The sequence below is a fragment of the Xanthomonas sp. DAR 34887 genome, from assembly GCF_041245805.1.
GTDB classification, from domain to species: Bacteria; Pseudomonadota; Gammaproteobacteria; order Xanthomonadales; family Xanthomonadaceae; genus Xanthomonas_A; species Xanthomonas_A tesorieronis.
On the sequence record NZ_CP162490.1, the window covers coordinates 1,454,531 to 1,569,873 of the forward strand.

The following is a 115,343-nucleotide window of genomic DNA, read 5'->3' on the forward strand; positions in this document are numbered from 1 at the left end:
GCAGCGTGGCGATAAGCGTGCATTTCATGTCCTGTCCTCAGCGGGCCAGGTACTGGTCGTCGGTCACCTTCTCCATCCACTGGACGTTCTTGCCATCTTCCATGCCAGTGATCGCCAGGTGCGTCATCGCTGTATTGGGTGCGGCGCCATGCCAATGCTTGATACCGGGTGGACACCAGATGACGTCGCCGGGTCGGATTTCCTCAACCGGTCCACCCCATTGCTGGGTCCTTCCTACGCCAGAGGTGACCACCAGGTATTGGCCCCTCGGATGGGTGTGCCAAGCCGAACGTGCGCCCTGCTCGAACGTCACGTAGGCACTCGTCGCGTTGATGTGCTCGTTGGCTTCGTACAGCGGATCTATCCGCGCCCGGCCCGTGAAATATGCCTGCGGGCCATCCATCGAATGCTGGGTGCCCCCACGGCTGATTGTCTGTGCGGATCCTTCCTGTGCCGGTGCGACGGGTGCCATGCCCACCATAAGGAGAGACAGCATCGTTCTGTTCATGTTGCTCTCCTTTTCGAAGACAGGATGCGTTGTGTCCGCCGGAGTACTGCATGGGGCCCGAGTTCGACTGGCGTGGCGCAGTCTGCGCGCAACCGCCTTTTGGATAAACTGGGGTAATTCGAATAGACTTATGAATCTGTCTGATTAATCAGGACGGCGATGGCACGTGACCATTACAACGATCTACGAGCCTTGCTCGTCGTGGCGCGGGAACGCAGCTTTACGAGAGCGGCGGCGCAACTGGGTGTGTCCCAATCCGCCCTGAGCTATACCATCCGCGGGCTGGAACAGCGCCTGGGCATCCGCCTGCTGACCCGGACCACCCGCAGCGTCGTGCCGACGGAAGCCGGACAACGGTTGCTCGCACAGATCACGCCGCATTTCACTAGCATCGATGAAGCGGTGGAAGGACTGAGCGAGCTGCGTGACCGCCCTGCAGGCACAGTGCGGATCAACAGCAGCGAACACGCCAGCGAACTCATCCTGTGGCCAAGGATGAGGCAACTGCTCAAGGAATACCCGGATATCCACCTAGAAGTGGTCGACCAGTCGAGCTTGGCTGACATCGTGGCCGAGGGCTTCGACGCAGGTATCCGCCTTGGGGAGCAGGTGGCGCGGGACATGGTTGCCGTTCCGATCAGCCCTCCCGTCTGCATGGCAGTGGTCGGCTCGCCCGCCTACTTCAAGCGCCACGGAAAGCCCGACACGCCCCAGGACCTCAATCACCACGAATGCATCAACATGCGGCTGATGACGCAAGGTGGCCTGTACGCCTGGGAGTTCGAGAAGAACGGACGCGCGGTGAATGTGCGTGTAGAAGGCGGGCTGACCTTCAACAACGTCCGGCTGATCATCCAGGCTGCAATGGACGGTTTCGGCCTGGCCTGCGTGCCCGATGCAATCGTCGCTGCCGAGATCCGGCAGAAGCGCCTGATCCAGGTGATGACGGACTGGTGCCCGCCGTTTCCCGGGTTCCACCTCTACTACCCTAGCCGGCGCCAGAACTCACCGGCGCTCGTGCTGTTGGTCGAGGCATTGAGATGGACAGGTCATAGGTAAGCGCATGTCCAAGTTTCGGGCGACCTGTCGCCTCGAACTCTTCCGATCAGGCTGCCCTGGTTCAAGTGCCGGAGGGCGGATGGTCCAAAGAGGGCCACTAATGTCGAATGCCGCCTGTTCCTAAGACTCTTTTCCTTATTCGGCTTCCTGACAGCTCCAGGACTGGATTCCCTGGAAACGTTCGTGGCCCAGGCTTTTGTGTCAGAGAAGGAACAGCGGCAGCCCGGATCCACTGAAGTTGCCTGTTAATTTCCTTGTTACGGGAATGGGCCAGAGAGAAGCTGGCCCTGGACTGGATACACTACGACTTCGATCAGCGATCTGAGCATTGCCATGGCTGGTTTCGCACCGCCTGCTGAAACCGCGCCTGAAAAACCTGGCGGTGCGGGCGTGCTGCCTGCGATTGCCGCGGGAAATGCATCGCTGGCTACGCGTCGAACCTGCATGCGGCTGTCGGGACTGAAGTTTCTGCCGCCATGCACCTGATCGCAAGTCACAGGAAGCGGCTTTCGTCGCGACAAGCGCAGCAACTGAGCTCGTCGCGCTCAAGCGCGTTGCCGGCCGCCGTGCATGGTCGATGCCGCCGTGCGCAACGCCTGGCCGATCTGCTGCAGGACGCTCGAGCGCACCGCCGCGTGCTGCCAATAGAGTGGGACATCGAGCCAGCGCTGCGGATCGATGACGACGATCTGTTTCTCGCGCAATCCGGACGTGAGCAGTTGCTCGGGGGCGAGGCACCAGCCGAGGTCGCGCGCGGCGGCTTCGACGAAGCCGGTCGAGGTCGGCAGGTAGTGGATGGGCGGGCTCAGGCGGGTGCGGGTGATGCGCCGCATGAAGCGGGCCTGCAGCGCGTCCTTGCGGTTGAACACCATCATCGGCGCCTGCGCCAGCGCGGCCGCCGTGAGTCCTGCGGCGAAGTGGCGCGCGACGAACGCCGGCGAGGCGATCGCGTGGTAGCGCATGCTGCCCAGGGCATGCACGTTGCAGCCCTGCAGCGGCTTGCTGGCGGAGGTGACCGCGCCGAGCACGGTGCCGTTGCGCAGCAATTCCAGCGTGTGGTCCTGGTCGTCCACGTGCACATCGAACAGGAAGCCGTGCGCATGATGCAGCGACGACAGTGCGGCGAGGAACCAGGTCTGCAACGAGTCGTCGTTGACCGCGATCGCGATGCTGCGCGCGGGGCCGGCGGCAGCCGTGCTGGGCAAGAAATCGGCCATCGCCTCGGCCTCCAGCGCCTGCATCGGGCGCACCCGGCGCAGCAGCGCTTCGCCTGCTGGCGTTGGCCGGCAGGGCGCCTGGCGCACCACCAGCACCTGCCCGAGGCGGTCCTCGAGCGCCTTGATCCGTTGCGAGATGGCCGACGGCGTCAGCGACAGCCGGCGCGCAGCGGCATCGAAGCTGCCTTCGTCGAGCACGGCGGCGAAGGCCGACAGTTGCGGATGAAGCAGGTCCATGGGTGGCGTCGATTAGAATTTCTTCATAGCCTACAGAATATTTAGCTTGGCTAATGGCCGGGCCGGGGCCAGCATGCGCCCCTCCCCAGTCCTGGTCATCCCTCATGGTTCTCGAAGCAGCGTTTGCCGGCTTAATGGCCGGCGCCGGCTTGATCGTCGCGATCGGCGCGCAGAACGCGTTCGTGCTGCGGCAGGGCTTGCAGCGCCAGCGGGTGGGCCTGGTGGTGGCGGTCTGCGCGGTCGGCGATATCGCCTTGATCGCGCTCGGGGTCGCCGGCATCGGCGCGCTGGTGCAGCAATGGCCCGCACTGCTGCAGGTGTTGCGCTACGCGGGCGCGGCCTTCCTCGGCGTCTACGGCCTGATGGCGGCGCGACGCGCATGGCGCGGTGCCGGCGCATTGAAGGCGCAGGGCGAGGCGCCTACGAGCTGGCGCCGCGTGCTGCTGGCCTGCCTGGGCTTCACGTTTCTCAATCCGCACGTGTATCTGGACACGATGGTCCTGCTCGGCAGCCTGTCCACCCGCTATCCGGGCGCGCTGCGCTGGGCGTTCGCGTGCGGCGCCTGCCTGGCGAGCGTGCTCTGGTTCTGCGGTCTCGGTTATGGCGCGCGATGGCTGCAGCCGGTGTTCCGCACGGCGCGCGCATGGCGCGTGCTGGACGCGGGCATCGCGGTGTTCATGCTGACCTTGTGCGGCCTGTTGCTGTTGCATCCGTTGGACTGACGCGAACCGCGGTACTGCGCGTGCCGTGGCCGCAGCATGCGTGCACGGCAATGGCTAGGCGGAGGCGGGCGCGGCCCTGAGCATGCCGGCGAGACTTTCGCTGAGGATCAGCTGCAGGTGCATGCGCTTCAGTTCCACGCCGACCACCATCATGTGCAGGCCCACGCACATCGCCGCGACCGCGTAGACGCGCGCCTGGAACTCCTGTTCGTCGCCGCTCCAGTCGTCATGGCCGCGCAAAAGACGCTTGAGCATGTCGCCCAGGTGTTCGATCAGGGAGACGCCGCGCCGCCGCGCATAGTCGGCCAGTTCGGGATCGCGCGCAGCCGCCAGGTCGATTTCCAGGCCGAGCCGCAGGCGGCGGCCATCGGCCTCGGACAGCAGCCATTCCTCCAGCGCGCCGGCGATGAAGTCGGTCGCGGCCAGATGCTGCGGCCGTTCGATCATCCACATGGTGCGCAGCGACCGCTCGTAGCTGCGTTCCATCAGCGCCCGCACCAGCCCGCGCTTGTCGCCGAAGCAGCGGCGCAACGCGCTGCAGGGCACGTCGCTGGCTTGCGCTATCAGTTCGAAGCTGGTCGCGCCGAGGCCCTTGTCGGTGATGCACTGTTCGGCCGCGTCGAGCGCGGCATCGCGGATGCGCTGCTCGCGTTCCCTGGCGCTGCGCAGGTCAACGACATTGGACATGGGGAGCGGTCCTGGCGAAAAGGTGGATGGTGACCCGATTGCGTCGCCGATGCCATGCCGAACGCATGCGAGACGCATGTGGCGCAAGACGAAACGGCGGTCGGCATGCTTATCATGCGTATAATAATCATTCTCGTTAACTAGCGGTGCCTGGACGGTGCCGTGTCGTCTCAAAGGATCCGTTGATGCCTGCACCGCTTCTCCTGTCCGTCGCGCTGTTCACCGCGTTGGCGACCATCGCCCGCGCCCACGCGCAGTCGCCCGACGCGCAGACCCTGGATACCGTCGTAGTCAGTGCCTCGCGCACCGATCAGCCGGCCGAAACCGCGCCACAGACCGTGGTGGTGATCGACCAGCAGCAAATCGCCCAGCAATTGGCCATCAGCAGCAATTCGTCGGATCTGCTGTCCAGCCTGCTGCCGTCGTATACGCCGAGCCGCGGCAAGATGAACGGCAGTGGCGAGACCTTGCGCGGACGTACGCCGTTGATCCTGGTCGACGGCATCCCGCAGTCCAATCCGCTGCGTCCGACCGGGCGCGAAGCGCACACGATCGACTATGCGATGGTCGAACGCATCGAGGTGATCCAGGGCGCCAACGCGATGAACGGCCTGGGCGCGACCGGCGGCACCATCAACCTGGTCACGCGCCGCCCGCAGCCGGGTGCGCTCAACCAGCATGTCGAAGTACAGACTACGATGCCGACCACCGACGTCGATGCCGAGACCACCAGCTACAGAACCAGCTACCGCATCGATGGACGCCGCGACAAGCTCGACTACCTGCTCGGCGTCGGCTACGAGGACCAGGGCCTGTACCTGGACGGCGACGGGCACGCGATCGGCACCGACGTGACCCAGGGCGATCTGATGGCCACGCGCGCCTATGACGTGCACGCCAAGCTGGGCTACTGGATCGACGACCGGCAGGAACTGCAGTTCAGTTCCAACCGCTACCGGATCAAGTCCAAGGCCGAGTACCTCGGCGTGGCCGGCGATCGCGAACGCGGCATTCCGACCACCTCGGTCCGCGGCCGGCCGGAAGGCACGCCGCCATGGAACGACGTGTGGACCACCGGCCTGTCCTACGCGCACCACGACCTGGCCGGGATGGAACTGAAGGCGATGGTGTTCAACCAGGAGTTCGAAGGGCTGTTCGGCGCCGACAACTCTGCCACCTTCCAGGATCCGCGCATCGCGCCCAATGGCACGCTGTACGACCAGTCGCGCTCGGTCGCGTCCAAGTGGGGTTCCAAGAGCAGCCTCGGCAAGGACGACCTGCTCGATGGCCGGCTCAAGCTCGCGGGCGGCTTCGACACCCTGTGGGACAGCGGCAAGCAGGATCTCTACGGCACCGGCCGCACCTATGTGCCCGAGTCGGAGTTCCGCGACCTGGCCGCGTTCCTGCAGGGCGAATACCGGCTGCTGCCGCAGCTGACCGTGCACGGCGGCGTGCGCCATGAAGACGCCAGGCTGCGCATCGACAGCTACCAGACCCTGGCCCGCTACAACCGGGTGCAGGTGCAGGGCGGCACGCTGTCCTTCGCCGAGACGCTGTACAACGCCGGCGCGGTGCTGGCGCCGAGCGAGCGCTTCAACGTCTTCGCCAGCTATTCCGAAGGCTTCGGCATGCCCGACGTGGGCCGCGTGCTGCGCTCGATCAACACGCCCGGCACCAGCGTCGCCAGCCTGAGCGCGCTGCAGCCGGTGCTGACCCGCAACGTCGAGCTGGGCACGCGCCTGCGCGGCGCGGCGTGGGATGTCGATGTCGGCGTGTTCCAGTCGCGCTCGGACTACGGCACCCGGGTGATCGCGGTGGACGGCGCGTTCCAGATGGCGCGGGAGAAGACCCGCATCGAGGGCGTGGACGCCAGCGCCAAGTACCGGCTCAACGACCGGCAGCGCCTCGGCCTGGCCTATGCGTACACGCGCGGACGCTACGACAGCGACGGCAACGGTACGCTGGATGCGCACCTGGACGGACTGAACATCGCGCCCAACCGCGTCATCGGCAGTTGGTCGTCGCAATGGACGCCGCGGCTGTCCAGCTTCGTGCAGGCGCAATACGCGTTCAGCCGCAGCTTCGACGATCCGCAAAAGCGCTTCAGCGGCTATGCGCTGGTCGATGCGGCGCTGAACTACCGGTTGCGCCAGGGCGAGCTGCGCCTGGCGGTCGCCAACCTGCTCGATCGCCAGTACATCACCTACTACTCGCAGAGCGCGCTGGTCGAACCGGACCGCTATTTCGCCGGACGCGGGCGCACGCTGACGGTGGGTTACAGCCTGGATTTCTGAGCGGCGGCGGCTGTGCGGCGCAGGCGTGAATGCGCGGGTTCGCGTGCTGCCGAGCGCACGTGGCGCCGTACTTACGTGTGGCGATGGAGGCAGGGATGCGGCAGAAGTGGAGGCTCCGTCTGCCGATCCCACACCGGCGATTTCTTCTGCGCGTCGCTCCGCTGCAGCCTGGTGTGGCGCATCCGCTGGCAGGCGCGCGTGCCGAAACCTTGGTCGTCCATATCTTCGGTGTGGACCAGTGCGTGCTTGCACCGCGCTGGCAAGCGCGCTGCCCTGCTGCGGCTGGCTAGCGGCTACCAGTCGCCGTAGGGATAGCCGTAGCCGCTGCGGCCGTAGTAGCCGTGGCCTTCGCTCTGGCCGACGCTGATGCTGATGCCGACTTCGCGCGGCTTGCCGTCGTCGTTGTAGTAGGTCTTGCACAGGTTGAGGTTGGCGGCCTGGTAGTTGCTGTTGCCGCCGCGCGAGGAGTAGCCGAAACCGGTGGCGACGCTGCCGTGCACGTCGCCCTTGCAACGGTCGGCACGCGCCTGCTCGGCCTCGGCCAGGGCCTGGGTGGCCGCGGCCTTCTGTGCCGAGGCCGAGGTGCCGCTGGTGTCGCCGTAGTAGGCGCCGGGCGGATCGGCCTTGTAGACCGGGTCGGTGCCGTAGGTGATCGGCTGCTGCGGCACGCTCAGGTCCAGCGCGCGCTTGGCCGCTTCGCTGTCGCTGCTGCCGGAACCGCCGTCGGCGGGGGTTTGCGCCATTGCCGGGCCGGCGAGCAGGGCACAGGCAAGCAGGAAGGATCGTTTCATCGGACGTACGCCAAGGAAAGTAAGGGCTGGATGGCGGCAGCCGCCGCTGCGCGCCACCATGAGCCGACGCTATCAATAGCACGTTGAACCCGGCCTGTCGGCGCCGGGGAATTTTCTTGCCGGCGCCGGCCATCTTTCGCCAAGCGGCGGCAAGCGGCGCCTTCCGCCTGCTGCCGCTAGGGCGTGTCATCGATTCCCAGTAGATCGCGTTGGGTTTGTCAGTCGCCGGCTGGCGGTCTGACAGACCCAACCCGCAGGGCCGCTCCTGTGCGCGCTCGGCGCTACGTCATCGCCTGAATGGAACCGTCCTCCACGCCTTCTATTGCTTGCCTCGTGCACGCACGCGAGCGGCGCGATCTGCTTGGGGATTGATGGCGCGCCCTAGCCTTGCTGCAGCACGATATCGATCAGCTGCTGGCCGTAGCGGGCCAGTTTGGTGCCGCCGATGCCGCCGACATGGCCCAGCTCGTCCAGGCTGGTGGGGCGCTGTTCGGCGATATTGCGCAGGGTGCTGTCGTGGAAGATCACGAACGCCGGGACGTTCTGCTCCTTGGCCAGGCCGGCGCGCAGGTCGCGCAGCGCGTTGAACAGGTTCAGGTCCTGCGGCTGCACCGGGACGCCGGTGCGCGGGCTGCCGCTGCGGTCGCCGCGTTCGCGGCCGCGGCTCGGCGCTTCGCGGCGCATCATGATCTGGCGCTCGCCCTTGAGCACCTGTCGGCTGGCGTCGGTCAGGCGCAGCCCGCCGTAGGCGTCGCTGTCCACTTCCAGCAGCCCGGTGGCGACCAGCTGGCGGAACACGCCGCGCCAGGTGCGCGCGTCCAGGTCCTTGCCGATGCCGTAGGTGCTGAGCTGGTCGTGGCCGAACTGCTTGATCTTCTCGCCGTCGCTGCCGCGCAGGATGTCGATCAGGTGGCCGACGCCGAAGCGCTGGCCGCTGCGGTAGACGCAGCTCAGCGCCTTCTGCACGGCGACGGTGGCGTCCCAGGCCGCGGCCGGGCTCAGGCAGTTGTCGCAGTTGCCGCAGGGCTGCGGATAGGTTTCGCCGAAGCCGGCCAGCAGCACCTGGCGGCGGCATTGCATCGATTCGCAATAGCCCAGCAGCTGGTCGAGCTTGCGCCGCTCCACCCGCTTGCGGTCCTCGCCGGCCTCGCCCTGTTCGATCATCTGCTTGAGCAGCACCACATCGCCCAGGCCATAGCACAGCCAGGCCTCGGCGGCTTCGCCGTCGCGGCCGGCGCGGCCGGTTTCCTGGTAGTAGCCTTCCAGCGACTTGGGCAGGTCGGTATGCGCGACGAAGCGCACATCCGGCTTGTCGATGCCCATGCCGAAGGCGATGGTGGCGCACATCACGATGCCGTCCTCGCGCAGGAAACGGCGCTGGTTGGCGGCGCGCAGCTCGGCCGGCAGGCCGGCGTGGTAGGGCAGGGCATTGAGCCCTTCCCTGGCCAGGAACTCGGCGGTCTCCTCGACCTTGCGCCGCGACATGCAGTAGACGATGCCGGCGCTGCCGCGATGCGCGCGCAGGAAATCCAGCAGCTGGCGCTTGCTGTTGTCCTTTTGCACCACGGTGTAGCGGATGTTGGGGCGGTCGAAGGAGCTGACGAAGTGGCGCGCCTGGGTCAGGTCCAGGCGTTCGGCGATCTCGCGCTGGGTCGGCGGATCGGCGGTGGCGGTCAGGGCGATGCGCGGGATCTGCGGCCAGCGCTCGTGCAGTACGGTGAGCTGCCGGTACTCGGGGCGGAAATCGTGGCCCCATTGCGACACGCAGTGCGCCTCGTCGATCGCGAACAGGGCGATGCGGCTGCGTTCGAGCAGGGACAGGAAGCGCGGGGTCAGCAGGCGTTCGGGGGCGACGTACAGCAGGTCCAGCTCGCCGGCCAGCAGCTCGCGCTCGACCCGCTGCGCGGTCTCGGCGTCCAGCGTGGAATTGAGGTATTCGGCGCGCACTCCGAGCTGGCGAAGCGCCTCGACCTGGTCCTGCATCAGCGCGATCAGCGGCGAGATGACGATGCCGGTGCCGTCGCGCAGCAGCGAGGGGATCTGGTAGCACAGCGACTTGCCGCCGCCGGTGGGCATCAGCACCAGCGCGTCCTGGCCGGCGGCGACATGTTCGACGATGTCCTGCTGCGGACCGCGGAACTGGTCGTAGCCGAACACGCGGCTGAGCACGGAATGGGCGGAAGATTGCATGCCTCTAGGATACCGCGTAGGTCAAGCGCGGCAGCCCGTCGCCGCCACGCACCGCGGTGTCAGGCGCCAGCGGCCGCGTGCGTAGGCATTGCCCGACGCGCACGGCGCCTGCCGACGAAGTGGCCGATCAACAGCACCGGCAGCGCGAGCAGCAATGCCGCCGAGCACGCCAGCGCCGGCGCGATCATCGCCAGCAATTGCGCCGGATGGCCGGGATCGTAGCCGCGCGCCCATGCCGACATCGCCAGCAGGCCCAGCCCGCTCGCCAGCACCAGCAAGGTCAGCGCGGCGACCTTGGGCACGCTGCGCTGGCGCCCCTGGCACAGGTCGATGGACAGGGCCAACGCGACGCAGCCGGCCCACACCGCGGCGAACCAGTTCAGCGCGGGCACCAGGAAACTGACGCTGTAGCCGATCGCGGTCAGCACCGCGAGCAGCAATGCGACCAGGCCATGGCCACCGTTGGTGGGCACACCCGAGTCGCCCAACTGCCACCACGCATGAAAGCCCGCGGCCAGGCCAGCGGCGATTCCAAAGGCGCATCCCAGCACAATGGCCAGCAACGGTAGACGCAGCGAGGGATACGAAGCGCTCATCGAACGTCCATGCAAGCGGGCGGTAGCCCGCCCGCCAGTATGCATGACGCCAGCGATCCAGCCCTCGCATTGAAGCCTCGGCGTGCAAGCCCCCTTAGTAAGGGGGCGCGCCGCAGGCGCGGGGATTGGAAGCCACGAAGCTGGGGCCCAGAGTTTGCGACGCAAACTCTGGGAGGCCATGCCTGCTGCGCAGGCGTGGTCGTACCCTTACTGCAGCAGCGAACGCAGCATCCACGCGTACTTCTCGTGGGTCTGCAGGCGCTGGGTCAGCATGTCCACCGACGGGTCGTCGCCGGCATCGTCGGCGGTCGTGAGCGCCTTGCGCGCGGTGCGGCACAGCGCCTCGTTGCCGACCACCAGCTGGCGCACCATCTCGCGCCAGTCGGCGCTGTCGCTCAGGCCCGGCTCTTCCGGGATCGAGGTCAGCGCGGCGAATTCCTTGTACGAGCCCGGCGCGTTGAAGCCCAGCGCGCGGATGCGCTCGGCGATGTCGTCCAGCGCCGCCCACTGCTCGGTGTACTGGGTCTCGAACATCAGGTGCAGCGAATTGAACATCGACCCGGTCACGTTCCAGTGGAAGTTGTGGGTCTTCAGGTACAGGGTGAACGCGTCGGCCATGACGTGCGACAGGCCGTCGGCGATCTTCTTGCGGTCGCCGCCGCTGATCCCGATATCGATATTGGGCGCGGACGGCGCCAGCGCCGCCAGTGGCGTGGTGGATGCGGCCTGCTTGGCGGCGCTCTTGGTCTTGCCGGGGGTCTTGCTCTTGGCCATCAGGGAATCCTCTTGAGGGGTTGGGAACGATATGGCGTCACAATAGACAGACTAAAGCATGCGCTGTTATTCAAAGTTCAATGGCACCCGATTGATGAGCACTATCGAAAAACACCTGGCCACCCGCCTGCGCGAGCGCCGCGATGCGATCGGCGGGGCGCTGACCCGCGACCGTGGCCGCTTGCTGGGCCTATGGTCGCGCTGGCAGGCCGCGCCCGGCAATCCCGCATTGGAGGCAGCGTTCGACCAAGCGCTGCTGCAGTCGCGGGCGCGCTGCGAGGCGCGCGCGGCGGCGCAGCCGGCGATCACCCTGGACGCGCAGTTGCCGATCGCGCGCGAGGCCGAGCGCATCGTGGCGCTGATCCGCGCGCGCCAGGTGGTGGTCATCGCCGGCGAGACCGGCTCGGGCAAGACCACGCAGCTGCCGAAGCTGTGCCTGGCCGCCGGCCGCGGTGCCGCCGGCATGATCGGCTGCACCCAGCCGCGGCGCCTAGCCGCGCGCGCGGTGGCCGCGCGCGTGGCGGAGGAACTGCGCACGCCGGTGGGCGGCGCGGTGGGCTTCCAGGTGCGTTTCAACGACCGGGTCGGCGAGGAGACCCGGATCAAGTTCATGACCGACGGCATCCTGCTGGCCGAGATCGCCAGCGACCGTTGGCTGTCCAGCTACGACACGATCATCGTCGACGAGGCGCACGAGCGCAGCCTCAACATCGATTTCCTGCTCGGCTATCTGAAGCAGTTGCTGCGCAAGCGCCCGGACCTGAAGGTCATCGTGACTTCGGCGACGATCGACACCGCGCGCTTCGCCGAACATTTCGACGGCGCGCCGGTGATCAGCGTCGAGGGCCGCACGTTCCCGGTGGAAGTGCGCTACCGGCCGCTGGAAGAGCCGGGATTGGGGATTCGGGATTCGGGATCGGCGGAAGCACGGGATGCCGAGCGCTCGCGGCCATCCGCCGTTTCCAATCCCGAATCCCGAATCCCCACTCCCGGCCTCTCCGTCAACGAGGCAATCGTGGCCGCGGTGGACGAGATCACCCGGCTGGATCCGCGCGGCGACGTGCTGGTGTTTCTGCCGGGCGAGCGCGAGATCCGCGATGCGCACCAGGCGCTGGAGCGGCGCAAGTACCGCGAGACCGAAGTGCTGCCGCTGTACGCGCGGCTGTCCAACAGCGACCAGGACCGGGTGTTCAATCCCGGCCCGCGGCGGCGCCTGGTGCTGGCCACGAATGTCGCCGAGACGTCGCTGACGGTGCCGCGGATCCGCTACGTGGTCGATCCGGGCTATGCGCGGGTCAAGCGCTACAGCCCGCGGCAGAAGCTGGACCGGCTGCACATCGAGCCGATCTCGCAGGCCAGCGCCAACCAGCGCAAGGGCCGCTGCGGGCGCGTGGCCGAGGGCATCTGCTACCGGCTGTACGCCGAGGCCGATTTCCAGGCGCGCCCGGAATTCACCGATCCGGAGATCCGCCGCTCCAGCCTGGCCGGGGTGATCCTGCGCATGCTGCAGCTGGGCCTGGGGCGGATCGAGGATTTTCCGTTCCTGGAGCCGCCGGATGAGCGCGCGGTGGCCGATGGCTGGCAGCAACTGGTGGAACTGGGCGCGGTCGGCGAGCCGGACCGCCATGGCGTGCGCAAGCTCACCGAGATCGGCCGCAAGATGGCGCGGCTGCCGGTGGACGTGAAGCTGGCGCGGATGCTGGTGGCCGCGCAACAGCACGGCTGCCTGCGGCCGATGCTGGTGATCGCCGCGTTCCTGGGCATTCAGGACCCGCGCGAACGCCCGCCGGAGGCGCGCGAGGCGGCCGACAACGCGCACGCGAAGTTCGCCGATGCACGCTCGGAATTCGTCGGCATCCTGCGCCTGTGGGACGGCTACCGGCAGGCGCACGAGGAGCTGACCCAGTCCAAGCTGCGCGACTGGTGCGGGCGCCATTTCCTGGGTTTCCTGCGCATGCGCGAATGGCGCGAACTGCATCGCCAATTGCATCTGCTGTGCGAAGAGCTGGGCTGGAGCGAGGAGCCGGCGACGGCCTCGCTGCTGCCGCTGCTGGCCGGTGCCGCGTCGCCGCCGCCTGCCCGAGATGCCGAGACCAGCGCACGCGCCACGCGCGGGCAGCTGCATCGCGCCGCCCGGCTGGCGCGCGAAGGGCGCAGCGAGCCGGCGCCGGTCGCACCGGTCGCGCCCAAGTCTGCGCCGCCCGCCAACGCAACCGACGACGCGCCGCGCGCCAGCGAGCGCGAGCGCGCCGCCGCCTACCAGGCGCTGCACCGCGCGCTGCTCGCCGGCCTGCCGACGCAGGTCGGCCATCGCACCGAGAAGGGCGATTTCCTGGCGCCGCGGCAGCGCCGCTTCCTGCTGTTCCCCGGCTCCACGCTTGCCCGCAAGCCGCCGCCGTGGGTGCTGCCGGCCACGTTGCTGGACACGCAGAAGGTGTGGGGCCTGACCAATGCCGCGGTCGAGCCGGACTGGGTCATCGCCGAGTTGCCGCACCTGTTGGCGCGCAAGCATTTCGACCCGCATTGGTCGCGCGCGCAGGGGCAGGTGCTGGCCTCCGAGCAGATCAGCCTGTTCGGGCTGGTGCTGGCGCCGAAGAAGCCGGTGCATTACGGCCGCATCGATCCGCCCGGCGCGCACGAACTGTTCGTGCGCCAGGGCCTGGTGCCGGGCGAGATCAACACCCGGGCCAGCTTCGTCGCCGACAACCAGAAAGTGCTGGCGCAGGCGCACGAGGAAGAAGCCAAGCTGCGCCGCGCCGGCATCGTCGCCGACGAGGACTGGCAGGCGCGCTGGTATCTGGACCGGATTCCCGGCGAGATCCATTCGGCAGCAGGCCTGGACGCGTGGTGGAAGAGCTTGCCGCCGGAGCAGCGGCGCGCGCTGCAGTGGACGCTGACCGACCTGTTGCCCGGCGAAGGCAGCGAGGCCGACCGCTATCCGAAGTATTTCGCGCTCGGCGATGCGCGCCTGGCGCTGCACTACACCTTCGAGCCGGGCGCGGCCGACGACGGCGTGACCCTGGAAGTGCCGCTGCACCTGCTCAACGCGCTGGATGCGGCGCGGCTGTCGTGGCTGGCGCCGGGCTTCGTCGCCGACAAGGCCGCGGCGCTGATCCGCAGCCTGCCCAAGGCGCTGCGCCGCAACTACGTGCCGGCACCGGATTTCGCACGCGCCTTCTACGAGGCGTTCCCGCAGCCCAGCGCCGACGACCTGCGCGGCGAACTGGCGCGTTTCCTGCAGCGCGCCACCGGCGCGGCGCTGAGCGCACTGGACTTCGACGAAAGCGCATTGGAACCGCATCTGCGCATGAACCTGCGGCTGCGCGACGACGCCGGCAAGGTGCTGGCCGAGTCGCGCGACCTGGACGCGTTGCGAGCGCGGTTCGGCGACCGCGCCGGACAGGCGTTCGCCGCGCGCGCCGGACGCGAGATGGCCGCGGACGGGCTGCGCGAGTTCCCGTCCGCGCCGATTCCGCTGCAGGTGCCAGGCGAAGCGGGGGTGCCGGCGTATCCGGCGCTCGTCGATGAAGGCGAGGCCGCGGCGCTGCGCATCTTCGCCGACCGCGCCCAGGCCGAGGCCGAACATCCGCGCGGCGTGCGCCGCTTGCTGGAGATCGCGCTGGCCGACAAGGTCAAGCAGGCGCGCAAGCAGCTGCCGGTGTCGCCGAAGACCGGGCTGCTGTATGCGGCGATCGAGTCGCAGGAGCGGCTGCGCGGCGACCTGGTCGATGCGGCGTTGAATGCCTTGCTCGAAGCGGGTCTGGACGCGATCCGCGACCCGGGCAGCTTCGCCCAGCGCCGCGATGCCGTCGGCAAGCAGTTGTTCGGCGAGGCGATGGAGCGGCTGAAGCTGGCCGAGGCGATCATGGGCGCGGCGGCGGAATTGAAGCCGCAGCTGGAATCGCCGCTGATGGGCTGGGCCAGCGGCAACCTCGACGACCTGCGCGCGCAGCTGGCGGCGCTGGTGCATCCGGGCTTCCTGCGCGAGACGCCGGCGACCGCGCTGGCGCAGTTCCCGCGCTACCTGCGCGCGATGATCCTGCGTGCCGAGCGCGCCAAGCGCGATCCGGCGCGCGATCAGGCGCGGATGCTGGAACTCAAGCCGTTTGCCGATGCACTGGCCGATGCCGCCGCGGCCGGGCGCAGCAGCGATCCGCAGTGGCAGGCGCTGCGCTGGGACCTGGAGGAACTGCGCGTGTCGCTGTTCGCGCAGGAGCTGGGCGCCAAGGCCGGGATCTCGGCGAAGAAGCTGGCGCAGCGGGTGGCTCAGTTGCGGTGATTCGGGATTCGGGATTGGGGATTCGTAAAAAACGCAAATCGCGCGATCAGACATCCGTAGTTGCTTCTACGAATCCCGAATCCCGAATCCCAAATCCCGGCCCCTCAATCATCCACCCGCTCGCCCATCAGCTCGCGCTGGCGCTTGTCCAGCTCTTCGGCGTAGCGCTTGCGCACGAAGCTCTCGGTGAGCACGCCGAGCACCTTGCCCTGTGCATCGACCACCGCCAGTTCGTCGCTCTGGGTCAGGTCGAACTGGCGCATCGCGGTGACCACGTCGGTCTCGGCGCGTAGCGCCACGTCGCGGTTGCCGGCGTAGTCGGCGATGGGCGCGTCGGCATTCACGCCGTCGGCGTAGGCCGCGGCCAGCGTCACCAGCCCTGCGTAATGGCCGTGTTCGTCTTCCAGCACCACGCGCACGCCCGAGCCGAGCGGAAAGCGGCGGCGGAACTCGGCCACCGAGGTGCCGGCGGCGAGCGGGTGCACGTCCTGGCGCATCATCCGTCCGGCGTTCAGGTGTTTGACCCAGCCCACGTCGCGCGCGCTCTTGATGGTCTCCCCGCGCAGGTGCAGGCGCCAGGTCGAGAACGAATAGCCGAACACCTGGCGCACGATGGTGTTGGCCACCAGCACCGCCACCATCACCGCGCTGGCCAGCACGAAATCGTGGGTGCCCTCGAGCACCAGCATCGCCATCGTCATCGGCGCGCCGACCACCGCCGCGGCCAGCGCGGCCATGCCCGCCAGCGAGGCGGCGGTGCCGTCCACCAGCGCCATGCCGGTGCCCAGGTTCAGCAGGCCGGCGAACAGGCCGCCGACCAGCGAGCCCATGAACAGCGAGGCGAAGAACAGGCCGCCGCGGAAGCCGAAGCCCAGGGAAATGCCCGAGGCCAGGCATTTGAGCAGCAACAGCACGCCCAGCCAGCGCAGCGAGGTCGGACTGGTCAGGTCCAGGTGCAGCGCCCCGTGACCGGAGGACAGCACCTGCGGGGTGATCAGCGCCAGCGGGATCAGCATCAGGCCGCCGGCCACCGGCCGCGCCCAGCGCGGCAGCGGGCTGCGGTTGACCGCCTGCTCGATCGCACCGACCAGGCGCATCACCGCCACCGCCAGCAGCGCGCAGATCACCCCGAGCAAGGCGTACAGCACGTAGTCGCGCGCTTCCAGCGCTGACGCCGCCGAGGCCGGCAGCAGATACGGCTGCACGCCGGCGACCTGGGCCACGAATACCGCGCCCAGCGAGGCCACCGCCACCGGCGCCAGCGCCGATGGCGAGTACGCGCCGATCACGATCTCGAATGCGTAGAACGCGCCGGCCAATGGCGCGCCGAACGCGGCGGCGATGGCCGCGCCGGCGCCGGCGCCGACCAGGGTGCGGATGTCGGCGCGGCGCAGGCGCAGGATCCGCCCCAGGTGCGAGCCGCTGCCGGCGCCCATCTGCGTGTACGCCGCCTCCAGCCCGACCGAGGCGCCGCAGCCGTTGGACAGCAGGGTCTGCACGGACACGATCAGGTTGTCGCGCATCGACATGCGCCCGCCGTACAGCGCGTTGGCTTCGACCGCATCGATCAGCTGGCGCTTGCGCGCGCGCGCGGCCATGCCGAGCAGGCCGACCAGCAGCCCGCCCAGCGGCAGCACCAGCAACTGGCCCAGGCTCAGTTCGGGCATCGCGCTGAGCCGGGCATCGACATCCAGGCCGTACAGCCAGGCCTGCGCACCGTGCGCCAGGCCGCTTTGCAGCAGGGTCAGCAGGCCGGCGAGCAGGCCGACCAGCAGCGCCAGCGCGATGAACCAGACGTCGCTGGCGCGGAAGCGCCGGCGCAGCGCGTCGGCGAGGCTGTGCGAGGCGTCGGCCAGGCCCAGCCGCGGATGCTGGCGCACGTTCACGGCATGCGCCCTACTTGACGCGGCGCACCTTCGCCTGCGTGTTGTAGGTGTCCACCTGCATGTACCACACGCCGGCAATACCCGGCTTGATCCGCACCTTGGGCGCGCTGCGGTGCACGCTGCTCAGACTGGCGGACTCGGTCTGCTCCCATTCCTGGCCGTTGGCCAGCACGTAGCGGCGGCCCTTGGAGAAACCGGTGAACTCGCCGACCAGGGTGCTTTCGATCGGCTCCTGGCTGCCGAAGTCGAAGAAGCCACGGTTCTTCACGATCACTTCCTGGCGGCCTTCTTCCTTGGCCTTCTCCAACGCCACCGCGGTCTCCTTGGCGACCTTGCCCTGCAGCCAGTCGTTCAATGCGCTCAGTTCCTGCGGCGACAGCTTGTCCAGTCCGGCGGCCTTGAATTCCTGCGCCGACATCTGCGTCTGCAGGTCGCCGGCGACGGTGCGCTGGGCGGCGGCGGGAGCGGCGGACACGGCGAGCGCCGCGCACAGGAGCAGGGGAGTGAGGCGCGCAAGCGGCATGGCGGGATCCGGGCAGTGGAGTGCGCCGTAGTGTAGTCGCAAGACGCTGCGCCGGCGGCGCCAAACGTGGCCGGCGCGGCGCTGCCTGCACGGGGCGGAGCGGGCGTGTTGCCGCGGGGCTCAGCCCGGGCCGAACTCCGCCGCGGACGCCGTGCGTGGCGGGCGCCGGTACACGAAGGCCGGGGCCGCGTCGGCGGCCTCGCGCTGTGCCGTCGCCTGCAGCGCGGCATGCTCCGGCGCGCGCTCGCAGACCGGGTCCAGCGTGGCCGCGTCACCGCTCAGCGCCAGCGCCTGGCAGCGGCAGCCGCCCCAGTCGATCTCGCGTTTCGGGCAGCCCTGGCATACCTCCGGCATCCACGCGGTGCCGCGGTAGCGGGCGAACGCCTCGCCGTCCTGCCAGATCGCCGCCAGCGGCCGCTCGCGCAGGTTTTCGAACACCATGTCCGGCAGGGTTTCGGCGGCGTGGCAGGGCAGCACGTCGCCGCGCGGGGAGATGTTGACGAAGCGCTGGCCCCAGCCGCCCATGCAGGCCTTGGGCCGGTGCGCGTAGTAGTCGGGGGTGACGAAATCGATGGTCAGGCGCTCGCCCAGCCGCTCGCGCGCGGCGCTCACCGCGACCACGGTGGCGTCGATCTGCGCGCGGCTGGGCATCAGCGCGGCGCGGTTGCGCAGGCCCCAGCCGTAGTACTGGGTGTGCGCCACTTCCAGGCGCTCGGCGCCCAGTTCCAGCGCCAGTTCGATCATCGCCGGCACCCGCTCGGCGTTGTGCCGGTGGATCACCGCGTTGATCGTCAGCGGCAGCTCGAGCGCGCGCACCGCCGCGGCGAACGCGCGCTTCTTGGCCAGGCTGTCGCGGTAGCCGGCGATAAGGTCGGCGCCGGCCGCGTCGGCGTCCTGCACGCTCAATTGCACGTGCTCCAGCCCGGCCGCGGCGAGCTGCGCCAGCATCGGCGCGCCGCCGGCCACGCCGGAGGTGATCAGATTGCTGTAAAGACCCAGTGCCCTTGCATGCGCGACCAGCTCGGGCAGGTCCTTGCGCAGCATCGGTTCGCCGCCGGAAAAATGCGCTTGCAACACGCCCATCGCCGCGGCCTGGTCCAGCGCCGAGCGCCAGCCGGCGGTGTCCATTTCTTCGCGCAGGCCGGCCAGGGCGATCGGGTTGGAACAGTACGGGCAGGCCAGCGGGCAGCGGTGGGTCAGCTCGAGCAGCAGCGACAGCGGCGGCGGCACGGTCGCGTTCATGCGCGCAGCAAACGCTTGCCGTGCAGGTCCGCGGCCAACTCGAGCACGTCGCGCTCGACCTCGGCCGGATCGGCGTCGAACTCCGCGGCCAGTTCCGCGGCGATCGCCGCCAGCGAGCGCGTGCCGTCGCAGCGCGCGACGATCGCATGCGCGATCTCGTCCAGTTCGACCACCCGTTCCGGCGCCAGCAGCACCCATTGCGCGCGGGTGCGGTCGTGCTGCAGGCGCACGCCGGCCGCCAGGCGCGGGCAGCTGTCGGGCGCCGCGGCGCTCATGCCGCCGCCTGCGCCGGTGCGGCGACGAACGCGTCCGGCCAAGCCACGCCGGGTTGCACGTAGGCGAAGTGCAGCGCGTCCAGCTGCGACCACAGCACGCCGCACTTGAAGCGCAGCGCATCCTGCACCAGTTGCTGTTTTTCCACCGTGTCGGCGTGGCGCTTGACGTAGTCCAGCGCGAAGTCCGAATCGCGCGGCGCCTCGTGCAGGCGGTGCTCGAAATACGCCAGCGCCTCGCGCGAGACGAAATCGTAGTGCTGCAGCATGCCGGCGACGCGGCGGCCGATGATGCCCGGCGCGAACAGCTCGGTCAGCGACGAGGCGATCGCCTCCAGCAGGCTCTTCTCGCGCACGAAATGCAGGTAGGCCTGCACCGCGAAGCGGGTGCCGGGCAGCAGCGCGCGGCCGGATTGCACGAGCGCGCGGTCCAGGCCCAGCGCGTCGGTCAGGTGCAGCCAGCGCGCGATGCCGCCTTCACCGTCGGCGCTGCCGTCGTGGTCGACGATGCGCTGGCGCCAGATCCGGCGCAGCGCCGGGTCGTCCATGCGCGCCAGGATCGCCGCATCCTTCAGCGGAATGCAACGCTGGTACTCGTAGCGGTTCAGCGCCCAGGCCTGCACCTGGCCGCGTTCGAGCCGGCCGCTATGCAGCAGCGCGTGGAACGGGTGCTGGTCGTGGTACAGGCGCGCGCCGATCGCGCGCAGTTCCGCTTCCAGCTGCTCGGGGCTCAGCAGTGCGCTCACAGGCGGGTTCTCGCAGGCGGATGTTTCACAGCGTGATGTCCATGCCGTCGTGGGCGACCTCCCAGCCGTGCGCGGCCACCGCCGCGCGTTCGGCCGAGCCGGCGTCGAGGATCGGGTTGGTGGTGTTGATGTGGATGAAGACCTTGCGCGCCACGTCCAGGTCGGCGAACGCGCGCAGGGTGCCGGCTTCGCCATCGATGCTGAGGTGGCCCATGCGCTGGCCGGTCTTGGCGCTGACCCCGAGCTGCACCAGCTCGTCGTCGCGCCACAGGGTGCCGTCGAAGAACACCAGGTCGGCGCCGCGCAGGCGCGTGCGCAGCGCGTCGGTCATCGCCGCGCAGCCGGGAATGTAGTGGAAGCGGTGGCGGCCGTCGTCGATGGTCAGGCCCAGGGTCTCCTCGTCGGAGCCGGCCAGGTCGCCGCTGTGGCGGCTCTCCATGAACAGCGGCACCTTGCCCGGCACCGCGAACGGGGTCACCTGCAGGCCGAGCAGCGACAGCGGCGTGTCCAGGGCGAAGGCATGACGTTGCACGTAGGCCGGGTGCAGCGCGTCGAAGATCGGATTCTGTGCCAGCAGGTCGAGCACGCGGCCGCTGCCATGCAGGTCGAAGCGCTGACTTTCGCGCATCGACAGCAGGCCGGCGATATGGTCGATCTCGCCGCTGGTCAGCAGCACGGCCTCGATCGGCGAATGGCGCAGGTCGCGTTGCGGCCACAGCGCCGGGGTCGCCAGCAGTTGCTGGCGGAAATCGGGCGAGGCGTTGATCAGCAGCCAGCGCTGGTTGTCGGCGCTGACCGCGATGCTGGCCTGGGTGCGACGTTGGGCACCCGCAAGCTGTTGCCATGCCCGCAGGCTCGCGGGGGTATGGCAGTTCCATTGCGGGTGCCCTCCGCCGGCCGCCGATCCCAATACGATGAGGTGCATCCGGTCTCCGTCTACGGCGCCTGGCCGGTCACGCATCGTCTCGGCAACGGGGCTGACACGCGATCAAAGCTCGCCGGAGGCGTAACAGTTGATTTCCGCACCAACGCAGATTTCGCGGATCACGGGCTTGTTCCACTTCTTCATGGGCGTTCCTCTTCGGGGTGGGATCACGGGCGACGCCGGCGACCTCGGTCGCAGCCGAGCGCGGCGTCGGTTTCGAGAATAGGCCTGCCCCCCACGGGCGGTGTGAAAATTCCGGTAAGGACGGCCCAAGTCGCAAGCCGGTCACAGTGAGCTTGCGGTGCGTGTGCGGCCGCGGCGCTGCGCACGGCGGGTGCGCGCAATTGTGGGCGGGCGCGCAAGCGCGCTAGTGTAGGGGGCACCGCTTCGTCACGACCGTCCGTCCTTGAATCACTCTTCCCATCCCGGCCTTGAGGCGCTGCTGCAGCGCCCGGCCGCCGCCGCGTTGGCGCCCGCGCTGCGCGAAGCGCTGCTGCAGGCCTGGCAGGCGCAGCCGGAACAGACCGCGCGCGCGCCGTGGCCGGTGCTGGCCGATACGCTGGACGCGCTGGCCCTGCTGTCCGCCGACGAAGCCGCGCTGCTGGCCGCGCTGCTGTTCGACCTGCCCGGCTTGCGCGCGCAGCTGGCGCAGTTGCCGGTCGCGCCGGCGGCGCGGGCGCAGGCGGTGGTCGGCCTGCTCGACGGCCAGGACGCGGCCGACCAGGTCTGGGCGCTGCACGCCGGGCGCGAGGCCGGGCGCAACAGCGAAGGCCTGCGCCGCCTGCTGCTGTCGATCGTGCAGGACCTGCGCGTGGTGCCGATCCTGCTGGCGCGGCAGCTGGCGAAGATGCGCGTGGCCGACAAGCTGCCCGAGGCGCAGCGCCGCGCGCTGGCGCAGCTGACCCGCGACATCCACGCGCCGCTGGCCAACCGCCTGGGCATCTGGCAGCTGAAATGGGAGCTGGAGGACCTGGCGTTCCGCCACCTGGAGCCGGACACCTACCGGCGCATCGCGCGCGAGGTGGACGAGAGCCGGGTGGCGCGCGAGCGCTACATCGAAGCGGTCAAGAAACTCCTGTCCAAGGCGCTCGGCGAGCAGGGCCTGCAGGCGGAGATCAGTGGCCGGCCCAAGCACATCTACAGCATCTGGCGGAAGATGCAGAAGAAGCGGCTGGCCTTCGACCAGCTGTACGACCTGCGCGCGGTGCGGGTGATGGTCGACGACGTCGCCGCCTGCTACGCCGCGCTGGGCGTGGTGCACGCGCTGTGGGCGCCGGTGCCCAGCGAGTTCGACGACTACATCGCCCGGCCCAAGGCCAACGACTACCGCTCCCTGCACACCGCCGTGGTCGGCCCGGAAGGGCGCACGATCGAGGTGCAGATCCGCACCCACGAGATGCACGCGCAGGCCGAGCTGGGCGTGGCCGCGCACTGGAAGTACAAGGAAGGCGGCAAGGGCGCGGAGAAGGCCTTCGACCGCAAGATCACCTGGATGCGGCAGCTGCTGGAGCAGTCGCAGGACGGCGAGCAGGGCGGGCTGGCCGGCGCGCTCGATGCCGAGCTGGTCGAGGACCGGGTCTATGCGCTGACCCCGATGGGCGAGGTGATCGACCTGCCGCAGGGCGCCACGCCGCTGGATTTCGCCTACCACGTGCACACGATGGTCGGGCACCGCTGCCGCGGCGCCAAGGTCAACAACCGCATCGTGCCGCTGACCCACAAGCTGCGCAGCGGCGACCGCGTCGAGATCCTCACCGGCAAGGAGGCCGAGCCGCGCCGCGACTGGCTGCTGCCGGCCAACGGCTACCTGGCCAGCGGCCGTTCGCGCGACAAGGTGCGCGCCTGGTTCCACAAGCTCGACCGCGCGCGCAACGTGCAGGCCGGCAAGGACCTGCTCGAACGCGAACTCAAGCGCCTGGGCCTGCAGCACGCCGACCTGTTGCCGGCGGCGAAGAAGTTCCATGCCGACGGCATCGAGGAGCTGTACATCCAGGTCGCGCTGGGCGACGTCGGCCCGAGTCAGGTCGGCCGCGCCCTGCACGAGGCCGAACGCGCCGCGGCGCAACCGGCGGCGCCGGCCATGCCGCGCCCGACCGCACGCCGCAGCGGGCTGGCCAAGTCCAAGTTCACTGTGCAGGGCGTGGGCAACCTGCTGGTGCAGCTGGCGCGTTGCTGCCAGCCGGTCGCCGGCGAACCGATCGCCGGCTACCTGACCCGCACCCGCGGCGTCACCGTGCACCGGGTCGATTGCGCGTCCTTCGCCCGGCTCGCCGCCGGCAACCCGCAACGGGTATTGCCGGTGGAGTGGGGCCAGGCCGGCGGCGGTTACGAGGTGGACGTGCTGGTGCGGGCGATGGACCGGCGCTGGCTGCTCAAGGACATCACCAACCTGATCGCGCAGGAGGACGCGCACGTGCTGGAGATCAACAGCGACAACGTGCGCGACAGCGGCCGCACGCAGCTGCGGCTGCGTTTGAAGGTCGGCGACTACGGGCAGCTGTCCACCTTGCTCGGCAAGCTGGATGCGCTGCCCGGGGTGGACGAGGCGCGGCGCCTGGGCTGACCCGGGCCGCGCGGCGCGCATGCACGGTCTTGCCATGCACGCACGCTAAGCTTGTGCGGTGAGCAAGCCGCCAGATCAGGTCAGGGACGAACGCCGGCGCCCACAGCGGTCGGTGCCGCTGTGGCGCGACCGCCGTGTCTGGCGCTGGACGCTGGCGGCCTTGCTGCTGGCGGCGTTGGCGCTGGTGATGTTCCGCCGCCCGCTGGCCGATCTGCTGTGGCCGGAAACGCGTATCCAGCAACTGCTCGACCAAGGCAATGCGGCCTTGCGCGCCGGCCGTCTCAGTGCGGCCGACGGCAGCGGCGCGCGCGAGCGCTTCGAGGCGGCGCTGGCGCTGGACGGCGACCGTCTGCAGGCGCGGGCCGGGCTGGCCGCCACCGGCCGCGCCGCGCTCGGCCAGGCGCGGGCGGCGCTGGCCGCCGGGCGCTACGAGCAGGTGCGCTCGGCCTTGGCGCTGGCGCGCGCGTTGCAGGTGCCGCGTGCCGATGCCGATCGGATCGACGCGGCCTTGCGCCAGCGCGAGGCCACGCATGCGGGACTGGACCAGTTGCTGCAGAAGGCGGCGCAGGCCCTGCGCGAGGGTCGCCTGGATGGCGCCCCGGATGCGGCGTTGCCTTTGTACCGGCAGGTGCTGGAGTTCGCGCCGGAACGGACCGAGGCGCTGGAAGGCCGCGAGGACGCCTTGTCCGAATTGCTGCAGCGCGCGCAGCTGGCGCTGGCGCGCGGCGACGTGGCGGCGGCCGCGGCGCTGGTGGACAGCGCCCGCGGCTACGACCCCGGGCATGTCGACCTGCCGGCGGCGCAGGCCGCGCTCAACCGCACGCTGGAAGCCTTGCAGCGCGAGGCCGATGCCGCGTTGCGCCGGCAGCGCCTGGACGCAGCGGCGCGCGCCCTGGCCAAGCTGCGTGCCGCGGCCCCCGATGCATCCGCCGCGCGCGACAGCGCCGAGCGCGTGGCCGCGGCGTATGCGGCGCAGGCCACGCGTGCCGCGGCCGATTTTCGTTTCGCCGAGGCCGAGCGCGCGCTGCAGAAGGGGCAGGCGGTGGCGCCCGACAGCCGTGCGCTGGCCGACGCGCGGCAGGCGCTGGCGCGGGCACGGCAGAGTCAGGCCACGCTGCAATCGCCGCTGTCGCCGGCCGCGCGCGCGCGTCGCCTGCAGACCGTGCTGGCGGAGCTGCAGGCGGCCGAGGCGCGCGGCGACTGGCTGACCCCGCCCGGCAGCAGCGCCTACGACGCGCTGCAGGCGGCGCAGGTGCTGGCGCCGCGCGATGCGCGCGTGCGCAGCGCCGAGCAGCGCGTGCTGGCGGCGCTGCGGCGCTGTTTCGACGACGCATTGCGCGGCAACCGGGTGCTGGCGGCGAGCGCGTGCTACGACGCCTGGCGTGCGCTGGCACCGAGCGGCAACGGCGTGGCTGCGGCGCGCAGGCGTCTGGCGCAGCGCTGGCTCGCGGTCGGCGACGAGCGCCTGAGCGCCGGCGACGCCGACTTCGCGCGCGAAGCCCTGCGCCGCGCGCGCGCGATCGATCCCGGCACGCCGGAACTGGCTGCGTTCGCGCGGCGTCTGCACAGTCTGTCGCCTGGGCGTTGAGCGCCTGGGCGTGGCTTCTGGCCTTGCCGGAGGGACCGTTTCAGTGACTGCCGAAACCTGCCGTGTCGCTGCTGCTTGTGTCGCGTTCGATGGCGTGAGGCTGCAGGGAAACCCTGCTGCAGGAGCTGGCCGGCTTCGTGCTGACGTTGCTTCGGACGTTATCCGAAACTGTCGGGTCCATCGCTTCGTTCGTCGCGACTGAAGTCGCTCCCACAGGGGCCAGTCGGTCACCTGCTGGTTGCACTGTGTAAGGGGCTTCAGCCCAGACGATGGCGACACTGTTGTGGTATCCGTCGCGGCTGAAGCCGCTCCTACAGAAGCTTGCCGGATGCACTGTAGGAGCGGCTTCAGCCGCGACGCGTTAGCGGTAGCACATCAGCGGTAGCGCATCGGGTCGATGGCCCGACCGACTCCCGCCAACGCCGCTTCTATCCGACGATCCGGCCCTGTCGGGCGGCAACCGGACGCAGCCGCCCTAGTCCAGAAACACCTGCCGCACCGTGGCGCGCGCCGCGTCCAGCGAGAAGTGGGTGGCGATGTTGCGCAGGCCGTTGCCGGCGAGGGTGTTCCACAAGGCCTCGTCGGTGTACAGCTGCGCCAGCGCGGCGACGAACTGCGGTGCGGTGTCGGCGATCAGCACGTCTTCGCCGTGGCGCAGGTGCATGCCTTCCACCGCGCATGGCGTGGCCACCACCGGTTGCCCGTGCGCCATGCTCAGGTTGACCTTGCCCTTGACCCCGGCGCCGAAGCGCAGCGGCGCCACCGCGATGCGGATCCCGTCCATGTAGGCGGCGATGTCCGGCACGTAGCCGAGCAATTCCACGCCGGGCGTGGCGGCGCCGAGACGGCGGATGTCGTCGGGCATGTCGGCGCCGATGCAGTGGAAGCGCAGTTCCGGCAGCAGCGCGCGCAGCGGCGGGAATATGTCCTGCAGGAACCAGCGCACCGCATCCACGTTGGGCGCATGGCGGAAGCCGCCGACGAACACCAGGTCGCGGCGCTGCGCCCACGGCAGGCCCGGTCCGGCCACTTCGTGCAGATTGGAGATCAGCGCGGTGCGCACCTGCGGCGCCTCGCGCTGCAGCTGTTCGCGCTCGACGCCGCTGACCAGCACGGTGACGTCGACCTGGGCCATCACCTCCAGTTCGCGCGCGCGGGTGCGTTCGGCCTCGCGCAGCAGGCGCGCGTCGCCGGCCAGCTCGGCGCCGCGGCGCTCGCGCAGGTAGTGCAGATCGACGGTATCGAACAGCCGCCGCGCCTGCGGCGCGAAGCGGCGCAGCAGCGGCAGGCAGGCATGGGCGACGTGGTGGCGCACCAGCAGCACCGCATGGAAGCGCGCGCCGTGCTCCAGCAGGAAGCCGGCCAGGCTCTTCAGATACGGCGCGTACCACACTTCCACGCCGAGCCGCTGCAGCGCTTCGCTGTGGCGGCTGGCGTACTCGCGGCCGCTGGGCACGAGCACCACGTGCGCGCCTTCCTGCAGCAGCAGGCGGATCAGGTTGAGCTGGCGCAGCGAGGCCGAGTCGCGGTCCGGCTGCGGCAGCGCCTCGTCGATGATCAGCACCTGGCGCTGGTGCCGGTGCAATTGTGCCGGGCTCGGCGTGGTGCCCGGCGGCAGCTGCTGCGCCAGGACGTCGGCCCATTTGGCCGCGAACACGCCGCGGTTGCGCACCTGGTAGGCCTTGATGCCGCTGCCGGTGTCGGTGCCGTTGCTGGTGCCCTCGTCGTGCACCACCTGGCTCGCCGGCTGCAGCAGGGTGCGCAGTCCGGCCTGGCGCACGGCGAACGCCAGGTCGGTGTCTTCGTAGTAGGCCGGCATGTAGCGCGTGTCGAAGCCGCCCAGCGCCAGAAAACGGTCGCGCTCGATCGCCAGCGCCGCGCCGGCGCCGTAGTCGATGTCGCGCAGGTAGGCGTAGCGCGGATCCTCCGGCGATTCGAAGCGGCCGTAGCTCCAGGCGCTGCCGTCGGCGAAGACCACGCCGCCGGCTTCCTGCAGGCGCCCGTCCGGGTACAGCAGCTGCGCGCTGACCAGGCCGGCCTGCGGCACCTGCGCGAAGGTGTCCAGCAATGCATCCAGCCAGCCCGGCTGCGGCACCGTGTCGTTGTTGAGGAACACCAGGTAGCGGCCGCGCGCGCGCGCCGCGCCGTCGTTGCAGGTGGCGATGAAGCCGCCGTTGCGGCCGCGCACGTGGTAGTGCAGGCCCTGGATCTGCGGCAGCCACTGCACGGTCTCGTCGCTGCTGCCGTCGTCGATCACCAGGATCTCGCAGGCCGCCGCCGGCGGGTGCGCGGCCAACGCGCGCAGGCAGGCGAGGGTGTGCGCGACGTGGTTGTAGACCGGAATCACGATGCTGGCCAGCGGCGCGTCGCTGGCCGGCACCGCGAAGGCGGCGAACGGTTGCGGCGCGACCGCGAACAGCGTGCGCCGCGGCGGCGGCAACGGCTGCGCATGCACCCGCAGCCGCTGCCAGGTGCTGCGCCAGCCGCGCGAGCGCAGGCTGACCAGGCCGCGCCGCAGCAGGCCGGCAAAACGGTTCAGGGCGTAGCGCAGGTTCGCCCAGGACATCGACATCCGTTACAACTCCAGCTTAAACAAAGGGGACCCCGCGCCGCGCTGCCTGCTGGCCTGCGCTAGACTCGCCGGAATTTACATTCTCGCATCCCCGTGCCACGACGCTACGACGACAACGACACCGACGATCAGGATACCGACGATCTCGACAGCGGCGCCTCGCCCTGGCGCCGGCGCCTGCTCACCTGGGGCCTGGCCGCTGCCGCGCTGGGCCTGGGCTTCCTGATCCCGTACACGGTCTATCTGAACAAGCAGGTCACGCAGCGCTTCGGCGAACTGCGCTGGCAGATCCCGACCCGGGTCTACGCCCGCCCGCTGGCGCTGGCGCCGGACACGGCGATGGACGCGCAGACGCTGAAGACCGAACTGGATGCCGCCAGCTACCGCGAGGACGCCGGCGCGCAGCGCCCAGGCACCTACCAGCAGGAGGGCAGCCGCTTCGTCATCGCCAGCCGCGGCTACATCGACGTGGACGGCCGGGTCGCGCCCAGGCGCGTGGAAGTGAGCCTGTCCGGCGGCCGCGTGGCGGCGCTGCGCGATGCGCAGACGCGCAAATCGCTGACCGCCGCGCGCCTGGATCCGGCGCGCATCGCCACCTTGTACGGGCAAAAACAGGAAGAGCGGCGGCTGGTGCGGGTGGACGAAGTGCCCGAGCTGTTGGTCACCGGCCTGCAGGCGGTGGAAGACCGCGACTTCAACTACCACCACGGCATCGACCTCAGCGGCATGGTGCGCGCGGCGTGGGTGATGGTGCGCTCCGGCGGCAAGAGCCGGCAGGGCGCCAGCACCCTGACCCAGCAGCTGGCGCGCAGCGGCCTGCTCGGCATCGGCAAGGAGCAGACGCTCACCCGCAAGTTCAACGAGATCCTGTACGCGCTGATCATGGAGGCGCGCTACGACAAGCGCACCATCCTCGAGGCCTATCTGAACCAGGTCTACCTGGGCCAGCGCGGCAGCCAGGCGATCCATGGCGTGGCCTCGGGCGCAGAGTTCTGGTTCGGGCGCGAGCTGGATTCGCTGCCGCCGGAGCAGGTGGCGCTGCTGATCGGCCTGGTCAAGGGACCGTCGTACTACGATCCGCGGCGCTTCCCCGAGCGTGCGCTGGACCGGCGCAACTTCGTGCTCGGCAAGCTGCGCGAGAGCGAGCTGATCGACGAGCCCACGTACCGCAAGGCGCTCGCCGCGCCGCTGGGCGTGCCGGCCAATCCAGGGTTGGTCGCGGCCAACCGCTTCCCGGCCTACGTGGACCTGGTGCGCCGCCAGCTGGCGCGCGACTACCCGGAAAGCGCGCTGCAGGGCGCCGGGCTGAGCGTGCTGACCGGCATGTCGCCGTCGGCGCAGGCCTATGCCGAAGGCGCGGTGACCCGCACCCTGACCGCGCTGGAAACCAACAAGAAGCGCCCGCCGCTGCAGGCCGGGCTGGTGCTGACCGACACCCACAACGGCGACGTGCTGGCGGTGGTCGGCAGCCGCGACGTGTCGCAGCCCGGCTTCAACCGCGCGATCGAGGCGCAACGCCAGGTCGGCTCGTTGCTCAAGCCGTTCGTGTATCTGCTGGCGCTGGCGCAGCCGGACCACTACTCGCTGGCCAGCTGGGTCGACGATTCGCCGGTGACGGTGCAGCTCGCCCGCGGCAAACGCTGGACCCCGGGCAATTCCGACAACCGCAGCCACGGCACGGTGCGCGTGGTCGATGCACTCGCGCATTCGTACAACCAGGCCACGGTGCGGATCGGCATGCAGGTCGGGCCGGAGCGGGTGGCGCAGCTGATCAAGGTGCTGGCCGGGCTGGAGGCCGAGAACAATCCGTCGCTGATCCTGGGTGCGACCGACCAGAGCCCGTACGCGATGACCCAGCTGTACCAGTTCCTCGCCTCCGGCGGCGAGATCCAGCCGCTGCACGCGGTGCGCGGCGTGCTCGATCCGCAGGGCAAGCTGCTCAAGCGCTACGACAAGGCGCCGGCGCCGGCGCAGGAAGGCGATTCGGTCGCCGCCAACCTGGTCGGGCTGGCGCTGCAGCAGGTGGTCAGCAACGGCACCGCGCGGCAGCTGCTCGGCGACGGCCTGGGCAAGCTGACTCCGGCCGGCAAGACCGGTACCAGCAACGATGGCGTGGACAGCTGGTATGCCGGCTACACCGGCGATCATCTGGCGGTGATCTGGATCGGCAACGACCAGAACAAGCAGACCGGCCTGTACGGCGCCACCGGCGCGATGCGGGTGTGGTCGAACATCTTCGCGCGGCTGCCGAGTTCGCCGTTGAAGGTGCAGGGCAAGGGCATCGACTGGCAGTGGATGGACCCGGCCGGCAGCAACAGCACCGATCCCAGCTGCCCCGGCGCGCGCCAGTTCCCGTTCGTGGTCGGTTTCGCCCCGGCGTATGCGCCGTGCGCGCCGCCGCAGGCGCTGCCCGAAGAAGGCCAGCCTGCAGCGGCCGAGGGGGGCGAGGAGAGCCGCGGCGGCGGCTGGCGCAGCTGGTTCGGCCTGGACAAGAAGAAAGAAACGCCGCCCGCCGACGCGGCGTCCACCCCTCCGGCGCACTGATCCACGGATGCCTGCCATGACCCGATACGCCCCCACCGTCGCCATCGCCACGCTCAGCCTGCTGCTGGCCTCCTGCGTCAGCGCGCCGCCGCCGCCCCCGCCGCCGCCGGTGGACACCACCACTCCGGCGCAGCGCCTGGCCGCGATCGATGCCAGCGGCGGTGCCGACGACACCGAACTGAGCGTGCAGCCATTGCGCGATCCGCAGGTCGAGGACCTGCGCGACAGCGCCAAGCGCAAGCGCGCGGCCGGCGACCTGGCCGGCGCGGCGGCGGCGCTGGACCAGGCCCTGCAACTGGTGCCGGAAGACCCGGCGCTGCTGCAGGACCGCGCCGAACTGGCCTTGCTGCTGAAGGACGACGCGGGCGCCGAGGCCTTCGCCAAGCGCGCCATCGACCTGGGCTCGCAGACCGGCCCGCTGTGCCGCCGCCACTGGGCCACCATCGAGCAATCGCGCCTGGCCCGCGGGCAGAAGGAGAACGCGGCGTCCGCGCATGCGCATATCGAGGGCTGCACGGTGGCGGGGATCAAGCGCTATTGATCGGGAGCCGGGATTGGGGATTCGGGATTCGGGATTCGGGATTGGTAAAAGCGGCGGCGGTTCGATTGTTTGTGGCAGGCCTATATCGTTGCGTCGGTGGGCGCACTAAATAGCGAAACCCGACGTGCCGCTTCGCGAATCCCCAATCCCGAATCCCCAATCCCGGCCCCTTAATGTCCCTCGCCCACGCCAGCACCGAAGCCCTGAGCGAAGGCGGTGCGCTCGCCCGCCAGCTGGATGCGTTCGTGCCGCGTGCGGCGCAGCTGCGGCTAACCGCGGCCATCGCCGAGGCGTTCGAGCAGCGCGACGTGCTGCTCGCCGAGGCCGGCACCGGCACCGGCAAGACCTATGCGTATCTGGTGCCGGCGCTGCTGTCGGGATTGAAGACCATCGTCTCCACCGGCACCCGCGCGCTGCAGGACCAGCTCTACCACCGCGACCTGCCGCGGGTGCGGGCGGCGCTGGGCGTGGGCCTCAACAGCGCGCTGCTGAAGGGGCGCGCCAACTATCTGTGCAAGTACCGGCTGGAACAGGCCAAGGGCGAGCCGCGCTTCACCGCGCGCGAGCAGATCGCGCAGTTCCAGCGCATCGTCGCCTGGGGCGGGCGCACCCGCTTCGGCGACATCGCCGAGCTGGACGCGCTGCCCGACGATTCGCCGCTGCTGCCGATGGTCACCTCGACCATGGACAACTGCCTGGGCACCGAATGCCCGTTCTGGGGCGAGTGCTTCGTGGTGCAGGCGCGGCAGCGCGCGCAGGCGGCCGACGTGGTAGTGGTCAACCACCATCTGCTGCTGGCCGACCTGGCGCTGAAGCAGGAGGGCTTCGGCGAGATCCTGCCCGGCGCGCAGGCCTTCGTCATCGACGAGGCGCACCAGCTGCCGGAACTGGCGGCGAACTTCTTCGGCGAGAGCTTCGGCATGCGTCCGCTGCAGGAACTGGCGCGCGATTGCGTGGCCGAGAGCCGCCACGTCGCCGGCGCGCTGGCCAGCCTGCAGGCGCCGGTGCAGGCGCTGGAGCAGGCCTTGCGCGAACTGCGCGCGGCGATGGAAGGGCTGCCGACCCGCGGCACGCAATGGCGGCTGCTGGCCAAGCCGCAGGTGCGCGACGGTTTCGATGCGCTGCTGGCGGAACTGGCCCGGTTGCAGGAAAGCCTGGCATCGCTGCGCGAGGCCTCCCCCGGCTTCGATGCCTGCGCCGCGCGCGCGCAGGACATGCGCACGCGCCTGGGCCACTGGCTCGGCGACGACGCGCCGATCCCCGATTTCGACGCCGAGCCGGCGCCGCCGTCCAGCGACGTGCTGTGGTACGAACTGAGCGCGCGCGGCTTCCGCTGCCAGCGCACCCCGCTGGACGTGTCCGGCCCGCTGCGCCTGCACCGCGAAAAGTCGCAGGCGGCGTGGGTATTCACCTCGGCCACGCTGGCGGTGAAGGGCGATTTCGAGCACATCGCCACGCGGCTGGGCCTGAGCGATCCGATGACCTTGCTGCAGCCCAGCCCGTTCGACTGGGCGCGGCAGGCGCTGTGCTATCTGCCGGCGCTGCCGGACCCGAACGCGCGCGGCTTCGGTACCGCCTTGATCGCCGCGCTGCATCCGGTGCTGCAGGCCTCGCAGGGCCGCGCCTTCCTGCTGTTCGCCTCGCACCGCGCGCTGCGCGAAGCCGCCGAGGCGTTGCGCGACGGGCCGTGGCCGCTGTTCGTGCAGGGCGAGGCGCCGCGTGCGAGCCTGCTGCAGCGCTTCCGCGAATCCGGCAACGGCGTGCTGCTCGGCTCGGCCAGCTTCCGCGAAGGCGTGGACGTGGTCGGCGATGCGCTGAGCGTGGTGGTGATCGACAAGCTGCCGTTCGCCGCGCCGGACGATCCGGTGTTCGAGGCGCGGCTGGACGCGATCCGCCGCGACGGCGGCAACCCGTTCCGCGAGGAACAGCTGCCGCAGGCGGTGATCGCGCTGAAGCAGGGCGTGGGCCGGCTGATCCGCAGCGAGACCGACCGCGGCGTGCTGGTGCTGTGCGATCCGCGGCTGCTGTCCAAATCCTACGGCCGCACCTTCCTGGAGTCGCTGCCGCCGTTCGCGCGCACCCGCGACGTCGAGGACGTGCGCCGCTTCTTCGGCACCGACACCGCGCCGCGGGTGGACAATCACGAACAGATCGCGTCACCGCCGTTCGACTAGCCCCGCGCACGGCATCCGCTTTTGCTCCTCGCTTCGCTTTTTCGAATCCCCAATCCCGAATCCCCAATCCCGGCTTTCAATGAAAATTCTCGCCTTCGAAACCTCCACAGAAGCCCTCTCCGTCGCCGTGCATGTCGATGGCGCGGTGCGCGAGCGGTTCGAGCTCGCGCCGCGCCGCCATGCCGAACTGGCGCTGCCGTGGGCCGAGCAATTGCTCGCCGAGGCCGGCATCGCGCGCCGCCAGCTCGATGCCGTCGCCTTCGGGCGCGGCCCCGGCGCGTTCACCGGCGTGCGCCTGGCGATCGCGCTGGCGCAGGGCATCGCGCTGGCGCTGGACCTGCCGGTGTTGCCGGTGTCCACGCTGCATGCGCTCGCCTTGCGCGCGCCGGCCGACGCGCCGCAGGTGCTGGCCGCGATCGACGCACGCATGGGCGAGATCTACGCGGCGGCGTTCGTACGCGATGCCGATGGCCTGCGCGCGCTGACGCCCGAGCAGGTGCTGATCCCGGACGCATTCGTGCTGCCGCAGACGGATGCGCCCTGGCACGGCGTCGGCACCGGCTTCGCCGCCATCGACGCGGCGCTGCAGCGGCGCCTGCATGCGCAGTTGCGCAGCGTCGATGCGCAGGCGCTGCCGCATGCCACCGACGTGCTGACCCTGGCGCTGGCCGCCCATGCGCGCGGCGACGCGATCGCGCCGGAGCGCGCCGAACCGGCCTATCTGCGCGACAACGTCGCCCTGACCCTGGCTGAGCAGCAGGCGCAGCGGGCCGCACGATGAGCACCGCCGACATCGAGCGCGCGCGTTTCCGCGGCTGCCTGCTGGGCCTGGCGGTCGGCGATGCGCTGGGGACAACGCTGGAATTCAAGGCGCCCGGCAGCTTCGCGCCGATTGACGACATGGTCGGCGGCGGTCCGTTCGATCTGCAGCCGGGGCAATGGACCGACGACACCTCGATGGCGCTGTGCCTGGCGCACAGCCTGCTGTACCGCGACGGCTTCGACGCCGCGGACCAGATGAACCGCTATTGCAACTGGTACCGCCATGGCTACCTGAGCAGCACCGGCACGTGTTTCGACATCGGCAATACCGTGCGCCAGGCGCTGGAGCGCTATCTGGACGGCGGCCCGGCCTTCAGCGGCAGCGACGACCCGCGCGCGGCCGGCAACGGCTCGCTGATGCGGCTGGCACCGGTGGCGATGTACTACGCGCATCGCCCCGAGGTGGTGGCCGACCGCGCGGCGGACAGTTCGCGCACCACCCATGCCGCCGCCGAAGCGCTGGATGCCTGCCGGCTGTTCGCGTTGCAGTTGCGCGCGGCCCTGCTCGGCGCCGAGCGTGCGCAGGTGCTGCGGGTGCCGGATCTTGCCCTGGCTACGCCGGCGCTGCGTGCGCTGGCGGTGCGCGATCATGCCGCGGTGCCCGCCGCGCAGATTCGCGGCACCGGTTACGTGGTCGATGCGTTGTCGGCGGCGCTATGGTGTTTCGCGACGACCGATTGTTTCGCCGACGCGGTACTGCGCGCGGCCAACCTCGGCGACGACGCCGACACCACCGCGGCGATCTGCGGCCAGCTGGCCGGCGCTTTCTACGGCATCGACGGCATCCCCGCCGCCTGGCGCGCGCGCGTGCAGGACGCGGCGCAGATCGTGGCGCTGGCCGATCGCCTGCACCAGGCCAGCGCGGCGGCATGAACGCATGCGGGGATGCCGGCGATCGGTCGCCGGCATCCCGTACTGCGTCGAGCGCTAGCGGTCAGTAGTCGTAGCTGACGCTTAAGCGTAGCGAGCGCGGTGCCTGGCTCAGGAACGCGGCGCCATAGACCGGATCGCTCACGCCCGGGTCGCTTTCCGAATACGGATACTTCCACAGCGTGGCCTGGCTGTTGAAGACGTTGAACACGTCCAGGTTGAAGGCCAGCTTGTGGTCGGCGTATGCCGGTCGCCACGCCACGCCCAGATCGAGCTGCTTCATCCATGGCAGGCGTCCCTGGCTACCGGGAGGCGCGGCCTTGCCCTGGTAGTAGTGGTAGGCGATGCCATAGCCGGACGGATCGCTCTGGTCGGCGCCGTAGGAACCCAGCGCGCTGAACGGCGAGCCGGACACCAGCTTGAGGTTGGCCGACACCAGCCATTCGGGGGTGAACTGGTAGTAGCCGTAGAACTTGAACTGGTGGGTATGGTCGTTGCTCTGCGGGCCGTTGGTGTGCTCCATCAGCTGCGCGTAATCCCAGGCCTGGGTGGTGGACACCGCGGTCTGGCCGATGCCCGACAGCAGCTGGCCTTCGCTGGTGCCGTAGCTGCGCGACCAGGTGTAGTCGATGCGGCCGTACCAGCGCTGGTCGAACGGATGCTCCAGCGACAGGTTGAGTCCGTAGTAGTTGCGCTTGAACTTGGGGAAGCCGAGTTCGGCATTGCTCAGCGGCACGCTGACGTAGTTGCCCGAGGTGTCCACCAGGGTGAAGGTGTTGCTCTTGCCCGGATTGATCAGCCAGCAGCTGACCGGATTGCTGTCCAGGGTCACCGTATGCCCTTGCGCCGCCGCCGCGGCGAACACCGTGTCGCTGTCGCAGTAGTCGTCCACGCCGCTGCGCAGGACGCGGTAGGTGCCCTTGGCGCCGTACACCCAGCTGTCGCCCCAGGCCTTGGTGAAGCCGAGGATGAATTCGTCCTGGAACGAAGGCTTGATGCCCTGCGTGGCCACGGTCTTGGGATCGGGCAGGATGCCGTAGTTGTTGTTGGAGGAAACCGCGCCGGAGATCTGGGTCAGGTCGGTGGGATAACCGTTGGCGTCGATGCCGCCGTAGGTGTAGTAGGTCGAGGTCGCCAGCGTGGCGCCGGCGGCATTGAACGCCGGGTTCAGCGGCAGCGCCAGGTAGTAGCGGCCGGCGTTGCCGTAGACCTTGAAGCGCGCGTCGCCGTCGACGTCCCAGCTGAAGCCCAGGCGTGGCGCCCACTGTCCGCTGGTCTGCTTGATGTAGGCGTCGCCGTCGCGGTTGTAGTTGGTGAACTGGTCCAGGCGCAGGCCGAGGCTGAGCAGGAAGCGGTCGCTGATCTGCCAGTTGTCCTCGACGTACTGCGCGCGCTGCGCCGCGCGCACCGAAGCCAGCGCGCTGTAGACGTAGCGGCGCACGTAGTAGCCGTCCTCGCCGTTGGCGTAGCCGCCGGTGGCCGGCACCCCGAGTCCGGTGTTGATCGGGATGTTCGGGTTGGACTGGCCGTAGATCCAGTAATAGCCGTCGCCCGAGGCCACCGAGCCGCGGTTGAGCGCGCGTGCGTTCTGGTTGTCGATGCCGACGGTGATGCTGTGTTCGCCGATGACGTAGTTCAGGTCCAGCCGCAGGTTGTCGGTGCGGTTGCCGCGGTCGGGATCGACCAGCAGCGAGGTGGTCTGCGCGTTGGTGATCGGGGTGCCGCCGGTGTAGGCGGGATTCTCGAACGAGGTGCCGCTGAGGTAGGTCAACGCGCCGTTGTAGGTGGGGTTGCCGGTGTAGTCGTCGGTATGCTGCTTGCCGTATTGGGCGCTGAAGGTCAGGCGGTCGGTGAGGTAGCCGGTGTACTTGACGGTCCACAGGTCGCCGCCGGTCTTGGTGGTGTTGGCGCTGCCGAGCCGCGCGCCGATGTCGTAGCCGCTGTAGTCGTAGTAGGTGCCGCGGGTGATGTAGCGGCTGGAGGCGCCGGTGACTTCCAGCAGCTGGCTGTCGCTGATGTTCCAGTCGAGCTTGGCGTACCAGCTCGGCCGGCGGTAGTGGTAGTCGTAGTAATACTCGCCCGGGGTGGTCTCGCGCGCCCCGTAGAAGCGGTCGCCGTCCTGGCGCTGCAGTTCGTAGGAGCCGAAGAAGAACAGCTTGTCCTGGATCAGCGGGCCGCCCGCGTAGAGGCTCTGGGTGCTGAGCGTGGAACCGCTCTTGCTGTCCGGCCGGTACAGGCTGCCGTCGCCGGGCGCGTAGACGTCCTTCTGCGAGGAGCGCAGCCCGTCCGGCTCCCAGGTCGCCTGGCCGCCGAAATGCCATTCGTTGCTGCCGCGCTTGCCGACCGCGTTGATCACGCCGCCGTCGGAACGTCCGTACTTGGCGCTGTAGCCGCCGGTGTAGACCTCCAACTGGTCGATGCTGCCGTAGGGCAGGGTCAGTCCGCCCAGTCCGCGCAGCGGATCGGTGGTGTTGAAGCCGTTGATGTAATAGGCGTTCTCCGCGGCCGAGGAGCCGCCGAAGCTGAGCAGCTGCGCGCCGGTCGGGCCGATGTAGGTGCCGCTGCCGCTGTTGCCGGCCACGCCGGGCGCCAGTTGCGCGATCGCTTCGGCCGAGCGTCCCAGCGGCAGCCGCTGCAGCTGTTCGGCGTTGATCACCGTACGCGAGTCCACGCTGCTGACGTCGATCGCGGCGGCGGCGCGGTCGGCGCTGACGGTGACCCCGGTCAGGCTGGTGACCGCGGCGAAGGAAACGTCGGTGACCGCGCCGACGGTCAGACCCACGCCCTCGCGACTGCCGAGTACGGCGTCGTCGGCGCCCTTGGCGACGACGGTGTAGGTGCCCAGCGGCAACTGGCCGATGCTGTAGCGGCCGCGCGCATCGACCGCGACTTCGCGGGTGAGGCCGCTGTCGCTGCGGACCTGGACACGTTGCGCATTGGCCGGCGCCTGGCCGGCGACGGTGCCGGTGGTGGACTGGGCCAGGGCGGCCGGCGCAGCGAGGGCGGCGCTCAGTGCCAGCGCGAGCAGGCCGGGCCTGCGAAGGAGGGTGTGCTTTTTCATGGAGGAAGCGGCTCGGGTGGGTGGGGGCAAGGGACGCGCGCGCCGACCCCCCATCCACTCGTCCTTGATGATGCGGTGTGCGGTAACGTTCCCCGCCACCATTAACCTTAATGTGACGCCTATTCAGAAATGCCGCGTGGTTATGTCGCCGGCACCAATCGTTATTTCGGTTGCTGGCATGCGGGCGCATGTGGCGCCACGCGGTGCAATCCGGCTCCCCTTCTCCCATCGGGAGAAGGTGCCCCGCAGGGGCGGATGAGGTACGGGGCGAAGCCTCGCAGGTCCGGTGCCGGCAGGCGATCCGTGCCGGCCGTACCCTCACCCCAACCCCTCTCCCGGTGGGAGAGGGGCTCTAAAAGGCCAGCTGTTCCCTTCTCCCATCGGGAGAAGGTGCCCCGCAGGGGCGGATGAGGGTACGGGTGAAGCCTCGGAGGTCCGGTGCCGGCAGGCGATCCGTGCCGGCCGTACCCTCACCCAACCCCTCTCCCGATGGGAGAGGGGCTTACAGCGCGGCGCTCAGCGGTCGTCGCGCAGCGTGCCGCCGGGCAGGAACACCCAGGTGCGGGTCACCTGCAGGATGTCGATGTTGTCTTCGGTATGCGGCAGCGGCGGGAACGGTTGTGCCAGCTGCACCACCCGCAGCGCCGCCGCGTCGAGCATCGGCACGCCGCTGGAACGCAGGATGCGGCTGCTTTCGACGCTGCCGTCGCGGCGTACGCCGACGCTGATCACCACCTGGCCGCCCAGCCGCTGCCGGCGCGCCTCGTCCGGGTAGTTGAGGTTGCCGACGCGCTCGGCGCGGTCGACCCAGGCGCGCAGGTAATTGGCGTAGGCGTACTCGCGGGTGCTGGCGGAGACGAACTTGCGGTTCGGGCGCTTGGCGTACTGCTCCGAACGCAGGTGCACTTCGGCGGCCAGGCGCGCCATCTCCGCATCGCGTTGCTCGCGCAGCGCATCTACCGGCTGGGTCGGCGCGTCGGTGCGCGGCTTGGTCTGGGGCGCCGGCTGCGGCTGTTCGCCGCGCGCGCTGCTGACCACGCGCGGGGTCGGCTCCGGTGCCGCCGCCGCGGTCCGTGCGCGCAGCGCCTGCGGCGCCAGGCCGTCGTGCTGCTGCGGCACGATGCCGGGCTGGCTGTCGCGCGGGCGCTGCGCCTTGTCGTGGTCGCCGCCGCCTTGCTGGTTGGCCTGGGCCAGGAAATCGGCCTGCTTCGGGGTCAGCGGCGTGCTGGTCTGGCTGAAGATCACGTCCAGGGTCGGCACCAGCGGGGCGTCGTCGTCGATCGCGAAGCCCACGCCCAGGATCAGCAGGCCGTGCACGATCAGCGACAGCACCAGGGTGGCGCCGAGCCTGTCGCGCTCGCCGATGCGCGGCGCGGGCGTCGCGGCGGCCGCGCTCATCGCGCCGGGTAGGCCTCGATCGCGTCGAACAGCAGTCCGGCGATGTTCAGCCCGAACTGCGCGTCCAGTTCGCGCACGCAGGTCGGGCTGGTGACGTTGACCTCGGTCAGGAAGTCGCCGATCACGTCCAGGCCGACGAAGCGCATGCCGCGCCGCTTCATCTCCGGGCCGACCTGGGCGGCGATCCAGCGGTCGCGCTCGCTCAGCGGGCGGCCTTCGCCGCGGCCGCCGGCGGCCAGGTTGCCGCGGAATTCGTCGCCCTGCGGGATCCGCGCCAGGCAGTAGTCCACCGGCACTCCATCCACCAGCAGGATGCGCTTGTCGCCGGCGCTGATGTCGGGAATGAACCGCTGCGCCAGGGCCAGGGTGCGGCCGCCGTCGGTCAGCGTCTCCAGGATCACGTTGAGGTTGGGGTCGCCGGTGCCGCTGCGGAAGATCGAGCGCCCGCCCATGCCGTCCAGCGGTTTGAGCACCGCCTGGCCGTGCTCGAGCACGAACGCCTTCAGCGCGGCCGCGTCGCGGCTGACCAGGGTCGGCGGGCAGCATTGCGGGAACAGCTGCGCGGCCAGCTTCTCGTTGAAGTCGCGCAGGCCCTGCGGGTCGTTGATCACCTGCGCGCCGGCGCGCTGGGCCACGCTCAGCACGTGGGTGTCGTACAGGAATTCCGAATCGAACGGCGGGTCCTTGCGCATCAGCACCACCTGCCCGGTACCGAACGCCAGTTCGGCGAACGCGCCCAGTTCGAACCAGCCCGTCTTGTCGTCGCGGACCTGCAGCGGCGCCGCCTGGGCCAGCGCGCGGCCTTCGCGCAGCGACAGCCCGCCGGGGCGCACGTAGTGCAGGCGATGTCCGCGGCGCTGCGCTTCCAGCAACATCGCGAAGGTAGTGTCTTTGGCAATCTTGATGCTGGCGATGGGATCCATCACCACGATGACATCGAACGACATGGCGTTACCCGGGGGACTGAACGGAGGATGGTAGCGGGTCGGCGGCGGGGGTGCGCAAGGGCGGCGGCACGGGGCCGTGCGCTGCCCTGCGGCGGCAATCAAACTGTGACATAGTTAGCGCTGGAAAGTGACACAACGCAGAGCCGTGGCGGCGGCCTTGACAGTCCGAGCGGGTCTTGGGATACATGTCGTTTCGCAGCGACGTCGGAACCGATGAAGCGTCGCGCGCCTGGGGGCAAGTGAATGAGTGAAAACACGACTGCGGGTGGGGAACTCGCAGGACTGAGGGTCATGGTGATCGATGACTCGAAGACGATCCGTCGTACTGCCGAAACGCTGCTGAAGCGCGAGGGGTGTGAGGTGGTCACCGCCACCGACGGCTTCGAGGCCTTGGCCAAGATCGCCGATCAGCAACCGCAGATCATCTTCGTGGACATCATGATGCCGCGGCTGGACGGCTATCAGACCTGCGCGCTGATCAAGGGCAACCAGCTGTTCAAGGCGACGCCGGTGATCATGCTGTCCTCCAAGGACGGCCTGTTCGACAAGGCGCGCGGGCGCATCGTCGGTTCCGAGCAGTACCTCACCAAACCCTTCACACGCGAAGAACTGCTGGGCGCGATCCGTACATACGTCAACGCCTGACCAGGGGGAAAGGCACCATGGCTCGAATCTTGTTGATCGAGGACTCACCGACCGACCGGGCGGTGTTTACGCAGTGGCTGGAAAAAGCCGGGCACGAGGTGCTCGCCACCGACAACGCCGAGGACGGGCTGAAGATCGTCCGCGAGCAGGCGCCGCGCCTGGTGCTGATGGACGTGGTGCTGCCGGGGATGAGCGGCTTCCAGGCCACCCGCGCGCTGTCGCGCGACGAAGCCACCCGGCACATCCCGGTGCTGATCATCAGCACCAAGAGCATGGAGACCGACAAGGTCTGGGGCATGCGCCAGGGCGCCACCGACTACATCGTCAAGCCGCCGCGCGAAGACGAACTGATCGCCCGCATCAACCAGCTGGTCGGCTGACGTGCGGTCGCCTTTCGACATTCTCGAGGCCTACGAGCGGCGCAGCCTGGCGCATGCGGTGCAGATGCCCGAGCGCGAATTCGACGAGGACATCTGGCGCGGGGTCGGCTTCCGCGTCGGCAACCGCCATCTGGTGTCCGATTTCCGCGAAGTGGTGGAAATCGTGCGCATGCCGCCGATCACCCCGGTGCCGGGCGCGCAGCCGTGGCTGCTGGGCGTGGGCAACCTGCGCGGCAACCTGTTCCCGGTGGTCGATTTGAAGCAGTTCATGGAAGGCCAGCGCACCTCGCTGCTGGAAGGCCAGCGCGTGCTGATCATGCGCCAGAGCGGCGGCGACGTGGCGTTGACCATCGACGAACTGTTCGGCCAGCGCAGCTTCGTCGAGTCGCAGGCGGTGGAGCCCGGCGACCTGGCGCAGGGCCGCTACGCGCACTTCGTCGACCGCGCGTTCCGCGGCGACACCCACGACTGGGGCGTGTTCTCGCTGTCGCTGCTGTCGCGTACACCCGAATTCCGTCAAGCCGCCGCCTGAGGGCGCGGCCTGCCTTCGCATCGAAGATCGAGGTCGAATCATGAGTACTGCACCGGACGCCCCCAAGGCCAGCAAGCTTGGCAGCGTGGGGACGAGTTTCTGGCTGGGCCTGTTGGCGCTGTCGCTGATCGTGTTCGGCGCCAATACCGGCGTGGCCACCTGGCAGGGCAACCGCCTGGCCGGCGCCAGCACCGGCGCGGCCGACCTGCAGGTGCTGTCGCAGCAGCTGGCCAACCAGGGCCGCGACGCGGTCTCCGGCAACGCGGCCACCTACAAGCAATTCAAGCAGACCAAGGCGCGGGTGGAGAGCACCGTCGCCGCGCTCAACGCGCGCTATGCCAACGAGACCGGCATCGCCGGCCCGCTGGAACAGCTCAACCGCACCTGGACCCCGCTGGGCAAGAACGCGCAGCAGGTGGTGGACAGCGAGCCGGCGGTGCTGGCGCTGGCCGGCAACGCCGAGCGCTTCGTCGGCGGCGTGCCGCAGCTGCAGGCGCAGTTGAACGAGGTGGTGCGCGCGATGACCGTCGGCGGCGCCCCCGCCGCGCAGATCTACAACACCCTGCAGCAGGTGGTGGTGGCCGGCACCATGGCCCGCCGCGTCACCGAGATGCGGGCGGGCGGCAGCGGCGCGGCCAGCGCCGGCGATGCGCTGGCGCGCGACTCGGTGGTGTTCGGGCAGATGCTCGAAGGCCTGCGCAACGGCAACGAGGAACTGGGCATCGCGCCGGTGCGCAACGCCGCCGCGCTGGCCGCGCTGGAGCAGTCGCAGGCGCAGTGGGCGGAAATGAAGAAGGACCTGGACGCGCTGCTGGCCAGCTCGCGCAGCCTGTTCGCCGCGCAATCCTCGGCCGCGGCGCTGACCGCCGGCTCGGACAAGATGCTCGACGACAGCAAGAAACTGTTCGATGCGTTCTCCGCGTTCGGCTCCACCCGCGACACCCGCCTGTTTCCGAACTTCTGGCTGGGCGTGGTGTCCGGCCTGCTGGCGCTGCTGTCGATCATCGGCTTCGTCTGGACCTCGGTGCGCAGCCGCACCCGCGACCAGGAAATCCGCTACCAGACCCAGGTCGAATACAACAGCCGCAACCAGCAGGCGATCATGCGCCTGCTCGACGAAATCAGTTCGCTCGGCGAAGGCGACCTGACCGTCAAGGCCTCGGTCACCGAGGACATGACCGGCGCCATCGCCGACGCGATCAACTACGCCGTGGACGAACTGCGCCACCTGGTCACCACGATCAACGACACCTCGGCCAAGGTCGCCATCTCCACCGAGGAAACCCAGGCCACCGCGCTGCAGCTGGCCGAGGCCGCCGGCCACCAGGCCGAGCAGATCGGTTCGGCGTCCGAGCGCATCAACGAAATCGCCTCCAGCATCGAACAGGTCTCGCGCAACTCCAGCGAGTCGGCCGAAGTGGCGCAGCGCTCGGTGGTGATCGCCGCCGAGGGCGCCGGCGTGGTCCGCGAGACCATCCAGGGCATGGACCAGATCCGCGACCAGATCCAGGAAACCTCCAAGCGCATCAAGCGCCTGGGCGAATCGACCCAGGAGATCGGCTCGATCGTCGAACTGATCAACGACATTTCCGAGCAGACCAACATCCTGGCGCTCAACGCCGCGGTGCAGGCCGCCTCGGCGGGCGAGGCCGGCCGCGGCTTCGCGCTGGTCGCCGACGAAGTGCAGCGCCTGGCCGAACGCACCTCCGGCGCCACGCGCCGGATCGAAGGCCTGGTGCAGACCATTCAGGCCGATACCAACGAAGCGGTCAGCTCGATGGAGCAGACCACCTCCGAAGTGGTGTCCGGCGCGCGCCTGGCCGAGGACGCCGGCACCGCGCTGACCGAGATCGAGCGCGTCTCCAACGCGCTCAACAACCTCATCAAGAACATCTCCATCGCCGCGCACCAGCAGTCCGCCGCGGCGACCGACATCACCCAGACGATGGACGTGATCCGCCGCATCACCGGACAGACCTCGCAGGGTGCCGGCCAGACCGCCGAATCGATCGGACGGCTGGCGCAGCTGGCGGCGGATCTGCGGCGCTCGGTCGCCGACTTCAAGCTGCCGGCGTGAGCCGACCGGAACAGGGTGGAAGGAAAGCGCACATGACGTATCGTGAAAACTCCCTGCACACCGCCGCCGCGCTGGCGACGCGCGGCGCGTGGCCGTCCGCGGGAGCGCCGCGATGAGCGCGCTGCGCGATGCGATGAGCCATGCCGCGCTGGGCTGGGTCAAGCCGGAGCTGGACGAGACCCTGCGCCAGGTGCGCGGGGAAATCGAATACTTCGTCGAAGACCCCGCCGACACCAGCCGCATGCGCTTCTGCGCCGGCTACCTGCACCAGGTGCAGGGCACCTTGCGCATGGTCGAGCTGTACGCCCCGGCGATGGTCGCCGAGGAACTGGAGCTGCTGGCGATCGCCGTGCAGAACGGCCAGGTGCCCGACCGCGACGAGGCCTGCGCCACGCTGATGCGCGGCACCGTGCTGCTGCCCGATTATCTGGAGCGCCTGCAGGACGGCCATCGCGACATCCCGATCGTGCTGTTGCCGCTGCTCAACGAGATCCGCGCCTCGCGCGGCGAGCCCGGGCTCAGCGAAGGCGCGCTGTTCGCGCTGTCGCCCGACGCCAGCGCCGCCACCGAAGCTGAACTGGACCATGCCCGCGGCAGCCTCAGCGGCCGCAACCGCGAACTGCTGGACACCGTCGGCACCGCGATCAAGGAAGAACTGCTGCGGGTCAAGGACGCGCTCGACCTGCACCTGCGCACCGGCGGCGACGTGGCCGCGCTGCAGACCCAGGTGGACGAACTGGGCAGCGTCGCCGACACCCTCGGGGTGATGGGCCTGGGTGTGGCCCGCGGCGTGGTGGTGCAGCAGCGCGATGCGCTGCGCAGCATCGTCGAAGGCGAGCGCCAGGCCGACGAAGGCCTGTTGCTGGATATCGCCGGTGCGCTGCTGTACGTGGATGCCTCGCTCGACGACCAGGTCGCCTATCTCGGCGCCAGCGCCGGCATCCACGACGATGCCAGCGCCGCCGAGGCGCGGCGCACGGTGGAAGTGCTGGCGCACGAGGCGATCGCCAATTTCGCCGCCGCGCGCGAGCATTTCGTCGCCTTCATCGAGACCAACTGGGATCACGAGCGCCTGAGCGACGTGCCGCGCCTGCTCGGCGAGGTCGCCGGTGCGCTGCGCATGCTGGAACTGCCGCAGCCGGCCGATTACCTGGAAGGCGTGCGCCGCTACGTGGCCACCGAGCTGATCGGCAAGCGCCGCGTGCCCAGCGGGCGCCAGCTGGACACGCTGGCCGACGCGATGGCCAGCCTGGAGTACTACCTGGAAGCGCTGCGCGAGCGCCGCCCGGGCCGCGAGGAAATCCTCGACATCACCCGCACCAGCCTGGAAACGCTGCGCTACTGGCCGCTGCCCAGCGAAGCGCCGGCGGCGCAGGGCGTGGTGCCGCAGGGGGGCGATGCGCCGTCGTTCGCGCCCGTGGCGGAACTGGGTGGCGCGTCGACCGACGACGTGGCCGACGTGCCGAGCCAGGTGTCCGCGCCGCCCTCGGCGCCGTCCTGGGAGCTGGCGCCGGTCGCTGACGCGCCGAGCGCCGTCGGCCAGCCGCCGCCGCTGCCGGGCGAAACGCCGCAGGCGCCGCAGTGGGCGCTGCACGAAGACAGCGACGCTGTCGCCAACGCCGAGGTTGCCGAGCACCTTGATGCCGACGCCGAGCCGTCCACCACCGCGATCGGTGCTGCGGGCAGCGAGGATGCGTCCGTCGTCGCCGCGTCGCCGATCAGCTTCGATCCGGTCGCCGCCGAACAGGAAGAGTGGTCCGCCGCGGTCGAGCCGCTGCAGATCAGTACCGATACGCTGGCGTTGGAAGGCGATGCACTGCGTTGGGAAAGCGCCGAGGCGTCGACCGAGCAGGATGTCGCGCCTGTCGAGGCCGCGCCCGCGTCCGACCAAGCGCCGGCCAGCTACGGTTTCGACCCGGTGGCCGCCGAATACGCCGAGCTCGACGCCGCTGCCGAACACGACGATCCGGCCCTGGTCATCGTCGACGCCCCGGCCGCCGCGCCCACCGACAACGCCCACGACGATGTGCTGGTGATCGAGCTGGAGGATGCGCCGGCCTTCGCCGATACCGCGTCCGACGAGGTCCACAGCATCGCGTGGAACGAGACCCCGGCGACCCTGGCCGACGACGACAACGACGCTGTCGCCGAGCCCGCCACGTCCGCCATCGACCTTTCGCCGAGCGATGCCGTCGAAGCCGAAGCCGAAGCCGAGAGCGAGAGCGACGCGGCGCCGCACGCGCATGCCGGCGACACAGAGCATGCCGACGCCAACGCCAACGCCAACGCCAACGCCAACGCCGAACAGAGTCCGTTCGTCGACCTGACTTGGCCGGAGCCGACCCCGGAGCCGGAAGCGCCGGTACCCGGCGTGCACAAGGCCAGCATCCAGCCGATCGAGCTGGACGCCGCGTCGGCAGCGTTCCTCGCCGAACTCGACGCCGCAGCGGCACAGTTCGATGTCGCCGCGCCCGCCGCGGCCGAGTCTGCCGCCGACCACGCGCAAGCGCCGAGCGATGCGGTCGCGGCGCCAGAGGCGCCCGCGCCGGTCGCCATCGATGGCGGCTTCGTGGATGACGGCGGCGAGATCGACGCCGACATCCGCGAAGTATTCCTCGAGGAATTCGACGAGGAACTGGTCAACCTCGGCAACCTGCTGCCGGCATGGCGCGCGTCGCCGAACCACCTGGAAAGCCTGCGTCCCATCCGTCGCGTGTTCCACACCCTCAAGGGCAGCGGCCGGCTGGTCGGCGCCCGCGTGCTCGGCGAATTCAGCTGGAAGATCGAGAGCATGCTCAACCGCGTGCTCGACGGCACCCGTCCGGCCAGCCCGGCGGTGGTGACCATGGTCGAATTGGCCTACGAGGTGTTGCCGCAGCTCAACTCCGCACTGCGCGGGCACGGCGCGATCCAGGCCGATCTGGACGCGATCCAGGCGGTCGCCGACCGCATCGCCGCGGGCGAGGACGCCTACTACTTCGCCGCCGCGCCGGCAGCGGCCGTTGTCGCTCCGCGCGCCGGTACCCCGGCCTCGGTGGACAGCGTGCTGCGCGAGATCCTCGAAGCCGAGGTGGGCACTCATCTGGAGACGGTCCGCGACTGGCTGCAGCATGCGCCGCAGCCCGCCACTGAGGCGCTGCTGCGTGCGGTGCACACGATGAGCGGTGCGTTCGCGATGACCGACGTGCCGGAAATCACCGACGTCACCGGCCCGGCCGAGAGCTACGTCAAGCGCCTGCTGGCCGCCGCCGCGGTGCCAGGCGCCGATGGCGTGCGCGCGCTCGACGATGCCGCGCATGCGATCGCCGCCACCATCGAGGAACTGCAGGCGCCGTCGCCGGTGATCCCGCCGTTCACTGAGCTGGCGCAGCGCCTGCAGGCCCTGGTCGCCACGCTGCCGGAAGTGCAGTGGCCTGCGGTCGCGCACGACGAAGAAGACGAGGGCGAACCGCAACCGCAGGCCGATGCCGGCTTGGACGCGCAGCTGCTGCAGGCGGTGGAACTCACTTCGGCCGACGACCTGTCGGCGTACCTGGGCGATGCCCGCCATCTCGAAGCGGCCGGTACCGACGCGGATCACGCTGATGCCGCGCCTGTCGCCGGCAGCGCCGATGCCGATGCCTCGGTCGCATCGGCGGTGGATGCGCCAGCGGCATTCGATGCCGCGCAGTCGCATGCGCCGAGCGAAGAGGCTGCCGACGACAGCGAATCGTCGGTGTCTGCGTTCGACACCCACGACGCATCCGTCCACGAACAGCACGACAGCGCCGCATCGGACGTCGCGCAGGATGCGGACGGCGCAGCAGAGGAAACGGACGAGGTCGCCGCCGCACCGACCGATGATGGCGAGCCTGCCGCGATCGACGCCGAAGAACAGGCGCTGTTGGCGCAGGAGGGCAAGCTCGACGAATTGACCGTCGACGCGCCGCTGGCCGAGGAGCGCGTGCCGGCGGACAGCGAGCTGCCGCCGCCTGTGGAAACGGTGGCCGAGACGCAGGAGCAGGACGTAGCGGCCGACGCGGAAGCTACGCACGACGCAACCCATCACGGCGATCCCCAGAACGATCCGCTGCAAGGCGAGCACGACCACGCTGGGCACGCCGAAGGCGAGCCGGTCGAGGGCGAGCGCGACCAGGACGAGCACGACCAGGAGCGCGATCCGCAGGGTTATGCGTTCCATGCGGAGCCGGTGCCGCCGTCCACGCACTGGCACGGCAGCGAGCCGGTGTCGGCGAACGACGATGCCGAACCGCTGCCGGTGGCGGACGACGCGGCGGCGCATGCCGATACCGCGCCGCACGCGCACGACGACGCGGATGCAGCAGCGCAATCGCAGCACGAGACCGTCGACCAGAGCGTCGATGGCCCCGCGCAGGCCGACATCGAAACGCATCCGGCCGACGCCGAAGCGGTCGAGGCGCACGACGTGCACGATCACGCGCCGACGCCGCACGCCGAAGACGCTGTGCATGCCGAATCCGCCGATCCGGACGTGGACGCGGACGCAGCGCTCGACGCAACAACCGACTCCGAACAGACCCGTTCGACCGACACGGCCGACGCGCCAGAGCACCATGCCGGGCACGAGGACTACGCCGGTTCCGACCTGGCACCGGTCGAAGTGCCCTATGCGCACGAGATGCATGCGGACGAAACGCAAGCCATCGACGTCGCCGACATCGCGCCGGACAACGGCGAGCCTACAAGCGACGCCGCGCACTCCACGGACACGGATGCCGAGCCTGCGCACGCGCAAACCGCCGAGCCGGCCGATACCGCAAGCAGCGACGGGCATCACCCGCACGCCGATGACGCCGCCGAATCGCCGTTCGCCGAATCCGCCCAGCACGACACCGCCTGGACCGAACCGACGGACCTGGCCGCGGTCGATCTCGGTCCGCTGGACTTCGCCGATCTGGACCGCGAGCTGGTCGATATCTTCGTCGAGGAAGGCAAGGACCTGCTCGACCATTGCGACCGCCTGATCGCCGACCTGCGCGCGGCGCCGCAGGACCGCGACGCGCTCGCCGGCCTGCAACGCGACCTGCATACGCTGAAGGGCGGCGCGCGCATGGCCGGCGTCAACGCGATCGGCGACCTCGGCCACGGCATCGAATCGCTGCTGGAGGCGGTGGCCGCCAACCGCACCGAACTCGATCGCGGCGACGTGCAGTTGCTCGAACGCGGATTCGACCGCCTGCATCAGCTGCTCACCCTCACCGGCAACCACCGCGCGGTGGCGATGCCGATCGATCTGATCGGCCGCTTCGACGCGCGCACCCACGGCCGCAGCCTGCCGTTCGCCGTTGACGGCAGCGAGCCTGCTGCCGACACCCAGGCCGATGCCGACGTGGCGGCGATGATCCAGGCCGCGGTCGATCCGGCCTCGGTGCCCGCACCGGCGCCGGCGCCGCTGTCGGCACCACTGCCGGTGGACGGCACGCTCGACGAAGAGTCGATGATCGCGCGGCCGATGCAGGAACAGGTGCGCGTGCGCGCCGACCTGCTGGACCGCCTGGTCAACCACGCCGGCGAAGTGGCGATCTACCGCTCGCGGCTGGAACAGCAGCTGGGCGCATTCCGCGGCGCGATGGCCGAACTGGACCGCACCAACGCGCGACTGCGCGACCAGCTGCGCCGCCTGGATCTGGAAACCGAAGCGCAGATCGTCGCCCGCTACCAGCGCGAACAGGACCAGACCGAGCAGAGCTTCGATCCGCTGGAACTGGACCGCTTCTCCACGCTGCAGCAGCTCAGCCGCGCGCTGAACGAATCGGCGGCCGACTTGGGCGGCCTGCAAGGCGTGCTCGACGACCTGGCGCGGCAGTACGACGGCTTGCTGCAGCAGCAGTCGCGCGTGAGCTCGGAACTGCAGGACGGGCTGATGCGCGCGCGCATGGTGCCGTTCGACGGCCTGGTGCCGCGGCTGCGCCGCGTGGTGCGGCAGGCCGCCAGCGAAACTGGCAAGCAGGTGCATCTGACCCTGGAAGGCACCCACGGCGAACTCGACCGCAACGTGCTCGACCGCATGATCGCGCCGCTGGAACACATGCTGCGCAACTCGGTCGCGCACGGGCTGGAAACGCCCGAGCAGCGCCGCGCTGCGGGCAAGGCGGAGGAGGGCAGCATCGCCATCCGCCTGCGCCGCGAAGGCTCGGAAATCGTGCTGGAAGTGGCCGACGACGGCGCCGGCCTCAACCGCGACGCGATCCGTCACCGCGCCGAACAGCGCGGCCTGATCGCGATCGGCGCCGCGCTGTCGGACGAAGAGCTGGATTCGCTGATCTTCGCTCCCGGCTTCAGCACCTACGACCAGGTCAGCCAGCTGGCCGGCCGCGGCGTGGGCATGGACGTGGTGCGCAACGAAGTGCGCCAGCTCGGCGGCTCGGTGGACATCCACTCGGTGTGGGGCCAAGGCGTCACCTTCACCCTGCGCCTGCCGCAGACCCTGGCGGTGACCCAGGCGGTGTTCGTGCAGATCGGCGAGACCACCTTCGCCGTGCCGGTGGCCTCGGTCAGCGGCATCGGCCGCATCAGCCGCGAGCGTTTCGAAGCGGCCGACGGCGGCTACCACTACAGCGGCGAAGAGTACGCGCTGCACGACCTTGGCTCGCTGGTCGGCCAGGCGCCGGCACGCGCCGAGGGACAGGCGCAGGTGCCGCTGCTGCTGGTGCGCGCCGGCGACCTGCGCGCCGCGGTGGCGATCGACCAGGTGCTCGGCAACCGCGAAATCGTGGTCAAGCCGGTCGGCCTGCAGATCGCCTCGGTGCCCGGCATCTACGGCGCCACCATCACCGGCGATGGCCGCGTGGTGGTGATCCTGGACGTCGCCCCGCTGGTGCGCCGCTACCTCGCGCAACCGGCGCGGCCGGTGGTGGAAGCGGCGCCGACCGAACAGCGGCGCGTGCCGCTGGTGATGGTGGTCGACGATTCGCTGACCATGCGCAAGGTCACCGGCCGCGTGCTGGAACGCCACAACTTCGACGTGATCGCCGCCCGCGACGGCATCGAGGCGCTGGAGCGCCTCGAGGAGCGCGTCCCCGACCTGATGCTGCTGGATATCGAGATGCCGCGCATGGATGGCTACGAACTGGCGACCGCGATGCGCGCCGACCCCCGCTACGCGTCGGTGCCGATCGTGATGATCACCTCGCGCAGCGGCGAGAAACACCGCCAGCGCGCCTTCGAGATCGGCGTGCAGCGCTACCTGGGCAAGCCCTATCAAGAGTTGGATCTGATGCGCAACGTGTACGACCTGCTGGGGATCGCCCGTGTTCGCGAATGACGGCGCCGCCAGCGGGACCCCGGTCGCGTTGCTGGCGCGCCCCGGCCAGGCGCGCGAGCGCCTGCGCGAGGCGCTGCACCAGGTCGGCGCGGCGATCGTGCTCGAGGACGATCCCGGCGCGATCGATGCGCAGACCCTGGCCGACGCCGCGCCCAACGCGGTGCTGATCGCGCTGGAACCGTCGATCGAGGACGCACTGGAACGCCTGGATGCGGCGCTGGACCTGCCCGGCCTCACCGTGATCTTCGACGAGGCCGAACTGGCCGCGCGCCGCGAGGGTTGGGAAGCGCAGCGCTGGGCGCGGCATCTTGCCGCCAAGCTGCAAGGCCACCAGGACGTGCTGCCGCCGGGTCGCGAAACAGACACCGGCCTGCAACCCGAACCGGGCCTGCCGGCGACCCCGGCGCAACTGCACGAAGGCGCGCCGATCGGCTTCCACGTCGAGGAAGCGGCCAGCTTCGCCACCACCGTGCCCGGCGACAGCTTCTATGCCTGGCAGCCGCCGGCCGATGCCGCGCCCGGATTCGAGGAGCTGCAGTTCTCGCGCGATCAGATCGCCGCCGGCGATGCGGCCGCGCCTGCAACGAGCGCCGAGGCAGCGAGCGCGACCGAGGCGGCATCCGCCGCTGCGCCGGCCAGCGCGCCGCCGCCGCCGCTGCCGGCTAGCGCCTGGTCGCTGGTGGACGACGACGCGCCGCTGGTCGTGCAGGCGCGCGCGCCGCTGAGCCAGATGCAGATTTCCACCGAAGGCCTGTCGCTGGTCGCGCTGGAGTCCGAGGAGGAGGCCACCAGCGGCCAGGCCGCCGCTGCAGCCACCGCCGCGCACGGCGCTGTGCTGGTGATGGCCGGTATCGGCGGTCCCGATGCCATTCGCCGCCTGCTCGCCGCCTTGCCGCCGGATTTCCCGCAGCCGCTGCTGGTGCAGTTGCGCCTGGACGGCGGCCGCTACGGCAACCTGGTCAAGCAGATCGCGCGCGTGTCCGCGTTGCCGGTGCTGCTGGCCGAAGCCGGCCAGGCGGTCGCCGTCGGCAACGTCTACATCCTGCCCGACGATGTCGGCGTGCGCAGCGGCGAAACCGCCGGCCTGCGGTTCGTCGCCCAGCAGGCCGGCGCCTCGGTGGTCGGCGGTTTGCCGGCTGCGCACAGCGCCGTGCTGCTGCTCAGCGGCAGCGACCCGCAGCAGGTCGAGGACGTGCTGGCCGTGGCCGCGCAAGGCGCCTGGGTCGCCGGCCAGACCGGCGACGGCTGCTACGACCCGGCCGCCGCCACGCAGCTGATCGGCCGCGGCCATCCCAGCGGCGATCCCGTGCAGCTGGCGCAGGCCCTGTCCGCGCGGTGGGGCGGCTGAGCCGTCGCCCGCGCGTTTTTTCCGGTTCCAGGACGACGTAATCCATGAGCAGCTACGCCAGCAACGACGAAATCCGCGGTGTCCTGATCCAGGCCGGCAGCGAGCGGGCTCTGCTGCCCAACGCCACCGTCGCCGAAGTGATGTCGCGCGTGCCGGTCGAACCGCTGCCCGACGCCCCGCACTGGCTGCTCGGCCAGATCGCCTGGTACGGCTGGAACGTCCCGCTGCTCTCGTTCGCCCGCCTCACCGGCCTTGGCAGCGAAACCGTTGCTTCCAACAACAAGATCGTCGTGCTGAAAGCGCTGGGCGGCAATCCCGACCTGCCGTACTTCGCCCTGATCACCCAATCCTTCCCGCAACTGATCTCGGTCCCGCGCGACGGCCTGCTGGCCGACGCCTCCGAAGAAACCTTGCCGGCTGGCGTGCATATGCGTGTGTTGTTGGGCGAGCAGAGTGCGTTGTTACCGGATATGGAAGCGATCGAGGGGATGATTTCGGAGCGGTTTTTGGCTGTGGGTTAATTCGAGCAAGCTCGATTTAAAACCGCTTGGCTAGCACCACTGGCTAATGACGGATGCCTTGGAGATGGGTGGTTGTCCGCATCTACTTTGCGTGTGATTCTGTGTCATATGGATAATATTTATTTATAATACTTTCCAAAAGGAATGGATTGTGCGAATTTTTTATAATTTTGTTTATAGTGTTATATTTTTGGTATTGTTTTGTGGTGTGTCGTTGAGGGCAGAGGCGCAGGCTGTCAACGAATATTGTTATGAATCCTGCTTTGGCTCGCTCGACGAGGCCGAGGCCGAGATGCGCTCGATATTGCCGTATGGCGCGTATCTTGTTCGAGATAAGGCCACTATTACCGAAGGTGCGTCGGAAACTCCGTCGTACCAGATCGCTTATAAGGTTAGGCGTCAGCCGCCTGCGTATATAAGTCCGCCGGCTTATCTGATCGGCGGTAACGGAAGTACAAGTACAAATCCTTCTATTTGTTCGGCCAGTCCCGAGCCGATGTTTCGAGAATATTGCGCAGATGAATCTGAGATGATTCAAGGGTGGATCGATCTCCATCATTATGTCTGGCCGGACTGTACGATTTCTGGGGAGCGAATAGATGGTGCATATGGTGAGCCCTATGTTCAGAGCTTGCCATATTATGATGGCTTGGGCTTGCTTACGTTTGATGTGCCGAATGGTAAATGGTTTCGATTCAACATGTCCTGCCCTGGATGGAGCGATCCTACGCCTGATCCACATGATGCAATGCTTGTAAAGGCACAGGTTTATTCTTGTCCCGCTGGCTTGCATCCTGTTAGTGCATTTAATCCCTCGTATAACACTACCGGTAATCCGGATTTTGTCGCGGAGTATCCATATCTTTGTGAGACTACTGATACCCCGATCATCTATGCTAAAGGTATAAATCAGACCAAGTCGTGCGCGGTCAACGCAAATCCTTGCCTTCCGGCAACCGGTGAAAAGTTTAGGCGTGAAGACGATCTTGTTTTTGCTGGTAAGCCATTTCAGCGGTTTTACCACTCTCTTCAACAGCTTCAGGCGGGATCAGGAATGGCGCCGGGATGGAGCCACTCGTTTTCCGATACCGTGGGCTATGGCGCTCTCTTCATGACGACACAGGAGGGGTTTTTTGAACAGTTCCGGACTGTGGGTGAGTACAAGTCCCGCGGCCGGCATAATGTTGGCGATATGTTGCTTGGGTCAGATAGTGGGCTTTGGACTCTGGTCACTGCAGATGGCGAGAGGCGTAGTTATAATTCGGCCGGTCAACTTGCGGCCATTCAATCCAGTGTGTCTCCTGCATTCGATGTTGAGCTTGTATACGCCAGCAACAAACTGATCAAGGCCGTGGATGGTTTGGGGCATGCCCTCAGCTTCACGTACCGTAACGATTTATTGGAAAAGGTCGCGTTGGATGATGGCAGCTACGTCCAGTACGGCTATGACGCCGCGCAGAATCTGAGCAGCGTCACCCGTTCCGATGGAAGCGTGCGCGTCTACCGTTATGGAGAGTCAGGCCACGCCCCAGCTGGGCGCGCACATTTGCTCACCGGTATCGAAGAGGATGGAGTTCGATACGCAACGTTTGGTTATGCCGCCGATGGGCGTGTGGCATCGAGCAGTCTGCATGCCAACGGTGCGGAGGTGGAAACCACCTCTATCGTGTACTCGGGCACAGATAGTGCCCAAGTGCTGCAGCCGAACGGCGCAAGCTATACCTATCAGTTTGGGCAAGGTCTTTTCCGACAGATCGAAGGCATCAGTGGTCCGAATGGCGCTACGACGATGAGTTTCGATGCGGGACGTCCCATTGCCTCCACGGATAGGCTTGGGAACTCCACGCAATTCAGTTATCAGGATTCCCTGTCCGGGCAAGCCACCTCGTCCAGCACCACGACAGAAGGAGTTGGCACCTCTTACCAGCGGTCGCACACCGTCACGCGCGATTCGGAAAATCATGTGGTCGGTCAGGAGTCGAGTAACGGTAGTGGGACGCTTTCGCTTTCGCGCGTGATCTACAGTGCGGGATTGATCTCCTTCCGCTGCCAGTACGACACGTCGGTTTCAAACGCGTCGGCCTATGTGTGCGGTTCCCAGGCTAGCGCACCGGCTACCGTTCGGCAGGCGGCGTATAGCTATTGCACCGACGCCGACGTCGCTGATGCGGCGAGCAACTGCCCGAAGGTAGGTCTCTTGAAGCGTGTCGATGGCGGGCGTATCGACGTCAGCGACACTGCCAGCTATGCCTATTACCCATCCGATGATGCGGCCTGCTCCACATCGCCGACCACCTGCCCGCACCGCAAGGGCGACCTCTGGAAAGTCACCAACGCCTTGGGTCAGGTGACCGAGTATCTGTCCTACGACGGTGCCGGCCGCCTGCTGTCGGTGAAGGACGCCAACGGCATCATCACCGACTTCACCTACCTCCCGCGCGGCTGGCTGACCGCGAGCAAGGTCCGCGGTGCCGACGACACCAGCGAGAGCGACGATCGCATCACCTCGATCGACTACTGGCCGACCGGCCTGGTCAAGCAGGTCACCCAGCCAGACGGCGCGTTCACCGCCTTCACCTACGACGCAGCGCACCGCCTGACCAATATCGCCGACAACGCCGGCAACACGCTGCACTACACGCTGGACAACGCCGGCAACCGGGTCAAGGAAGACACCAAGGACGCGTCCGGCACGCTCAAGCGCACGCTGTCGCGGGTCTACAATCAGCTCGGCCAGCTGGCCACGCAGGCCACCGCCAGCGGCGACCCGACCGACTTCGGCTACGACGCCAACAGCAACGCCACGGCGGTCACCGACGCGCTCGGGCACAAGACGCAGAACGACTACGACCCGCTCAACCGCCTGGCGCGCACGCTGCAGGACGTGGACGGTATCGCGGCCGAGACCAAGTTCGGCTACGACGCACTGGACAACCTGACCAAGGTCACCGACCCGAAGGGCCTGGACACCACCTACGCCTACAACGGCCTGGGCGACCTGACCAAACTCACCAGCCCGGACACCGGCGCCACCACGTACACCTACGACAGCGCTGGCAACCGCGCCACGCAGACCGATGCGCGCAACATCAAGACCACCTACAGCTACGACGCGCTGAACCGGCTGACCAAGGTGGCCTATCCGACCACCAGCCTCAACGTTACCTATACCTACGACGTCAACCAGAGCACGTGTGCCAGTGGCGAAACCTATGCGATCGGTCGCCTGGCCCGGATGCAGGACAGCAGCGGCACGACCGACTACTGCTACGACCGCTTCGGTGACCTGGTGCGCAAGGTGCAGACCACCAACGGCAAGGTATTCGTGCTGCGCTACGCCTATACCAAGGCCGGCCAGCTCAGCCGGCTGACCTATCCCGACGGCGCAGCGGTGGACTACGTGCGCAACGCCCAAGGCCAGACCACGGAGATGGGCGTCACCCCGGCCGGCGGCACGCGCCAGGTGCTGTTGGGTAACGCTACTTACTACCCGTTCGGTCCGGTGGCGAGCTGGTCGTACGGTAATGGTTGCCCGATGCAGCGCGTGCTGGACCAGGACTACCGCCCGCTGGCGGTCAGCGACACCCGCAGCGACGGCTTGAGCACCGGCTTCGCCTTTGACCCAGCCGGCAACCTCAGCGCCCTGACCGCGGCAGGCAACACCGCGCCTGTCGTCAGCCTGGACTACGACGCCCTGGGCCGCCTGACCGCGTTCAAGGACGGCCCGACCGGCACGGTGATCGATGGTTACAGCTACGACGCAACCGGCAACCGGCTCAGCGCCAAGGTCAACACCGTCACGCAGAACTACACGTATCCAACCACCAACCACCGCCTGAGCGCGGTGGCCGGCACTGCGCGCACTTACGACGCGATCGGCAACACGCTGTCCATCGGCGGCACGGCGCAGGAGTTCGCCTACGACGCCACGGGCCGGATGAGCCAGGCCAAGCGCGCCGGCACGGTCGTCATGAAGTACGGCTACAACGGCCGCGGCGAACAGGTGCGTCGGGTGGACAAGACCAACACCTACACGCTGTACGACGAAAGCGGCCACTGGCTGGGCAACTACGACGCCAACGGGGCCGCGTTGCAACAGGCGATCTGGCTGGACGACCTACCGGTCGGCGTCCTGGCCAAGAACAGCCTGCGTTACGTGCAGCCGGACCACCTGGGCACCCCGCGCGCGGTAATCGACCCGACCCGCGACGTAGCCATCTGGACCTGGGATCTGAAGGGCGAGGCCTTCGGCAATACCCCGCCGGACCAGGACCCGGACAAGGACGGCACCGCGTTCGTGTTCGACATGCGCTTTCCGGGGCAGCGCTATGACTCAGCCACGGGGTTCAACCAGAACTACTTCCGGGACTATGACCCCGGGACCGGGCGGTATGGGCAGAGTGATCCCATTGGGTTAGAGGGCGGCTTCAGCACTTACTCATATGTTGAGGCTGCACCATTTCGCTATAGCGATATCTTCGGCCTTGTAAAGCATACTTCTGGTCGCTGGATAGATTGCGGAAAAGGCTGCAGGATAAGGATAGATTTTACATACGATGAGAAGACAGGAAGAAAGGCAAGGCACTTGCATTGGGAGTGCAAAGGTGCGGAGGGGGAGTGTGGTGAATATGGTGGAGAATCTCATGGCGGAACATGGGATGATGCTCCTAAATCCATTAAAGAATGTGCTCTAAGGAACGGTTTCTCAGGGCAGTCAATTACTAATGAAAATTACTCTCCCATGGTTCAATCGCCGGAAATTAGCGCTGGTGCAAAAGCTGCAATTTATGTTGGTGGGGCTGTCATAATAATATTGAGTGCTTTGACGGGGGCGGGAAGCTGATGGAGACTGATTTTCTAGAGTTGGATCTGCATGATGCGATAATTGATCGTGTGTCATTTGAATTTGGTGATTGTTCGATCGAGGTTGGGTTGCGTTATTATAAATCTTCTTCCAGTAAAGAGAGGAGTGTTGGTAGAATAGTGTTTATTGGAGTTGCTTTCTCCTCCTGTTCCATGGATTTTTTGAGAATAATTAATAATTCAAGGTCTGGAAATATTAATTATTGGGTGCCTGCGGTCGCAGGAAGTGGTGCGTATTTTTATTTTGTGGATGGGTGTCTTCAGATTAAATCAGATGAAATAAAGTTTTTTGTTGAAGAGTGATTTCTGTCTGGGACGTATGGTCTATGTGGCGGATAGCGCTGTACGGACGGGTAGGGGCTGCAATGGAGATTGCGTTGAGGGTTTCAGATAAATCTTTCGATGAATTAATGGCATTGTTTTTTTGTGAAATATCAGATGATGACGATTTCTACGATATTGTCGCTGTTCAGTTGGCGGTAGGATATCGGCAGCAATTGGAAATGATGCTAGACAGTCTTTCTGTCAAACGGCTGCGTGCAGGAATATGTGGCTTGGGAATAATTTCTTCTGTCGAAAGTGATTCAGTTATAAAAAATTTCATCAACCATGATGAGCCTTTGGTAGTCGTTGCTGCTATTGACGGACTTCGGCGCATTGGTGTTGCGGATTGGTCTGCAGTTTCGTGGCAACTGCAGCATCCTTCTCCGTTTGTTCGCGGTGCTATCCTCCGCTTTGCAAAAGATAGGCTGGGTGAAGAAGCGTTGCCTTTGTTGTTGCGTGGGCTTCATGATGAAGACCCGATCGTGCGAGAAAATGCAATTGATGAGTTGGATGGGCTTGTTTCGTCTGATGGTGCTGATCTCATAAGGCCTTATCTTGATGACCCCTCAGCCCATGTTAGGCAGGCAGCCAGGTCTCTATTGGACTCTATTGACTGACAAAGTGAAGGTCATTGGTCGGCTATTGGCCGCACTGTGATCGGATGCTGGTAGATGGATCGTCCTGCGGCAGCCATGTATGTAATTGACCTGCGTCTGACTCGCCACGGGCAATTCGATGGCGCATCACCCATTCAATCCCGCCCCGCTCTGCCGCATGATGCAAGGCCAACCGCGGGCAATCGTCCCGCTGCGCCCATCCTTACCCCGCGCCGGAGTCCCCCCATGCACGAACGCCGCCACTTCTTGAAGACCGCCGCCTTCGGCGCCCTCGCCACCGGCCTGGCCGCTGTGCTGCCGCGTGCACGGGCGGCCACCGGCAACGGCGTCGCGCCGCTGCCGCGCGGCGCAGCACGAGTGATCTCGACCTGGGATTTCGGGATCGCGGCGAACCAGGCGGCGTGGCAGGTGCTGTCGCGTGGTGGCGCGGCGCTGGATGCGGTGGAGGCCGGGGTGAAGGTGCCGGAGGCGGACCCGAACAATCCCACCGTTGGCCTCGGCGGCTATCCCGATCGCGATGGGCGCGTCACGCTCGATGCCTGCATCATGGATCACACCGGCGGCTGCGGGTCGGTGGCGGCGCTGGAGGACATCGTGCATGCGATCTCGGTGGCGCGGCGGGTGATGGAGAAGACGCCGCATGTGATGCTGGTCGGCGACGGCGCGCTGCAGTTCGCGCTGGCGCAAGGCTTCGAGCGCACCAGTCTGCTCACGCCGTCGTCGGAGAAGGCGTGGAAGGAGTGGCTGAAGACATCCGAGTACAAGCCGGAAGCGAACATCGAGAATCGCGCCTATCAGAAGGGCACGCTGCCCGGCGGCAAGGACAACCACGACACCATCGGCATGTTGGCGCTGGACGCGCACGGCAATCTGTCCGGGGCGTGTACCACCAGCGGCATGGCGTGGAAGATGCACGGGCGGGTCGGCGACAGTCCGATCATCGGTGCGGGCCTGTACGTGGACAACGAGGTGGGCGGCGCGACCTCGACCGGCGTCGGCGAGGAGGTGATCCGCAACGTCGGCAGTTTCGCGGTGGTGGAGATGATGCGCCAGGGCAAGAGTCCGGCCGAGGCCTGCCGCGAGGTGGTGATGCGTATCGTGCGGCGCAAACCGCAGCTGACCCGCGATCTGCAGGTCGGTTTCCTGGCGATGAACAAGCGCGGCGAGGTCGGCGCGTTCGCGATCCAGCCCGGTTTCAGCTACGCGGTCTGCGATGCGCAGCGGCAGGATCTGTTGCTGCCGGGGCAGAGCTATTTTGCGAAGCCGGCCGCATGAGCCAGGTCGTGCCGATGGGACTGGAGGTGGCCGCCGATTCGATCGGCTCGGCGCTGGCGGCGCAGGCCGGCGGGGCGATGCGGGTGGAGCTGTGCGGTAGCCTGGACGGCGGTGGGCTGACGCCGTCGTTCGGCACGCTGGCGGTGCTGCGCGATCGCTTGACCATTCCGCTGTATGTGCTGATCCGCCCGCGCGTGGGCGATTTCGTGTTCGACGCTGCGGAAGTGGAGGCGATGCGCCGCGACGTGGAGCAGTGCGTGCGGCTTGGGTGCGACGGGGTGGTGCTGGGCGCGCTGGATCCTGCCGGCGAGGTCGATATGGAGACGATGCGGGTGTTGATCGCGGCGGCCGGATCGCTTGGCGTCACCTTTCATCGCGCCATCGATGTCAGTGCCGATCCGCGGCGTGCGTTGGAGGATGCGATCGCGCTGGGGTGCGAGCGGGTGCTGACGTCGGGTGCGCGCGAGACGGCGGAGGAGGGCGCGGCATTGATCGCTGAGCTGGTTCAGCAGGCAGGCACGCGCTTGAGCGTGATGCCGGGATCGGGGGTGTCCGAGACCAATCTGGCGCGGCTGCGTGCGCTGACCGGTGCGCGCGAGTTCCATGGTTCGGCGCGCGGGCCGCTGGCATCGCGGGCGCTGGCGCCGCATCCGCATGTGCGCAGTCTGGGCGGGGATCGCATGCAGACCGATGTGGAGCGGGTGCGGCGGATGGTGGCGTTGCTGGCGGAGTAGGGGGCGCTGGTGGATTTTGGGGAGCGATTCGTCGCCAATTAGGGTGCAGGTGAGGCGGTCATGGTTGCTGCCGCTGATGCGGGTTGCGGGCCGCTTCCTCGACCTGCAGGAGCGGCTTCGGTTTCCGGCAGTTCATTACATTGGTGCGGCGGCTGGCTCCGCTCGTCGCGACTGAAGTCGCTCCCACAGGGACTTGTGGTGGGTCTGCCGAGTGCGATGGGGAAGGCCATCAACCCTAACCGGTCGCCGGAGTTCGCTGCTTCGGCGGAGCCTGTGTCGCGGTTGAAACCGCTCCTACAGGGGCGCTTGCGATTGGTTGGATGGGTGCACTGTTGGAGGGACTTCAGTCCCGACGGCTGCCGAAGCCTTCTATCTCGTCGTGGTCCGTGTCGCGGGTTGAAACCGCTCCTACAGGGACTCTTGCGGTTGGTTGATTGGGTGCACTGTGGGAGGGGCCTCAGCCCCGACGGTTGCCGAAGCCTGCTGCCTCTTCGTGGTCTGTGTCGCGGTTGAAACCGCTCCTACAGAGGAAGCAACGCTGAGTTTGCGGGGAGCTGCGTTATCGGTTCACCCATTCGCGACGGCATGTAATGGCGCTTCGCGCCGCGAACGCTTCATTCCCGCGCGAACTACCTCACTCCTTGCCGCCCGACTGCGCCGCGGCCACGTTCAATCGTTTCGGATCCAGCACCACGTGCTTGATGCGGGTGCGTTTCCAGGTGTAGCTGATGTGCACCAGGCCGTCGCGGGTCTGGATCACCGCCGGGTAGGAGAATTCGTCCTTGGCGCTGTCTTCCAGGGTCAGGACGCGGGTCCAGTGGCTGCCGTCGGCGGACAGGGCGACCGCCAGGGTGCCGCGGCCGTCCCACCAGTCCTTGCCGGCTTCGGTGGGGTTATAGACCAGCAGCGAGCGGCCATCGGCCAGCACCACCGCGTCGGTGCCGGAGTTGGGGTTGGCCAGATCGAGCAGGGTCATCGGTCCCCAGCTGCGGCCGTGGTCGTGCGACCAAGTGCTGAACACGTGGTTCTGCTGGCTGCGGCCCACCGCCTGCACGCTGCCGTCCGCGTGCACCAGCACGCTGGGCTGGATCGCGCCGATCTGCGCCGGGTCGTTCAAGGCCGGACCGCGGGTCCAGTGAGCACCGTTGTCGTCGGACCATTCCATGTGCGCGACCCAGCCGGCGTCCTCGCTGCTGCTGGGGCTGAGGATGCGGCCGTCGGCCAATTGCACCGGCTTGTTCTTGATCGGGCCGAGGATGCCCTCGGGCAGGCGCTCGGGCGCAGACCAGTGCGCGCCGCCATCGCGGGAAGTGAGTTGCATGCCCCACCAGCGCTTCGGGTCCGGGCCGACCTTGTAAAACAGTCGCAGTGGTCCCTTTGCCGGCTGGAACAGCACCGGATTCCATGCCGGCAACGGCGCGCCCTGCGGCTGCTTGCCGTCGGCCACGCGCTGCGCCGGATGCCAACCGTGCGCGTCGCGCCGTGCGACCCAGATGCCGACGTCGTCGGCGCCCTCGTGGCGCCCGCCGAACCACGCGGCCAGCAGGCCGTCGCGGGTTTCCAGCAGGGTCGAGGCATGGCACTGCGCGGTCGGTGCGGTGGCGTTGACGAATTCGCTGTAGACGACCGGCGAGGGCGGGCCGAGCGTTGGCGTGGTCGGCGCGGGCGCGGCGATCGCGCGCACGGCGAACAGGGACAGGAGCGGGAGCAGCGTGGGATACATCATGGTGGTCCGGTCCTGTTCCGGCTGGAAGGATACCTATTTATCATCAATTTAATACCAGATGATGGCGATGCTGCCAGCGAACAGGTGCACCGATGACTGGGAGCGGATCTGGGACACGGAACTGCGCTTGCTCCGATCAGTTGGCTTGCTCCCCTCGGCAGACTGCATCTGCCGCGCCGCATACGTTGGGCGTACGGCCTTTTTCCTAGATGAAACCTTCGCCGCGCCAGGTCGACTGGCAGGGCGTGGCATCCGCGTGATCGAGCGCGAGAACCGGAGGTGATCGCCCGCCGCGGCCAACCGTCCAAGGGCCCGGTGGAAGTGGGCGCACCGCTGCGCCAGTTGCGGTGGTCTGGAACGGATAGCGGCCAGGCGCTTTTTTCACATCGCGACGAAGGCGGCGTTTAGGAGGGTGTCGCCGAACATCGCGCGATGTCGGCCGTGCACCGCGCGGACAAGACATTGCAGGCCGATGGCGATGCGTTCCCAAACGGAGAATCGCCATGGTCAGCAGGGCAGGTGGACGCCGATCCCGTTTCCGATCGGCATGGACACGTTGCAGGGTCCGGCGACGTGCGCGGCTGCGCCAGGCCTGGTGCGTGGCATTGGCGTGCATCGCGATCATGCTGGCGCCGGCGTGGGACACGCGCGCGCAGCCGCTGTCGGCCATGGCTTGCCGCGATCCGTTGCGGATCGTCCGCGAGCCGGTCATGACGCGGCATGCGGTTGCGCCGCTGGCGCCGACCAGGCGCAAGCATTCGGCCGATGCGCTGCAACGCGTTGCGCTCGCCGTCGGCAGTCCACCTTCGCGCTGCGCTGCACATCCGGAGCGATCCGGCTTCGCGTCTTGTCCCTGGGCGGCGAATGCCGCCGTCTCTTCCACAAGGATCCGTCATGGCCTATTTCAAGCTCGCCGAACAAACCCAGTTGACCCGCTACGTCTGCGATTACCACAGCCACTTCACCGGGATCCTGCCGACCCAGCGCAAGCAGGACGACGCGGCCGGTCCGTCGCTGGCGAAGTTGCTGGCGCAGCGCTTCTTTCCCAATGACGCGCACAACCTGGCCAAGGGCGAGCTGCTGCTGTTCGACTATGCGCTGGCGCTGATGATCGATCCGGCCAGCAATCCGTTCGCACGGCTGCTGCGCAAGGCCAATCGCGCCGAGTACGAGCGCGCCGAGTGCGCGGCGGAGAATCTGTACATCGCCTGCCAGGTGCTGGCGGCGAATGCGGGCTATCTGCAGGAAGAGCTGGCTCTGCCGCCGCAGTCGCCGGCGCTGTACGCGTTGGTCGGTCGCGAGATCGTCGCCCCGGCGCTGGCGTCGGCGGCAGGACCGGACGCGCGCTTGCGCGAACTGGTGCGCTACTTCAACAACAAGCTTTACAGCGCCAGCAAGTACACTCCGTTCGACGATGCCTACAAGCTGCGCGGGAATTTCGTGAAGCAGCTGTGCCAGGGCGATCCGGCCCGCTATGCCAGCTGGAGCGAAGCGCAGCAGGCCGACTATCGGCTGTGGGTGACCGCGACCTTCGACTACCTGCGTGAAGACGGCGTACTGCTGACCCAGAGCGCGGCCACCGAGGACGAGATCCCGCAGCTGGCCGCACTCGCGCAGCAGTACAACGCGCAATACGGCACGGATTATCGCCTGCTGGTGCACACGCCGCACCAGTACATGCCCGATGGCGCGCTGACCAAGTATCTGACCGACAAGATCAAGCCGTTGCTGGCCGGGACTGGCGACGGCTACGCGACCATCGTCGGGCTGGATCTGCTGGGCGCGGAGAACAAGGTCGGCAACTACGCCGAGCTGTTCGCCTGGTTGCAGGCCAATGCCGATGCGCTGAGCGGCAACTTCGGCAGCGGCGACGGCAAGCGGGCGCTGCGTGCGATCGTGCACATCCATTGCGGCGAAGGCAGCGGCTTCGGTGCGGAGAACCGTTCGCTCACCGGTTACTACATCCACCAGGCGGGCGAACCGGACCAGGGGTTCTACGCCGCGCTGTCCGCGCACGTGCTCGACGCCTGGAACGCGGCGCAGGCCAAGCGCCGCGACACGCCGCGCGGCACGCGCGGGACCGCCACGCCACAGGGCCTGTTCGAGGAATTGTTCACCAACACCGCGTTCGGGCATGCCGGGCACGTGCTGCGCCGTTTCGACATCAATGCGCCGCTGTCGCGCGAGCTGGCCGGCTATCACGCCAAGCGCAACGTAATGGCGTTGAGCGAGACGCTGGACCAGCCATCGGCGACGCCGGCGACCAACTGCTATCAAGCGCTGGTGCAGGACAATCCGCTGTACGCGTTCCGCCTCGGCCACGACTACTACTATCGCAGCTACATGGTGTCGCGCTATCCGTGGCTGGCCTTCGACACCAACCTGGGCAGCAATGCGATCACCGGCGCCTCGGCGCTGTTCGGTTCGGTGCAGGGCTACCGGCTCAATCGCGGCTACCGGCAGCTGGACGGCTACATCGATACCGACGTGCTCGCCGCGGCCGGCAACGCGGTGCTGAGCATGGACGCGCAGGGGCTGAGCCGCGCACAGATCGCCACCTTCATCGGCCTCAGCCGCCCCGACGATCTGTCCGCCACGCTGCAACAGAACCGGGCCGCGCTGCAGCCGCTGCTGACCGACGCGCTGGCGCCGATCCACGATCCGGCGCAGGACGATTTCATGTTCGACACGTACTGCAAGCTGACCCTGTACTGCGCCGGCGACGATCCCTCCGCCGCAGCGCGCTATCAGGCGATGGTGCGCAGCCTGCTGGTGTTCCAGAACTGGCGCTCCTACCTGCTCGGCGCCGATGGCCAGGGCGTGGAGCATACCGGCGTGCAGCACGAGTACCTGCGCATGCTGGTGCTGCTGATCTACACGTTGCTGCCGAACAACCAGAACGATCTGCAGGTGGACCTGTTGCAGACCGTGGCGGCGCTGCTGCGCAAGCTCGCGCTCGGCTATTGGCGGGCGACCATCGGCCAGCCGGGCATGCTCGAGGTCAATGCCGATCCGCTGGGCCTGGAATCGCTGGACGGCTTCAAGGGGCCCGCCTCGGTCGTCGTGGTGCGGCGCACGCCGCCCGCCAAGCCGTGACATCCAGGCAAGGGGACAGCGCGATGGACGAGATCACCGAGTACCTGTGGCAAGAGCAACTGGCGCAAGCGCCGGCCGTGGCGGCAGACACGCCGCCGGCGGACGCCGTAGCGGCGGCACCGCCGCAGTCGTCGCCTCCCGAGCCGGATCAGCCCTACCAGCCGAGCCTGGAACAGCTGCTGCGGGCATTGAGCAACACCGAAGTGCGCGAGGCCTTGATCAAGCTGCTGCGGCCTCGCTGATTCACGGCGCCACGTTGCGACACGGGCCTGACTGCACGCGCAGCAGGCCCTTCTTTTTGTTCGCGCGCCGCAGGAAATGCGGCTGCTTTGGTGCACGCGCGTATGCATACGTAGACAAAGCAATGCGGCGCGCCGCGTGTGGCGCGGTCGGCCGCCGATGCGGCGTGGCGTTGTCACCCAGGGAACAGCTATTGCCCGTGAGCCCCGCAGAGACTCGCTGCACAAGGGACTTCGGGAGTGTGTGCGATGGATGTGGCAATGGGGAAAGAGAAAGGGGATGCCGGCCGTTTCGCCAAGGCCGACGAGATGTTCACCCGGGCATGGCGCAACGCCTTGCCGGATCTGCGCAGGCGTGCGTTGCGGCTGTCCAACGGGCGCATGGACGCGGCGGAAGACCTGCTGTCGGATACCGCGGTGAAGGCGCTGTTGTTCATGCGCCGCTCGCCGGAGGCGATGACCGATCCGCAGGGATTCCTGTTCGTGGTGTTGCGCCATGTGTTCCTGGACGCGGTCAGGCGTCGTCGCGGTGGCGAACCGCTGGATCGGCAACACGAGGCGCACGAGGTGGACAGCGTGGCCGACCAGGGCATGACCGCGTTGCAGCGCGCCGAGTTGAGCGACCAGATGGAGCGCGTGGTCGCCGCGGTGGCGGCGCTGACCCGCGAACAGCGGCGCCTGTTCGGCTACCGCTTCGTCGAGGAATTGCCGTATCCGGTGATCGCCAATCTGCTCAGCATCAACCAGCCGCTGGTGCGCAAGCGCGTGGAATTGCTGCGCAAGCGCCTGCGCCTGGCGCTGGTGGCCGAGTGAGCGCGCGCGGTCGAGGTTCACAAGCCGCCCACGGCGGCGTTTTCATTCAACGCCGGGCCGGCGCGGGCCGCGGCATCGCGGGTGCTGAGGCCGACCCACGGCGCGTCCGTGACGACCGCAGCGCCTCCCGGCAGGCGACTACGAAGGAACAGGTTCATGGCAGACAACACGCTCGTCAATTCGCAGATCACCGATGCGGTCACCCAGACCAACGTCAAAGTGGTGGCCGAGGCGCCCGCCCAGGCGATCGCCTCGCTGTACCAGGTCTCCAGCCACTCCACCGGCCTGGCGTTGCAGAACGCGGTGCACAGCCAGCAGGCGCTCAACCAGGTGTCCAACGCGGTGGTGTCCAAGGCGGTGGCGCTGATCATGGCGATCGGCGAGAAGTGATGCGCTGTCCGCGTAACGCCTGGTGATGCCGCGGCGTCGATCCTTCCTTCAGGAGAGTGGTATGTGGCCTTTCAACAGCAAGACCAATCCGCCGCCATCGTCGGTGGGCGCCGCTGCAGCATCGCCTGCATCCGCTGCGGCGGTGGCGGGCGCCTCCAACGGCGCACCTGCGGCGAGCACCGGCGCGGTCAGCGCGGCGGCGGCCCCGGACAGCGCCGCACCCGCCGCGCCCGCCGCGCCCACCGCCACTGTTGCGACGGCCACGATCACCACGCCCGCCGTGGCAACGGCGACGCCCGTCGATGGCGACGAGGCTGGCGCAGGTGGCAGCGCAGCGACCGCATCGGCCGCTGCAGCGCCCGCGGCGGCGGCCACGACGGATAGCGCTTCGGCCACTGCGGGCGGTGCAAGCGGTGGTGGCGGATCGCCGCCGCCGGCGGCACCGACGTCGCCGCCACCGCCGCCGCCCGCACAGCCAGCATCGCCGACGTCGCCGACGTCGCCACCGCCACCCCCACCCCCGCCGTCGATGCTCAGGACGCTCAACGCACGCATGCTGGAACAGGCGTCGGCGCCTACCCCGGCCAGTGATGCGCTCAACAGCAAGATCGTGCAGGCGGTGCAGCTCAGCAACGCCGAGACCGTGGCGTACGCGCCGTCGCAGATCGTGGTCGGCTCGAACATGCTGATCAGCCAGGCGTCCGGCCTGATCGCGCAATCGGCGGCTGTGTATTTCGATGGCGTCAGCAAGATGGCGCTGGCCAGCCAGGGCGTGCTGATCAAGCAGATGACCGAGAACTTGGCCGAGAACAAGCTCGAGCAGGCCGCCGAGGATGCGCTGGGCGTGCTGGCGACCGATGTGCTGGTCGGCGCGGCAGCAGCGGTGGCGGCTGCGGCCGGCGCGCTGGAAGCGGAGTCGGCCGGTTTCGCCATCGACAAGATCGACCAGAGCATCGCCAAGTACGCCGACCTGATGCGCGGGCGCAAGCCGGCCAGCAGCTGAGCGCGCATCGCGCGCGAGATCCGCCATCGGGAGCCACCATGCAGGACACCCCAGAATCCGAACTCGATCCCCTGTACGGCTTCGCCCAGCGTTGGCTCGGGCGCGAGCTGAGCCCGGTCGAGCGCGTGCAGTTGCAGGCGTTCGCGCAATCGGCCAACGCCGCCCAGAGCAAGCCGTCGGCCAAGGCGCGGGAGATGTCGAAATCGCTGATCGACGCCGAGCGCCAGCGCGTGGACGGCTTGATCGCGCAGATGATGCACGGCATGCAGGACGCCGCGCGTGGCGTGGAACTGGCCGACGGCGCCAGCGGCCACGCGGTGCTCGAGACGGTCGCCGCCGCGCCGTCGCTGGATGCGCTGCGCCCGGGCAGGTTGCGCCCGCTGCAGAGCGGCGAGACCAGCGGCAACCAGCTGCTGGTGGCGCAGATCGCCGATCGCCTGGGCAACCTGGTGCGTACCGAAGTGCGTGCCTGTTTCGATCGCGAGTTCGGCAACCTGGCGCAACAGATGCAGGCGGTGGTGGACGCGGCGCGCGCGGCCGGGCTGGTCGGTGCGCCGCCTTCGGTGGAGGCGGGCGAAACCAAGCCGGCAACGCCCACGCCGGGCTGATCTCTCCTGACGCGTATGGCCGTGCATGTCCGCTTCGTCGGTGGAGGTGCGCGGCTGCGCGCGTTCGCGTAGCTGCGATCCGGCGACCCGGAAGAGGGGCATCTGCCCGCACAGCATGAACACCCGGTCCAGGATGGCCGACACGACGGGGCTGCTGACGCGCGGTCGGACGTGCCGTGCGCATGGCGCAGTAGCGGCGTTACGGCGATGGCGGCCATGGCCCATGACGCGGCATTGCATGCGACCCGCTGCAACGTCTCAGTCACCTGTTCGCATCGCGTACGTGCGCCGCCTGCAGCGGTCGCCATGTCGCCGATCGCATGTGGCGATCCCGGTGGCTTCGCGAGGCAGGTGATGCATGCGCATGCGTGGCGACATTGCCATGGGGTCGATCCCCGTTAGCGTCGCCGCTGATCCGGCGCGATCGTACGCACCGTTTGCCGGCATCCTTGCCGGCCTGCACGGCACCTGGTGGAACAGCGAGACAAGTGCGGCGCCTGCTTTCACAGTCCCTGCACTGCGCCGTTTTCATTGATCGTACGGCGTGGGCCGTACGCCAACCCAGGAGCGAACACATGGCATTTCCAACCGCCGTCAACGACCAGATCACCGATGCGGTCACCCAGTCCAACGTCAAGGTCATCGGCGAAGCGCCCGCCTTTGCGATGGCGTCGATCTACCAGAGCATGGCGCACTCGACCGGCATCCTGTTCGAGAACGCCGTCTCCGCGCAGCAGCAGCAGAACACGCTGGCGCAGGCCGCGGCCAACCAGGGCGTGATGCAGATCTACAGCCTGGATACCTCCGCCGACGCCGGCGCCACCGAGAAGGTCGCCCAGACCGGTGTCTCCGACAACCTGACCAGCCTGCTGACCGTGCTCAACGCGTTCAAGTAAGCGTCGGCCCGCTTGCCGTCGCCGCGGCGCGACGACGGTAGCGCGGGGCGCAAGCCTGCTATTTCTTTCCTATCTAGGAGCGTTTCATGGCTTATCCCACTGCAGTCAACAACCAGATCACCGATGCCGTCACCCAGTCCAACGTCAAGGTCATCGGCGAGGCGCCGGCCTTCGCCATGGGCTCGATCTACCAGAGCCTGGCGCACTCCAGCGGCATCCTGTACGAAAACGCGGTCGCCTCCCAGCAGCAGCAGAACACGCTGGCGCAGGCTGCCAACAACCAGGGCGTCATGCAGGTCTACAGCCTGGACACCACCGCCGCGGCGGGGGCGTCGGAGAAGGTCGCGCAGACCGGCGTGTCCGACAACCTCACCAGCCTGATGACCGTGCTGCAGGCGTTCAAGGGCGGCGGCGGCGTCGCGGGCTTGAACAACCCCTGACGCCGGCGCGTCCAGGACGGCGCCACCCTCGGTCGCGCCGTTCCTTTGCCGGTCGCGTCCACTTCGGTCCGCAGGCGTGCGGGCCGGAGCGGCGATGCTGCCGCGGCGCGCACCGCGCCGCTTTCATCACGACCTGCCTTCGACCGGCGGCCTGCCGCGGCAGGCGCGTTCGACGCCAGGCGTTGCGCAATGCGGCGTCTGAGAAGGGGGAGTATGGACTTTCCTGCAGTGGCCACCCAGGAGACCGCAGACATCGTCGCTGCGGCCCATGTCGGCAACGACCTGCAAACGCCCGCGGCCCTTGTTGGCCATCGGACATTGCTGGAGCGCTCGGTGCTGTTCCACGACCTGCCTGTCGCGTTGCTCGACCACCTGCTCGCGCATGCCAGCGAATGCGAGCTGGCGCCCGGCAGCGTGTTGTTCTTCAAGCACGACCCGAGCAGCTTCGTCGGCGTGGTGGTGCGCGGGCGCGTATACAAGGTGCTGTACGGCGCGGACGGGCAGGAACTGATCGTCGGCAGCATCGAGCCGGGTGGCGTGGTGGACGAGGCCGCACTGCTCGAGCCGCACGGACGCAGCTTCACCGCGATCGCATTCGGCGCCAGCACCGTGCTCAAACTGTCGCGCCGCCATTTCGCGCCGCTGATGGAATCGCCGTTGCTGCGGCAGCGCATCGACGCGCTGCTGCGCGTGCGCCTGCGGCAGGCCCTGGACAGCCTGGAAAGCATGTGCCTGCATCGGCTGGAAGTGCGCCTGGCGCGCTATGTGTTGCGCCAGCTGGAGTTGCAGGAATGGCAGCGCGGCGGCAACTGCGCGATCGTGCTGCCGCCCAACCAGAGCATCCTGGCGGCGATGCTCAACGTCAGCCGCTCCAAGCTCAATGCGCAGTTGCAGCAATGGAAGCGCAGCGGCCTGGTGAGCCGCCGCCGCAACCTGCTGCGCATCCACGATCTGGACGCACTGTGCGCCAAGGCCTACCTGCACGCCAACGCGCCGCTGCGCTCGTTGGCCTGGCACGGCGAGGACGGACTGCGGCCGGCGCCCTGCCTGCCGCTGCTGCCATGCGGCCTCGACTAACGCACCCCCGATCCCGTGACGCCCCTGTAGGAGCGGCTTCAGCCGCGACAGACTGCCTCAACAGCGAACTTGCCGAACACACGCTCGATGTTGGCGTTGGTGGCGACGACCTTGATGTCGCCGCGCAGCGAATGTGCGAATTCGTTGGAGGCTTCGCCCCAGAGCGAGCCTTCCAGTGACGTGGCGCTATGGGCGACAGCCTGGGATTGCCATACAGGAAGTCTGCGGCGGATGCCTTGGCCTGTACGAGACCCTGGCCCTGCTCCTTGAATATCTGCATTGCCGCGTCATGGATGGCTTCTTCGACCTGTTTGTTGCCAAGAAACTGCGCCCGTGGCGTGTTGTTGATGATGGGCTCGCCCGTCTTGCTCGCAAGTTCCTTGGCGATCACCTCAGAAGATACCTCGCCGACCGGGCGGCTATAGAGGATGCCTCCTTCCCCCATGGCCTTGGCGGGATACTGGCGCGCGACGGCCTGGATTTCCTCGAGCGACCGGGCTTTTTGGATTTGCTCGATCTGTTTGGAATAGTCGTCGCTCATGACGTGGCTCCATCATCCGTGACCAGAATCCACCCATCTCTGTAGAAGATCTGGCCCATGAAATGGGCATCCGGAAACTCTTTTAGAATGGACGGCCTATGCGGGTAATGCATGCCGGCAGCGATCAGTTGAGCTATCAGCGACTGAATGGTTCTTGCTTGTAATGCCGTGAAGACTCGGCACGCCCCTAACATCGGCATCCCTATGTCGCCATCGCGGCCATAGCCAAATGAGACTACTTCGACATTGTAGCCGTTGCCATTGGGCAGGAATGCGTTTTGAATTTCGCCGAAATACTCTTCGCTGTCCACTTCGACGGCGAACGTCTCATGACGCTGTTCATCCATGATGCCGCGCACGCCGCCTGAAAACCTGGCGCGTCCCTCCGGGAATTGCAGCCAATCGAAGGTGGAGTGGTTGGATAAGTCCATGTCTAATATTCCATGTTGGGTCATCGGAGATTACAGCCTTGCAAGCGGGCTTCCAGTTGCCAGGTCCGATCAGGCGATCCGCTTGGTGCCCGACCAACGAAGTCCCACGCTACGACTCGGCAGTAGCTTCTGGCATCACGGTGAGGATTTCAAGAAAGGCGCCGATGGTTCAGATCTGACGTGGCTCCATCATCTGCGACTGAAGCCCAGCCGTCCTTGAAGCTGACCTTGCCGATGAAGCGGGCGCTAGGGTATTCCGTCAACAGAGACGGTCTGTCCGCGAATCACGTACCCGCGGCGATCAGTTGAACGATCAGCGTCTGGACTATTCCAATTTCAGCTTTCGAGAAAATCTGGCGCCTATCATGGAAAGGAAGTTCGTGGCCGATTCCCCGGCTTGCGCGAGGCTCTGCCCCTGCCCTACGAAGACGCGCTCCGCGGCTCCGCGGATTGCTTTTGTCACCTCGGGGTCGCCAAGGAATTGCGCTCGTGGCGTATTGTTGATGACAGGCAGGCCGGTCTTGCTCGACAGCTCCAAGGCGATCGCCTCAGACGACACCTCGCCGACTGGTCGGCTGTAGAGGATTCCTCCGTCGGCCGTCGCTTTGGCGGGGTACTGGCGTGCGACCGCTTGGATTTCTTCCAGCGAGGTCGCTCTTTTTATCTGCTCGATCTGCCTGGAGTAGTCATCGCTCACGACGTGGCTCCATCATCCGAGGCCAGAGCCCAGCCATCCCTGAAGCCAACTTGCCCATGAAGTGGGCGTTTGGGTATTCGGTCAGCAGGGACGGTCTATCCGAAAACTGCGTGCCGGCAGCGATCAGTTGAACTATCAGCGCTTGAACGGTGTTGATTTGAACTTGCGAGAAGACCTGGCATCCATCCAGCATCGGTATTCCGAGAGACTTCTCGCTCCCGTAACCGAAGGAGACCACTTCGATGTTGTAGTCGTTGTCGTTGGGCAAGAAGGACCTTTGGATTTCTCCAAAGAATTCGTTGCCATCCATCTCGACAGCGAACGTCTCGTGACCAAGCTCGTCAACGGCTCGAACCAAACCTGAAAATCTCGCACGCCCTTGGGGGAACTGCACCCAGGCGAAGGTCGGATGGTCATGTAAGTCGATGTCTGTTGCTCCCTGTTAGCGGATCGGAATTCCTACTTCCTGCGTCGGATTGTCCAGCGGCGGCGCCAGATCATGCAATCGCTTCGCGATCGGGTGACGGCCTTACTTTGCAACCCACAAGTGACTCCTGCCATCGCCAGCCAGGACGCACGAAGTTGCAGGGTGGTGCAGGTCACTTGGCAGGTCATGGCTCAGTAACAGTCGATCTTCACACAAGCTCCCAATGCCTAAGATCAGACGGGGAAACAGGAAATGGGGGGCAGCGTGCACTGCGCCTCTTGCTGCGCGGTTTCCTTCTCCGAGGTCGTGCAGGTCGGCATCCTAGCGTCCGATATCGCGGACAGCGCTATCCGCAGACGAATTTGCAAATTTCACGCGAATGCTCGCGAAGAAAGGCGTGTTTGTTCTGTAGCGGTTCGATGCTTTGCGGGGGCGGTTGATCCATGAACGAGAAATGGCCTGCACCGTCAGTGACCCGAACGTCCACCGTTTGCCAGCCGGACATGGCCTGAGCCAACCACGCACTTTGCGCGGGAGGGGTCATTGTGTCCTCTGTCCCTACCCAGACCAGGATGGGGACGCGCACCGCATCGAGCGCGCCTAACGCTTGAAAGAACCCAGTAGGAGGCGCAAGCAGGCCAAGGCGACCTAACCGCGCATCTGCTGCGATGGCGACGCGGCGACCGGGGCCCAACCACATTTGCCCTCCGGCCAACGCGACAAGTATTGCCGCGCCGATGGAATGACCCACGCCCGAGACGGTCGCACCGGGTTCGCCGAAAACATCGAGCGCAAGCGACAGCCGTCTCGCTCGGAGTGTCAATTCCGCCTCCGAGGGCACGTGCGAAGCGAGTCGTTGGAAATGTGGTGCAACGACCGTGCAGCCTGATGCAGCCAATGTGTCCAGAAGCGTGACGTGACGCTCCGGGTTGCCGCCTGCACCCGCCGCGAAAAGCACCACTGGGGAAGGTGCTTGCGCCTGTCGGACCGACACATCGAATGATTCTGCGTCATCTTGGAGTTTCTGCATGTGCATCAAGAGATCTGCCTTGCTTTGGTGCGATGGAGATGGTCGATGCGTGAACCAGGCCGGGTCACGAAACGGGTTCTGCTTGAACGAATGGTTGGGCGCCAGTCTTAGTGCGAGGGAACGCGGGCCTGCTGGTCGCCCTGCGCTGTCCGCACGGCCCCGTTTCGGCCTATGTTGGCGCGGCGAGGTAGGCCGCGCCAGCATGATGACGTTATTTTCCGGAAAGCCTTGTGGGCCATGGCCGGTTTCAGGTGTGGACGAGGACTCGAACAGAAGACCGAGGGCCGTTGGCGGGCCCTAGTGCGGCAACACTCAGTCGGTGAACCGGTAGGACAGCGTCAACTGTGCCGACGCAGGCGTGCTCGGCGTCAGCGTGTAGTTGAAGACGCCGGCCGAGCCGCCCGTATCGTACTTGCGGTCGAAGACATTGAGCAGATTGAGCTGCGCGGTCCACGGCCCGCGCGCGTAGGACACCATCGCGTCAGTGCGGGTATAGGCCGACAGCTGGAAGGTGTTGGGCAGCGTCGCCTCGCGCGCGCCGACGTAGTAAACGCCGGCGCCGATCTTCAGCCCGGGCAGCGCGCCGAACGCGTACGTGCTCCACACGCTCCCGCTGTGCCGCGGCACGTTCGACAGCGCATCGCCCACCGGCAGGTCGGTGTCGCGTTCGACCTGGGCATCGGTATAGGCATAGCTGGCGATTACCTTCCAGCCGGGCAGGATCGTGCCGGCCACGTCCAGTTCCGCGCCGCGGCTGCGCTGCTTGCCGTTGAGCACTTGCCGCAGCGGATTGCTAGGATCGCTGGTCAGGATGTTGGCGAGGTCCAGGTTGAACAGGGCCAGGCTGGCATCGAGCCGGTCTTCGACCAGCGCCTGCTTGACGCCGACCTCGAACTGCTCGGCGATCTGCGCATCGTAGGTGATGCTGCCGCCGCTGTGGCCCACGTTGGGCGAATAACTGCGGCTCCAGTCGGTGAACAGCGATGTGGTGGCAGTTGGCTGCCAGGTCACGCCCACGCGCGGGGAGAAAGCCGTCTGCTGCCCACGCCCGGTGACCGCGCCACGTTCGACGGCGGTGTTGACGAAGCGGTCCACGCGCATCCCGAGCATGGCCTTGAGCTGCGGATGCAGCGCGACCAGATCCTGGAAATACACGCCGTAGTCCTTGCCCTGGCCCTGGTGCGATTCCAGCGAGCCGTTGGCGACCAGTGGGGAGACGTACGCGGGATTGAACAGATCGATGTCCATCGTATAGACATCGGACCCATTGCCGCCCTGCTGCAGATAGCCGTAGTCGACGCCGGCCAGAATCTGGTGGCGCGTGCCGGCGAGCTGGACATCGCCGGCCAGCTCAGCACGCCCACTGTATTGCCGGGAGTCCTCGTCGGCATTGGCATAGACCGAATACGCCAGCAGGTTGCCCGCTGGCGTGGTGCTGTCAGGAAAGGTCTGGGTCGAGCGCTGGCTGGCCGAGACATACTGCCCGCCCAGGCGCAGCGTCCAGTCGGCCGACAAGGCGTGCGAGAACAGCAGCGTCGCCGCACGGGTGTCGTTGCGGCCGTAGTCGCCGGAGACCATGCCGTCGACGCCATCGCGCAGGCCGAAATAGCGCGTCCGCGAAAGCGCGCGATAGTTCGCGATAGCGGGAACCCCAAGATCGAAGCCATCGCGGTGGAGATGGTTGAACTCGGTCAGCAACGTCAGCGACGTACCCGCGTGGTTGTCCCAGGTCACCGCCGGTGCGATCGACCACGACGTGTAGCCGCCATTGTCGCGGAAGCTGTCGTTCTGCTCGACGGCGCCGTTGAGGCGCAGGCTGACGTCGCCGCTCATGGCGTGGTCGATGTCCAACGTGGTGCGGCGCAACTCGTCGCTGCCCAGCGTCTGGCCGATCTCGCCGGAGTTTTCCTGCTGCGGCCGTTTGGACACCGTATTGACGTAACCGCCCACCGCGCCGACGCCGCCGTACAGCGCGCCTGCCGGTCCCTTGAAGATTTCCACCTGCTCGATGTTCTGCACATCGCGGAACGCGTAATAGCCATAGTTGCGGAAGCCATCGCGCAAGCCGTTGCTTTCGCTGAAGCCGCGGATATTGAAGAACGTGGCCCCGTTGCCGCCGTAGCTGGCCTCGGCATGCACGCCGCTGACATTGTCCACCAGCTGTTCGGTCCGGGTCACGCCGCGGTCCTGCAGCACCTCCGAGGGCACCACCTGGATCGATGCCGGGTAATCGGCCAGCGCGATGTCGGCCTGGATGGTGCTGTTCGCCTTGTCGGTGGCGTAATCGCCGACCACCTGCACAGCTGGCAGTTGCGAGGTGTTTTGGGCGACCGCGGGTTGCGCGGCTCCGGCGATCAGGAGGCCGGCCAGTGTCTTGTTCATGATGTTGTTGGATCCCGTTTGAAGTGCGGCTTGCCGCGGAGGGCGCACGCAGATGCAAGATCATCCGCGAGGAACGCCATCGCGCCGCGGCAAGCGGCATGCGCAAGGCCCGGTGCAATGGCACCGCGGCATCGGCAATAACGCATCAGGTCACTCCGCATCCAAGTCGCCGTCGTGTCGATACGGAGATGGCGAGCGCAGCAGCGCATGCCGGACCGCGAGGGCGGCCCGATGCGCAGCCGCAGGTGGCTTATCTGCGACGACGGAACGAGTAATGCGAAGACGGATCGCTGGTAGCCCGGATCACACACACCAGGCACCACCAGCGGCATCAGGCCAGCAAGGCGCCTGGCGGACCGCGTGCGCCGTGGGCGGGCCATGTGCTTGTCGCGTGCGGCAGCATCTGCACTGCCGGCGGGCGCATCGCCGCGTGCATCAGCAACGGCAGTAGCAACAACACCAGCACGAAGGGCAGCAGGTCGGCCGCAAGCACGCAGTAGTCGCAGGCCATGCCGTCGTGGTGATCCGCCGGCATGGCATCGGCATTGCCGTGGTCCGTTGCAGACATCGCCATGTCCATCGACATGGTGTGCGTAGCGTGCGCCGACGCCATGACCGCGCCCAGGTCGGGTTGCTGCATACCGCGGCTGGTGCACAGCGCGGTCAGCTGACCCAGTGGATCCGTATTCGATTGCAGCCAGCGACTGACCACAGGCGCAATGGCCATCAGCAGCGCGCCCATCAGGGCGAGCCGGTGCATGACCTGCAGGAAGCGGCGTTGGCGCAGCATGGGGCTTAGTCTAGACCATCGTGCAGGGGAGTTTTCTCCGCGCCCCCGATGCGCTGGCGTTCCACTCGGCCGTGCGTGGGCGCTTGTCGCCGCAAGTAGCCGCAGGTGGGTGAATCCCGGCCGTGGCGTGGCGTTGAAGTGCCGCGAGGGAGGGGGCTCCACGGCACAGAGGTCCGTTTCCGTTGACAGCGTCGTTCACCACCTGCCGATCCGTCGTGTCCTTGCGCCATGCGCGTGCTTTTGCAAACCAAAGCCGCTGCATACTATTGATTGCCAAGAACTAAGCTGGGGAAACGTCAGGATCTGCGCCCTGTCTTCCCAGTTTCATCCCCGACACCGACCACGCCGACCTCCAGCCATGACCAAACTTCTGATCCTCAGCGTAAGCGCCGGCAATGGCCATGTGCGCGCAGCACAGGCGCTTGCCGCCGCCGCACCGTCGCTCGCTCCCCCGTGCACGGCTGTACATATCGACACCATGGCCAATGTGTCAGGGGCATTCCGCAGGATCTACACCGAGTGGTACATCCAGCTCGTGAATCGCGCGCCCGAACTCTGGTCGTATCTGCATCAGCGTAGCGACGTCACGCCGCACCACGCGGCGTCGCAGCGCCTACGCCGCGGCATCGAGCGACTGAGCACCGGCGCGCTGCTGCGCGAGATTCGAAACGCCAAGCCCGATGCCGTGATTTGCACCCACTTCCTGCCGGCCGAGCTGTTGATGCGCGAACGCAGAAACGCGCGCCTCGACTACCCCGTCTGGTTGCAGATCACGGACTACGACCTGCACAACATGTGGCTCGTTCCCGAGATGACCGGCTACCTGGCGGCGAACGAAGAGGTCGCGTTCCGGCTTCGCGCACGCGGCATTCCGGCCGAGCGTGTGCACGTCACAGGCATTCCGGTGATGCCGGCATTCTCGAAGCCCGACGCGCCGACGCTGGAGCGCGATGCGTGCGCGGCCGCCCTGGGTCTGGATCCATCGCGTCCCACGCTGCTGATGGCGTCAGGCGGCGCTGGCGTTGGCGATCTTGCGAGCATGGTCGAACGCGCCCTGGGCATGGCAAGCGATTTCCAGGTCATCGCCGTGGCGGGCCGCAATACCGAAACGCACGCCAGACTGGCGGCGCTGGCGCTGCGCCATCCGGGCCGGATGATCGCTGTCGGCTTCACTGACGAGATGCACAAGCTCATGGCCGCTGCCGATCTAGTCGTCACCAAGCCCGGCGGCCTCACCGTGTCCGAATGCCTGGCGCTGGGCAAGCCGATGCTGCTGATCTCGCCGATCCCTGGCCAAGAAGAGCACAACGCCGGCTTCCTGATGGAAGAAGGCGCGGCATGGCTGGCCTACGATGCCATCGGCCTTGACTACAAGGTCGAACGGTTGATGGCCGATCGGCAAAAATTGCGAGCCATGGCCGCTCGCAGCCGTGCGCTCGGCAAGCCCCAGGCCGCAGCGACGGTGCTTCAACGTGTGCTGCAGAGCGTGCCCGCATGATGGGGGGAGGAGGTGCAGCTTGCGCTTGCTGATTCGCGTTGTGTTTTCCTTGTTAGTGTCGTTGGGCCTATTGGCCTGTACGCAGGCCCCAGCGGATGCCAAACGACCCCAAGAGAAGAGTGCGGACGAACGGCTCCCCATCGCTGCCGAGTTGCGCGCCGAGCAAGACAAGGCTGCGGCGAGCGCGGATCGCGCCGCCGATAAGGCTGGTGCAGCGACTAACCCAGTTATTAGCGCTACGGATGTCTTTGCCCCATTGCCGCAGGGTCCGGAGTTGACGCCGAGCGCCTTGCTCGAAGCCATTATTCAGGTGGCGAAGACCCTCCAATCCCAGCCCGATATGGCGCCGGAAAATGTCGTCCAGATCATAGGGGTGGAGCTCCGGCCCGATACGGAGGACCGGCGAATCGGCGCTCAAGGAACGCTCGGGTCAGGCCAATACGAAATCGCCATTTGGAAGCCCTATGCACGCCATCCCGGGCATACCATCGAGATCATGGTTCGCCCGCCCGAGGCATGCGCGCTTGCATTCAAACCGTTGCATGATGAACTGGTCGCGGCCGGATTTGGCGTCAGCAACAGCGCCCCGAACTTCAAACCTGATGTCTACTTCGATCGAGCGGTCGTCGGCAATCTCGGCTTATATGTCATCGTCCGTACGGATCAGCGCCAGGGGCCGCGCTGCGTCTCCTTGTTGACCATGGAAATGGAGCCGCGCGATGGCTGAGCAGTGCGATATCGACAGGCTGCTTCTCCCTGCCTCCGAAAGGAGGAGGGTCAAGGCTTTGATTAAAATTTGGCTTATTGCCGCAATTAAATGCGATTCGGTAAAACTGGGTCCTTAATAATGTCGTCGGGTAAGAACCCTATCCCGCAACTTTCACAGTAGTAGCCATTGACGAATTGTTCCAATGGTGGTGTCTGTAGCCACTCTGTCTTGCATTCGTCAACAGCAAGTTGATCTTTGCGCTGGTAACCCGCTCGCTCTTCGCCCTTAAAGATCTTTCTCGGACTTGCGGACCCAATGAGAAGTGTCTTCTCACAGACGTGAGAACTGCTCAAGCACTTGGGGCATGTGGTCAGATTTTTAGAAAGACCCATATCAAAATCTCGTTTCTGTTCCTGTTTTTCCCACTGCGACGTCCGGCTGTATGCCGCGCACGTGGGCGGCTGTGCACGTCCCCTTTTGCTCCTGGAGTTACGTCACGTCGCCATAGCCTCGCCACGCTCGCATTCCGGCGCTTCGCCCGGAGCACGTGACATCCCGCCGTTGCGATACGACTCCCCCCATTCGCGCAGGCTGATCAGCACCGGCGCGAGGGATTCGCCCAGCGGCGTCAGCGCATATTCGACCTTTGGCGGCACCTGCGGATAGACGTGCCGCACGATGACACCGTCCTCTTCGAGCTCGCGCAATTGCAACGTCAGCATGCGCTGCGTGGCATTCGGAATCAGGCGCGTCAGTTCCATGAAGCGCCTCTTTCCGGAGAGCAGGTGGAACAGGATCACGGGCTTCCAGACGCCGCCGATCACAGACAGCGTGACTTCAACCGCGCAGCCGCTCTTGCCGTCCTGACGTTTCAGACGCATGGTGTCGTACCCACAAAATTGATAGTACCAGTGGAAATTGTACGTTCTTGCGATGCAGGAGGTACGTGCTGACAATGCCTGCAACGCGGCAGCGCTGCAAATGGTGCAGCGCTGCGCTCCCCACCTTCCACCAAGGATGCCGTACTCATGAAAGCCATCACCCTGCGCAAGCCCGCCGGCCTGGACAACCTCCGCCTCGTCGATCTTCCGGATCCCGGCCAACCGGGCGCCGGCGAAATCCGCGTGCGCGTGCATGCAAGCTCGCTCAACTTCCACGATCTGGGCGTGGTGACCGGCCGCATGCCAAGCGCCGACGGCCGCATCCCGATGTCCGACGGCGCCGGCGTGGTGGAGGCGATTGGTGAAGGTGTGGACGAGTTCGCCGTGGGCGATGCCGTCGTCTCGACGTTCTTCCCGACCTGGCTGGATGGCGGGCCGACCATCGCCGATTTCGCGACCGTGCCTGGCGACGGTGTCGACGGCTATGCGCGCGAATACGTCGTTCGCCCGGCGCAGTGGTTCACGCATGCGCCGCGCGGCTACAGCCACGCCGAAGCGGCGACGCTGACGACGGCAGGGCTCACCGCGTGGCGGGCGCTGGTAGTGGACGCGCGCCTGAAGGCCGGCGAAACCGTCCTGGTGCTCGGCACCGGCGGCGTGTCGATCTTCGCGTTGCAGTTCGCCAAGCAGATGGGCGCCACCGTGATCGCAACCTCATCCTTCGACGTGAAACTGGCGCGTGCGCAGGCACTGGGCGCCGATTTCACGATCAACTACCGGCGTGATACCGATTGGGCCGCCAAGGTGCTCGACTATACAAACGGCCGTGGCGTCGACAACGTGATCGAAGTAGGTGGACCCGACACCCTGGGGCAATCCATCCAGGCATGCCGCATCGGCGGACATATCGCCTTGATCGGCGTGCTGACCGGCATTGCCGGCCAGGTGCCGACGGTGGCGCTGATGCAACGCCACCAGACCCTGCAGGGATTGATCGTTGGCAGCCGCAGCCACCAGCGCGACATGATCCGCGCCATCGACGCAACCGGCATCAAGCCGGTGGTCGACCAGACCTTCGCGCTGGAAGACATCGCCGATGCATTTGCGCACCAGGCGGCGGGCAAGCATTTCGGAAAGCTGTGCTTGTCGATTTAGTAGGGACGGGGACGGAGGCAAGCGCACTCTGTCCCCTGTTTTTGAAGACAAAGCGGTTGCACGCCATCTCAGCGATCCTCCGGTGCGTGGTGAGCGATGGCTGAGTCAGTCCTTGCTGGCCACGCTCACCACCAGTTCGCCGTCGCGCACCTGCACACGCAGCGTGCTGCCGATGGTGAAGCCCAGTGCCTCCATCCAGCTGCCGCCCAGGCGCTTCGCGGGCATGCGCTTGCCGCTGGCGGAGGCCGCGGCCCACGGTGCACGTCTGCGGCGGGCGTGGGCGGCGGGGCGCGCGTGGCGGGCGGGCCAGCTCGGCGGCGATGGCGGCCGCGGCGTCTTCCACCGACATCATCGGCGTGCACGGTGGCTCGATGTAACGCAGGAAGCCGGCCGGCTCGGGCGCGGGACCGGGCTTCGGCTGGCGCGTTGCACGTTTGCGGGCAGGCGTGGGGCGGGCAGGGGCACTACTGGATGACGGTTGACGCATGGCACAGCCTCCTTGGCAGACAGGAACCCGCGCCGAACGGCGACGGGATGTCGGGAGGTTAGAAACCGCACGTAGCCGGCGGGCTTATTTCCCCGAAGGGTGTTGTATTCGCCGCCCTCCCGACGCAGACAGCGCGTCGGAGTGTGCCTGCGAACAGGCACAAAAAACCCACCGGTTTTACGGAGGTGGGTGCCGCTACGTGAGGAGTTTCTACGCTCCTTGGAGGCAATGGTGCTACCGGGCTTGGGGGATGTCAACTGGTTTGGAGTGGTATGGCTAAGACGAGACTTTGAATGCAACTAACACTGTTACTTCTTCTTCTGGTCCTAGATAGGAAAATAAGAAGATCGTTTGGCTATAATCTCTCTGGAGTTCTTCGCGAGCATGAGGCTGGTCAGTGGTCTTCAAGTTCCCTGTTGGCCCGTCCAAGGGACGTTGCAACATATGTGGCCAAGACTCCGACCTGACCGAGAATCACGTGCCGCCCAAGGCTTGGGCTCAAGGCATTGCTTTGAGGGTGTCGAGCATCGCTGACGCTATCAGTGGAGATAAGAAGCCACGGTCCCATAAGATGCCAAATGGTGTTTGCTTCAAGAGCATCTGCCGGATATGCAATGGTTCGGTGCTTTCTCGCTACGACAGGGCACTTGTGTCCATGAGTCGCCAAGTGACTGATATCTTGCGTGATCGAACTAGGGTGACTTACTCCCAGAGCATCCGTATCCAGCCACAGCTTGTGGCAAGAGGCGTTCTGGGCCACATGTCCTCGGTGGGCTTAAATCGCTACGACGAGCGCCACAGCCAGCACCTATTCGACGACCGATCGGGTCTTTTGGATCAGGTGAGACTTCACTATTGGGTGTATCCCTACAGTGGTAGGACGGTTCTCCGAGACTTTGCATTAGGCATATTGGGTGGGGGAGGCAGCTCAGCGATCTACATCTTGAAGGCGTATCCCATGGCGTTTGCGATGGTCTGGAACAAGGACTTCCAGTTTGAGGATCGGCAGCCACGCAGCTTTGATCAGTTTGCTAGCATCGAGCCAGATCAAGAGGTCGATCTTCCGCTGGAATTCGTTGGCTTGCCAGGCCAGGTCTGGCCGGAGCACGTGCAGGGGAACACCATCGCGCTACTTCATTCCGATGGGGCCTTCGTGGCAACTGAGAAAAGGCAGAGCAAAGCTTAGGCAGGTGCTGGGTTCCGGTTCGTCTGGAACCGACAATTCAAAGATTGCGCCAACAGTTCAAGGGAAAAGCCCAGAACTAGCCCAGGCTCTTCGTGTCGGTCAACGGGTCGCGTGGCTCACCACGCGTTGGCCTAGAGCCCGCGGTAGGTCGTGCTGGAGTGTAAGGTGCGGATAGTATTCGCCGGCGGAGTTTGTGGTTGTCGGCTTGACCAACCAGTTAGGCTGACGGCGGTTGATAAATTTTTCATCCCTGCCTGAAAATTCGTTCCACCTCAATACGAATAGGGTTGAAGAAAAATTTCTCACCTAGCAGTATTAGGCATTCGTTTTCTGGGTCAATCAATTTGAATATTTTTTGGGTCGGTCCATCTGCAAGGCTATGATTGCCAATAATTGGATCAGGAAAGAAGTGGCCCGCGATGTTTGAAATTAGATATGTGTCAAGTTTCTCGTCAAAGTGTTCCCAGGCGTTGCGGAGGTCTCGGTTGTAAAGTGGCGATTCGTCCGTGATAGCGAAAATATTTCTCAAATTTTCTCCTCGCTTCTTTCTCATCTCTATTTGCTTTGCTTGCTTCTTCTTGTCTCCCATGGACGTGGGCCAAAAATAACGTGATAGCGCAGCAGCATGGCCTATAGCTTCTTGAATAGCGCTTACAAGATAGATGGGCTCTATATCTCGATGGTTAAGTAGCTGTTCGTATTCATCGAAGGCGGATAAGCAACGTTTGGCAGAGTAGTAGATTGAGTGATGGTAGAAAGCCATATGCATCGGTTGAATTCCGTTGCAAGATTCAATATTTATTTCTGCGCGCCTCTCCAGCTCTAAATTATCCATTTTTTCCTAGGATTTCTGGCTTGTCGGACATTTGATGACTAGCGACGACTACAGATTCTTTAGAAGAAGATACAGGAGCGGTTCTTGCGTGCGCTCGTCTAGTAGGTTGAAGTTGTCGTGAATCGCATTCACGCCGTCGGTGGTATCGATTGCCATCTTGATATCGCGTGCTCGAACCATTGCCTTACCTCCCCCATCGAGAACTTTTGCTGCGATCATTCGACCAATTGCTCCGCAGGGAATACTCATTGTACTCTCGCTACTGGAGAGCTTGACGAGATCGATGCCATGACGAGCCACGACAAGCACCATTCGATCTGGGTTTTTCACGTAAATTGCTCCTTGTTCAATCTGTTTCGACCATAGGATCGCTCTCTCCGGGAGCAGGAGTAGAGGAAATATGCGTTGAACTAGATATTTCCTCTGACCCCGTTCTTAGTCGATTACGTGGTTTCAATTCATGCCAAATACCCCATGAGATTTTTTGATGCCAGAGACGCGCCGCGAAGCAACTTCGGCTTGGACAAATTGTTAAGCGCTGTCCGCATCATCCAGCTTCATCATGGCCCTTGTCCATGCGTTAACCATCAATTGTGTGGCAGCCCAAGTTTGCTGAAGAACGCGCGGTTACGCTCCTCTGCGCCTTTCAGTAGTCGATCGTAGGACATGACTTCAATGTAGCTTTTGTAGTTGTCGTTATATCCGAAGAATCCCATCCTATCAGCTGTGACGGTTAAATTTGCTAGTCGGCAGCGAGCTTCGATGCTTGTGGTGATGTCGCAAACTATATAGCAGAAACCGGGGATCTCTTCCGCGCGCGGAATTGGTCGCCCTCGGGACGTCGTTACTTGGCCTTTACGAATCCTATCAAGGTAGCCCAAAGCCTGCGTGATCGGATCTTTGTCTTCGCCCTCTTTCGCATCATTCCGCATCGGTCGTTTTAGCTCAATAACCACTATCGAGCCAAGAGGTAAGGCGCCTTTGTCGGAAACGAGGATTGGCTCATCAAAAACGTTTAGTGCGACAATGTCTGGTTCTTTATTCTCTGTGCTGTTGGTGATGGGTAAGCTTGAGAGCGGCTTATCAGAAGCTAGGTAATCGTGAAACGCAAGTCTTTCGTCTAACAACCATAGATTGCTTTGATCAAAATGAATTTCATTGGAGTCCTTGCGCATTGGCATAATGAACTCATGAATAAGATCTTCGCGCGCATAACGGTCGTCGGCTTGTTTTTCGATAGCTCGTCTTAGTACGTCTAGTACTATTTTTCTGTGGAAAACATAGTCGGCCAGATCCGATTTCTTTACGTCGTCAACTTTGGATAGGTATTCAGAAAGTCGCTCTTTATATCGCTTCGTGCTTTCCCCGTCATGGAGTTTAAGTATTTCATGGCCCTCGGAGATGAGATTGCTTTCCAAGTCTGCGAGTTGCTTGTGGAGGATCAAATCAAGCTCTTTATCAGATATTTCCGGGTCGACTGCAAGCTTTTCGTCTGTGACATGCTTCAGTACTGTGCGGTAGCGAGGAGCTTTCTCTCGAACGAAGGTGGCTACGCGTTCTTGGCTCGCCTCTACGCTTGACTGCAATGTGTCTCCCAAGAATTCCTGTGTGGATTTCAGTGCTTCGGCTCTGATTGTCGATAAATCAGGAAAGCCAAGTTGACCTCCATTCTCTGGGATAAGGAATTCGGTTCGCTCAGGCCGGACCTTCTCGTCCAAATACTTGGATGTTAAATAACCTGCATATAAGAATTCGCCATCGGCATCGGTTAGCTTTCCGAAAAGTCCGGGCAGTTTCCCTGATATCGAATCCTCTCTAACTACCCGTCCAGCTGCGCACCATGCTAATGCAGGGGATTGTCGAGAGTTCGCCTTCAATTTAAGGTGTGTGATTTCAAAATTATTGTTGGAGACAGTAAATTGCGCCGTCTTTGCGGAAGTGTGCATGTGGCTTTCGAACATTTTATTAATGTTGAATATTTCATCCGCGTCCACGACATCTAAATCTGGAGCGCCGCCATCTCTGACGAAATACCACAAGCAATGCTCCATCAAGGCAGTTGCAATAGTTTGGCCGCTTTTAGGGGACTTCTCCCTATAGGCCTTCTTGAATCCTTCTAGGGTGATGATGGTTCGATTCTGATTCGCTTCGGTGGTTGTGAGTCGGGAATCTTCAACGCCGTTCAAGCCGAACTTGAAATTGCGCTGCTTATACGAATTATCGATTGGATCTTTGTATGTGCTTTCGACAATCGCAGAATCAAACGCTTTTAGCCACAGCAGCCTGCCGACTCCCCGGCAACCGAGTCGTGCTTTATGCTCGCTGTCGAGTGTCTGGAATGACGTATAATTAGTTTCGTCGAATCCCTCCCCATTATCAGATATGATGAATGACTTGATGGGCTCAAGCGGCGGTGCCCCTCTGCGGGACTCATCCGGAAAACCAAGTCCTGTCTGGGGCTCGCGACATACTAGTACTGATATACGACCGCTTGTAAAGTCTTCCCCACGGGCATCGATTGCATGAATTGAGTTAACAATCGCTTCAAAGAGAGGGGCAAGCCCATGACTATAAGGCAGCTCAGTGTTTCGAAGGCGTCCTCTAAGAGATGTTTTCATTTCCATGGAGTTTTGCGTCCTTGTCGCTCATCGGCCACACATCGTGCGAACTAATTTGGAAAAGCCACGCCACAAAGGTGGGTTGAGTTAATTTTTGGGTTGCATGTCAACTACGGCACTTGATTTCGAATATCAGCAAGATGTTCTTTCTTATCCCCAATGCGTTCTGCAAAAGCCACGCTACCATCGGCAAAACGCAGGCACAAGTTAGGCCGCTGACGGAACAGCCGGCGGCCATCGTCAATGAATGGCGCAACCGCGGTGCCGCGCGATCCGAATGCAGCGGATAGCGCGGCGCGGGCGGACTTAGCCGCCCGGCGCACTCCAAACCTGCCCCTTAACCCCACGCACACTCGCATCCGCCGCGCTATCCAGATCGAACACGATCACGCTGTTCCCACCTTTACGCTGCATCGGCGCCGGGAAATACAACGCCCGCTGCGGCCCGATGTTCCAGTGCCGGCCGAGGTTATGGCCGTTAGCCCAGGCGAAGCCTTTGCCGAAAGCCTGCATATCAAGGAACGTGTCGGTGGGCGTGCCGATCTTGACGGTGCCGCGGTGGAAGGCGGGGCCGTCGACCTTGGCGGTGGTCCAGCCTTTGAGCTTGCTCGGGTCGTCCATCGGCAGCGGGAAGGTCTGCCAGCCGGTCAGCGGCTTGCCGTCGAGCAGCACGGGGTCGACCAGGCCGGCGCGGCCGTCGGCCAGGTGGGCGCCGTAGTTGATGCGGCCGCCGTTTTCCACCAGCACGTCCACGGTGTGGGTGCCGGCGGGGATGTCCACGTCCACGGCCACCTGCTGCAGGCGGCGTTCGGCGCTGCCGGCGAGCTGGCGATCGACGTAGACGCGGGCGTAGTCGCGCACGTCGCCCAGGTACAGGCTGCCCTTGCGCGGGCCGGTGACGGTGGTGCGGTAGAGGATGTAGCCGTAGGCCTGGCCGTAGCGCTCCATCGGTTGCGGGGTGTCGGTGGTGGCGGCCGGCGCGGGCAGGTTGTCCCAGAGCGAGGCCGATTCGCGCAGCGGGGTGGCCGGGAGGTCGGCGAAGCGGATCGGGGTGGGCAGGGCGGGCGGCTGCACGCCGGTGACGCGGGTGATGGCGTCGCGGAACAGGGTGAACTTGGGCGTGGGGCGGCCGGCTTCGTCGAGCACGGCGTCGTAGTCGTAGCTGGTGGTCTGCGGCGCGTAGTGGTCGCTGGCGTTCTTCTGGAAGTTGGCGCCGTTCATGAAGCCGAAGCTGGTGCCGCCGACGAACATGTACAGGTTGGCGGAATGGCCCTGGCGCAGGATCCATTCGAATTCGCTGGCCTGTTTGGCGGCGTCGGTGGCGGCGTGTTTCTCGCCCCACTGGTCGAACCAGCCGGCCCAGTATTCGCCCACCATCTGCGGTTGGCCGGGGCGGAACTTGGCCAGGGTCTGGAACGCTTTCTCGGCATCGCCGGGGCCGAAGTTCACCACGGCCAGGGTGCCGGGCAGGGTGCCGTTGGCCAGCACGTCGGCGCCGTCGGCGGTGAACAGCAGGGCCTTGTCGAAGCCGGCCTTGACGAACATGGCGCGGTTGGCCTGCATGTAGACGTGGTCGTCGTCGTAGGAGCCGTATTCGTTCTCCACCTGCACGGCGATGATGGGGCCGCCGTTGTGGTTGAGTTTGGGCTTGATCTGCGCGGCGACGGCGTCGAGGTAGGCCTGGCTGGCGGCGAGGAAGCGCGGGTCCTGGCTGCGCACGCGCATGCCGGGTTCGGCGAACAGCCAGGCGGGATAGCCGCCGGCTTCCCATTCGGCGCACACGTAGGGGCCGGGGCGCAGGATGACGTTGAGGCCCTGGGCGGCGGCTTCGTCGATGAAGGCGGCCAGGTCGTTGTTGCCGCTAAAGTCGAACTGGCCCTGGCGCGGTTCGACCAGGTTCCAGAACACGTAGGTCTCCACGGTGTTCAGGCCCATGGCGCGCGCTTTGAGCAGGCGGTCCTTCCAGTAGGCGCGCGGGATGCGCTGGAAGTGGATGGCGCCGGAAATGATCTGGTAGGGCTTGCCGTCGCGGGTGAAGTGTTCGCCCTGGGTGGCGAAGGCGGGCCAGGTGGCAGTGTCGGCGGCCTGCACGGCGGTGGCGGGCAGGGCGAACGCCAAGGCGATGGCAAGGGCAGCGAGGGTCTTGCGTGGCATGGGGGTCTCTCAAAAAGGTTGAGCAAGGCGGTAGCCAGTGCGGCGCGCGACGCAGTTCGCCTGCATCACGCGCGCGGGATCAACGGAGCGCGGGAATCACCCAATCCCCATTCCCGAATCCCAAATCCCGGCTCTCAAACGAATGACGGCGGCAGGTCTTCCTTGGCGGCGCCGAAGGCGGGGTTGGGCTTGGGGCCCATCTCCAGTTCCAGGGTGCCGCCGGCGGCGAGGTCGGCGTGGCGCAGCCAGCTGCGCGTATACGGCTTGCCGTTCCAGCGGGCGCGTTGGATGTAGACGTTGGTGGCGCTGTTGCCGTGGGCGACGACGCTGAGGGTGCGGCCGTTGCCGACGTCGACGTCGGCGCGCTTGAACAGCGGGCTGCCGAGCACGTAGGTGGCGCTGACCGGGTCCACGGCGTAGAAGCCCAGGGCGCTGAGCACGAACCAGGCGCTCATCTGCCCGCAGTCCTCGTTGCCGGAGAGGCCGTTGCGCGCGTCGTGGTATTGCTCGCGCAGCAGCCGGCGCACCATCGCCTGGGTCTTGTACGGTTGCCCAGCGTAGGCGAACAGGTAGGCCACGTGGTGGCTGGGTTCGTTGCCGTGCGCGTACTGGCCGACCATGCCGTCGATGTCCGGCGGGGCGTCGGCCGGCAGGTCGGAGCTGGTGGAGAACAGTTCGTCGAGCTTGGCGACGAAGCCGTCGCGGCCGCCGAACAGTTCCATGTAGCCATACAGGTCGTGCTGGTTGAGGAAGGTGGCCTGCCAGGCGTTGGATTCGGTGAAGTCGCGCCACTTGGTCAGGTGGCCCATCGCGCGCGGATCGAACGGGGCGGCCCAGTCGCCGTTGCTCAGCCGCGGCTGCACGAAGCCGCTCTTGCGGTTGAACACGTTGCGGTAGTTGCGCGAGCGTTCGCGCAGGGCGCTTGCGTCCTTGGTCGCGCCGGCAGCCTGCGCCAGGTGCGCCACGGCCCAGTCGTCGTAGGCGTATTCGAGGGTGCGGCTGACCGCTTCGTCCACGGTGTCGCTGGGGATGTAGCCGCGCTTGCGGTACTCGTCCAGGCCGTGCGTGGTGTCGTCCATCGCGCGCTTGCGGTAGGCCGGCCAGGCGGCGGCGTAGTCGATGCCGGTGAAACCCTTGGCGTGCGCTTCGGCCAGCACCACGGCGGAGTGGTAGCCGATCATGCAGCCGGTCTCCACGCCTTGCAGCGGCCAGATGCCGACGCCGTCCGGGCATTCGTTGGCGCCGCGTACCAGGCATTGCACCAGGTCGGGCACGCGCTCGGGCTGCATCAGGGTCAGCAAGGGGTGCAGGGCGCGGTAGGTGTCCCACAGCGAGTAGGTGCTGTAGTTGTGGTAGCCGGCAGGCGCCTGGTGCACCTGCAGGTCCATGCCGCGGTAGCGGCCGTCGGTGTCGCTGAACAGGGTGGGCGCGAGCAGGCTGTGGTACAGGCCGGTGTAGAAGATGCGGCGTTGCGCGTCGTCGTCGCTGTCGATGCGGATCCGCGCCAGTTCCTTCTCCCACGCGGCCACCGCGGCGGCGTGCACGCGCGCGAAATCGAAGTCGGGCAGTTCGGCGTCGAGATTGGCCAGGGCGTTTTCGGCGCTGACTGCGGAGATGCCGACCTTGACCAGCAGCGGTGCGTCGGCGGCGTCGGGGTAGTGCAGGGCGACCTTGAGGTGGGTGCCATCCGCCTTGCTTGCATCGGCGGCCAGCGGTTGGTCTTCGGAGTAGAGCTGCGCCTTGGCGAACGGCCGCGACAGGCGCATGGCGAAATAGATGTAGCGGCCCGGCGCCCACTGGTACACGCGGCGCCCGCCGGTCAGCGTCTGCGCATCGACGATGCGCAGCTGCGCGTCGCTGACCCGGGTCGCGATCTCCGGCTTGTCCTGCATGCCGTGGCACAGGTCCAGCAGCAGATGCGCCGGCTTGCCCTTGGGGAAGTGGTAGCGGTGCAGGCCGGCGCGCGCGGTGGCGGTCAGCTCGGCGTGCACGCCGCTGTCCTCCAGGCGCACGCGGTAGTAGCCGGGCGAGGCGGCTTCATCGGCGTGGTCGTAGCGCGAGCGGTAGCCGGCGTCGGGATCTTCCAGCGTGCCGGGGACCAGTTTCACGTCGCCGGTGGCGGGCACGACCAGGAAGTCGAGCAGGTCGCCGACGCCGGTGCCGGACAGGTGGGTGTGCGAGAAGCCCATGATCGAGCCGTCGGACTCGTGGTAGCCCGAGCACGCATCCCACACCGCGTTGTAGGTGTCCGGGCTCAGCTGCACCATGCCGAACGGCAGCGTGGCGCCGGGGAAGGTGTGGCCATGGCCGCCGGTGCCGATGAACACATCGACGTGGCGGGTGAGCTCGGCCTTGGCGCGCGCGTCGGCGGGCAGCGCGTAGCTGCCGGCGCGGGCATGCGCCAGGCGGGCGATGCCGCTGCTGCCGAACAGGGCCAGGGCGATGGCGCCCTGCAGGAAACCGCGTCGTGTGGCCATGGTGCTGTCCTCGGGGTGTGCAGCGGAGAGGTGGTGGTCTGGGAACTGGGGCGGTGAGGGCTGTTGTGGGAGGGACTTTAGTCCCGACGCTTTCTCGGTGATGCCCGTCGGGACTGAAGTCCCTCCCACAAGGAGCCGCGAGTGGATCAGCTACGTAGCAGGTGCGGTTTGCGCTGGTGCAGGTCGATGATCAGTTCGCCGAACAAGGTGTTGGCCCAGGCGAACCAGTCGCGGGTGAAGGTGCTGGGGTCGTCCTTGTGGAAGGCTTCGTGCATGAAGCCGCTGCCGGCGTCGGTGTTTTTCAGCCAACTCAGGCATTGGCGGATCTGCGCGTCGTCGTCGCTGGCCAGGGCGTACTGCATGATCGACATCGGCCAGATGGTGCCCATGCCGCTGTGCGGGCTGCCCACGCCTTCTGCGGCGCGGCCGCGGTAGAAGTACGGATTGCGCTCGCTCCACGCCAGTTGGCGCGTGCGCAGGAACAGCGGGTCGCGGCGGTCGCAGCAGCCCAGGTAGGCCAGGCTCAGCAGGCCCGGCGCGTTGGCGTCGTCGATGAACAGCTGGTTGCCGTAGCCGTCCACTTCGTAGGCCCAGAACGGTTGGCCGTCGGCATCGCGCATCTGCCCGTACTTGCGCGTGGCGGTCTCCACTTCGTCGGCCAGGGCGCGGCATTCGCCGGCGAAGGCCGCATCGCGGTGCAGCGCCTCGCTCATCGTCGCCAGCTGGCGCAGGGAGGTCACCGCGAACAGGTTGGCCGGCACGAACAGCGGGTACAGGCAGGCGTCGTCGGACGGGCGGAACATCGAGTGGATCATGCCGTTGGGCTTGGTCGGCTGGCCGTAGCCGTCCAGCACCAAAGTCTCGGTGGCCAGCGGCGAGGGACGCTGGAAACTGTAGGGCCCGCGGTCGTGCAGGCGCTGCTGCTCGCGGAAGGTCTTGACCACCACGTGCATCGCCGCGCGCCAGTCGTCGTCGAACGGTGCGGTGTCGCCGCTGGCGCGCCAGTATTCGTGCGCCAGGCGGATCGGGTAGCACAGCGAATCCACTTCCCACTTGCGCTCGCCGACGCCTGGCTTCATCTCGGTGATGTCGGCCACCGACCACTTCAGGCGCTGGCTCTTGCCGTCGGGCAGGAACGCGTTGGCATAGGGGTCGAGCTGGATGCAGGCGGCCTGGCGCTGGATCAGGCCATGGAACATGCGCCGCAGCGCCGGGTCGCGCTTGGCCAGCGGCACGTAGGGATGCACCTGCGCGGAGGAATCGCGCAGCCACAGTGCCTCGATGTCGCCGGTGATGACGAAGGTGTCCGGCTTGCCGTTGCGGGTGCCGATTTCCACGGTGGTGTCGAGCGTGTTCGGGTAGCAGTTCTCGAACAGCCAGGCCAGGCGCGGATCGCCGATGCCGGCCTTGACCGTGCGCAGGTGCTTTTCCACCGCGGCGCTGACGAAGCGCCGTTTTGCCGGTGCCGGGCGTTTGCTGGGCAGGCCTGCCGCCGATGCGCCGGATGCGGCGAAGCCGGGCACGGCACTGGCGAGCAGGCCGGCGCCGGCGGCGCTGCCGAGCAGCTGGAGGACATCGCGGCGGGAAGGCATGGGTGGCTCCTGGTCTGTCGTTGTGCGTGGCCGTGCGAGGCGGTCTGTGCGTTGTGTTGCGTTGCTTCCTGTAGGAGCGGCTTCAGCCGCGACCGGGTCTTACCGGTGAGACTCAGTCGCGGCTGAAGCCGCTCCTACAGAAAGCGGGGTGCATTCGCTGGTCACCGTGGAATGGGCGCGCTGCCCTGGATCGAAAACGCGGCTTCGCCGCCGGGCGCATCGGTGCCGGGCTGCCCGCCGCCGACGAACACGCGGTAGTCGCCGGGCTGCACCGCGCGCTGGCCGGCGCGATCGACATCGCTCAGTTGCCGCGGTTCCAGGTCGAAACTGACCTCGCGCGTTTCGCCCGGCTGCAGCGTCACCCGCTGGAAGCCGACCAGGCTGCGCAGCGGCGACTGCGCGCGTTGCGGATATTCCAGGTACACCTGCACCACTTCGTCGCCGGCGCGCGTGCCGCTGTTGCGGACCTGCGTGCGCACCTGCAGGTTCGTGCCTGCCTGCAACATCGTGGTCGACAATTGCGGCGCGGCGTAGGCGAAGCTGGTGTAGCTCAGCCCGCTGCCGAACGCGAACAGCGGCTCGCCCTTGAAGTAGCGGTAGGTGCGGCCCTTCATGTCGTAGCTGACGTAGGCCGGCAAGTCCTTGGTGGAGCGGTAGAAGGTCACCGGCAGGCGGCCGCCCGGATTGACGTCGCCGGCCAGCGCCTGCGCGATCGCAGTGCCGCCGGACTGGCCGGGATACCACGCCGCGACGATCGCATCGGCATGCTGCTTGGCCCAGTTCAGCGCCACCGCGCTGCCGCTCATCAGCACCACCACCAGTGGCTTGCCGCTGGCCTTGGCGCGCTCCAGCAGCGCCTGCTGCGCGGCGGGCAGGGCCAGGTCGTTGCGGTCGCCGCCGTCGAAGCCGGGCACGTCGATGCGCAGTTCCTCGCCTTCCACGTCCGGCGACAGGCCGACGAAGGCGACCACGGCATCGGCCTGCGCGACCGCGCGTTCGGCCTCGGCCAGTTGCGGCGCGGCCGGCGCCAGCCATTCCAGGCGCAGGCCCTGGTCCTGGCCGCGGTGCTCCAGTTCCAGGCGGATGCGGCGCGGACGCGTGTCGTCGAAGTGCAGCACGGTCTCGACGTTGCGGCCGTCGGCGTTGTGCATGCCGGCCGGCAGGTGCTTGTCTTCGGCGTTGCCGGCGACGACCAGCTTGTCGTCGATGTACAGCCGCACCGGATCGTGGCCGGCGCAGTCGAAGCAGCGCGCCACGCGCACCGCCAGGGTGTAGTCGCCCGGCCCGGGCGGCAACAGCTCGCCGCTCCAGCGCACCGAGTAGCGATCCTTGTCCACGCCCTTGGTCGGCGCCACGTGGTCCCAGTTGAAGCTGACCACGCGGTCCTGGCGCTGCGTGCGCGGCGTGCCGGCCAGATCGACGTTGGCGAAATACTCGCCACGCAGGCCGGGTTTGCCGTCGCTGCGCAGGGCGGTCTCGGGGATCATGCCGGGTACGCCGGCGGCGAGCGGGGCGCCTTGCGCGTAGCTGACGTTGGCGGCGCCGAAGCGCTCGCGCAGGCCCAGCAGCGGCGTCACCGGCGCGGCCGAGGTGCCCTGGTAGTTGGCTTCCAGCGCGGCCAGCGCATCGGCGTTGGGGCCGAGCACCGCCAGGCGCAGGCCTTGCTTCAGCGGCAGCGTGCCGTTGCGGTTCTGCAACAGCACCAGCGATTGCTGCGCGGCCTGCAGCGCCAGCGCGCGATGCGCGGCGCTGTCCACGTCCTTGGCACCCAGCCGCGCGTACGGGTCCTTGCGCTGCGGCTGCAGTTCGCCGAGCCGGTAGCGCGCCGCGAACAGCCGCACCAGCGACCGGTCGAGCAGGGCTTCGTCGGCATCGCCGCGTTCGATCGCCTTGCCCAGGTCGGCATAGGCGTGGCCGCAGTTGAGGTCGTGGCCGGCCTTGAGCGCGGCGGCGGAGGAGCCGGCGTTGTCGGCGCGGAAATAGTGGAACTGGGTCATGTCGTCGACCGCATCGCAGTCGGAGACGACGAAGCCCTTGAAGCCCCAGTCGGCGCGCAGGCGGCCGTTGAGCAGCCAGTCGGCGGCGCAGGCCGGGGTGCCGTGCAAGGAGTTGTAGGCGCACATCACCGAACCGGCACGGCCGTCGACGATGGCGGCGCGGAACGCGGGGGTGTAGGTCGCTTCCACATCGCGCGGCGACACGTCCACGTCGAAGCCGTGGCGGCCGGGTTCCGGACCGCTGTGCACGGCCAGGTGCTTGGGCGTGGCGATGGTGCGCGGATGCGTGGGGTCGTCGCCCTGCAGGCCGCGGATGAAGCCCACCGCCAGTTGCCCGGTGAGGTAGGGATCCTCGCCGTAGGTCTCCATGCCGCGGCCCCAGCGCGGGTCGCGGAAGATGTTGATGTTCGGCGACCAGATGGTCAGCCCGGCGTAGCGCGGGTGGTCCTTGCCGGGGCCGCCGGCGAGATTGAACTTGGCGCGCGCTTCGGTCGAGGTCACCGTGCCGACCTGCTCGAGCAGGGCGGTGTTCCAGGTGGCGGCCAGGCCGATCGCCTGCGGGAACACGGTGGCGTAGCCGTTGCGGGCGATGCCGTGCAGGCCTTCGCTCCACCATTCGTAGGCCGGCACGCCCAGGCGCGGAATCGCCGGCGCCGCGTTCATCGCCTGCGCGACCTTTTCCTCGCGGGTCATCTTCGCCACCAGCGCGGCGGCGCGGTCCTCGGCGTCGTCGGCATGGGCGAGCGGGGCGCACAGTAGGCCGCTCAGGCACAGCGCCAGCGGCAGGGTGGCATGTGGGAGGGACTTCAGTCCCGACGTGGCGTTACCGGAAAAGCGTCGGGACTGAAGTCCCTCCCACAACATTGCGTTCGCGTCGACGATTGGCAGCGGCATCACTTCGCCTCCGCCGGCTCGGGCGGCGATCCGGCCAGGGTGTCGGCCAGATCGCGCACCTGCAGGGCGGCGCGCAGTTGCTCCAGCGTCGCGTTACTGCGCACATGCACGGTCAAAGGTTCGCCCGGCAGCAGGTCGAAGGCGTTGTCGGACAGTGTGGCATCCAGTTCGCCGAACGCCAGCCACACCTCGCGTGCCAGATGGTTGCTGGTGAGGGTCAGCGCATAGCCATCGCCGTCGGCGCGCAGCTCGCTGCGGATGTCGGGGCTGGGCAGGTGCAGGTTCTTGGCCGCGTCGAAGAACACCAGGTTGCGCGACAGCACGCGCGCGCCGTCGAGCAGCTCGAACACCGCGAAGCTGCGCATCGGATCGGCGCGGCGCAACAGCTGCGCATCGCTGAAGCTGCCCACGCGCACGCTGGACAGCGGCGCCAGGGTCACCGGCTTCTCGCTCTTGCTCAGCACCTTGCCGGACACGTCCATCAGCCGCATACGCCAGCGCGCGGCCAGCGGCACGGTGCGGTCGGACACCAGCGTCACCTCGGTCTGGCCCTTGTCGTTGCGCAGCGCGGCGATCAGCTCCGGCGCGTAGAAGCGCTTGGCGTGGTAGTGCAGCGCCTTCCAGCGGCCGAAGTAGTCCAGGCTCGACCACGACGCGCCCGGCCACACGTCGTTGAGCTGCCAGTACAGCGAGCCCATCGACTGCGGCCGCGCCGCGCGCAGGTGCTCGGCGGCCAGGGCGATGCCCTCGGCCTGCATCAGCTGGCTCAGGTAGACGAAGCTCTCGAAGTCCTTGGGCTCGCCGAATTCGCGGCGGATGTACAGCAGCAGGCGCTGGTTGCCGTTGCCCTTGTCGAACTTCTGGTGCGCGCGCATCACCGGCGATTCCGGCTGCAGGTCGCCGGGTTCGGCGAAGGCGCGGATCGTGCGCATCTCCGGGAACGACTGCAGGCCGTACTCGGACATGAAGCGCGGGGTCACGTTGAGGTATTCGGTGACCGGCAGCGCCGGGCCGCCCCACACCTTCCAGTAGTGCATGTCGCCGTCGTCGGGCTGGTCGGCGGCGCCGTCGAAATCGGTGCCGGGCGAGGTCGCCCAGTACGGCGTGTCGCTGTCGTACTTGCTCACCGCCTCGCGCAGCACGGTGCCGAACAGGGTGGTCATGCCGCGTTCGATGCGGCTGCGTTCTTCCGGATCGATCGACTGCTTGAACTTGACACGGTCGCCCCAGTTTTCCCAGCCGGTCTGCACTTCGTTGTTGCCGCACCAGATGACGATGCTGGGGTGGTCGCCCAGGCGCTTGACCTGCGCTTCGGCCTCGGCGCGGGTGTTCTCGCGGAACGCCACGTCGTAGGGCGGGATCGCACCGCCGAACATGAAGTCCTGCCAGATCATGATGCCCAGGCGGTCGGCGTCCTCGTAGAAGCTGTCCGGCTGGTAGTGGCCGCCGCCCCACATGCGCAGCATGTTCATGTTGGCGTCGCGCGCCGATTGCAGGATGCCGCGCATGCGCGCCGCATCGACCCGGCTGGGGAAGCTGTCGAACGGGATCAGGTTGGCGCCCTTGGCGAACACCGGGATGCCGTTGACCACGATCGCGAAGCCCTTACCCCACTTGTCCTTGTCGCGGCGCAGTTCGACGCTGCGCAGGCCGCTGACGCGCTCGGTGGCGTAGCTGTCGCCGGCGGCGTCGCGGATGCGCGCCTTGAACGTGTACAGGTCCTGCTTGCCGTAGCCGGCCGGGAACCAGCGCTGCGGCTTGGCGATGCGCACCGGCACGGTCAGCGTGTTGCTGCCCGGATCGAGCACCGCCTTCTGGCTCAGCTGCGCCACGCGCTGGCCGTCGGGGCCGAGCACGTCCAGCTCAAGTTGCACTTCGCCGCTGCGTCCTGCCTCCACTTCCAGCTGCGCGAGCAGTTGCGCGGCGTCCGCATCGACGCGTTGCTGGGCGATGTGCAGGCCGTCCACGCGCAGCGCGTCCCAGGCTTCCACGCGCACGTCCTGCCAGATGCCGGCGGTGACGATGCGCGGACCCCAGTCCCAGCCGAAGGTGTAGGGCGCCTTGCGCACATAGGTGGAGCTGTGCCGCGCGACGGGCTCGTCGCCGAACGCCGAGTCGTAGGCGCCGGGCAGCGCGTACGGCTGCTTGGCCAGCCACGGCTGGATCTTCTTGATCGGCGAATACAGCCGCACTTCCAGCACGTTGTCGCCGCGCTTGAGCAGCGGCTTGGCGTTCACCCGCCACTGCCGGAACATGTTGTCGGCGGCGAGCAATTTCTTGCCGTTGAGATACACCTCGGCGAAGGTGTCCAGGCCGTCGAACACCAATTCCACGTGCTCGCGCGCGAGCAGCGCGGCGTCGGCCTTGAAGCGGGTCTGGTACTGCCAGTCGCTCAGCCCGGCCCACTGGATCTTGGCCTCGTTGTCGCGATAGAACGGATCGGGCACCACCCCGGCCGCGATCAGGTCGGTCTGCACCGTGCCAGGCACCTGCGCCGGCAGCCACTGCGCTGCTTTGGGAAACTCCTTGGCGTGCGTTTCGCCCGGCGCCAGCCGCACCTGCCAGCCCTGCTGCAGCGGCAGCGTCGTCGGCACCGCGGCCTGGCCCAGCGCGGGCAGGCCCAGCGCCAGCAGCAGCCCAAGCCGGGCGGGAAGACGCGCGTGCGGCGCGGAACGGAAGCGGCGGTGCGACTGGGTCATGCGTGGGTCTCCAGGGTCAACGCGCGGCGGCGGGGGGCGCCTGCGCGGTGGTTTCGATCAGGTGGACGGCGCCGATGGCGTAGTACGGGCCGTTGATGCGGGCGGTGGAACGCAGGCACAGGTCGTGCGTTCCGGTTTGCTTGGGCAGCGGCGCTTCCAGCGAGAACTGCTCGCCCAGGACCTTGCCGCCCGGCAGCGGGATCCGCGCCAGCAGCTTGCCCTTGCAGTCGCCCAGGCGCACTTCCAGTTCGCCGTGCGCGGTCTTGGCCGGGTACTGCTTGACCTTGACCTGCTCGTGCGCCAGTCCGAAGTTGCGCGCCAGCCGCGCCGCATCGATACGGATGCTGGCGATGCCGTCCAGGCGCGCGTCGGCGTAGCGCCAGCAACTGCCGAACAGGTCGATGTTGAACACCGGCGTGTCCTTGCCCGGCATGTCCGGCAGCAGCGGCACGCGCAGACCCAGGCCGCCGTCGCCGCACGAGCCCAGGCCCTGGGTGTCGCGGCTGAGCAGGCCGGGGCGGTCGAGGATGCGGGTGCGCGGTGCGGCCAGCACGCTGCCGTCGTCGGCGAAGGTGGCGGCGCGCACGGTGACCGGCAGGGTCACCTCGAACGGCTTGGCGTAGCGCGGCGAATCGGCCTTGGGTTCGCTGCCGTCGGTGGTGTAGCGGAAGCTGCCGAACTTGGCCTGGTTGCCGAGCACGATCGTGGCCTTGCCGCTGTCCAGCGCGGCGTTGTCGCCGCCCTGGATGACGACGTCCGGCGCGAACGCGCCGTCGCCGTAGTCGATGCCGAGCGCGCGGTAGCGGTTGAGCTGCGCCGGCAGGCGCTGCACGAAGCCGTCCCAGCCGCGCACGGACATCGGCGACCACGCCGCCTCGGCCAGCGCGCCCAGACGCGGGAACAGCGCATGGTCGATATGCCAGGCGGAGGGAATATATTCGGCCCACAGCGCGGCCTGCGCGCCGAGCACGTGCTTGGCTTCCTCGGCGTTGAGCGCGGCCGGGACCGGGTCGAACTCGTAGACCTTCTGCAGCGGCAGCACCGCCAGCCGGCCGTTGGGCTCGTCGTTGCGCGCGCTCTGCAGGTTGTCCAGGTACAGCCAGCCGGCCGGCACCAGCACCACGTCGTGGCCCTGCCTGGCCGCGGCCACGGCGCCGTCGACGCCGCGCCAGGACATCACCGACGCGCTGGCGGGCAGGCCGCCTTCCAGGATCTCGTCCCAGCCGATCAGGCGCCGGTCGTGTTTGGTCAGGTAATCGGACAGCTGCTGGTTGAACCAGCCCTGCATCGCGTGCGCGTCCTTGATCCCCAGCTTGCGCATCTGCGCGCGCACCGCCGGCGAACGCTCCCACTGGTCCTTGACCGCTTCGTCGCCACCGATGTGGATGTACTGCGAGGGGAACAGCTGCAGCACTTCGTCGAGCACGCCCTGGATGAAGGCCATGCTCTTTTCGTCGGTGTCGAACAGGTAGGGATTGACGCCCCAGTCCACCGACACCTTCGGCCGCTGCTTGGTGACGCCGACCAGCTCCGGGTACGCCGCGACCGCCGCCTGCGCGTGCCCGGGCATGTCCAGCTCCGGCACGATGGTGATATGCCGCTCGGCGGCGTAGGCGACCAGATCGCGGATCTGGTCCTGGGTGTAGAAACCGCCGTAGCGGTCGGGCACGCCCTGCGTGCCGGCACCGGGCGGGGTGCGCCAGGCGCCGATCTCGGTGAGCTTGGGATAGCGCTTGATCTCGATGCGCCAGCCTTGGTCGTCGGTCAGGTGCAGGTGCAGCACGTTGAGCTTGTGCTCGGCCATCGCGTCGATGACGTGCTTGACCGTGTCCGGGCCGTGGAAGTGGCGGGCCACGTCGAGCAGCAGGCCGCGCCAGCCGAAGCGCGGCCAGTCGCGGATCTTGACCTCGGGCACGTCCACTTCGCCCTTGCCCGCGTCGGGGGTGAGCAACTGCCAGGCGCTCATCGCGCCGTAGAACAGGCCGCGCTCGTCGCGCGCCTGGATCAGCATGGTGCTGCCGTCCACATCCAGCCCGTAGCCTTCCGGCGCTTCCACCGGGGCATTGGGGTTCATCTGCAGGCGGATGGCGCCGTTGGCCGGGATGGTCTCGGCGCGCACCTCCAGCGACAGGCCGCGGGTCTTTTCCAGCAGCGTGGCCAGTTGCCGGGCCACGCGCATGGCCGGCTCGTCGTCGGTGGGCACCGACAGCGTGCTGCCGGTGCCGATGGTCAGCGTGGCGCTGCCGCGCTTGACCTGCGCCGGTGCCGGAATCAGCGGCAACGGCGCGCTGTTCTCCGGCTTCGGTGCCGCCGGTGCCGGTGCCGGCGCGGGCGCCGGCTTGGCCGTGTCCGCGGCGGCGGGGGCGTCGCGGTTGCAGCCGCTCAGCACGGCAGTGAGGGCGAACAGGGCAAAGCCCAGCCACGTGGTGCGGGAAGCCGCCGTGACGCGCGCGGGGGCGGTCGTCGGGCGGTGCGGCGTACGGGGGCGTTTACCCACTGCAATCATGCTGTCTGTCTCGTGCTTTCCGGACCCCTATCGTAGTGGATCAGCGCGACGCGGTCGGCAGCTCGTCCCACACCTTCGGATCCTCGGCGCCCAGCACCCAGCAGCTGAAGCCTTCCAGGCCGTATTCCTTGACCAGGTCGTAACGTGCGCGGAAGCTGCGCGCGTCCGGGCGGAACACCCACTCGCGCATGTCGTCGCGGTAGAAGTAGAACCACGACTCCTGCTCCTGCGCATCCCATTGCACGGTGGCGTTCTGCTCGATCGCCAGCGGGAAGGATTCGTCGGCGTCGATGTAGTCGGCGGAGATGTTGGACGCTTCGGTGCCGTCGGCCTTGACCGGGTTGCCGGTGTACCAGCGGTAGCCGTAGGTGGCGATGCCCAGCGACAGCTTGTCCTTCGGCACCTGGGTCAGCGCGTAGTCCAGGTGCTTCTTCATCCACACCATGCCGTCGACCGGGCCGGGCGTGGTCCAGCGGGTGTGCTGGTCGTAGGTCATCAGGCTGACCAGGTCCACCGCCTGGCCGAGCGCCTTGAGGTCATAGGCGCCGCGCCAGTATTCCCACATCCACTTGGAGAACTGCCCGCCTTCGGCATAGCCCGGCGCGTTCGGCACCACCGCCACCGACATCTTCAGGCCGGCCTTGTGCAACGCGTCGGCGGTCTGCTTGACCATCAGCGTGTAGGCGTCGCGGTCGGTCCAGGCGATGTTCTCGAAATCGAACTGGAAGCCGTAGTAGCCGTGCTTTTTGCCGTGGATCAGCAGCGCGGCGATCATGCGCTTCTTCGCATCCTCGTCGTGCATCAGCTTGTGGAAGCCGTCGCGGCCGGTGGTCATCGACAGGATTGGCATCACCCGCAGCTGCTTGCGCTTGGCGATGTCGTAGATGTACGCATTGGGGGTGCCGTTGACCAGGCCGTTCTGGTCCACGCCGTACCAGGTCGGCACCACCACGTCGATCTTGTCGACGTTGGCCAGGAACGAGTTGGTCGACTTCTGCGTGCCCATCAAATAGAACAGCGCGGTCGGGTTCTTGGCCATGGCCGGAGCGCAGACCATGGACAGGGCGAGCAGCAGCCCGGCGAATCGCTTCATCATCGGGGGAATATCCGTCAGCGGGTGGAAGTGGGGGAGGACAGGTCGATGCGGAACACGTAGGCGTGTTCGCCGACGGGCTTGGCCGGCAGGGTCAGGTGCAGGCCGTCGGCGCGCTGTTCGAACGGCACCTTCTTGCCGGTGGCGAGCAGGGTCACGCCGCGCACGCCGTCGGCGGGCGTCAGCGAACGGATCACCGCCTTGCCGCCGGCCGGCCAGCCCAGCTCGATCGCGTACAGCGCGCCGTGGCCGGTGGTGAAGCGGAAATCCTCGGCGGTATAGGGCTTGGTCTTGGTGTCCTGGAAGGTGCCGCCGACCACTTCGGTCGGGCCTTCGCCGTAGGTGCGCCACGGCTGGCTGTCGTAGATCGCCTCGCCGTTGGTCTTCAGCCACTTGCCGATCGACAGCAGGATGTCGCGCTCGGTGTCGGGGATCGAGCCGTCGGCGCGCGGGCCGATGTTGAGCATCAGGTTGCCGTTCTTGCTGACCACGTCCACCAGCATGTGCACGATGAAGGTCGGGGTCTTGTAGGTGTCGTTCTCCACATAGCCCCACGACGCGTTGCTGACCGAGGTGTCGGTCTGCCAATGCGTCGAATGGATGCCGGTGAGCTGGCCGCGCTCGATGTCCAGCGTACCGGCGCCTTCCGCGAACGCGCCGAGCTTGTAGTTCACCACCACCCCGTCGCCGCGCGCGGCGCCGTGGTTGTAGTAGTACGACAGCATGGTCGGCAGGGTGCTACGGAACGTCGGGTGCGCGATCCACCAGTCGAAGTAGATCAGCTCCGGGTCGTAGCGGTCGATCAGCTCGGTGGTGCGCGCCAGCCAGTCGTCCAGCCACGCCTGCGACACCGGCGTCCAGTCGTTGGCGACGTCGGCGTCGTCCTTGCCGCGCAGGCGGAGTTGCGCCGGGCCGTACAGGCCGGCGTAGCGCGGATCGTTGACGTCCGAGTCGAAGGTGCGGCCGCCGTCGAAGAACCAGTTGTGCTCGGCGCGGTGCGAGGACAGGCCGAAGTGCATGCCTTGCGCGCGGATCGCCTTGGACAGCTCGCCGATCACGTCGCGCTTGGGACCCATCTTGGTCGCGGTCCAGTCCGACAGCTGCGAGTCGTACATCGCGAAGCCGTCGTGGTGTTCGGCCACCGGCACCACATAGCGCGCGCCGGCATCGCGGAACAGCTTGGCCCAGCCCTGCGGGTCGAACTTGGGCGCAGTGAACAGCGGGATCAGGTCCTTGTAGCCGAAGCTGGACTGCGGACCGTATTTTTCGCGGTGGTGCGCGTAGTCCTGGCTCTCCCTGGTATCGGGTTGGTACATGTTGCGCGAGTACCACTCGTTGCCGAAGGCCGGCACCGAGAACACGCCCCAGTGGATGAAGATGCCGAATTTGGCGTTGTCGTACCAGCCGGGCGAACGGTAGCTCTTCAGCGAGGTCCAGTCCGGGCGGAACGGCCCCTTGCGCGCGCCGGCCTCGGCTTCGCGCACCAGCCGCGCACGTTCGGGCGCGTACTTGGCGGTGGCCTGCAGCCACTGCTGGTCGATCTGTTCGGGGCTGAGGGTGGTGGCGGTGGGCGCGGTCGGCGACGGCGCATCCGCGGCGCAGGCGGGCATGGCCGCCAACGCGAGAATGAGGGAAAAGCTGCTTGCCAGAGTCTTGCGTACAGCTCCGGCGTGGCGGGATCGGTCCGCGCGCAGGCGGGTCTCGGACGTCATGGAACTGCACTCCTCTTGAGAAAACGCGATGCCGGCGCAACCAGCCGCCGGGCAAAAAAAGGGCGCGCCACCGTGGAGGGTCGGTGGCGCGCCAGTCCTACATCAGAACTTGAAGTTCAGCTGCGCCTGGTAGCCGCGGCCGTTCTTGTACATGCCGATCGGCGCGTACTTGACCTCGTTGTACCAGTAGTACGTGGAGTCGAGCAGGTTGGTGGCGCTGACGCTGACGCTCATCCAGTCGTTGATCTCGTACGAAGCGGTCAGGTCCAGCTGCTTGTACTCGTCGGTGAACACGTTCGAGTCCAGGCGGCCGATCTGGGTGAAGTACTTGGAGCGGTAGCTGTAGTTGACCCGCACCATCCACGGACCGTTTTCCCAATACGGGATCACGTTGTAGGTGTTGCGCGACAGGTACGGCAGGTTCAGGCCGTCCTCGGAGCTGGACTCGGCGTAGGTGTAGTTCGCCTGCAGACCGAAGCCGTAGCCGAACGCCTGCTGGTAGTTCAGCGACGCGCCCTTGACCTTGGCACCGGTGGCGTTGACCGGACGGGTCACGCTGTACGGCTGGTTGACGATGCCGTTGGTCGGGTCGCTGAGGATCTCGGTGGTGGTGGTGCTGACGATGTAGGAGCTGATGTCGCGGTAGAACACTTCGGCCGACAGCATGCTGGACGGGGCGAAGTACCATTCGGCGGCCAGGTCGTAATTGGTCGACTGGTACGGCTTCAGGTCCGGATTACCGCCGCTGGCGGTCAGGTCGCCGCTGGTGCTGTTGAGCGAGAACGAACCGGCCAGGTCGCTGTAGCGCGGGCGTGCCATCACCTTGGCCGCAGAGAAGCGCAGCACCTTGGTGTCGTCCAGGTCATAGGCGATGTTGAAGCTGGGCAGCGGCTTCTTGTACTCGTTGCTGACCTGCTCGAAGGTGTAGGTCGTGCCGCCATCGTTGGTCTGGTAGTACTGCGACTTGTCCTTGGTATCGGCGTAACGCAGGCCGATGTTGCCGCGGAACTTGCCGGCTTCGAAGTTCATCTGCGCGTACAGGTCGCTGGTGATTTCCTTGACGTCGTAGATCTGGCCGTACTTGGGCGTCAGCGCCGCCTGCGGCAGCGACTTCAGGTACTTGAGGACCGAGTTGAGGTTGGCGGTCGGCCAGTTGACCAGGTCGCCGCTGGCGCCCAGGCCGTCATACAGGCCGCTCGGCGTGGTGCCCGGGCTGAAGTCGGTCAGCAACACGTCCTGGTTGGCGAAGATCGCATTGCCGCGCGAGTTCTGGCCGTTGTCGTGGTTGATGTACTTGTAGCCCACCAGCACCTTGTTGAACGGGCCCCATTGCAGATCGCGGGCCGCATCGAACTGGAAGTACTTCTCCTTGTCCTCGGTGGTGGTGTACTCGACGCCGCCGGCCTGCTGGCCGGACGCCAGGCCCCAGTTGGACGCGCTGTTGTTGTCGTAGGTGACGCCGGTGTGGCTGCCGTCGTAGTTGAAGTTGTAGCCGCCGTCCTGCAGCAGGAACTTCATCAGGTACTCGGGGTTCTTGCCGCCGGTGGCCTTGGTGGTGCCGGCCTGGGTGGTGAACACCCAGTTGTCGCCATACCAGTCGTGGCGCAGGTTCACGCTCTTGGTGGTGACGGTGCTTTCGCGGTAGTTGGTGTCGAGCTGGGCATAGGGCTGGCCGGCGGCGCCGTCGGTAACGGTGCCGGAGGTGATGTAGCCGTTCTCGACATTGGCGCTGGTGACCTTCTTCAGATCGTCGTTACAGGCCGGACAAACGTAGCGCGATTCGCTGAAGTTGTTGTACTTGCCCTTGATGTAGATGCCGGTCAGGTTGAACTCGTTCTGCTCGTTCGGCTTCCACTGCAGCGCGCCCTGCAGGCCGTTGCGCTCGCGGGTCTGCTGGAAGTAGGCGCTGTTGATGCCGGCCGGAACCTTGGCAGTAGCAACGTTACCACCGTCGCCCGTGACATTGGCGGTGGCGGGGATATTGGCGCCGGTGGTATAGCCGAAGAACTCGATACCGGCGCGCGAGATGTCCTGCTTGTCGTGCGTGGCGGAGATCAACGCACCGAAGGTCTCGTCGTCGTTCTTCCAGCTCCACAGCGCCGAACCGCGCGGGTTGCCTTCTTCCGAGCGGTCGTTGTAGTTGTAGCCGACCGAGCCGCGGATGGTGTTCTTCGGCAGGTCCAGCGGCTTGCGGGTGTGCACGATCACGGTGCCGCCGATCGAGCCTTCGTCGATGCGCGCTTCCGGAGTCTTGTAGACCTCCATCAGGCCGATGATTTCCGGCGACAGCAGGGTGTAGTTGAAGGTACGGCCGCTGGTGTCGGACGGGTTGCCGCCCCAGTCGCCCGAAGCGATGGTCTGGCCGTTGAGCAGCACGCGGTTCAGCGCCGGATCGGTGCCGTTGATGCTGACCTTCTCGCCTTCGCCGAACTGGCGGTCCACGCTGATGCCCGGCAGGTGCGCCAGCGACTCGGCGGCGTTGGTGTCGGGGAACTTGCCGATGTCCTCGGCGCTGATCGCGTCGACGATGGAGTTGGCCGAGCGCTTGACCGCCTGGCTCTTCTCCAGCGAGGCGCGGTAGCCGGTGACGGTGATGGTGTCCAGTTCCTGGACGTTCTTCGATTCTGCGCTGGAAGCGGTCGCTTCCTGCGCCATAGCATTACCGGACAGGTACAGCGCGGCCATGATGCTGATGGCTAACGTGGTGGTGCGGCTATTCATTGGCTAAACCTCTGGGTTAGTACATGGGCATGAGGTGCCAACCGATGTTCCGGCGTGCTGGCCGCTGCCCGGCCTGTTGATTGCGCGACACCTTGCGGTGGCTGCGCGGATCGCGTTCGGTGCGCGTCGTCCGGTCGTTGACGCGGAAGTAGCCGGCCGGCGGCACCGAGGCGCCGGTCCTTCCTTGTTTCCTGTGGCAAAACCAAATACAGCAAGCAGTGCATGTCCTGATGTTGCGTGCTCGCCAGGAGTCCTGGCGGCAGTGGCAAGCGGTCCGCCTTCCATTGCGGGCGCGCGCCGTAGGACGGCTTCGGTACGCGCTGCCGTGACGCCGGACCTGCAGTCGCTGCCTGGTCCGAGGTCCGAACGTGCCATGTCTCGAAGCTGTAAAAATTTGTGTGATCCGAGTCTGTAATGGCCCTGACAGCGTTGTCAACACATGCTTCACATAATTTTGACAACTGTCGATGCAATTGCGGCCAAAGTGCGCCGCGATGTCTTGCGGGCGGTCACAGCTGCTGGACGTATGTATTTGTCTACGAAGGAAATTGTGCGGTGGGCAGAATCAAAGATTGGATTTGTTGTCACATCTGCAAAGGGGCCACCAATCCCGGCCGGCAACAGGCGTTCCCGGCACTTTTGTGCATTGCGGCGAACTTTTTGCGACGGCTGTTTACTGGTGGACAGCGCTGTGGGGCATGGGCGGGATCCATTCGAACAGGGACGACGACGCTACGATCACTTATGGTGGAGCGAATGAAAGAAGGACGAGACTTGACGAATTCATCTTGACAACGTTGTCAGCGTGGTCCGACACTCGATCGATCAACAGGCCAGTCGGCGTGCGCCCTGAGGGGTGCAACGGGAGAATACGTGTCCGCAAGCAGTTCATCAGTGGGGACGGCCGCGTCGCGCGCCGAGCCTTTCATTGCCGCCGACGTCGGCGGTACCCATGTACGTATCGGCCTGATGTCGCGCGGCGACGCCGCCGACAGCGTGCAGACGGTCAAGGTGCTGGACTATCGCAAGTACCGCTGTGCCGACTATCCCGGCCTGACCGAGATCATCGGCGAGTTCCTGTCCGGCGTGCCGGGTCCGGCGCCGACCCGTGGCGTGATCGCCAGCGCCGGCTATGCGCTGGAAGACGGCAGGGTGATCACCACCAATCTGCCGTGGAGCCTGTCGCCGCCGGAGATCCGCGAGCGGTTGGGCATGCAGGCGCTGCACCTGGTCAACGATTTCGAGGCGGTGGCCTATGCGGCCTCGTCGATGGATGCCAGCGAAGTGTTGCATCTGACCGGCCCGCGCAAGGCGCAGCGCGGACCGGCGCTGGTGATCGGCCCGGGCACCGGGCTGGGCGCGGCGGTGTGGATTCCGACCAATGGCGGCGCCGTCGTGCTGGCCACCGAAGCCGGACACGCGGCCCTGCCGATCGGCAGCGAACTGGAGATGGCGATCGCACAGCGGCTGTTGCGCACGCGCAGCTATGTGCCGGTGGAACACCTGCTGTCCGGTCCCGGCCTGCTCAATCTCTATAAGGTGTTGTGCGAACTGCGCGAGGCCGCGCCGGTGCATGCCGCACCCAGCGAGGTCACCACCGCGGCGCTGGCCGGCAACGATCCGCTGGCGCACGAAGCGCTGTCGGCGTTCTGCGGCCTGCTCGGCAGCGTGGTCGGCGACATGGCGCTGCTGTATGGCATCCAGAGCGGCATCTACCTGGCCGGTGGCTTCCTGCCGCAGATCGGCGACTTCCTGGCGGCCAGCAGTTTCGTCGAGCGCTATTTGAACAAGGGCGCGATGCGCCCGGCGCTGGAGCAGATTCCGGTGAAGCTGGTGGAGCATGGCCAGCTCGGGGTGATCGGCGCGGCGAACTGGTTCCTGCAGCAGCAGCGCTAGCGCGTTCGTGGTGTGCGGGCCGTTTTAACGAAGGCGTGCCGCGACGTTGGCGCGCGACGTTTTCGTGATCGTCTGGTGCCGCTGGAAGGATGCTCGAAGAACCTCGCGTCTGGATTCGGCGCGCGATCGGGCGGCACCGGCGTGTGCCGTTTTCTGTCGCGGCTGAAGCCGCTCCTACAGAAGCCGCATCGCGCGCTCTTGTAGGAGCGGCTTCAGCCGCGACAGAACGATGAAGCGATCGCGATGCTGAGGCGCTCATGGAAAACGCGGCAGCGCCGCCTGCGCGTCCCTCATTGCCAGTCCGCCTTGCGACTTGCCGCGATCAAGCCCCTGAGCGCCTGCACCTGCGACACGGCGACGGCCCACGCCGCCGCCGCCGCGATGCCCCCTACAGCGTGAAATGCACGCTGAGCATGTAGCCGCGCCCGTTCTTGTAAAGATAGTAGGGCTGGCTCTCCTGGCCGACGTAGCTGTAGTAGGTCTCGTCCAGCAGGTTGGTGCCTTCCAGCTGCAGCTTGACCTTGTCGGTGATGGCGTAGGACACCGACGCGTCGAGCTGGGTGAAGTCGTCGGTCATCTGGTTCGCGCCCAGGCGCCCGATCTGGGTGAAGTAGGCCGAGCGCCAGCCCAGGGTCAGCCGCGCCTCCCACGGTCCCTTCTCGAAGTAGGGGCTGAGGTTGTAGCTGTTCTTGGAGTTGTAGGGCAGGTTGTAGTCGCCCTGGGTGTCGGCCTTGGAATAGGTGTAGTTCGCCGCCACGCCGAAGCCGCCGCCCAGTTCCTGCTGGTAGCTCAGCGACACGCCCTTGACCTTGGCCGCGCCGGAATTCTGCGGCAGCGTCACCTCATAGATGTCTTCGCGGTTGTAGGTGTTGTTGTGCAACGGTTGCTGCACCAGCGTCTGCAGGATGTAGTTGGAGATGTCGCGGTAGAACAGCTCGCCGGCGAGCACGCTGTTGGGTGCGAAATACCATTCCAGCGACGCGCCGTAGTTGGTGGAGCGATACGGGTCCAGCGCCGGATTGCCGCTGCTGGCGGTGAGCTTGTTGTCGTCGGCGTTGACGTAGGGCGTGAGGTCGGCATAGCGCGGCCGCGCGATCACCTTGGCCGCGGCCACGCGCAGGATCAGCGCATCGGACAGGTCGTAGGCGAAGTTCAGCGACGGCAGCCATTCGCCGTAGGACTTGTTGTAGCGCACCGGCGCATAGGCGCTGCCGTCGTACTGGTAGCCGCCGATCGCATCGCGGGTGTTGACGTAGCGCACGCCGATGTTGCCGCGGTAGTTGTAGCCGGAAAAATCCGCCTGCAGATAGGCGGCGCGGTTGCGCTCGACCACGTCGAAGCTGCTGCCGTAGCTGGGCGCGAGCGTGCCGCTTCCGGGCAGGCCGCTGACGTAGTCCACCAGTGCGCCGGGGCTTTGCCGCGGCCAGTGACGCATGTCGTCGCTGACCGACAGGCCGTCCAGGTAGCCGCCGGGCGTGTTGCCGCCATAGACCGCGGCCAGCGTCGTGTTCGGATCGGCCGGGAAGCTGTCGTAGTACATGTCCTGCGCGGTGCTGTGGCGCGTGGCCTTGACCCCGGCGCGCAGCTTGGTGATCGGCCCCCAGGCCACATCGTGGTCGAAGTCCAGTTGCGCGTAGCGTTCCTTGTCCAGGTTCGGATAGCGGTTGACGGTGGCGCCCAGCACCGACATCGCGTCCACCGCCGACGGCGGCACCGCGTAGTCCACGCCGACGTTGCGGTGGTCGATGGCGTAGTCGTAGGCGCCGTTGCCGCGGAAGGTGAGGCCATAGATGCGATCGGCGCCGCCGGCCGAGCGGGTGGCGCCGACCTGGCCGGAGACGTTCCAGCCATCGCCGTGCCAGTCGCCGCGCAAGGTGTTGCTGCTGGTCTTGACCGTGGTCTTGCGCACGTACGAATCGAGGATGGTTTCGGCGTTGTCGCCATAGGCGCCGGAGGTGGCGACGCCGTCGGTCACGTCCAACGCGGTGGCGTTGGCCGGCACGAAGTTGGCGTAGCGGCTCTGGTTGACGTTGTCGAAGGTCTCTTCGACGTACAGGCCGGTGTAGGTCAGTTCGAAGGCGTCGTTCGGCTTCCACTGCAGCGAGCCGGTGACGCCGTCGCGCTTGCGGGTCTGGGTGAACAGCGCGCTGTTGATCGCGGTCGGATAGACCCCTTGCTTGCCGGCGGCGACCGCGTCGGGGAAGCCGGCGCCCTGGATGTCGCTGTAGCCGAAGATCTCCACGCCATCGCGGCGCAGCGAGCGCTCCGAATGCATCACCGAGCCGAGCACGCCGAGCGTGCCGGCATCGTTCTTCCAGTTGTACAGCAGCGAGGCGTTGGGCTTGCCGTCTTCGGAGCGGTCGTTGTAGCCGTAGCTGACGCTGCCGGTCAGCAGGTTCTTGTCCAGTTCCAGCGGCTTGCGCGTGTGCAGGATGACGGTGCCGCCCAGGCTGCCTTCGTCGATGCTGGCCTGCGGGCTCTTGTAGACCTCGGCACTGCCGATCACTTCCGGCGCCAGCAGCGAATAGTTGAACGAGCGGCTGTCCGGATTGTTCGGATCGCCGCCCCAACTGGTGGAGGCGATGCTCTGGCCGTTGAGCAGCACCCGGTTCAGGGCCGGATCGGTGCCCAGGATCGAGACCTTCTCGCCTTCGCCGAACTGGCGATCGACGCTGACACCGGGCAGGTGCGACAGCGATTCGGCGACATTGGCGGCAGGAAACTTGCCGACGTCCTCGGCCGAGATCGCATCGACGATCGCATCGGCATTGCGCTTGATGTTGAGGGATTTCTGCAGGCTGGCGCGATAGCCGGTGACCTTGACCGCATCCAGTTCCTGCACCGCCGCGGGCGCGGCCTGGCCGCTGGCAGCGGCGCCGCCGTCAGCCGTGGGCGCAGCCGCGGCGTCGCTCTGCGGCGAGGGAACTTGCTGGGCGAAGACGCTGACCGGTGCGGCCAGCGCGGCGGCGATGGCGAAGGCCAGGGGAGCGAGGCGGGTGTGGTTCAAGCGGGCGGTCTCCGAAAGGTGCGCAGGACGCGAAAGACCTGCCGGCGTGGCGGCAGGCAAGTGACGCCCTCGGCCCGGATGCGGCGCGATGGGCGAATGGAAAGGAAGGGCGCGGGCGTGCGAGGCGCCGGGGACGAATGCAGCGTGTCGGTATCGGCGCTGTGGTGCGTGCCGGCGCGCGCGCCGCACATGGGCGCGGCAGCGGCGCAGGGCACACACGCGGTTGCGTGTGCGTGGGTTGTGCGGACGGGCGGCCATGCTGGCAGGCCGTGTCGTTCGTTGCGCCGGTTCAAACCGGAGGCACCCCGCGCGATGGCTCAGGAGCGGCGACTGTGTCGCGCTTGTCCTTCGTTGTCAACGCGTGTCGCGGTTAAAGAATCGCTAAGAAAACCGGTGTTTTCAAGTGAAAATCGACAAGGCGCACGGCTTCGGCGGCGCAGCCGTGCGGCGCCTGCGGTCAACGATGTCTATGCGATTGCGTGCGCCGGTTCACAGGTCGCCGCACTGCGCCTGCAAGGCGGCGATCGCGGCCAGGCCCGCGGTCTCGGTGCGCAGGATGCGCGGTCCCAGGCGCAGGCCGGCGAAGCCGGCGGCCTGCAGCGCGGCGCGGTCGCGCGGCGACCAGCCGCCTTCCGGACCGATCGCGATCGTCGCCGCATTGCCGGCGATGTCCAGCGTGCGCAGCCGGTGTTCGCCTTGCGGATCGAGGGTGAGCTTCAGTTGCGTGCCGGCCACGGCGGCGGCGTCGGCCAGCGCCAGCGGCGCGGCCAGGCTGGGCACGCGCGCGCGGCCGGACTGTTCGCAGGCCGACACGATGACGCTGCGCCAGTGCGCCACGCGCTTGTCGGTGCGCGCTGCATCCAGCTTCACCTCGGTGCGCTCGGCCCATACCGGCACGATCGCGGCCACGCCCAGTTCGGTCGCCTTCTGCAGGATCAGGTCCATCTTCTCGCCGCGCGCCACCCCCTGCAGCAGGGTGATCGCCAGCGGCGATTCGTTGTTTGCCGGCTGCGCTGCGCCGATCCGCGCGCTGGCGCCGCGCTTGCCGACCTGCAGCAGTTCGGCCTCGTAGTCGCAGCCGTCGCCGTTGAACAGGACGCAACGGTCGCCTTCGCGCAGCCGCAGCACCCGCAGCAGATGCCCGGCGACGTCCTCGGGCAACGCCACATCGTCGCCTTCGCGCAGCGGCAGTTCCACATGGCAGCGGGTCACGCGCATGCCACGGCCTCGTCGATCGCGGCCAGGGTGGTTTCGGCGAGCAGCGCCAGCTGCGCATCGTCCACGCAGTACGGCGGCATCCAGTACAGCACGTCGCCCAGCGGGCGCAGCACCACGCCGCGCTGCAGCGCGGCGCGGTACGCGCACAGGCCGACCCGCGCGCCGGCCGCGAACGGGGTGCGCTTGTCGCCGTTGCGGGTCAGTTCGAACGCCACCACCATCCCGGCCTGGCGCACGTCGGCCACGTGCGGATGGTCGTTGAATGGCGCCGACAGCGCGCGCAGGGTTTCGGCGGTGCCGCGGTTGCGCGCGATCACGTCGTCCTGCTGGAAGATGCGCAGGCAGGCCAGCGCCGCGGCGCAGGCCAGCGGGTTGCCGGTGTAGCTGTGCGAGTGCAGGAAGGCGCGTTCGCGGCTGTCGTCGAGGAAAGCGTCATATAAGTGTTGCGTGGCCAGCACCGCCGACAGCGGCAGGAAGCCGCCGGTCAGGCCCTTGGACAGGCACAGCAGGTCCGGCATCACCCCGGCCTGCTCGCAGGCGAACAGGGTGCCGGTGCGGCCGAAGCCGGTGGCGATCTCGTCGGCGATCAGGAACGCGCCGTTGGCGTCGCACAGTTCGCGCGCGCGGCGCAGATAGGCCGGGTCGTGCATGCGCATGCCGCCGGCGCACTGCAGGCGCGGCTCCAGGATCACCGCGCAGATCTCGCCCGGGTGGCGGTCGAACAGGTCGGCCAGCGCATCGGCGGCGGCATCGGCGCGTTGCCGTGCGCTCTGCCCGGGGGCGGCCAGGTAGGCGTCGGGCGACGGCGCGAACAGCGCTTCGCACAGCAGCGGCGCGTACACCCGCCGGTACAGCGGGATGTCGCCGACCGCCAGCGCGCCGATGGTCTCGCCGTGGTAGCCGTTCTCCAGCGCGACGAAGCGGGTGCGGTGGGTCTCGCCACGGTTGTGGAAATAGTGGAAGGCCATCTTCAGCGCCACTTCGACCCCGGCCGAGCCGTTGTCGGCATAGAACACCTTGGCCAGCGGCGCGCGCCCGTCCTGCCGCGGCGCCAGCGCTAGCAGCTGCTCGGCCAGCTCCACCGCCGGCGCGTGGCTGAAGCCGGCCAGCATCACCTGTTCCAGATGGGTGGCCTGCGCGGCGATGGCCGCGGCGATGCGCGGCTCGCTGTGGCCGAACAGATTGGTCCACCAGCTGCTCACCGCATCCAGGTAGCGATTGCCTTCGTGATCGATCAACCAGGCGCCTTCGCCGCGTGCGATCGGCAGCAGTGGCAGGGTGTCCGGATGCTCGCGCATCTGCGTGCAGGGGTGCCACAGCACCGCCAGGTCGCGTTGCCGCCAGCCGGCGGCAGTCTGTGATGCGGTCAGGTCTGTTAGCATTTCGCGCTCATGAACAAGTTCTTCGCTCGGTGCATTCTATCGGTCGACGCTGCCCAGCGCCGCGGGGTGCCGGCGTGAGCCGTCCGTTGCCGATCATCCACGCACTGCGCGAGCGCGGCGAGTCGGCCATGGAGCGCAAGGTCGAAGAGCTGGACCTGGAGTTCAGCAACGGCGAACGGCGCGTGTTCCACCGGCTCAAGTCCCCCGGCCATGGCGCGGTGGTGGTGGTGCCGATGCTGGATGCGCAGACCGTGCTGCTGGTGCGCGAGTACGCCGCCGGCGTGCACCGCTACGAACTGGGCCTGGTCAAGGGCCGCATCGATGCCTGCGAGACGCCGCTGCAGGCCGCCGACCGCGAACTCAAGGAAGAGGCCGGCTATGGCGCCCGGCAGCTGCAGGTGCTGCGCGCGATGACCCTGGCGCCTACGTATATGAGCCACCAGTCCTGGCTGGTGCTCGCGCAAGATCTCTATCCCGAAAAACTGGCCGGCGACGAGCCGGAGGAACTAGAAGTGGTGCCCTGGAAACTGGCTGAACTGGATCAACTGATGTTGCGTGAGGATTTTTCCGAAGGGCGTTCGCTGGCGGCGTTGTTCATCGTCCGCGAGTGGTTGGGCCGTACCGGATGATCCGCATCACCGCAGACCTGCGCGAAACCGTCATCGCCATCGCCATCGACGCCGCCGCGGCGATCATGGCCGTCTACGCCACCGGCTTCGACGTCGAGCACAAGGCCGACGCTAGCCCGCTGACCCAGGCCGACCTGGCCGCGCACCGGATCATCGTCGAAGGCCTGGAACGGCTGACTCCCGACCTGCCGGTGCTGTCCGAGGAATCGGCGCAGATCCCCTGGGACGTGCGCGAGCACTGGACCAGCTATTGGCTGGTGGACCCGCTCGACGGCACCCGCGAGTTCGTCAAGCGCAATGGCGAGTTCAGCGTCAACATCGCGCTGATCCACCAGGGCGCGCCGGTGTTCGGCGTGGTCCAGGCGCCGGTCGATGGCCGTGTCTGGCACGCGGTGCGCGGCGAGCAGGCTTACCGCCGCGAGGGCTTCCGCGACACCGCGCTGAACACGCGGCGGCCGGCCAGCGCGCCGCTGCGGGTGGCGGCCAGCCGCTCGCACCGCGATCCGCGCACCGACGCGCTGCTGCTGCGCATGGGCGAGACCGAGGTGATCGCGCAGGGCTCGTCGCTGAAGTTCTGCCGCATCGCCGATGGCGAGCTGGACGTGTACCCGCGCTTCGGCCCGACCTCCGAATGGGACACCGCCGCCGGCCAGTGCGTGCTGCAGGCCGCCGGCGGCGCGCTGCTCGCCGCCGATACCGGCAAGCCGTTCCGCTACAACCGCCGCGAATCGCTGCTCAACGGCGATTTCCTGGCGCTGGGCGATCCGGCGCTGCCGTGGCGC

At 66.9% G+C, this 115,343-nt stretch carries 85 protein-coding genes (2 of these 85 running past the window's edge); 40 read left to right on the top strand and 45 right to left on the bottom strand.

Features of this window, described 5'->3' with window-relative positions:
• Together AB3X08_RS06205 and AB3X08_RS06210 are read right to left on the bottom strand one after the other, a co-directional pair.
• A protein-coding gene (locus tag AB3X08_RS06205) for a carboxymuconolactone decarboxylase family protein (protein WP_369936961.1) crosses the window boundary here: on the bottom strand, positions 1 to 28 show its start. It extends 713 nt beyond the left edge of the window; 28 of the gene's 741 nt are visible here — the first part of the coding sequence; the start codon lies at positions 26 to 28; its stop codon lies beyond the left edge, outside the window.
• A 9-nt stretch (positions 29 to 37) separates the two neighbouring features.
• The gene (locus AB3X08_RS06210) at positions 38 to 508 is read right to left on the bottom strand and encodes a cupin domain-containing protein (protein WP_369936963.1); all 471 of its coding nucleotides are present in this window, start codon (positions 506 to 508) and stop codon (positions 38 to 40) included.
• 159 nt (positions 509 to 667) lie between these two features.
• On the opposite strand from AB3X08_RS06210, the gene AB3X08_RS06215 reads away from it, so the two are divergent.
• Complete coding sequence (locus tag AB3X08_RS06215) at positions 668 to 1,567, top strand: LysR family transcriptional regulator (RefSeq protein ID WP_369936964.1); 900 nt, start codon at positions 668 to 670, stop codon at positions 1,565 to 1,567.
• 545 nt (positions 1,568 to 2,112) lie between these two features.
• On the opposite strand, the gene AB3X08_RS06220 is transcribed toward AB3X08_RS06215, so the two are convergent.
• On the bottom strand, positions 2,113 to 3,021 hold the full coding sequence (locus AB3X08_RS06220) for a LysR family transcriptional regulator ArgP (protein ID WP_369936965.1): 909 nt from the start codon (positions 3,019 to 3,021) through the stop codon (positions 2,113 to 2,115).
• Positions 3,022 to 3,125: 104 nt separating this feature from the next.
• Between AB3X08_RS06220 and AB3X08_RS06225 the strand changes: the two genes are divergently transcribed.
• A complete protein-coding gene (locus AB3X08_RS06225; RefSeq protein ID WP_369936966.1) occupies positions 3,126 to 3,743 on the top strand; it encodes a LysE/ArgO family amino acid transporter in 618 nt (205 codons plus the stop codon).
• Between the two features lie 54 nt (positions 3,744 to 3,797).
• On the opposite strand, the gene AB3X08_RS06230 is transcribed toward AB3X08_RS06225, so the two are convergent.
• On the bottom strand, positions 3,798 to 4,430 hold the full coding sequence (locus AB3X08_RS06230) for a TetR/AcrR family transcriptional regulator (RefSeq protein ID WP_369936967.1): 633 nt from the start codon (positions 4,428 to 4,430) through the stop codon (positions 3,798 to 3,800).
• Positions 4,431 to 4,615: 185 nt separating this feature from the next.
• On the opposite strand from AB3X08_RS06230, the gene AB3X08_RS06235 reads away from it, so the two are divergent.
• Positions 4,616 to 6,724, top strand: coding sequence for a TonB-dependent receptor (locus AB3X08_RS06235; protein WP_369936968.1), 2,109 nt, complete (start codon positions 4,616 to 4,618; stop codon positions 6,722 to 6,724).
• A gap of 293 nt (positions 6,725 to 7,017) precedes the next feature.
• Here the strand turns inward: AB3X08_RS06235 and AB3X08_RS06240 are convergent, their stop codons facing one another.
• The 4 genes from AB3X08_RS06240 to AB3X08_RS06255 form a co-directional block, all read right to left on the bottom strand.
• Positions 7,018 to 7,515, bottom strand: coding sequence for a hypothetical protein (locus AB3X08_RS06240; protein WP_369936969.1), 498 nt, complete (start codon positions 7,513 to 7,515; stop codon positions 7,018 to 7,020).
• Positions 7,516 to 7,896: 381 nt separating this feature from the next.
• Positions 7,897 to 9,705 carry a DNA helicase RecQ gene (gene recQ / locus AB3X08_RS06245; RefSeq protein WP_184410827.1) on the bottom strand — a complete coding sequence of 603 codons (1,809 nt, stop codon included), beginning with the start codon at positions 9,703 to 9,705 and terminating at the stop codon, positions 7,897 to 7,899.
• A 59-nt stretch (positions 9,706 to 9,764) separates the two neighbouring features.
• Positions 9,765 to 10,301, bottom strand: a complete 537-nt coding sequence (locus tag AB3X08_RS06250; protein WP_369936971.1) for a hypothetical protein — start codon at positions 10,299 to 10,301, stop codon at positions 9,765 to 9,767.
• A 207-nt stretch (positions 10,302 to 10,508) separates the two neighbouring features.
• Positions 10,509 to 11,075 carry a Dps family protein gene (locus tag AB3X08_RS06255; RefSeq protein WP_369936973.1) on the bottom strand — a complete coding sequence of 189 codons (567 nt, stop codon included), beginning with the start codon at positions 11,073 to 11,075 and terminating at the stop codon, positions 10,509 to 10,511.
• A gap of 94 nt (positions 11,076 to 11,169) precedes the next feature.
• On the opposite strand from AB3X08_RS06255, the gene hrpA reads away from it, so the two are divergent.
• Positions 11,170 to 15,354 (top strand): ATP-dependent RNA helicase HrpA, encoded by a 4,185-nt coding sequence (hrpA, locus tag AB3X08_RS06260; protein WP_369936975.1) that lies wholly within the window; start codon positions 11,170 to 11,172, stop codon positions 15,352 to 15,354.
• Positions 15,355 to 15,458: 104 nt separating this feature from the next.
• On the opposite strand, the gene AB3X08_RS06265 is transcribed toward hrpA, so the two are convergent.
• The 7 genes from AB3X08_RS06265 to pqqA all read right to left on the bottom strand — a co-directional run bounded on the left by AB3X08_RS06265 (position 15,459) and on the right by pqqA (position 21,092).
• The gene (locus tag AB3X08_RS06265) at positions 15,459 to 17,234 is read right to left on the bottom strand and encodes a chloride channel protein (RefSeq protein WP_369938452.1); all 1,776 of its coding nucleotides are present in this window, start codon (positions 17,232 to 17,234) and stop codon (positions 15,459 to 15,461) included.
• A gap of 16 nt (positions 17,235 to 17,250) precedes the next feature.
• Complete coding sequence (locus tag AB3X08_RS06270; protein ID WP_369936977.1) at positions 17,251 to 17,763, bottom strand: hypothetical protein; 513 nt, start codon at positions 17,761 to 17,763, stop codon at positions 17,251 to 17,253.
• A 120-nt stretch (positions 17,764 to 17,883) separates the two neighbouring features.
• Positions 17,884 to 19,005 (bottom strand): pyrroloquinoline quinone biosynthesis protein PqqE, encoded by a 1,122-nt coding sequence (pqqE, locus tag AB3X08_RS06275; protein ID WP_369936979.1) that lies wholly within the window; start codon positions 19,003 to 19,005, stop codon positions 17,884 to 17,886.
• Positions 19,002 to 19,280, bottom strand: coding sequence for a pyrroloquinoline quinone biosynthesis peptide chaperone PqqD (gene pqqD / locus AB3X08_RS06280; RefSeq protein WP_206259897.1), 279 nt, complete (start codon positions 19,278 to 19,280; stop codon positions 19,002 to 19,004). The genes pqqE and pqqD overlap by 4 nt, the downstream gene beginning before the upstream one ends.
• The gene (gene pqqC / locus AB3X08_RS06285) at positions 19,277 to 20,023 is read right to left on the bottom strand and encodes a pyrroloquinoline-quinone synthase PqqC (RefSeq protein WP_191824321.1); all 747 of its coding nucleotides are present in this window, start codon (positions 20,021 to 20,023) and stop codon (positions 19,277 to 19,279) included. The genes pqqD and pqqC overlap by 4 nt, the downstream gene beginning before the upstream one ends.
• A 25-nt stretch (positions 20,024 to 20,048) precedes the next feature.
• Entirely contained in the window at positions 20,049 to 20,948 is a 900-nt protein-coding gene (pqqB, locus tag AB3X08_RS06290) for a pyrroloquinoline quinone biosynthesis protein PqqB (RefSeq protein WP_369936980.1), read from the bottom strand.
• Between the two features lie 63 nt (positions 20,949 to 21,011).
• Positions 21,012 to 21,092 (bottom strand): pyrroloquinoline quinone precursor peptide PqqA, encoded by an 81-nt coding sequence (gene pqqA, locus AB3X08_RS06295; protein WP_010344287.1) that lies wholly within the window; start codon positions 21,090 to 21,092, stop codon positions 21,012 to 21,014.
• A gap of 262 nt (positions 21,093 to 21,354) precedes the next feature.
• Here pqqA and AB3X08_RS06300 point away from each other — a divergent pair, with 262 nt between their 5' ends.
• A complete protein-coding gene (locus tag AB3X08_RS06300; protein WP_369936981.1) occupies positions 21,355 to 23,511 on the top strand; it encodes a RelA/SpoT family protein in 2,157 nt (718 codons plus the stop codon).
• 187 nt (positions 23,512 to 23,698) lie between these two features.
• Positions 23,699 to 25,099, top strand: a complete 1,401-nt coding sequence (locus AB3X08_RS06305) for a hypothetical protein (RefSeq protein WP_369938454.1) — start codon at positions 23,699 to 23,701, stop codon at positions 25,097 to 25,099.
• Positions 25,100 to 25,574: 475 nt separating this feature from the next.
• Here the strand turns inward: AB3X08_RS06305 and AB3X08_RS06310 are convergent, their stop codons facing one another.
• Entirely contained in the window at positions 25,575 to 27,671 is a 2,097-nt protein-coding gene (locus AB3X08_RS06310; protein WP_369936982.1) for a glycosyltransferase, read from the bottom strand.
• Positions 27,672 to 27,764: 93 nt separating this feature from the next.
• Between AB3X08_RS06310 and mrcB the strand changes: the two genes are divergently transcribed.
• The 5 genes from mrcB (at position 27,765) to AB3X08_RS06335 (ending at position 34,625) form a co-directional block, all read left to right on the top strand.
• Entirely contained in the window at positions 27,765 to 30,215 is a 2,451-nt protein-coding gene (gene mrcB / locus AB3X08_RS06315) for a penicillin-binding protein 1B (RefSeq protein ID WP_369936985.1), read from the top strand.
• Between the two features lie 16 nt (positions 30,216 to 30,231).
• Complete coding sequence (locus AB3X08_RS06320; RefSeq protein ID WP_369936986.1) at positions 30,232 to 30,756, top strand: hypothetical protein; 525 nt, start codon at positions 30,232 to 30,234, stop codon at positions 30,754 to 30,756.
• 173 nt (positions 30,757 to 30,929) lie between these two features.
• Positions 30,930 to 32,930: an ATP-dependent DNA helicase gene (locus AB3X08_RS06325; protein ID WP_369936988.1), complete on the top strand. Its 2,001-nt coding sequence runs from the start codon at positions 30,930 to 30,932 to the stop codon at positions 32,928 to 32,930.
• A gap of 79 nt (positions 32,931 to 33,009) precedes the next feature.
• Positions 33,010 to 33,711: a tRNA (adenosine(37)-N6)-threonylcarbamoyltransferase complex dimerization subunit type 1 TsaB gene (tsaB, locus tag AB3X08_RS06330; protein ID WP_369936990.1), complete on the top strand. Its 702-nt coding sequence runs from the start codon at positions 33,010 to 33,012 to the stop codon at positions 33,709 to 33,711.
• The gene (locus tag AB3X08_RS06335) at positions 33,708 to 34,625 is read left to right on the top strand and encodes an ADP-ribosylglycohydrolase family protein (RefSeq protein WP_369936992.1); all 918 of its coding nucleotides are present in this window, start codon (positions 33,708 to 33,710) and stop codon (positions 34,623 to 34,625) included. Before tsaB ends, AB3X08_RS06335 begins: the two co-directional genes overlap by 4 nt.
• A 61-nt stretch (positions 34,626 to 34,686) precedes the next feature.
• Here the strand turns inward: AB3X08_RS06335 and AB3X08_RS06340 are convergent, their stop codons facing one another.
• From AB3X08_RS06340 to gshB, 3 genes are all read right to left on the bottom strand, one after another.
• A complete protein-coding gene (locus AB3X08_RS06340) occupies positions 34,687 to 37,683 on the bottom strand; it encodes a TonB-dependent receptor (protein WP_369936994.1) in 2,997 nt (998 codons plus the stop codon).
• A 516-nt stretch (positions 37,684 to 38,199) separates the two neighbouring features.
• Entirely contained in the window at positions 38,200 to 39,081 is an 882-nt protein-coding gene (locus AB3X08_RS06345; RefSeq protein WP_369936995.1) for an energy transducer TonB family protein, read from the bottom strand.
• Complete coding sequence (gene gshB / locus AB3X08_RS06350; protein WP_369936996.1) at positions 39,078 to 40,028, bottom strand: glutathione synthase; 951 nt, start codon at positions 40,026 to 40,028, stop codon at positions 39,078 to 39,080. Before gshB ends, AB3X08_RS06345 begins: the two co-directional genes overlap by 4 nt.
• Positions 40,029 to 40,271: 243 nt before the next feature.
• On the opposite strand from gshB, the gene pilG reads away from it, so the two are divergent.
• The 12 genes from pilG (at position 40,272) to AB3X08_RS06410 (ending at position 60,629) form a co-directional block, all read left to right on the top strand.
• A complete protein-coding gene (pilG, locus tag AB3X08_RS06355) occupies positions 40,272 to 40,673 on the top strand; it encodes a twitching motility response regulator PilG (protein WP_003472648.1) in 402 nt (133 codons plus the stop codon).
• Positions 40,674 to 40,690: 17 nt separating this feature from the next.
• A complete protein-coding gene (locus AB3X08_RS06360) occupies positions 40,691 to 41,053 on the top strand; it encodes a response regulator (protein WP_184410807.1) in 363 nt (120 codons plus the stop codon).
• A 1-nt stretch (position 41,054) separates the two neighbouring features.
• On the top strand, positions 41,055 to 41,585 hold the full coding sequence (locus AB3X08_RS06365; protein WP_184410806.1) for a chemotaxis protein CheW: 531 nt from the start codon (positions 41,055 to 41,057) through the stop codon (positions 41,583 to 41,585).
• A gap of 40 nt (positions 41,586 to 41,625) precedes the next feature.
• Positions 41,626 to 43,662 (top strand): methyl-accepting chemotaxis protein, encoded by a 2,037-nt coding sequence (locus AB3X08_RS06370; protein ID WP_369936998.1) that lies wholly within the window; start codon positions 41,626 to 41,628, stop codon positions 43,660 to 43,662.
• A 112-nt stretch (positions 43,663 to 43,774) separates the two neighbouring features.
• A complete protein-coding gene (locus AB3X08_RS06375; RefSeq protein ID WP_369937000.1) occupies positions 43,775 to 50,947 on the top strand; it encodes an Hpt domain-containing protein in 7,173 nt (2,390 codons plus the stop codon).
• Positions 50,934 to 52,295 carry a chemotaxis protein CheB gene (locus AB3X08_RS06380; RefSeq protein ID WP_369937001.1) on the top strand — a complete coding sequence of 454 codons (1,362 nt, stop codon included), beginning with the start codon at positions 50,934 to 50,936 and terminating at the stop codon, positions 52,293 to 52,295. The genes AB3X08_RS06375 and AB3X08_RS06380 overlap by 14 nt, the downstream gene beginning before the upstream one ends.
• A gap of 44 nt (positions 52,296 to 52,339) precedes the next feature.
• Positions 52,340 to 52,816 (top strand): chemotaxis protein CheW, encoded by a 477-nt coding sequence (locus tag AB3X08_RS06385; RefSeq protein ID WP_369937004.1) that lies wholly within the window; start codon positions 52,340 to 52,342, stop codon positions 52,814 to 52,816.
• 151 nt (positions 52,817 to 52,967) lie between these two features.
• Positions 52,968 to 57,659, top strand: coding sequence for an RHS repeat-associated core domain-containing protein (locus AB3X08_RS06390; RefSeq protein WP_369937006.1), 4,692 nt, complete (start codon positions 52,968 to 52,970; stop codon positions 57,657 to 57,659).
• Positions 57,659 to 57,982 carry a hypothetical protein gene (locus tag AB3X08_RS06395; protein WP_369937007.1) on the top strand — a complete coding sequence of 108 codons (324 nt, stop codon included), beginning with the start codon at positions 57,659 to 57,661 and terminating at the stop codon, positions 57,980 to 57,982. Before AB3X08_RS06390 ends, AB3X08_RS06395 begins: the two co-directional genes overlap by 1 nt.
• A gap of 62 nt (positions 57,983 to 58,044) precedes the next feature.
• Positions 58,045 to 58,620: a HEAT repeat domain-containing protein gene (locus AB3X08_RS06400; protein WP_369937008.1), complete on the top strand. Its 576-nt coding sequence runs from the start codon at positions 58,045 to 58,047 to the stop codon at positions 58,618 to 58,620.
• Positions 58,621 to 58,845: 225 nt separating this feature from the next.
• On the top strand, positions 58,846 to 59,895 hold the full coding sequence (locus AB3X08_RS06405; protein ID WP_369938455.1) for a N(4)-(beta-N-acetylglucosaminyl)-L-asparaginase: 1,050 nt from the start codon (positions 58,846 to 58,848) through the stop codon (positions 59,893 to 59,895).
• 14 nt (positions 59,896 to 59,909) lie between these two features.
• Complete coding sequence (locus AB3X08_RS06410; RefSeq protein WP_369938457.1) at positions 59,910 to 60,629, top strand: copper homeostasis protein CutC; 720 nt, start codon at positions 59,910 to 59,912, stop codon at positions 60,627 to 60,629.
• Positions 60,630 to 61,263: 634 nt separating this feature from the next.
• Here AB3X08_RS06410 and AB3X08_RS06415 read toward each other — a convergent pair.
• Positions 61,264 to 62,355, bottom strand: a complete 1,092-nt coding sequence (locus AB3X08_RS06415) for a sialidase family protein (RefSeq protein ID WP_369937009.1) — start codon at positions 62,353 to 62,355, stop codon at positions 61,264 to 61,266.
• 894 nt (positions 62,356 to 63,249) lie between these two features.
• Between AB3X08_RS06415 and AB3X08_RS06420 the strand changes: the two genes are divergently transcribed.
• The 3 genes from AB3X08_RS06420 (at position 63,250) to AB3X08_RS06430 (ending at position 66,503) form a co-directional block, all read left to right on the top strand.
• Positions 63,250 to 65,451, top strand: coding sequence for a hypothetical protein (locus AB3X08_RS06420; RefSeq protein ID WP_369937010.1), 2,202 nt, complete (start codon positions 63,250 to 63,252; stop codon positions 65,449 to 65,451).
• A gap of 23 nt (positions 65,452 to 65,474) precedes the next feature.
• Entirely contained in the window at positions 65,475 to 65,693 is a 219-nt protein-coding gene (locus AB3X08_RS06425) for a hypothetical protein (RefSeq protein WP_369937011.1), read from the top strand.
• 258 nt (positions 65,694 to 65,951) lie between these two features.
• Positions 65,952 to 66,503 (top strand): RNA polymerase sigma factor, encoded by a 552-nt coding sequence (locus AB3X08_RS06430; protein WP_369937012.1) that lies wholly within the window; start codon positions 65,952 to 65,954, stop codon positions 66,501 to 66,503.
• A gap of 17 nt (positions 66,504 to 66,520) precedes the next feature.
• Here the strand turns inward: AB3X08_RS06430 and AB3X08_RS06435 are convergent, their stop codons facing one another.
• On the bottom strand, positions 66,521 to 66,661 hold the full coding sequence (locus AB3X08_RS06435) for a hypothetical protein (RefSeq protein WP_369937014.1): 141 nt from the start codon (positions 66,659 to 66,661) through the stop codon (positions 66,521 to 66,523).
• On the opposite strand from AB3X08_RS06435, the gene AB3X08_RS06440 reads away from it, so the two are divergent.
• Positions 66,660 to 66,893, top strand: a complete 234-nt coding sequence (locus AB3X08_RS06440; RefSeq protein ID WP_010343225.1) for a RebB family R body protein — start codon at positions 66,660 to 66,662, stop codon at positions 66,891 to 66,893. The genes AB3X08_RS06435 and AB3X08_RS06440 overlap by 2 nt on opposite strands.
• A 48-nt stretch (positions 66,894 to 66,941) precedes the next feature.
• On the opposite strand, the gene AB3X08_RS06445 is transcribed toward AB3X08_RS06440, so the two are convergent.
• Positions 66,942 to 67,439 (bottom strand): hypothetical protein, encoded by a 498-nt coding sequence (locus AB3X08_RS06445; protein ID WP_369937017.1) that lies wholly within the window; start codon positions 67,437 to 67,439, stop codon positions 66,942 to 66,944.
• Here AB3X08_RS06445 and AB3X08_RS06450 point away from each other — a divergent pair.
• From AB3X08_RS06450 to AB3X08_RS06475, 6 genes are all read left to right on the top strand, one after another.
• Positions 67,423 to 67,896: a hypothetical protein gene (locus tag AB3X08_RS06450; RefSeq protein ID WP_369937018.1), complete on the top strand. Its 474-nt coding sequence runs from the start codon at positions 67,423 to 67,425 to the stop codon at positions 67,894 to 67,896. The genes AB3X08_RS06445 and AB3X08_RS06450 overlap by 17 nt on opposite strands.
• Before the next feature lie 38 nt (positions 67,897 to 67,934).
• Positions 67,935 to 68,504, top strand: a complete 570-nt coding sequence (locus AB3X08_RS06455; RefSeq protein ID WP_369937020.1) for a hypothetical protein — start codon at positions 67,935 to 67,937, stop codon at positions 68,502 to 68,504.
• A gap of 575 nt (positions 68,505 to 69,079) precedes the next feature.
• Positions 69,080 to 69,400, top strand: coding sequence for a RebB family R body protein (locus tag AB3X08_RS06460; protein ID WP_184410789.1), 321 nt, complete (start codon positions 69,080 to 69,082; stop codon positions 69,398 to 69,400).
• Positions 69,401 to 69,486: 86 nt separating this feature from the next.
• Positions 69,487 to 69,840: a RebB family R body protein gene (locus tag AB3X08_RS06465; RefSeq protein WP_184410788.1), complete on the top strand. Its 354-nt coding sequence runs from the start codon at positions 69,487 to 69,489 to the stop codon at positions 69,838 to 69,840.
• 213 nt (positions 69,841 to 70,053) lie between these two features.
• A complete protein-coding gene (locus tag AB3X08_RS06470; protein ID WP_369937022.1) occupies positions 70,054 to 70,917 on the top strand; it encodes a Crp/Fnr family transcriptional regulator in 864 nt (287 codons plus the stop codon).
• A 175-nt stretch (positions 70,918 to 71,092) separates the two neighbouring features.
• Positions 71,093 to 71,503 carry a hypothetical protein gene (locus tag AB3X08_RS06475; RefSeq protein WP_369937024.1) on the top strand — a complete coding sequence of 137 codons (411 nt, stop codon included), beginning with the start codon at positions 71,093 to 71,095 and terminating at the stop codon, positions 71,501 to 71,503.
• Here AB3X08_RS06475 and AB3X08_RS06480 read toward each other — a convergent pair.
• The 6 genes from AB3X08_RS06480 to AB3X08_RS06505 all read right to left on the bottom strand — a co-directional run bounded on the left by AB3X08_RS06480 (position 71,455) and on the right by AB3X08_RS06505 (position 77,215).
• A complete protein-coding gene (locus AB3X08_RS06480; RefSeq protein ID WP_369937025.1) occupies positions 71,455 to 71,889 on the bottom strand; it encodes a hypothetical protein in 435 nt (144 codons plus the stop codon). The genes AB3X08_RS06475 and AB3X08_RS06480 overlap by 49 nt on opposite strands.
• 325 nt (positions 71,890 to 72,214) lie before the next feature.
• The gene (locus AB3X08_RS06485; RefSeq protein WP_369937028.1) at positions 72,215 to 72,586 is read right to left on the bottom strand and encodes a hypothetical protein; all 372 of its coding nucleotides are present in this window, start codon (positions 72,584 to 72,586) and stop codon (positions 72,215 to 72,217) included.
• A complete protein-coding gene (locus AB3X08_RS06490) occupies positions 72,576 to 72,896 on the bottom strand; it encodes a hypothetical protein (protein WP_369937030.1) in 321 nt (106 codons plus the stop codon). The genes AB3X08_RS06485 and AB3X08_RS06490 overlap by 11 nt, the downstream gene beginning before the upstream one ends.
• Before the next feature lie 463 nt (positions 72,897 to 73,359).
• Complete coding sequence (locus AB3X08_RS06495; RefSeq protein ID WP_369937032.1) at positions 73,360 to 74,043, bottom strand: hypothetical protein; 684 nt, start codon at positions 74,041 to 74,043, stop codon at positions 73,360 to 73,362.
• A 312-nt stretch (positions 74,044 to 74,355) separates the two neighbouring features.
• Entirely contained in the window at positions 74,356 to 76,425 is a 2,070-nt protein-coding gene (locus tag AB3X08_RS06500) for a TonB-dependent siderophore receptor (RefSeq protein ID WP_369937034.1), read from the bottom strand.
• 331 nt (positions 76,426 to 76,756) lie between these two features.
• Positions 76,757 to 77,215 (bottom strand): DUF2946 family protein, encoded by a 459-nt coding sequence (locus AB3X08_RS06505; protein ID WP_369937036.1) that lies wholly within the window; start codon positions 77,213 to 77,215, stop codon positions 76,757 to 76,759.
• 358 nt (positions 77,216 to 77,573) lie between these two features.
• Here AB3X08_RS06505 and AB3X08_RS06510 point away from each other — a divergent pair, with 358 nt between their 5' ends.
• Positions 77,574 to 78,713, top strand: coding sequence for an MGDG synthase family glycosyltransferase (locus tag AB3X08_RS06510; RefSeq protein WP_369937037.1), 1,140 nt, complete (start codon positions 77,574 to 77,576; stop codon positions 78,711 to 78,713).
• A 19-nt stretch (positions 78,714 to 78,732) separates the two neighbouring features.
• The gene (locus tag AB3X08_RS06515) at positions 78,733 to 79,440 is read left to right on the top strand and encodes a hypothetical protein (protein ID WP_369937038.1); all 708 of its coding nucleotides are present in this window, start codon (positions 78,733 to 78,735) and stop codon (positions 79,438 to 79,440) included.
• 476 nt (positions 79,441 to 79,916) lie between these two features.
• Here the strand turns inward: AB3X08_RS06515 and AB3X08_RS06520 are convergent, their stop codons facing one another.
• On the bottom strand, positions 79,917 to 80,303 hold the full coding sequence (locus tag AB3X08_RS06520; protein WP_369937040.1) for a winged helix-turn-helix transcriptional regulator: 387 nt from the start codon (positions 80,301 to 80,303) through the stop codon (positions 79,917 to 79,919).
• Positions 80,304 to 80,450: 147 nt separating this feature from the next.
• Here AB3X08_RS06520 and AB3X08_RS06525 point away from each other — a divergent pair, with 147 nt between their 5' ends.
• Positions 80,451 to 81,458: a zinc-dependent alcohol dehydrogenase family protein gene (locus AB3X08_RS06525; protein ID WP_369937042.1), complete on the top strand. Its 1,008-nt coding sequence runs from the start codon at positions 80,451 to 80,453 to the stop codon at positions 81,456 to 81,458.
• 105 nt (positions 81,459 to 81,563) lie between these two features.
• On the opposite strand, the gene AB3X08_RS06530 is transcribed toward AB3X08_RS06525, so the two are convergent.
• Complete coding sequence (locus tag AB3X08_RS06530) at positions 81,564 to 81,683, bottom strand: SymE family type I addiction module toxin (RefSeq protein ID WP_369937044.1); 120 nt, start codon at positions 81,681 to 81,683, stop codon at positions 81,564 to 81,566.
• 1,220 nt (positions 81,684 to 82,903) lie between these two features.
• On the opposite strand from AB3X08_RS06530, the gene AB3X08_RS06535 reads away from it, so the two are divergent.
• Positions 82,904 to 83,131, top strand: a complete 228-nt coding sequence (locus AB3X08_RS06535) for a hypothetical protein (RefSeq protein WP_369937046.1) — start codon at positions 82,904 to 82,906, stop codon at positions 83,129 to 83,131.
• 244 nt (positions 83,132 to 83,375) lie between these two features.
• On the opposite strand, the gene AB3X08_RS06540 is transcribed toward AB3X08_RS06535, so the two are convergent.
• The 12 genes from AB3X08_RS06540 to AB3X08_RS06595 all read right to left on the bottom strand — a co-directional run bounded on the left by AB3X08_RS06540 (position 83,376) and on the right by AB3X08_RS06595 (position 106,429).
• Positions 83,376 to 83,900 carry a hypothetical protein gene (locus AB3X08_RS06540; RefSeq protein ID WP_369937047.1) on the bottom strand — a complete coding sequence of 175 codons (525 nt, stop codon included), beginning with the start codon at positions 83,898 to 83,900 and terminating at the stop codon, positions 83,376 to 83,378.
• A 114-nt stretch (positions 83,901 to 84,014) separates the two neighbouring features.
• A complete protein-coding gene (locus tag AB3X08_RS06545; RefSeq protein ID WP_206710350.1) occupies positions 84,015 to 84,296 on the bottom strand; it encodes a hypothetical protein in 282 nt (93 codons plus the stop codon).
• A 257-nt stretch (positions 84,297 to 84,553) separates the two neighbouring features.
• Positions 84,554 to 86,590: an ATP-binding protein gene (locus AB3X08_RS06550; protein WP_369937048.1), complete on the bottom strand. Its 2,037-nt coding sequence runs from the start codon at positions 86,588 to 86,590 to the stop codon at positions 84,554 to 84,556.
• Positions 86,591 to 86,890: 300 nt separating this feature from the next.
• Positions 86,891 to 88,738 (bottom strand): glycoside hydrolase family 35 protein, encoded by a 1,848-nt coding sequence (locus AB3X08_RS06555; RefSeq protein ID WP_369937049.1) that lies wholly within the window; start codon positions 88,736 to 88,738, stop codon positions 86,891 to 86,893.
• 134 nt (positions 88,739 to 88,872) lie between these two features.
• A complete protein-coding gene (locus AB3X08_RS06560) occupies positions 88,873 to 91,215 on the bottom strand; it encodes a GH92 family glycosyl hydrolase (protein WP_369937050.1) in 2,343 nt (780 codons plus the stop codon).
• Between the two features lie 146 nt (positions 91,216 to 91,361).
• Complete coding sequence (locus tag AB3X08_RS06565) at positions 91,362 to 92,807, bottom strand: glycoside hydrolase family 125 protein (protein ID WP_369937052.1); 1,446 nt, start codon at positions 92,805 to 92,807, stop codon at positions 91,362 to 91,364.
• A gap of 161 nt (positions 92,808 to 92,968) precedes the next feature.
• Positions 92,969 to 95,698 carry a glycoside hydrolase family 3 C-terminal domain-containing protein gene (locus AB3X08_RS06570; RefSeq protein ID WP_369937054.1) on the bottom strand — a complete coding sequence of 910 codons (2,730 nt, stop codon included), beginning with the start codon at positions 95,696 to 95,698 and terminating at the stop codon, positions 92,969 to 92,971.
• Positions 95,698 to 98,397, bottom strand: a complete 2,700-nt coding sequence (locus AB3X08_RS06575) for a beta-mannosidase (protein ID WP_369937056.1) — start codon at positions 98,395 to 98,397, stop codon at positions 95,698 to 95,700. Before AB3X08_RS06575 ends, AB3X08_RS06570 begins: the two co-directional genes overlap by 1 nt.
• A 16-nt stretch (positions 98,398 to 98,413) precedes the next feature.
• The gene (locus AB3X08_RS06580) at positions 98,414 to 100,903 is read right to left on the bottom strand and encodes a family 20 glycosylhydrolase (RefSeq protein ID WP_369937057.1); all 2,490 of its coding nucleotides are present in this window, start codon (positions 100,901 to 100,903) and stop codon (positions 98,414 to 98,416) included.
• Between the two features lie 40 nt (positions 100,904 to 100,943).
• Positions 100,944 to 101,999 carry a glycosyl hydrolase family 18 protein gene (locus AB3X08_RS06585; RefSeq protein WP_369937058.1) on the bottom strand — a complete coding sequence of 352 codons (1,056 nt, stop codon included), beginning with the start codon at positions 101,997 to 101,999 and terminating at the stop codon, positions 100,944 to 100,946.
• 14 nt (positions 102,000 to 102,013) lie between these two features.
• A complete protein-coding gene (locus AB3X08_RS06590; RefSeq protein ID WP_369937059.1) occupies positions 102,014 to 103,708 on the bottom strand; it encodes an alpha-L-fucosidase in 1,695 nt (564 codons plus the stop codon).
• 102 nt (positions 103,709 to 103,810) lie between these two features.
• Complete coding sequence (locus AB3X08_RS06595; RefSeq protein WP_369937060.1) at positions 103,811 to 106,429, bottom strand: TonB-dependent receptor; 2,619 nt, start codon at positions 106,427 to 106,429, stop codon at positions 103,811 to 103,813.
• A gap of 873 nt (positions 106,430 to 107,302) precedes the next feature.
• On the opposite strand from AB3X08_RS06595, the gene AB3X08_RS06600 reads away from it, so the two are divergent.
• Positions 107,303 to 108,325 carry a glucokinase family protein gene (locus tag AB3X08_RS06600; RefSeq protein WP_369937061.1) on the top strand — a complete coding sequence of 341 codons (1,023 nt, stop codon included), beginning with the start codon at positions 107,303 to 107,305 and terminating at the stop codon, positions 108,323 to 108,325.
• Positions 108,326 to 108,713: 388 nt separating this feature from the next.
• On the opposite strand, the gene AB3X08_RS06605 is transcribed toward AB3X08_RS06600, so the two are convergent.
• From AB3X08_RS06605 to bioA, 3 genes are all read right to left on the bottom strand, one after another.
• The gene (locus tag AB3X08_RS06605) at positions 108,714 to 111,332 is read right to left on the bottom strand and encodes a TonB-dependent receptor (protein WP_369937062.1); all 2,619 of its coding nucleotides are present in this window, start codon (positions 111,330 to 111,332) and stop codon (positions 108,714 to 108,716) included.
• A 489-nt stretch (positions 111,333 to 111,821) separates the two neighbouring features.
• The gene (locus tag AB3X08_RS06610) at positions 111,822 to 112,550 is read right to left on the bottom strand and encodes a 16S rRNA (uracil(1498)-N(3))-methyltransferase (protein WP_369937064.1); all 729 of its coding nucleotides are present in this window, start codon (positions 112,548 to 112,550) and stop codon (positions 111,822 to 111,824) included.
• Positions 112,541 to 113,932 carry an adenosylmethionine--8-amino-7-oxononanoate transaminase gene (gene bioA, locus AB3X08_RS06615; RefSeq protein ID WP_369937065.1) on the bottom strand — a complete coding sequence of 464 codons (1,392 nt, stop codon included), beginning with the start codon at positions 113,930 to 113,932 and terminating at the stop codon, positions 112,541 to 112,543. The genes AB3X08_RS06610 and bioA overlap by 10 nt, the downstream gene beginning before the upstream one ends.
• 74 nt (positions 113,933 to 114,006) lie before the next feature.
• On the opposite strand from bioA, the gene nudE reads away from it, so the two are divergent.
• Positions 114,007 to 114,561, top strand: coding sequence for an ADP compounds hydrolase NudE (nudE, locus tag AB3X08_RS06620; RefSeq protein WP_369937067.1), 555 nt, complete (start codon positions 114,007 to 114,009; stop codon positions 114,559 to 114,561).
• Positions 114,558 to 115,343: the 5' portion of a 3'(2'),5'-bisphosphate nucleotidase CysQ gene (gene cysQ, locus AB3X08_RS06625; RefSeq protein ID WP_184410749.1), read on the top strand. The gene runs 15 nt beyond the window's last position; only the first 786 of its 801 coding nucleotides appear in the window; its start codon is at positions 114,558 to 114,560; its stop codon lies off the right edge, out of view. Before nudE ends, cysQ begins: the two co-directional genes overlap by 4 nt.

Bases quoted from the DNA above. Each gene is read 5' to 3' on its own strand.
- AB3X08_RS06210 (WP_369936963.1), bottom strand. From the start codon at position 508: ATGAACAGAACGATGCTGTCTCTCCTTATGGTGGGCATGGCACCCGTC.
- AB3X08_RS06215 (WP_369936964.1), top strand. From the start codon at position 668: ATGGCACGTGACCATTACAACGATCTACGAGCCTTGCTCGTCGTGGCG.
- AB3X08_RS06220 (WP_369936965.1), bottom strand. From the start codon at position 3,021: ATGGACCTGCTTCATCCGCAACTGTCGGCCTTCGCCGCCGTGCTCGAC.
- AB3X08_RS06225 (WP_369936966.1), top strand. From the start codon at position 3,126: ATGGTTCTCGAAGCAGCGTTTGCCGGCTTAATGGCCGGCGCCGGCTTG.
- AB3X08_RS06230 (WP_369936967.1), bottom strand. From the start codon at position 4,430: ATGTCCAATGTCGTTGACCTGCGCAGCGCCAGGGAACGCGAGCAGCGC.
- AB3X08_RS06235 (WP_369936968.1), top strand. From the start codon at position 4,616: ATGCCTGCACCGCTTCTCCTGTCCGTCGCGCTGTTCACCGCGTTGGCG.
- AB3X08_RS06240 (WP_369936969.1), bottom strand. From the start codon at position 7,515: ATGAAACGATCCTTCCTGCTTGCCTGTGCCCTGCTCGCCGGCCCGGCA.
- recQ (WP_184410827.1), bottom strand. From the start codon at position 9,705: ATGCAATCTTCCGCCCATTCCGTGCTCAGCCGCGTGTTCGGCTACGAC.
- AB3X08_RS06250 (WP_369936971.1), bottom strand. From the start codon at position 10,301: ATGAGCGCTTCGTATCCCTCGCTGCGTCTACCGTTGCTGGCCATTGTG.
- AB3X08_RS06255 (WP_369936973.1), bottom strand. From the start codon at position 11,075: ATGGCCAAGAGCAAGACCCCCGGCAAGACCAAGAGCGCCGCCAAGCAG.
- hrpA (WP_369936975.1), top strand. From the start codon at position 11,170: ATGAGCACTATCGAAAAACACCTGGCCACCCGCCTGCGCGAGCGCCGC.
- AB3X08_RS06270 (WP_369936977.1), bottom strand. From the start codon at position 17,763: ATGCCGCTTGCGCGCCTCACTCCCCTGCTCCTGTGCGCGGCGCTCGCC.
- pqqE (WP_369936979.1), bottom strand. From the start codon at position 19,005: ATGAACGCGACCGTGCCGCCGCCGCTGTCGCTGCTGCTCGAGCTGACC.
- pqqD (WP_206259897.1), bottom strand. From the start codon at position 19,280: ATGAGCGCCGCGGCGCCCGACAGCTGCCCGCGCCTGGCGGCCGGCGTG.
- pqqB (WP_369936980.1), bottom strand. From the start codon at position 20,948: ATGCACCTCATCGTATTGGGATCGGCGGCCGGCGGAGGGCACCCGCAA.
- pqqA (WP_010344287.1), bottom strand. From the start codon at position 21,092: ATGAAGAAGTGGAACAAGCCCGTGATCCGCGAAATCTGCGTTGGTGCG.
- AB3X08_RS06305 (WP_369938454.1), top strand. From the start codon at position 23,699: ATGTTCCGCCGCCCGCTGGCCGATCTGCTGTGGCCGGAAACGCGTATC.
- AB3X08_RS06310 (WP_369936982.1), bottom strand. From the start codon at position 27,671: ATGTCGATGTCCTGGGCGAACCTGCGCTACGCCCTGAACCGTTTTGCC.
- AB3X08_RS06320 (WP_369936986.1), top strand. From the start codon at position 30,232: ATGACCCGATACGCCCCCACCGTCGCCATCGCCACGCTCAGCCTGCTG.
- AB3X08_RS06325 (WP_369936988.1), top strand. From the start codon at position 30,930: ATGTCCCTCGCCCACGCCAGCACCGAAGCCCTGAGCGAAGGCGGTGCG.
- tsaB (WP_369936990.1), top strand. From the start codon at position 33,010: ATGAAAATTCTCGCCTTCGAAACCTCCACAGAAGCCCTCTCCGTCGCC.
- AB3X08_RS06335 (WP_369936992.1), top strand. From the start codon at position 33,708: ATGAGCACCGCCGACATCGAGCGCGCGCGTTTCCGCGGCTGCCTGCTG.
- AB3X08_RS06340 (WP_369936994.1), bottom strand. From the start codon at position 37,683: ATGAAAAAGCACACCCTCCTTCGCAGGCCCGGCCTGCTCGCGCTGGCA.
- AB3X08_RS06345 (WP_369936995.1), bottom strand. From the start codon at position 39,081: ATGAGCGCGGCCGCCGCGACGCCCGCGCCGCGCATCGGCGAGCGCGAC.
- gshB (WP_369936996.1), bottom strand. From the start codon at position 40,028: ATGTCGTTCGATGTCATCGTGGTGATGGATCCCATCGCCAGCATCAAG.
- pilG (WP_003472648.1), top strand. From the start codon at position 40,272: ATGAGTGAAAACACGACTGCGGGTGGGGAACTCGCAGGACTGAGGGTC.
- AB3X08_RS06360 (WP_184410807.1), top strand. From the start codon at position 40,691: ATGGCTCGAATCTTGTTGATCGAGGACTCACCGACCGACCGGGCGGTG.
- AB3X08_RS06370 (WP_369936998.1), top strand. From the start codon at position 41,626: ATGAGTACTGCACCGGACGCCCCCAAGGCCAGCAAGCTTGGCAGCGTG.
- AB3X08_RS06375 (WP_369937000.1), top strand. From the start codon at position 43,775: ATGAGCGCGCTGCGCGATGCGATGAGCCATGCCGCGCTGGGCTGGGTC.
- AB3X08_RS06385 (WP_369937004.1), top strand. From the start codon at position 52,340: ATGAGCAGCTACGCCAGCAACGACGAAATCCGCGGTGTCCTGATCCAG.
- AB3X08_RS06395 (WP_369937007.1), top strand. From the start codon at position 57,659: ATGGAGACTGATTTTCTAGAGTTGGATCTGCATGATGCGATAATTGAT.
- AB3X08_RS06400 (WP_369937008.1), top strand. From the start codon at position 58,045: ATGGAGATTGCGTTGAGGGTTTCAGATAAATCTTTCGATGAATTAATG.
- AB3X08_RS06405 (WP_369938455.1), top strand. From the start codon at position 58,846: ATGCACGAACGCCGCCACTTCTTGAAGACCGCCGCCTTCGGCGCCCTC.
- AB3X08_RS06410 (WP_369938457.1), top strand. From the start codon at position 59,910: ATGGGACTGGAGGTGGCCGCCGATTCGATCGGCTCGGCGCTGGCGGCG.
- AB3X08_RS06415 (WP_369937009.1), bottom strand. From the start codon at position 62,355: ATGATGTATCCCACGCTGCTCCCGCTCCTGTCCCTGTTCGCCGTGCGC.
- AB3X08_RS06420 (WP_369937010.1), top strand. From the start codon at position 63,250: ATGGCCTATTTCAAGCTCGCCGAACAAACCCAGTTGACCCGCTACGTC.
- AB3X08_RS06425 (WP_369937011.1), top strand. From the start codon at position 65,475: ATGGACGAGATCACCGAGTACCTGTGGCAAGAGCAACTGGCGCAAGCG.
- AB3X08_RS06430 (WP_369937012.1), top strand. From the start codon at position 65,952: ATGGGGAAAGAGAAAGGGGATGCCGGCCGTTTCGCCAAGGCCGACGAG.
- AB3X08_RS06440 (WP_010343225.1), top strand. From the start codon at position 66,660: ATGGCAGACAACACGCTCGTCAATTCGCAGATCACCGATGCGGTCACC.
- AB3X08_RS06435 (WP_369937014.1), bottom strand. From the start codon at position 66,661: ATGAACCTGTTCCTTCGTAGTCGCCTGCCGGGAGGCGCTGCGGTCGTC.
- AB3X08_RS06450 (WP_369937018.1), top strand. From the start codon at position 67,423: ATGCTCAGGACGCTCAACGCACGCATGCTGGAACAGGCGTCGGCGCCT.
- AB3X08_RS06455 (WP_369937020.1), top strand. From the start codon at position 67,935: ATGCAGGACACCCCAGAATCCGAACTCGATCCCCTGTACGGCTTCGCC.
- AB3X08_RS06460 (WP_184410789.1), top strand. From the start codon at position 69,080: ATGGCATTTCCAACCGCCGTCAACGACCAGATCACCGATGCGGTCACC.
- AB3X08_RS06465 (WP_184410788.1), top strand. From the start codon at position 69,487: ATGGCTTATCCCACTGCAGTCAACAACCAGATCACCGATGCCGTCACC.
- AB3X08_RS06470 (WP_369937022.1), top strand. From the start codon at position 70,054: ATGGACTTTCCTGCAGTGGCCACCCAGGAGACCGCAGACATCGTCGCT.
- AB3X08_RS06480 (WP_369937025.1), bottom strand. From the start codon at position 71,889: ATGGACTTATCCAACCACTCCACCTTCGATTGGCTGCAATTCCCGGAG.
- AB3X08_RS06490 (WP_369937030.1), bottom strand. From the start codon at position 72,896: ATGGATGGCAACGAATTCTTTGGAGAAATCCAAAGGTCCTTCTTGCCC.
- AB3X08_RS06495 (WP_369937032.1), bottom strand. From the start codon at position 74,043: ATGCAGAAACTCCAAGATGACGCAGAATCATTCGATGTGTCGGTCCGA.
- AB3X08_RS06500 (WP_369937034.1), bottom strand. From the start codon at position 76,425: ATGAACAAGACACTGGCCGGCCTCCTGATCGCCGGAGCCGCGCAACCC.
- AB3X08_RS06505 (WP_369937036.1), bottom strand. From the start codon at position 77,215: ATGCTGCGCCAACGCCGCTTCCTGCAGGTCATGCACCGGCTCGCCCTG.
- AB3X08_RS06510 (WP_369937037.1), top strand. From the start codon at position 77,574: ATGACCAAACTTCTGATCCTCAGCGTAAGCGCCGGCAATGGCCATGTG.
- AB3X08_RS06520 (WP_369937040.1), bottom strand. From the start codon at position 80,303: ATGCGTCTGAAACGTCAGGACGGCAAGAGCGGCTGCGCGGTTGAAGTC.
- AB3X08_RS06525 (WP_369937042.1), top strand. From the start codon at position 80,451: ATGAAAGCCATCACCCTGCGCAAGCCCGCCGGCCTGGACAACCTCCGC.
- AB3X08_RS06530 (WP_369937044.1), bottom strand. From the start codon at position 81,683: ATGCCCGCGAAGCGCCTGGGCGGCAGCTGGATGGAGGCACTGGGCTTC.
- AB3X08_RS06535 (WP_369937046.1), top strand. From the start codon at position 82,904: ATGGCGTTTGCGATGGTCTGGAACAAGGACTTCCAGTTTGAGGATCGG.
- AB3X08_RS06540 (WP_369937047.1), bottom strand. From the start codon at position 83,900: ATGCATATGGCTTTCTACCATCACTCAATCTACTACTCTGCCAAACGT.
- AB3X08_RS06550 (WP_369937048.1), bottom strand. From the start codon at position 86,590: ATGGAAATGAAAACATCTCTTAGAGGACGCCTTCGAAACACTGAGCTG.
- AB3X08_RS06555 (WP_369937049.1), bottom strand. From the start codon at position 88,738: ATGCCACGCAAGACCCTCGCTGCCCTTGCCATCGCCTTGGCGTTCGCC.
- AB3X08_RS06560 (WP_369937050.1), bottom strand. From the start codon at position 91,215: ATGGCCACACGACGCGGTTTCCTGCAGGGCGCCATCGCCCTGGCCCTG.
- AB3X08_RS06565 (WP_369937052.1), bottom strand. From the start codon at position 92,807: ATGCCTTCCCGCCGCGATGTCCTCCAGCTGCTCGGCAGCGCCGCCGGC.
- AB3X08_RS06570 (WP_369937054.1), bottom strand. From the start codon at position 95,698: ATGCCGCTGCCAATCGTCGACGCGAACGCAATGTTGTGGGAGGGACTT.
- AB3X08_RS06575 (WP_369937056.1), bottom strand. From the start codon at position 98,397: ATGACCCAGTCGCACCGCCGCTTCCGTTCCGCGCCGCACGCGCGTCTT.
- AB3X08_RS06580 (WP_369937057.1), bottom strand. From the start codon at position 100,903: ATGATTGCAGTGGGTAAACGCCCCCGTACGCCGCACCGCCCGACGACC.
- AB3X08_RS06585 (WP_369937058.1), bottom strand. From the start codon at position 101,999: ATGATGAAGCGATTCGCCGGGCTGCTGCTCGCCCTGTCCATGGTCTGC.
- AB3X08_RS06590 (WP_369937059.1), bottom strand. From the start codon at position 103,708: ATGACGTCCGAGACCCGCCTGCGCGCGGACCGATCCCGCCACGCCGGA.
- AB3X08_RS06595 (WP_369937060.1), bottom strand. From the start codon at position 106,429: ATGAATAGCCGCACCACCACGTTAGCCATCAGCATCATGGCCGCGCTG.
- AB3X08_RS06610 (WP_369937064.1), bottom strand. From the start codon at position 112,550: ATGCGCGTGACCCGCTGCCATGTGGAACTGCCGCTGCGCGAAGGCGAC.
- bioA (WP_369937065.1), bottom strand. From the start codon at position 113,932: ATGCTAACAGACCTGACCGCATCACAGACTGCCGCCGGCTGGCGGCAA.